Genomic DNA, 115,343 nt, shown 5'->3' on the forward strand with positions numbered 1-115,343 from the left:
GTTCGCCCAAGCGCTGCGCAAGTTCTGCGACGACAAGGGCATTGTGCTGATCGCCGATGAAATCCAGTCCGGTTTCGGCCGTACTGGCCAGCGCTTCGCGTTCTCGCGACTGGGCATCGAGCCGGACCTGATCCTGCTCGGTAAAAGCATCGCCGGCGGCGTGCCGCTGGGTGCGGTGGTCGGGCGCAAGTCGCTGCTCGACAACTTGCCCAAGGGCGGACTCGGTGGCACTTACTCCGGCAATCCCATCGCCTGCGCAGCGGCACTGGCAACCCTGGACGAAATGACCGATACCAACCTGCATGCCTGGGGCACCCAACAGGAAGAAGCGATTGTCGGCCGCCATGCAACCTGGCGTGCGAACAACCTGACGCCGTACCTGGGACGCCTGACCGGTGTCGGTGCCATGCGTGGTATCGAGCTGATCAACGCCGATGGCTCGCCCGCACCGGCTCAATTGACCCAACTGCTGGTCCTGGCGCGGGATGCGGGTCTGCTGCTGATGCCCAGTGGCAAATCTCGTCATATCATCCGTCTGCTGGCGCCGTTGACCATTGAGGCTGCGGTGCTGGAGGAAGGGCTGGATATTCTTGAGGCGTGCCTGGCAAAACTGACCTGAACACAATACCTTGTGGGAGCGGGCTTGCTCGCGAAGAGGGAGTGTCAGCCGATATCATTATTGACTGACACACCGACTTCGCAAGCAAGCCCGCTCCCACACTGGAATGTAATCGGGTTGTAAATCGCGGGCACAAAAAAACCGGCCAAAGCCGGTTTTTTCATTTCAACGAAAGCAGAATCAAGCGTTCTGCAGATTGTCGAGGTAACGCTCGGCATCCAGTGCCGCCATGCAACCGGCGCCAGCGGAGGTGATGGCCTGACGGTACACGTGGTCAGCCACGTCACCGGCGGCGAAAATACCTTCGAGGTTGGTCGCAGTGGCGTTGCCGTCACGGCCGCCCTGCACAACCAGGTAGCCGTCCTTCAGGGTCAACTGGCCTTCGAACAACGAAGTGTTCGGAGTGTGGCCGATGGCGATGAACACGCCGTCGACTTTCACTTCGTCGAAGCTGCCGTCGTTGTTCTTCAGGCGGGCACCGGTCACGCCCATGTTGTCGCCCAGCACTTCGTCCAGGGTCGCGTTCAGCTTCAGCTCGATCTTGCCTTCGGCAACACGGGCATTCAGCTTGTCGATCAGGATCTTCTCAGCGCGGAAAGTCTCGCGACGGTGGATCAAGGTCACCTTGCTGGCGATGTTGGCCAGGTACAGGGCTTCTTCAACAGCGGTGTTGCCGCCGCCGACCACGGCAACCGGCTTGTTGCGGTAGAAGAAACCGTCGCAGGTCGCGCAGGCCGAAACGCCTTTGCCCATGAACGTTTCTTCGGACGGCAGGCCCAGGTAACGAGCGCTGGCGCCGGTGGCGATGATCAGGGCATCGCAGGTGTAAGTCGCGCTGTCGCCGATCAGGGTGTACGGCTTGGCAGCGAAGTCGACAGCATTGATGTGATCGAACACGATCTCGGTTTCAAAGCGCTCGGCGTGCTCGCGCATCCGCTCCATCAGCGCCGGGCCGGTCAGGCCGTGGACGTCGCCCGGCCAGTTGTCGACTTCGGTGGTGGTGGTCAGTTGACCGCCGGCCTGCATGCCGGTGATCAGCAGTGGCTTGAGGTTGGCACGGGCGGCATAGACCGCGGCGCTGTAACCGGCAGGGCCGGAACCGAGAATAATCACTCGCGAATGACGGACTTCAGACATAACCTGCTCCTGTTGACCGGCCCGGAACACCTGGCGCGGAACGCCGGATTGCCGGCTGGAATAAAAAAGAACGGTTGAAAGCACTTGGGGAAGGCTTGAACCCGACCGTCCTGTAAAAAGATTGAGTGCAGCGTATCGAGGGGGCGAAGATTAAGGAAATACGGTTTAACAATCCAGCTCATAGGTGGTCTCTATGCCATCTGGCCGACGATATCGACGTCTTTGTTACAGTGAATGTCGATACCGCTGTCGCGCTTTCGCCTGTGAAGCAAAGCCGGTAAGGTCGGCGCGTTTTCCCTCTGCCCGGAGCCTCTTATGCCTGCCCCTGTTCTGTCCGGCCCGCAATACCTGCGCGAAGGCCTCAAGCTGGTGCTGAGCCCCAGCCTGCGTTTGTTTGTGCTGTTACCGCTGGCAATAAACCTGGTGCTGTTCGTCGGATTGATCTACCTGGCCGGCCATCAGTTCAGCCTTTGGGTCGACACCTTGATGCCGTCCCTGCCTGACTGGCTGAGTTTTCTCAGCTACATCCTCTGGCCGCTGTTCGTGGTCCTCGTCGTGCTGATGGTGTTCTTCACCTTCACCATGCTCGCCAACGTCATTGCCGCGCCGTTCAACGGCTTCCTCGCGGAGAAAGTCGAAGTGGTGGTACGCGGCACCGATGACTTCCCGGCCTTCAGCTGGGGCGAGCTGATCGCCATGATCCCGCGCACCCTGGCCCGGGAAATGCGCAAGCTCGGCTACTTCCTGCCCAGGGCAGTCGGGTTGTTCATCCTCTCGTTCATCCCGGTGGTGAACATCATCGCAGCGCCGCTGTGGCTATTGTTCGGGGTGTGGATGATGGCGATCCAGTACATCGACTACCCGGCGGACAACCACAAGCTGGGCTGGAACGAAATGCTCGCCTGGCTGCGGCAGAAGCGCTGGCAGAGCATGAGCTTCGGCGGCAGCGTGTACCTGGTGCTGCTGATCCCGGTGGTCAACATCCTGATGATGCCGGCCGCCGTGGCTGGCGCGACGCTGTTCTGGGTGCGTGAACGTGGTGTCGAAAACCTCGTGACGCGCTACGACTGAAGGGCACAGACGAAACGAGGCATCGGTCCAATGCCTCGTTTTGATTACAGCGATGCCGACAAAACGTCCTGCGCCAGCAGTTACTTCGGGGTCACCCAAAGTGGAATAGATGCCGGTTCGATCAACAGATAGGCCAACAACAACCCGCACGCCATGACAAACAACCAGGACTTTCCAGAGAAAAAAATGGTGATCCTGGTTAGGAACAACCAAAAACCATGTAGCGGTCCATAACTACGCTGGTTCATAAGTGCCAGATAGTGGAGCAGCGCCACGCCGGTAAACACCATCACCAGTAAAGTCACGCACATGCCGAACACCTGGCTCATCATTAGTGACCGGCCATAATCCGACAAACTGTCCATATAAAATTCACGGAAGGTGTGGTTGGACGCCAAAGCCGTAAGATCCGGATCAAAGGATGACTTGGCCAAACCAATCAATCCACCACATCCTGCAAGAATGAAAATCGGCGCAGCAATGTAAACCGCCCAACTGCCCGAGGTAAATTGACCTTTGATCAATGAGACCAACGCAGTCGTGATACTGAATGCCAGCAATGTGGAAAGAAGCACCCACAAATAGTAATGGATCAGCTCAACATAGATCGCGTATTTCCAGACCAAAAACATGAGGCCGATTGCCAGAACAAAAAAGATCGGCAATATCCCATCCCTAGCGGGAGCCGCCGAAGTGCCTCCTTTTGTGGTGACATTAGTAATGTAGGTTCGCTTTGTCTGGATCACCGTAATCGGGGCATTCACAGTCGGGGGGTTGGTGATGCCAGCGAACAGCACGCCACACAGAACCCCCATCAAAGGTCCCCAAATCCAGGCTTGCAAATTCGCGTTCGTGACCAGATCCATAAATATCTGCATTCAAATCCTCTCTTAAATATTGGCACATAACTGGTTATACAACCAGTGGTAGCACAATAAAATCACCACTCTTCTATAAATGCAATATTTTATTGACGGCATTTTCCAGGCACCCAGAATTGGCCCTAAGAGTTTCTTATGTTGCGCTGGAGCGCACCAACTCGCTCAGAATCAACCGTTTCACAAATCCATCATCCGAACGTCATAGCGTCGACATGGCCCCAGCCGACACTGGGGTCATGACGACAGCTCTGCATATCACCCTGATCACCGAAACCTTCCCACCGGAAATCAACGGCGTGGCCAATACCCTGGGCCGCTTGTGCGACGGTTTGCGCGCGCGCGGGCATCAAGTGGAGCTGGTCCGGCCGCGTCAGGGCTGCGACCAGCAATTGAGCAGCGATGATGAGTTGCTGTTGTGCCGGGGCTGGCCGCTTCCGGGTTACCCCGGTTTGCAATGGGGCCAGTCGTCGATGCACAAGCTGCTGCGGCGCTGGACGCGTCACCGCCCGGATGTGCTCTACATCGCCACCGAGGGTCCGCTAGGTTTGTCAGCGTTGCGCGCGGCAAGGCGACTGGGGATTTCAGTGGTCAGCGGTTTCCACACCAATTTCCAGCAGTATTCCAACCAGTACGGGTTTGGTTTGCTCACGCGCCTGCTGACCCACTACCTGCGCTGGTTCCACAACCGCTCGACCATGACCCTGGTGCCCAGCGTCAGCCAGCGCCTGGAACTGGAGCGACGTCAGTTCGAGCGACTGGCGTTGCTGTCCCGTGGGGTCGACAGCGAATTGTTTCACCCGGCCAAACGGTTAAATGCGCTGCGCGAGCAATGGGGACTGACTGAGGAAGACATCGCCGTCATTCATGTCGGTCGCCTGGCTCCGGAGAAAAACCTCGGCCTGCTCAAACGCACCTTCAATACCCTCAAGGCGAGTTATCCACAGCGCACGCTGAAACTGATCGTGGTCGGCGATGGCCCACAGCGCCAGGAACTGGAAAACGAAATGCCCAAGGCGATTTTCTGCGGCACGCAACGGGGTGAAGCCCTGGCCTGTCACTACGCCTCGGGGGACGTGTTTCTGTTTCCGAGCCTGACCGAAACCTTCGGCAATGTGGTGCTTGAAGCACTCGCTTCGGGGCTTGGCGTGGTCGCCTACGACCAGGCAGCGGCGGCCCAGCATATTCGTCATGGCTACAACGGCGTACTGGCAATGCCGGGAGATGAAGAGGCGTTCTGCGATGCAGCGGCATGGCTGCTGGAGGAAAGGGAAGCCTTGCGCAATGTGCGCCTCAATGCGCGCCAGCATGCCAGTCGCCAGGGTTGGGCGACGATTATCGAACAGTTCGAGGGACAGTTGCGCGGGGCGTGTGCCGGGGAGATGGTGGTGCCGAATGCACCGATTGTTCCCTGATTTTGCAGTGCTCTTGAGTCAGTTTTCGCGAGCAGGCTCGCACACATTGGTTCTGTGTCTTACACAAATCCCCTGTGGGAGCGAGCCTGCTCGCGATGAGGCCTTCCCGGTCGTCGCTTAAACCAGCGTCATCAACGCTTCGCGGCTGAACGGCAGAATGTCTTCCTCACGGCCGTCGCGCACTTTCTGTGCCCAGTCCGGGTCCACCAGCAACGCGCGACCGACCGCCACCAGGTCGAACTCATCGTTGTTCAGGCGTTCCAGCAGTTTTTCCAGGCTGGCCGGTTGCGCGACCTTGTCGGTGTTGACCATGAACTGCAGGAACTCGCCGTCCAGGCCGACGCTGCCCACGGTGATGGTTGGCTTGCCGGTGAGTTGGCGGGTCCAGCCGGCCAGGTTCAGCTCGGAACCGTCGAACTCAGGCTCCCAGAAGCGGCGGGTCGAACAGTGGAAAATATCCACACCCGCATCCGCCAACGGCTTGAGGAACTCGCCCAAGGCTTCCGGGGTTTGCACCAGACGCGCTGTGTAGTCCTGCTGCTTCCACTGGGAGAAACGGAAGATGATCGGGAAACCTTCACCGACCGCGGCACGCACGGCCTGAATCAATTCAATGGCGAAGCGCGAACGGTTAGCCAGGCTGCCGCCGTATTCGTCGGTACGCTGGTTGCTGCCTTCCCAGAAGAACTGGTCAATCAGGTAACCGTGGGCACCGTGGATTTCCACGCCGTCCATGCCGATGCTCTGGGCATCCTTGGCGGCTTGGGCAAACGCAGCGATTACATCCTGGATGTCTTGTCTGGTCATGCCGTGCACCACGACCTGACCTTCCTTCACTTTTTCCGACGGGCCATAACCTGGCACGCTGGCGTCCGGCTCGGTGCCGATACGGCGCACGCTGCCCACGTGCCACAGCTGCGGAACGATCTTGCCGCCTTCGGCGTGAACGGCATCGACGACTATCCTCCAGCCGGACAGGGCTGCTTCACCATAGAAATGCGGAACGTTCGGATAGCCATTGGACGCCTTGTGACCGACGGTGGTGCCTTCGGTAATGATCAGGCCGACGCCCGCAGCGGCGCGACGACGGTAGTATTCGATCACTTTGGAGTTAGGCACGCCGCCCGGGGAAAAGGAGCGGGTCATCGGCGCCATGACGACGCGGGTCGGCAGTTCGAGGGTGCCGAGGTGGAACGGTTTGAACAGGGCTTTGACGGGCATGGGACGCTCCACGAAAACGTTATCGACAGGCACAATTAATATGACGGCGATAATATGCGCAGTACCGTCAGCGCGATAGCACTATTGATCAGAATGATTAAGGGTCAAAAGGCAGGCATAAAAAATCGCAGCTCGATGGCTGCGATTTTTGTGGTTCAGCTCAGCGCTTTTTCAATCGCGTGAACGATGGTCGGATCATCCGGCGCCGTACGTGGCGAGAACCGAGCCAGTACACGGCCGTCCTTGCCCAGCAGGAACTTCTCGAAGTTCCAGGTGATGTCGCCGGGAAATTCCGCGCCCTCGCCCGCCAGCAAGCGGTACAACTGATGACGTTCATGCCCGTTGACTTCCAGCTTGCTGGACAACGGAAAGGTCACGCCATAGTTGAGGCTGCAGAAATCCTTGATCTCCTTCTCGGTCCCCGGTTCCTGCCCGGCAAACTGGTTGCACGGCAAGCCCAGCACACTGAAGCCTTTGCCCTTGTATAGCTGGTAGAGGTTTTCCAGCGCCGCGTACTGCGGGGTCAAGCCGCATTTGGAGGCGACGTTGACCACCAGTACGACTTGGCCTTTAAAAGGCGCCAGAGGTAGCTCCTGTCCATCCAGGGCTGTCAATTTAAGGTCGTGAAAAGCACTCATGGCGTACTCCAGATTCCCGTGTTCTTCTCGAAACAGCCACTTGGCGGTGTCGTCAGGGACAGCCGCAGACTAAAAAGGCGCCCACAGGGCGCCTCTCCAGTTATCTGAGCTTAGCGCAGAAATCAGTGGTGATGGCCACCTTCGCCATGGACGTGACCATGAGCGATTTCTTCCTGGCTGGCGTCACGGATGTCGATGATCTTGACCTGGAAATTCAGGCGCTGACCAGCCAACGGGTGGTTGCCGTCAACGGTGACGTCGTCGCCGTCCAGATCACGGATGGTCACGATCTGCATCTGGCCGTCCGGAGCAGAAGCGTGGAACTGCATGCCCACTTCCAGCTCGTCGACACCTTCGAACATGCTGCGGCTCAGGGTGCTGACCAGTTCGGCAGCGTATTCGCCGTAAGCGTCTTCCGGTTCAACGGCTACGGTCAGCTCGTCGCCGACAGCCTTGCCTTCCAGAGCCTTTTCCAGGCCCGGGATGATGTTGCCTGCGCCTTGCAGGTAGACCAGCGGCGCGCCGCCGGCGGAGCTGTCGATGACCTCACCAGCGTCGTTGGTCAGGGTATAGTCGATGGAGACAGCCTTATTGGCGGCGATCAGCATGGGGCGAGACCTTTTGCATAAGAAGATTGAAAGGCCAAGTTTAGCGAAGCCATCGTCCGAAAGCGAACACAACCCGGACAGACGGGATTCGACGATCACAGGCTTCCATCAGGACGAGGACGGACACTGGGTGGCCGAGCTTTCCTGCGGCCACACCCAGCACCTGCGGCACCAGCCGCCCTGGCAATCCCGCGTCTGGGTCATGGACCCTGCGCAGCGCCAGGAAAAAACAGGCCAACCCTTTGATTGTGGTTGGTGCGCACAAGGCTCGGTTAGCGATAACCTTGGCGACTGAATTTCGGTAGACGACCAGTTATAGGTCATCACCTTTGCAATGCACCTTTAGAGAATCCGCATGCAAACTTTTTTTATCGCGCCCACCGATTTTGGTGTGGGTCTGACCTCCATCAGCCTCGGGCTGGTGCGCACCCTTGAGCGGGCCGGGCTCAAGGTCGGTTTTTTCAAACCGATTGCCCAGCCGCATCCGGGCGACACGGGCCCGGAGCGTTCCACCGAACTGGTGGCGCGTACCCACGGCTTGAAACCGCCTCAGCCGCTGGGCCTGGCCCATGTCGAGCGCATGCTCGGCGACGGTCAGCTCGATGAATTGCTCGAAGAAATCATCACCCTGTATCAGCAGGCTGCCATCGGCAAGGACGTGCTGATCGTCGAAGGCATGGTGCCGACCCGCAGCGCCAGTTATGCCGCGCGGGTCAACCTGCATCTGGCCAAGAGCCTCGACGCCGAGGTGATCCTGGTCTCGGCACCGGAAAACGAAGTGCTGACCGAGCTCTCCGGTCGCGTCGAGTTGCAGGCGCAATTGTTCGGCGGCCCGAAAGACCCGAAAGTCCTCGGCGTGATCCTCAACAAGGTCAAGACCGAGGAAAGCATGGAGGCCTTCGCCACGCGCCTGAAGGAGCATTCGCCGTTGCTGCGCAGTGGTGATTTCCGCTTGCTCGGCTGCATTCCGTTCCAGCCGGAACTGAACGCCCCGCGCACCCGCGACGTCGCCGACCTGATGGGTGCGCAAGTGCTCAACGCCGGTGATTACGAAACCCGGCGCATGACCAAAATCATCATTTGCGCCCGCACCATGCGCAATACCGTGGAGTTGCTCAAGCCCGGCGTGCTGGTGGTGACCCCCGGCGACCGCGACGACATCATCCTCGCCGTCAGCCTCGCGGCCTTGAACGGCGTGCCGCTGGCCGGCCTGCTGCTGACCAGCGACACCCTGCCCGATCCGCGCATCATGGACCTGTGCCGAGGCGCCCTGCTGGCCGGATTGCCGGTGTTGTCGGTGAGTACCGGCTCCTATGACACCGCCAACCTGCTCAACGGCCTGAACAAGGAAATCCCCATCGACGACCGCGAGCGCGCCGAAATCATCACCGATTTCATCGCCGGCCATCTCGATGCCAACTGGCTGCACCAGCGCTGCGGTACGCCACGGGAAATGCGCCTGTCGCCAGCGGTTTTCCGCTATCAATTGATCCAGCGCGCCCAGGCGGCCAACAAGCGCATCGTGCTGCCCGAAGGCAGCGAGCCGCTAACCGTACAGGCCGCCGCAATCTGCCAGGCCCGTGGCATCGCTCGCTGTGTGTTGCTGGCCAAGCCCGAGGACGTGCAGGCCGTCGCCCGCGCCCAGGGCATCGAGTTGCCACCGGGCCTGGAAATCATCGATCCGGACTTGATCCGCGAGCGCTACGTCGAGCCCATGGTCGCGTTGCGCAAAAGCAAAAGCCTCAACGCGCCGATGGCCGAGCAACAACTGGAAGACACCGTGGTGATCGGCACCATGATGCTGGCCCTGGATGAAGTCGACGGCCTCGTGTCGGGCGTGATCAACACCACCGCCAACACCATCCGCCCGGCCCTGCAACTGATTAAAACCGCGCCGGGCTGCACCCTGGTGTCGTCGGTGTTCTTCATGCTGTTCCCGGAAGAGGTGCTGGTCTATGGCGACTGCGTGATGAACCCGCACCCGAGCGCCAGTGAACTGGCCGAGATCGCCCTGCAAAGCGCTGATTCGGCCGCCGCCTTCGGCATCACGCCACGGGTGGCGATGATCAGCTACTCCAGCGGCGAGTCGGACAGCGGCGAAGACGTCGAGAAGGTCCGCGAGGCTACCCTGCTCGCCCACGAACAACAGCACTCGCTGCTGATCGACGGCCCCTTGCAGTACGACGCCGCCGCCAACGAAAGCGTGGCCCGGCAACTGGCGCCGAACAGTCAGGTGGCCGGTCGTGCCACGGTGTACGTATTCCCCGACCTCAACACCGGCAATACCACGCACAAAGCCGTACAGCGCAGCGCCGACTGCGTCAGCCTCGGGCCAATGCTGCAAGGCTTGCGCAAACCGGTGAACGATTTGCCGCGCGGCGCGCAGGTCGATGACATTGTCTACACCATCGCCTTGACTGCGATCCAAGCCGCCAACCGACCTATGGATGTGTAAATGCTGGACTTCCTACCCGCCCCGCTGCGGGGCGTGATCGCCTCGCTGCTGTTGGTGCTGAACACGATTTTGCTCTGCTCGTTCCTGTTCTGCGTGGCGCTCGTCAAGGTATTGCCGTTCGCCCTCACCCAGCGCCTCGCGGGCTGGCTGATGAACCATACCCACGAAGCCTGGATCAGCCTCAACAAAGGCTGGATGAACCTGGTGCGCCGCACACGCTGGCACATCAGCGGCCTGCAAGGCCTCGACTATCAGCACTCGTACCTGATCACCAGCAACCACCAGAGCTGGGTCGACATCCTGGTGCTGCAATACGTGCTCAACCGGCGCATTCAACCGCTGAAGTTCTTTCTCAAGCAGGAGCTGATCTGGGTCCCGGTGATCGGTCTGGCCTGGTGGGCGCTGGGCTTTCCGTTCATGAAGCGCTACTCCAAGGCCTATCTGGAGAAGCACCCGGAAAAGAAAGGCAAGGACCTGGAAACCACCCGCAAGACCTGTGCGAAATTCCGCGACAACCCGGTGGGCATTTTCAACTTCGTCGAAGGCACACGCTTCACCGAGGGCAAACACAAGCAACAGCAGTCACCCTTCAAGTACCTGCTCAAGCCCAAGGCCGGCGGCATTGCCTTTGTGCTGGATGCGATGGGCGAGCAGCTTGAATCCCTGGTCAACGTGACCATCCACTACCCTGCCGGGCGCCCGGGTTTCTGGGACTTGCTGTGCGGGAACGTTGCGGACGTGGTGGTGCACTTTGAAGAGCTGAAGATTCCGCCGCAGTTCATTGGCAAGAACTATGACCAGGACGGTGAATACCGCCTGCAGTTTCAGGGCTGGATCAATCAGTTGTGGCAGGACAAGGATGCTCTGCTTGCGCAGATGCATCGCGAGTATCCAGGAAAACACTAATCCCCTGTGGGAGCGAGCCTGCTCGCGATTGCTGGCTGACATTCAATATTGATGTCGACTGATCCGCCGCTATCGCGAGCAAGCTCGCACAGGTTTGGTGTTTGTTTTGACTGATTACCAAATACAAAAAAACCCGCCGATGATCACTCATCGGCGGGTTTTTCATTTACGGCTAAGGCTTAGATCGCACCACGCTCACGCAGCAGACCCAGCACTTGCTTGACGCCGTCTTCCAGCGACACGGACTGGGTGTCGATCACCAGGTCGGCATCCAGCGGCACGTCGTACGGGAACGACTCGCCCGGGATGTTATCCCCGGCCGCCGCGTACAAACCTTGCGGATCACGCTCCGCGCAAACCGTCGGCGAAGCCTGGACGTAGACCGTCAGCAGACGCTCTTTTCCGATCAGCTCACGAGCCTGTTCACGACCTTCGGCACTCGGGGCAACGAAGGCAGCGAGGGTCAGCAGACCAGCTTCGTTGAACTGACGCGCAACGTGCGCCGCACGACGCCAGTTCTCGGTACGCCCGGCGCGATCCTGTGGCAGACCTTTGTTCAGGTCGTGACGCAGGCTCTGGCCATCGAGCACGAACACTGCACGGCCCAGGTCGAACAGCTTGCGTTCAACCGCGTAGGCCAGCGTGCTTTTGCCCGCGCCGGACAAGCCGCTGAACAACACGGTGGCCGGTTGCTGGCCGAAGCGCTGGGCGCGTTCTTCGGTGGCGACGTGCGCGAGTTTGCCGTGATGCGTGCTACTGCCGTGCGCCACTGGTTGAGCGATGATCATGCCGGCGGCGACGGTGCCATTGGTCAAACGATCGATGACGATGAACGAACCGGTGGTGCGGTTGCTCGCGTAACCGTCCAGCGCGATGGCTGCATCGAGGCTGATCTTGACCCGACCGATCTCGTTCAGCTGCAAGGCACTGGCAGGGCCTTCTTCCAGGGTGTTCACGTCAACGCGGTTGACAATGCTGGTGATCGAACCCGGCACGTACGTCGTAGCGCGCTTGATGTCGTATTTCTTGCCCGGCAGCATCGGCTCTTCGGCCATCCACACCAGCATGGCATCGAAGCCGTCAGTCACTTGCGGCTGGTTGTCGGCATGCACCAGCAAGTCGCCGCGGGAGATATCGATCTCGTCTTCCATGGTCAGCGTCACCGCTTGACCCGGACCTGCATGCTCCAGCTCACCTTCGAAGGTGACGATGGATTTCACGCGACTGCTCTTGCCCGACGGCAGCACCACGACTTCGTCGCCCTTGTGCACGACGCCACTGGCCAGGGTGCCGGCGAAACCACGGAAGTTCAGGTTCGGACGGTTGACGTACTGCACCGGGAAACGCAGGTCGGTGTAGTTGCGGTCGCTGGCGATTTCGACGGTTTCGAGGATTTCCATCAGCGACTGGCCGGTGTACCACGGCGAGCGCTCGGACTTGTTCACTACGTTGTCGCCCTTGAGCGCCGACATCGGTACGAACGCCATGGTGGTCGGCTTGAACGCGATGCCTTCGGCGAACTTCAGGTAATCGGCCTTGATCGACTCGAACACGTTTTCGTCGAAGCCGTTGAGGTCCATCTTGTTGATGGCGACAACGATGTGCTTGATGCCCAGCAACGAGGCAATGAAGCTGTGGCGACGGGTCTGGGTTTGCACGCCGTAACGGGCGTCGACCAGGATGATCGCCAGGTCACAGGTGGATGCACCGGTGGCCATGTTGCGGGTGTACTGCTCATGGCCGGGAGTATCGGCGATGATGAATTTGCGTTTTGCGGTGGAGAAATACCGGTAGGCAACATCAATGGTGATGCCTTGCTCGCGCTCGGCCTGCAGGCCGTCGACCAGCAATGCCAGGTCGATGTCATCACCAGTGGTGCCGACTTTTTTCGAGTCGCGGGTGATGGCTTCCAGATGATCTTCGTAGATCATCTTGGAGTCGTGCAGCAGGCGCCCGATCAGGGTGCTCTTGCCGTCGTCGACGTTGCCACAGGTCAGAAAGCGCAGCATTTCCTTGCGTTCGTGCTGGCCCAGGTAGGCGAGGATGTCCTCGCTGATCAAATCAGATACGTGCGACATGACAGCCCCTTAGAAATAACCCTGACGTTTCTTTTCTTCCATCGAGCCTGCGCCATCGTGATCGATGACCCGGCCCTGGCGTTCGGAAGTTCGCGTCAGGAGCATTTCCTGAATGATGTCGGTCAGGCTGGTGGCCTCGGACTCGACCGCACCGGTCAACGGGTAGTCGCCCAGCGTACGGAAACGGACCTTCTTCTTGACGATGCGCGCCTTGTCTTCATCGCTCAGGTGATTGAGCAGGCGTTCGTCGTCGATCATGATCCAGGTGCCATTCATCTCGATGACGTCGCGCTCGGCGGCGAAATACAGCGGCACAATCGGGATGCCTTCAAGGTAGATGTACTGCCAGATGTCCAGTTCGGTCCAGTTCGACAACGGGAAAACGCGGATCGACTCGCCCTTGTTGACCTTGCCGTTGTAGACGTTCCACAACTCGGGACGCTGGTTTTTCGGGTCCCAGCGGTGCTTGGTGTCGCGGAAGGAATACACGCGCTCTTTGGCACGGGACTTCTCTTCGTCGCGACGGGCACCACCGAAAGCGGCATCGAAACCGTACTTGTCGAGGGCCTGCTTGAGGCCTTCGGTTTTCATGATGTCGGTGTGCTTGGCACTGCCATGGGTCAGCGGGTTGATACCCTGCGCAACACCCTCGGGATTCACGTGCACCAGCAGGTCAAGGCCCAGTTCTTCGACCATGCGGTCGCGGAACGCGTACATTTCCTTGAACTTCCACTGGGTGTCGACGTGCATCACAGGGAACGGCAGTTTGCCCGGGAAGAATGCCTTGCGCGCAAGGTGCAGCATCACGGCGGAGTCTTTACCGACGGAGTACAGCATCACCGGGTTATCGAACTCGGCGGCGACCTCGCGGATGATGTGGATGCTTTCCGCCTCCAGCTGTTTCAGATGCGTCAGTTTGTCGACCATGGCTACTCACGAAAACGATCTTATGGACGGCCAGCGGGCCGTGTTCGAGCGGGGAATCCTAGCACAGCGACCTCTTCTAATCAGGACGCCAACTAGATCGAAAGAGCATATGAATATGCCTGCCTGTTTGGGCTCTTGGATCCCTGTGGGAGCGAGCCTGCTCGCGATGACTGACTTACCTTTGACATAGATGTCGACTGATACATCGCTTTCGCGAGCAGGCTCGCTCCTACAGTTGAATCGCGGTGTTCACCGCATCAGATCGGATTCGGGCAATCGATGAAGATGTGCTCCAGCGCAAAGCGCCGCGCCAGATAATCCCCCAGCGCCTGAACGCCGTAGCGCTCGGTGGCATGATGACCGGCGGCAATGAAGCTGATGTCGTTTTCCCGGGCACTGTGGAAAGTTTGCTCGGAAGCCTCGCCGCTGAGGTACAGATCGACGCCGGCCAGAATGGCCTGATCGATGTAACCCTGGCCACCACCGGTGCACCAGCCGACACGGCGGACCATGGCGCTGCCTTCGATCAACAGCGGCTCACGCCCCATCACTTCCTGGACGCGGCGGGCGAAATCCCGGGGCATCATCGGCTCGTTCAGCGAGCCGACCAGGCCGACAATCTTCAGGTTGTCCGGGTCCAGCGGACCTTCGACGGTGATGTCGAGCTGCCGCGCGAGCTGCACGTTATTGCCGACGTCCGGGTGCAGGTCCAGCGGCAGATGATAGGACAACAGGCTGATATCGTGCTTGAGCAGGGTCTTCAAGCGGCGCTGCTTCATGCCGGTGATGCACGGGTTCTCGCCCTTCCAGAAGTAGCCATGATGCACCAGCACCAGGTCGGCATTGGCCTCCACTGCCGCATCGAGCAAGGCCTGGCTGGCAGTGACGCCACTGACAATGCGCATCACTTGCGGACGGCCTTCGACCTGCAGGCCATTGGGACAGTAATCGGCGATTTTGGCGCTGTTGAGGTAACGGTCGGCTTCTTCGACCAGGGTGCTCAGGGCGACGGCCATGAAAGACTCCTAAATATCCCGTTCAGAGGCGCGTGCGGCCTCGTATAATGCGCGTCATTATGAGCGGTCTCATACCGCCTGCAACTCTCTCAGGAAGTGCTTAATGCTCAAGGCGCTGCGTTTTTCCGGCTGGCCGCTGTTGGCCGGCGTGCTTGTCGCTCTTTTGATAATCCAGCGTTACCCACAGTGGGTCGGGCTCCCGAGCCTCGACGTGAATCTGCAACAAGCGCCGCAAACCACCAGCATGCAGCAGGGCCCGGTGTCTTATGCCGAAGCGGTATCCACCGCGGCGCCGTCGGTGGTGAACCTGTACACCACCAAAGTCATCAACAAACCCAACCATCCGTTGTTCGAAGATCCGCAGTTCCGTCGCTTCTTCGGCGATAACTCGCCCAAGCAGAAACGCATGGAGTCGAGCCTCGGTTCCGGCGTGATCATGAGCCCGGAAGGCTACATCCTGACCAACAACCACGTGACCAGCGGCGCCGACCAGATCGTGGTGGCGCTCAAGGACGGCCGGGAAACCCTGGCACGGGTGATCGGCAGCGACCCGGAGACTGACCTCGCGGTGCTGAAAATCGACCTGAAAAACCTGCCGTCGATCACCGTGGGGCGCTCCGACAACATCCGCATCGGCGACGTCGCGCTGGCCATCGGCAACCCGTTCGGCGTCGGCCAGACCGTAACCATGGGCATCATCAGCGCCACCGGGCGCAACCAACTGGGCCTGAACAACTACGAAGACTTCATCCAGACCGATGCGGCGATCAACCCGGGCAACTCAGGCGGTGCGCTGGTGGATGCCATCGGCAACCTGACCGGCATCAACACTGCTATTTTTTCCAAGTCCGGGGGCTCCCAGGGTATTGGTTTCGCGATCCCGGTGAAGCTGGCCATGGAAGTAATGAAGTCGATCATCGAGCACGGCCAGGTGATTCGTGGCTGGCTGGGTATCGAAGTGCAGCCGCTGACCCAGGAACTGGCCGAGTCGTTCGGCTTGTCCGGGCGCCCTGGCATTGTCGTGGCGGGGATTTTCCGCGATGGTCCGGCACAGAAGGCCGGCCTGCAACTGGGTGATGTGATTCTTGCCATCGATGGCGAACCGGCCGGTGATGGCCGTCGCTCGATGAATCAGGTGGCGCGGATCAAGCCGACCGACAAAGTCGCGATCCAGGTGATGCGCAACGGCAAGGAGCTCAAGCTGACGGCGGAAGTCGGATTGCGTCCGCCGCCGGCACCGGTCAAAGAGAAAGAAGAAGAGTAAGCCGCTGAGACAAGCCCCTGTAGGAGCGAGCTTGCTCCTACAGGGGTCAGCGGTGGTTTACAGGTCGCCGAGGCCGTCGATCAGCGCCTGATTCTGCTCAGGCGTGCCGATGGAGATCCGCAGGAATTGGGCAATCCGCTCCTGCTTGAAGTGCCGGACGATCACGCCTTGCTCGCGCAACTTCGCCGCAAGCCCCGCCGCATCGTGCCGGGGGTGACGGGCGAAAATGAAGTTCGCCGCCGATGGCAGCACTTCAAAACCCTTCTCCTTTAGCTGTGCAACGACCTTCTCGCGATGCTCGATCACCAACCGGCAGGTCTTGTCGAAATACTCGCGATCCTCGAACGCGGCGGCAGCGCCGACATTCGCCATGCGATCCAGCGGATAGGAGTTGAAGCTGTTCTTGATCCGCTCCAGCGCCTCGATCAGGTCCGGATGGCCGACCGCCAGACCCACCCGCAGACCGGCCAGGGAACGGGACTTGGACAGGGTCTGGGTCACCAGCAGGTTCGGATAGCGGTCCACCAGGGAGATTGCCGTCTCGCCGCCAAAATCGATGTAGGCCTCGTCGACCACCACCACGGAATCCGGGCTGGCCTTGAGAATCTGCTCCACCGCCTCCAGCGCCAACAGGCAGCCGGTCGGGGCGTTCGGGTTGGGGAAGATGATCCCGCCGTTCGGCCTGGCGTAGTCCGCCGGGTTGATCTGGAACTGCTCGTCCAGCGGCACCGCGTCGAACTTGATGCCGTACAACCCGCAGTAGACCGGGTAGAAGCTATAGCTGATGTCCGGGAACAGCAGCGGCTGATCGTGTTGCAACAAACCGTGGAAGATGTGCGCCAGCACTTCATCGGAACCGTTGCCGAGGAACACCTGATTGCCTTGCACGCCGTAGTACCTGGCAACGGCTTGCTTGAGCAGGTCGCTGTTCGGGTCCGGGTACAGACGCAGGTTGTCATTGAGTTCGGTTTGCATCGCCGCGAGGGCTTTTGGCGATGGGCCGTACGGGTTTTCGTTGGTGTTGAGCTTGACCAGCTTGGTCAGCTTGGGTTGTTCGCCCGGCACGTAAGGCACCAGATCCTTGACGAACGAGCTCCAGAATTTACTCATATTCATTTCACCTGCTTGTCATCAACGATGCGGTATTCGGCACTGCGGGCGTGAGCGGTCAGCGACTCGCCACGGGCCAGCACGGAAGCGGTTTTGCCCAACTCGGAAGCGCCCTGCTCAGAGCAGAAGATGATCGACGAGCGCTTCTGGAAGTCGTACACACCCAGCGGCGAGGAGAAACGGGCGGTGCCGGAAGTCGGCAACACGTGGTTCGGGCCTGCGCAATAGTCGCCCAGGGCTTCGGAGGTGTGACGGCCCATGAAGATCGCGCCGGCGTGGCGGATCTGCGGCAGCCAGGCTTGTGGATCGGCAACGGACAATTCGAGGTGCTCCGGCGCGATACGGTTAGCCACTTCGATGGCTTGCTCCATGTCGCGCACCTTGATCAGTGCACCACGGCCATTGATCGAGGTTTCGATGATCGCGGCGCGCTCCATGGTCGGCATCAGCTTGGCGATGCTAGCGGCGACCTTGTCGAGGAACTCGGCGTCGGGGCTGACCAGAATCGCCTGGGCATCTTCGTCGTGCTCGGCCTGGGAGAACAGGTCCATGGCGATCCAGTCCGGATCGGTCTGGCCGTCGCACACCACGAGGATCTCGGAGGGACCGGCGATCATGTCGATACCGACCTGGCCAAACACGTGGCGCTTGGCGGTGGCGACATAGATGTTGCCCGGACCGACGACCTTGTCGACCTTCGGCACGCTTTCGGTGCCGTAAGCCAATGCGGCAACGGCTTGAGCGCCACCGATGGTGAACACGCGGTCGACACCGGCGATGCAGGCAGCGGCCAGCACCAGCTCGTTGATTTCACCGCGCGGGGTTGGCACGACCATGACCACTTCGGTGACGCCGGCGACCTTGGCCGGAATCGCGTTCATCAACACCGACGACGGGTACGACGCCTTGCCGCCTGGCACGTACAGACCGGCGCGGTCCAGCGGCGTGACTTTCTGGCCCAGCACCGTGCCGTCGGCCTCGGTGTAGCTCCAGGAATCCTGCTTCTGTTTTTCGTGGTAGCTGCGCACACGAGCGGCGGCAACTTCCAGGGCTTCACGCTGAGGCACGGAGATGCGGGTGAGCGCCAGCTCCAGACGCTCGCGCGGCAGGATCAGGTCGGCCATGGATTTCACATCCAGGCCGTCGAACTGGCGGGTAAAGTCCACCAGTGCCGCGTCACCACGCTCACGCACGGCCTTGATGATGTCCAGCACCCGCTGATTGACCGAGTCGTCAGACACACTTTCCCAGCTCAGCAGATGATCCAGATGATGCGCGAAATCCGGGTCAGCAGCGTTGAGTCGGCGAATTGCAGTCGGTGCGGTCATAGCGAGAACCTCATAGGAATGGCAAAAACTCAGGCGCCCTAACTTAGCAGTCGTTTCCGCTTGGGCACCTGAGAATTCTGGCTATGAGGCGGATAGACGGGCGCGACTTAACGTCGCGCAGGTGAATCAGCCGCGGTGTCGAGACTCCACTGCCTTGCGCAGGGTGTCAATCAACGCCTGGATACGGGCGTGCTGCATCTTCATCGAAGCTTTGTTGACGATCAGCCGGGAGCTGATGGCAGCAATGAAATCCTGTGGCTCCAGGCCGTTGGCCCGCAGCGTGTTACCGGTGTCGACCACGTCGATGATCTTGTCGGCAAGGCCGATCAGCGGTGCCAGCTCCATCGAGCCGTACAGCTTGATGATGTCGACCTGACGACCCTGTTCAGCGTAATAACGCTTGGCAACGTTGACGAACTTGGTGGCGATGCGCAGACGACCCTTGGGCTCGACCGCACCGACCTTGCCGGCCGTCATCAACTTGCACTGGGCAATTTGCAGGTCCAGTGGCTCGTACAGGCCCTGGCCGCCATATTCCATCAGCACATCTTTACCGGCGACACCGAGGTCGGCAGCACCATGTTCGACGTAGGTCGGCACATCGGTGGCACGCACGATCAGCAGGCGTACATCTTCCTGGGTCGTGGGAATGATCAGCTTGCGGCTCTTGTCCGGATTCTCGGTCGGCACGATGCCCGCTTCAGCCAGAAGCGGCAGGGTGTCGTCAAGGATGCGGCCCTTGGACAGTGCGATGGTCAACATGGGAAACGTCAGTCCTTATCAAGGTACTCATGCCCGGTCGCAAATGGCGCCGGACACACATCGAGCCGAAAACGGCTCGACTTCAACAAATCAACGGGCACGTCCTTATGCCCATGCAGCAGGTACTAGCCCGGAACGCGACGGATCTTGGCGCCCAGCATCTGCAGTTTTTCTTCGATGCACTCGTAGCCACGGTCTATGTGGTAGATGCGATCGATCAGGGTGTCGCCGTCGGCGATCAGGGCCGAGATCACCAGGCTGGCCGAAGCACGCAGGTCGGTCGCCATCACTGGCGCGCCCTTGAGTTTTTCGGTGCCGGTGACGATGGCAGTGTTGCCTTCGACCTGGATCTTGGCGCCCATGCGGTGCAGCTCGTAGACGTGCATGAAGCGGTTTTCGAAGATCGTCTCGATCACAGCACCGGTGCCTTCGGCAATGGCGTTGAGGGAGATGAACTGGGCCTGCATGTCGGTCGGGAACGCCGGGTACGGAGCGGTCCGCACGTTGACGGCTTTCGGCCGCTTACCGTGCATGTTCAGCTCGATCCAGTCTTCACCGCAGGTGATTTCGGCACCGGACTCACGGAGTTTTTCCAGAACGGCTTCGAGGATGGTCGGATCGGTGTCCTTGACCTTCACGCGGCCGCCGGTCACGGCAGCGGCAACCAGGTAGGTACCGGTTTCGATACGGTCCGGCATCACCTTGTAAGTGGTGGTGTGCAGACGCTCGACGCCGTCGATGGTGATGGTGTCGGTGCCGGCGCCGGAAACCTTGGCACCCATGGCGTTCAGGAAGTTCGCCAGGTCGACCACTTCAGGCTCGCGCGCGGCGTTAGCCAGGACGCTGCGGCCTTTGGCCAGCGCTGCGGCCATCATGATGTTTTCGGTACCGGTCACACTGACGGTATCGAAGAAGAAGTGCGCACCGCGCAGGCCGCCTTCAGGCGCCTTGGCCTTGATGTAGCCGCCTTCGACGTCGATGACTGCGCCCATGGCTTCCAGGCCACGGATGTGCAGGTCAACCGGACGCGAACCGATGGCGCAACCGCCAGGCAAGGCGACTTCGGCTTCACCGAAACGGGCAACCATCGGGCCCAGTACCAGAATCGACGCACGCATGGTTTTAACCAGTTCGTACGGTGCGACCAGGGTCTTGATGGTGCGCGGGTCGATTTCGACGGAGAGTTTCTCGTCGATCACCGGCTCAATTCCCATGCGGCCGAACAGCTCGATCATGGTGGTGATGTCGTGCAGGTGCGGCAGGTTGGCCACGGTCACCGGGCCATCGCACAGCAAGGTGGCAGCCAGGATCGGCAGGGCAGAGTTCTTTGCCCCGGAGATGCGGATTTCGCCATCAAGACGAACGCCACCGGTAATAATCAATTTATCCATAAGAATCTCGACGCCCTTGGGCTCAGGTGCGCTCGGCCCAGGCCGCGCGGCTGAAAAATTTCATAGTGACCGCATGGATGCTGCCATCGACGATCCACGGGTTCAAATGGGCATAGACCTGCTGCTGACGCTTGACCGGGCTCAATGCCGCCAGTTCATCGCTAATCACGTTCAGCTGGAAATTGCAGCCTTCGCCCTCGACTTCTACTTTCGTTCCGGGCAGCTTTCCTTCAAGAAAGCTCTTAACTTCGTTGGCCTGCATGCTCAACCTCAATCGGCGCCCTGTGCGCGCGGGTCGGACATCATACAAAAAAGCCCCGCGCCTGCGAACCCCGCCAAGCAGGACTCGGACGGGGGGCTTCTTTATAGATGTGGGTTAGGGATGCGCCAACAGCTCGGTCATCTCGCTGACCTGAGCGATTTCACGCATGTCATCCGGCATCCCACGGATGCTCAGGGCCTTGCCGGCCGCCTGCGCATCGCGGATGAAGCACAGCAGCAACGACAAACCGACACTGCTGGACTTGGTCACCGCCGAGCAATCGACCACCAGCGCCGCAGCCTTGCTGGCCTTGATCAGTGCCTTGCCCTGCTCACGCAGGCCAGGGCCGGTGCGGTAATCCAGCACGCCACTGAGTCGCAGCTCGCCCGCTTCGTCCATCTGGACTGCCGACTCACTCATTGGGTTGACTGCCCTGGTTTCTTGTCGGTGGCTTCCTTGGCCTTGGCGACTTCCCCGGCCCAACCATTGATGGTCTTGTCCAGGTCGTTGCCATTGCGCTGCATCGCATCGGCGAACTGATCGCGGAACAGCTTGCCGATGTTGATGCCGTTGATGATGACGTTACGCAGTTTCCACTCGCCGTTGATCTTTTCCAGCGTGTAGGACACTGGATAGATCGCGCCGCTGCTGCCCTTGACGGTCATGCCAACGCTGGTACGGTCGCCCGACTCGTCTTTGGCCGGATCAACGGTGATGCCCTGGTTGTTGTACTCCAGCAAGGCATTGCCATAGAACTGGAACAGACCCTTCTTGAAGTTTTCTTCGAAGGTCTTCATCTGCGCCGGGGATGCTTTCTTCGAGTATTTGACCGTCATGATGCTCTTGGAAATACCCTCGGCATCCACAACCGGCCCGACGATGGTGTTCAGCGCCGCATAAAAGTCTTTCGGATCCTGCTTGTACTTTTCTTTATTGGCCGCCAGATCGGCCAGCATCCGATTAGTGGTGTCCTGTACCAGATCGTGCGCCGAAGGGGCTGCCACGGCGTTGGCTAGCAGCGGCAGCGCCGCGAGCAATACCAAAAGGCCACGTCGCAAGATAGAGATCATTTAACAGTTCCTCATTTAGCTTCTTTGCTAACGGTATTGAGCAGGAATTTACCGATCAGGTCTTCGAGCACCAGCGATGACTGCGTGTCATGGATGGTTCCACCATCCTTGAGCAGGGTGTCTTCCCCGCCCACGCTGATACCGATGTACTTCTCGCCCAACAGTCCAGCGGTCAGGATAGATGCAGTAGAGTCCGCCGGCAGATTATCGATGCGTTTTTCCAGCTGCATGGTCACCCGGCCGGTGAAACTGTCGCGATCCAGATCGATGGCCGTGACCTTGCCGATGGTCACACCGGCCATGGTCACCTTTGCTCTGACCGTCAAACCGGCGATATTGTCGAAGTAGGCGTAAAGTTTATACGTGTCGGTGCTCGGAGTCGGGGACAGGCCACTGACCCGCAACGCCAACAAAAGCAAAGCCAGGATGCCAGCCAGCAAGAAAAGGCCGACACCGATTTCCAGGGTGCGGTTTTGCATCAGAAATCTCCAAACATCAAGGCGGTCAGAATAAAGTCCAGGCCGAGTACTGCCAACGAGGCATACACAACGGTCTTGGTAGTGGCACGACTGATCCCCTCGGAAGTGGGTTCGCAGTCATAGCCTTGGAATACGGCGATCCAGGTCACGACAAAGGCAAAGACGATACTTTTGATGATCCCGTTGAGCACATCGTCAGTGAACGTCACGCTGTTCTGCATGTTCGACCAGTAGGAGCCTTCATAGACCCCCAGCCAGTCGACAGCTACCCACGAGCCGCCCCAGATACCCACGACGCTGAAAATCATCGCCAGCACCGGCAGGGAAATGAAACCGGCCCACAAGCGTGGCGCGATGATGTACTTGAGCGGGTCGACCCCGATCATTTCCAGGCTGGACAACTGCTCGGTGGACTTCATGTTGCCAATTTCGGCGGTCAACGCCGAACCTGCGCGCCCGGCGAACAGCAAGGCGGTCACCACCGGCCCCAGTTCACGCAGCAGCGTCAGCGCCACCATCTGCCCGACAGCCTGCTCTGAACCATAGCTGGAAAGAATGTTGAAGCCCTGCAGCGCCAGCACCATGCCGATGAATACCCCGGAGACCACGATGATCACCAGGGACATCACGCCCACCGAATGCAACTGCTTGACCAGCAGCCCGAAACCGCCACCGATTCCGCCCCGGCCAAGCAAGGCATGGAACAGGAACAAGCTCGAACGCCCGAACACCGCCAACACATCGATGCCGGCCTGGCCAAAGCGGCGAACGCGCTCTACTAATGAAATTCTGCGCATCAGCGCTTCCCCAGAAGATCTGCGCGGTAATCCGTCGCTGGAAAGTGGTACGGAACCGGGCCGTCGGGTTCACCGGTCATGAACTGACGAATGCGCGGTTCATTCGAGTTCATCAACTCGTCCGGCGTGCCCTGCCCCAATACCTGACCATCGCCCACCACATAAATATAATCGGCAATGCTCGCGGTCTCGGCCAGGTCGTGGGATACCACGATGCTGGTGATGCCCAGCGCATCGTTGAGCAAACGAATCAGGCGCACCAGAACGCCCATTGCGATGGGGTCCTGGCCGACAAAGGGCTCGTCGTACATGAGGATCTGTGGATCGAGCGCGATCGCTCGGGCCAGCGCAACACGGCGCTTCATGCCGCCGGAAAGCTCGTCGGGCATCAGTTCGATAGCACCGCGCAAGCCCACGGCCTGCAGCTTCAGCAGGACGATGTCGCGGATCATTTCGTCCGGCAGCTGCGTGTGAACCCGCAGCGGAAAAGCGACGTTCTCGAAGACATCGAGGTCGGTAAACAGTGCGCCGCTCTGAAACAGCACACCCATATGCTTGCGCGCATCGAACAGGTCGCTGCGCGACAGTTTTGGCAGGTTCTGACCGTTGACCCAGACTTCGCCCTTGGTGGGCCGCAGCTGGGCGCCCATCAGACGCAAAAGCGTGGTCTTGCCACACCCGGAAGGCCCCATGATGCCGGTGACCTTGCCGCGCGGGATACGGATATCGACATTATTGAAAATGCTGCGCGCACCGCGCTTGAAGGACAGTCCCTTCAGCTCGACCGCGTAGGCGTTATCGGCACTCATCTAAACTCCTTGCGATGCAACCTCTCACTCGGACGCCTGGCTTTCTGACGAAAGCACATACCTCCTCGGGCAGGCCGAACTGGCGGCGAACTATATCACTGCAAAGGCTGCACGCCCAAGGCCAAAGCCGAGTCATGTTCAACTGCATGACAGGTTGAAAGCCCCGTTTAGAAGGTTTCCGGCAACACGGATGACAATGCGCGACGAACTAGCGTGAGGGATTCGATCATAACCGCTATAATCGCCGCCTTTTCATCAGGCTATACGATTTCTGACATGAGCCAATCCAGCGACCTGATTCAATCAGCACAACGCACCATCCGCCTCGAGGTAGAAGCCGTGCAAGGCCTGCTACCCCACATCGACGCAGATTTCGTACGCGCTTGCGAGATGATTCTGGCCAGCAAAGGCCGCGTGGTCGTGGTCGGCATGGGCAAGTCGGGGCACATCGGCAACAAGATTGCCGCGACCCTGGCCAGCACCGGCACCACGGCATTTTTTGTGCACCCGGCTGAAGCCAGCCACGGTGACATGGGCATGATTACCCGCGACGACATCATTCTGGCGCTCTCGAATTCCGGTTCCACCAATGAAATCGTGACCCTGCTGCCTCTGATCAAGCGCCTGGGCATTCAGTTGATCAGCGTGACCGGCAATCCTGACTCCGCGCTGGCCAAGGCCGCCGAGGTCAACCTGAATGTTCACGTCGAACACGAAGCCTGCCCGTTGAACCTGGCACCCACCTCGTCGACCACCGCCGCCCTGGTGATGGGCGACGCCCTGGCCGTCGCGCTGCTGGAAGCCCGTGGCTTTACCGCCGAAGACTTCGCCTTTTCCCATCCCGGCGGCGCCCTGGGCCGACGCCTGCTGCTGAAAGTGGAAAATGTCATGCACGCTGGGCAAGAGTTGCCGCAAGTACAGCGCGGCACCCTGCTGAAGGACGCACTAATGGAAATGACCCGCAAAGGCCTGGGCATGACCGTGGTCCTGGAAGCCGATGGAAAGCTGGCCGGGATCTTTACCGACGGTGACTTGCGTCGCACGCTGGACCGTAGCATCGACATCCATAGCGCTACCATCGACCAGGTCATGACTGCACACGGCAAGACTGCCCGCGCCGAAATGCTCGCCGCCGAAGCGCTGAAAATCATGGAAGATCATAAAATCAACGCGCTGGTCGTGGTCGACCGTGAAGACCGCCCGGTCGGCGCCTTGAACATGCACGACTTGCTTCGCGCGGGAGTAATGTAATGAGTGCAGACCTGCTGCAACGCGGCAAACAGATCAAGCTGGCTGTGTTCGATGTCGACGGCGTGTTGACCGACGGGCGCCTGTACTTCCTCGAAGACGGCAGCGAATTCAAGACGTTCAACACACTCGACGGCCAGGGCATCAAGATGCTGATGGCCGCCGGCGTGCAGACCGCCATCATCAGTGGCCGCAAGACTCCGGTGGTCGAGCGACGAGCCAAAAACCTCGGCATCCCGCATCTCTATCAGGGTCGCGAGGATAAACTGGTGGTACTCGACGAACTGCTGGCCCAACTCAACCTGAGCTATGAACAGGTGGCCTACCTCGGCGATGACCTGCCGGACCTGCCGGTGATTCGCCGCGTCGGCCTGGGCATGGCGGTGGCCAATGCTGCCAGTTTCGTGCGTGAACACGCTCACGGCATCACCCTCGCCCGTGGCGGCGAAGGTGCCGCTCGCGAATTCTGCGAATTGATCCTGCGCGCCCAGGACCGCCTCGATGCGGCCAATGCGGCGTACCTGTGAGCCCACTATGCTGAGCAAAAAGTTTCGCAACACCCTGATGTACAGTTGCATCGCGGCGATATTCGCCGCGGTTGGCTACTGGAACATCAGCCCGGAACGCTTCCTCGACAAGCCGGTAACGCCGGTCGATGAAAGCATGATCGACTATTACGCCATCAACGCCCACAGCGTGCAGTACCTGCCGGACGGCAAGCTGCAATATGATCTGGTGTCCGACAAGGTCGAGCACCTGAAAGCGACCGAGGTGACATTGCTGACCAACCCCGACCTGAATGTGTTCCGCGGCACTGAATTCCCGTGGCACGTCCAGAGCTTGCACGGCGAGGTCAACCCTGATGGCACACAGGTCGAACTGATCGATGACGTGCGCATCACGCGCTTCGACGAGAAAAACCGTAAAACCCTGATCACCAGCACCCGCATGACCGTGTTCCCGCAGCAGCAATATGCGCAGACAGAGCAAGACGTTAGAATCGACGGCGCTGGCGGTGTATCGACTGGCAAGGGAATGAAGGCGTATTTGAAAGAAAGCAGGATACACCTGCTATCGAACGTAAGAGGACAGTATGAGGCTCGTTAAAACCCTCCCGATTTTGCTCAGTCTGGGCGCAGCACTGGGAAGCGTGAGCGCCTGGGCTCTGCCGGAAGATCAACAGCAGCCTATCCGCATTCAGGCCGACGATGCCCAACTGGACGACAAGCAAGGTATTGCTACCTATAAGGGTGACGTGATCATCACCCAAGGCTCGATGAAGGTGACAGGCAACACCGTTACCATCACCCGCACCCCGACCGGCGACATCGACGTAGTGACCTCGGTGGGCAACCTGGCGTACTTCGAGCAATTGCAAACAGCTGGCGATACCAAGCCTGTTCAGGGCTGGGGCGTAACGATCCAGTATCACGCCGCGCAAAACCGCGTCGTACTGATCGACAAGGCCAAAGTTGTCGACAAGGACAACAACGTCACCCAGGGCGAAAAAATCGTCTACGACACGGTCAAGAAGCTCGCCAGCGCCGGTCGCGCCACGGGCAGCAAGATCACCGAGGCGCGTCCGCGCATCGACATGGTGATCCAGCCGAAAAAGAAAACCGACGAGCAAAAGGCCCAGTAATGGCAACTCTGAAAGCTCAGCATCTGGCCAAGAGCTACAAGAGCCGCCAGGTCGTGCGCGACGTCAGCCTGTCCATCGACAGCGGTCAGATTGTCGGTCTGCTTGGCCCGAACGGCGCCGGCAAGACCACCTGCTTCTACATGATCGTCGGCCTGGTACAGGCCGAGCAGGGCCGCGTCCTGATCGATGACCTGGACGTCAGCCACCAGCCGATGCATGGCCGCGCAAAGGCCGGTATCGGCTACCTGCCGCAAGAAGCATCGATCTTCCGCAAACTGTCGGTGGCCGACAACATCATGGCCATCCTCGAGACCCGTAAGGAACTCGACAAGGCCGGTCGTCGCAAGGAGCTGGAAAGCCTGCTGCAGGAATTCCACATCAGCCACATCCGCGACAACCTCGGCATGAGCCTGTCCGGTGGCGAGCGCCGTCGCGTGGAAATCGCCCGCGCCCTGGCCACCAACCCGAAATTCATCCTCCTCGACGAACCCTTCGCCGGCGTGGACCCGATTTCGGTCGGCGACATCAAGCAAATCATTCACCACCTCAAGGCCAAGGGCATTGGCGTGCTGATCACCGACCACAACGTCCGTGAAACCCTGGATATCTGTGAAACCGCCTATATCGTCAACGACGGCCAACTGATCGCCGAAGGCGACGCTGAAACCATCCTGGCTAACGACCTGGTGAAGGAAGTGTACCTGGGCCACGAATTCCGCCTGTAAGACACCGAGGTGCCAGAGCAGTCGACGAGCGCTTATCTCGATAAAAAATCAACTCTTTTTTATTGTTACAGCGCTCTAGGCAAACACGACGCTTCAAAGATGTTCGGGAGCCAGCCGGAGCAACCTGTCAACAAAACTTTGCAGGTTTTTATTGTTACAACGCTCTAGGCAAACACTTCAGTTTCGGGCATATAATTTGCTTATGATTGGCGCCCCGGCGCCCTGTAGTGGATGGCGCATGTGCGCCGGCGAATAAGGTGTTAAGCCCCTGCCATGAAACCATCGCTAGTCTTGAGAATGGGCCAGCAGCTGACGATGACACCGCAGCTGCAACAGGCCATCCGCCTGCTCCAATTGTCGACCCTGGACCTGCAACAGGAAATCCAGGAGGCCCTGGAGTCCAATCCGATGCTCGAACGCCAGGAAGAAGGCGACGACTTCGACAATTCCGACCCCTTGGCCGACAACGCCGAACAAAAGCCCAACACTGAAATCCAGGAGCCCTCCTACCAGGAAAGCGCTCCGACGGTTGATAACCTCGATGAAGGTGACTGGAACGAGCGCATCCCCAACGAACTCCCCGTCGACACCGCGTGGGAGGACGTTTACCAGACCAGCGCCAGCAGCCTGCCCAGCAATGATGATGACGAGTGGGACTTCACCACCCGCACCTCGGCCGGCGAAAGCCTGCAGAGCCACTTGCTGTGGCAACTGAACCTGGCCCCGATGTCCGACACCGATCGCCTGATCGCCGTGACCCTGATCGACTGCATCAACAATCAGGGCTACCTGGACGAAACCCTCGAGGAAATCCTCGAAGCCTTCGACCCGGAACTGGACATCGAACTGGACGAAATCGAAGCCGTCCTGCACCGCATCCAGCAATTCGAGCCCGCCGGCATCGGCGCCCGCAACCTGGGTGAATGCCTGCTGCTGCAATTGCGTCAGTTGCCAGCCAAGACACCTTGGCTGGCCGAGGCCAAGCGCCTGGTCACTGATTACATCGACCTGCTTGGCAGCCGCGACTACAGCCAGTTGATGCGTCGCATGAAGCTCAAGGAAGATGAACTGCGCCAGGTCATCGAGCTGGTCCAGAGCCTCAACCCGCGCCCGGGCTCGCAGATCGAGTCCACCGAAGCCGAGTACGTCGTTCCTGACGTTATCGTGCGCAAGGACAACGAGCGCTGGCTGGTGGAGCTGAATCAGGAGTCGGTGCCACGGCTGCGGGTCAACGCCCAGTACGCCGGTTTCGTGCGCCGCGCCGACACCAGCGCCGACAACACCTTCATGCGCAATCAGTTGCAGGAAGCCCGCTGGTTCATCAAGAGCCTGCAAAGCCGCAATGAAACCCTGATGAAGGTTGCCACCCAGATTGTCGAGCATCAACGCGGCTTTCTGGAGTACGGCGACGAAGCCATGAAGCCGCTGGTCCTGCATGACATCGCCGAAGCGGTCGGCATGCATGAGTCGACGATTTCACGGGTGACCACCCAGAAGTTCATGCACACCCCCCGGGGCATTTATGAACTGAAGTACTTTTTCTCCAGTCACGTAAGCACCTCCGAAGGCGGCGAATGCTCGTCCACGGCGATCCGGGCGATCATCAAAAAACTGGTTGCCGCGGAAAATCAGAAAAAGCCGTTGAGTGACAGCAAGATCGCTGGTTTACTGGAGGCACAAGGCATTCAGGTGGCTCGCCGCACCGTCGCCAAGTACCGCGAATCCCTCGGGATCGCGCCTTCGAGCGAACGCAAGCGGTTGATGTAGAGCCACGCCACAGCGTTCCAGTGGTAGATCATCTGATCTACCGCTTTATGCACTGGCAACGAAGGAGAAGCTGTATGCAAGTCAACATCAGTGGACACCAACTGGAAGTGACCGAACCTCTTCGCACCTACATCGGCGAAAAACTCGAACGATTGGAGCGACATTTCGACAAGATCACTAATGTGCAGGTCACGATGACCGTCGAAAAACTGAAGCAGAAAATCGAAGCCACGCTGCATATTCCCGGGAATGAAGTGGTCGCCAACGCGGAACATACCGATATGTACGCCGCGATCGACGCACTCACCGACAAGCTGGATAAACAACTCAAAAAGCATAAGGAAAAGACCCAGAGCCTCCTCCAGGGCGCAACCGGTCGTTAACACTCCCAACCCATGATCCGACTTGAAAGTATCCTGACCCCCGGCCGTTCCCTGGTGAACGTGCCGGGAGGCAGTAAAAAGAAAGCCCTCGAACAAATTGCCAATCTGATCGCCCGCGAAGTGCCGGCCCTGGAGATGCAAGATGTCTTCGAGGCACTGATTGCCCGTGAAAAACTCGGCTCCACCGGTTTTGGCAATGGCATCGCTATTCCACATTGCCGTCTCAAGGGCTGCGTTTCGCCCATCAGTGCATTGATGCACCTGGACGCCCCTATCGATTTCGACGCCATCGACGGCGCGCCGGTTGACCTGCTGTTCGTACTGCTGGTCCCGGAAGCCGCCACCGATGCGCACCTTGAGCTGCTGCGACAGATCGCCAGCATGCTCGACCGCAAGGAAGTACGTGAAAAACTGCGTAGTGCTGCAAGCAACGAAGCCCTGTATCAGGTTGTCCTGAACGAGCAAAACGGTCAGTAATCATGCGCTTGATCATCGTCAGTGGCCGTTCCGGCTCAGGTAAAAGTACCGCCCTCAACGTTCTTGAGGACAACGGCTACTACTGTATCGACAACCTGCCTGCCGGCCTGCTGCCGGAGCTGGCCGAACGCGCCCTGGTTCATACCGAGCTGTTACAGCCGCTGGTCGCCGTTTCCATTGACGCGCGCAACCTGCCCAGCCACCTGTCACGCTTCCCCGACCTGCTCGAAGAGGTCCGCAACCGCCACATCCAGTGCGATGTGCTGTACCTGGACGCCGACGAAGAAACCCTGCTCAAGCGCTTCTCGGAAACCCGCCGACGTCACCCCCTGACCAACGCCAACCGCTCGCTGGCCGAAGCCATCAGCGTCGAGAGCGACCTGCTCGGGCCGATTGCCGACCTCGCCGATCTCAAGATCAACACCACCAGCCTGAACCTGTACCAACTGCGCGACGCCATCAAACTGCGTCTGTTGAATCAGCCCGAGCCGGGGACTGCGTTCCTGGTGGAATCCTTCGGGTTCAAGCGTGGCATGCCGGTGGACGCCGACCTGGTGTTCGATGTGCGCTGCCTGCCCAACCCTTACTGGAAACCGGAATTGCGCGAGCAGTCCGGGCTCGATCAACCGGTTGCCGAATATCTGGCGGCACAGCCGGATGTCGAAGAGATGTTCCAGGACATTTCCACATACCTGCTAAAGTGGCTGCCTCGTTTTGCCGCCAGCAACCGCGCCTACGTCACCATTGCCATTGGCTGCACTGGCGGACATCACCGTTCCGTGTACCTGACCGAGCGTCTGGGGCAGGCGCTGCAAAAAACCCTGAAGAACGTCCAGGTACGCCACCGCGACCTCAGCTAAAGGATTCACACCGCGATGCCTGCTCTGGAAATCGAAATCATCAACAAGCTGGGCCTGCATGCTCGCGCTTCTGCAAAATTCGTTGGGGTGGCGGGTCAGTTCCCGTGCCAGATCCGGGCCGGTCGTACGCCAGAGTCCATGGTCGATGGCAAAAGCATCATGGCGATGATGATGCTGGCCGCCGGCAAAGGCACCACGATCCACTTGAGCACAGAAGGAGAGCAGGAACAGGAAGCGCTGAATGCGCTGGTGGCGTTGATCAACAACTTTTTCGATGAAGGCGAGTAACCGCTACAGAATCCTTTCCCGGTAATTTTGTGGCGAGGGAGCTTGCTCCCGCTGGGGCGCGAAGCGGCCCCAACCCCTATCATCGCAATGCATCAGATACACCGCGTTTGTGCCAATAAAAAAGGCGTGCCCCCATTGGGTGGCGCGCCTTTTTGTACAGCGGCCCTGGCTTAGCTACCCGCCACCGTCATCCGCTCGATCAGCACCGAACCTGTGCGAATGTTGCTACGCAACTCAAGATCGTTACCCACGGCGACAATCTGTTTGAACATGTCGCGCATGTTGCCAGCGATGGTCACCTCCTGAACCGCGAACTGAATTTCGCCATTCTCGACCCAGTAACCCGCCGCGCCCCGGGAATAATCGCCGGTGACCATGTTCAGTCCCTGGCCCATCAACTCAGTAACCAACAGCCCGCGTCCCATGCGCCGCAGCAAGGCCGCCTGGTCTTCATCGCCATGGGTGACGAACAGGTTGTGCACACCCCCGGCATTGGCGGTGCTCGGCATGCCGAGCTTGCGACCGGAGTAGGTGCCGAGGATGTACGACACCAACTCGCCTTTTTCGACGAACGGTTTGGCATAGGTTGCCAGGCCATCGCCATCGAACGCCGCACTGCCCAACGCCCGCATCAGATGCGGACGCTCGTCGATGGTCAGCCACTCCGGAAACAGCTTCTGACCGAGAGTGCCCTCAAGGAACGACGACTTGCGATACAGGCTGCCGCCGGAAATCGCCGACAGGAAACTGCCGAACAGCCCCCCAGCCAACTCGGCGGAAAACAGCACCGGCACCTCGCAAGTCGGCACCGGACGCGCGCCCAGACGGCTTGCCGCCCGTTGCGCAGCGCGCTGGCCGATGCTGACCGGGTCGGCCAGCAGATTGCCCTGGCGGTTCACGTCGTACCAGTAATCGCGCTGCATCTGGCCATCGGCCTCGGCGATCATCACGCAGCTCAAGCTGTGACGAGTCGATGCGTAACCGCCGATAAACCCGTGGCTATTGCCATAAACGCGACAGCCTTGATGGGTACTGAGGGTGGTGCCGTCGGCGTTCTTGATCCGGCTGTCGGCGGCAAACGCCGCGGCTTCGCAGGCCAGGGCCTGTTCGATGGCTTGTTCCGGAGTAATGTCCCATTGGTGGAACAGGTCGAAATCCTGAATATCCCGCGCCATCAGCGCGGCATCCGCAAGGCCCGAGGCTTCGTCTTCCGAGGTGTGCTTGGCGATGGCCAGTGCAGCGGCGACTGTTTCGCGAATCGCCTCCGGTCCACTGGCCGAGGTGCTGGCGGAGCCTTTGCGCTGGCCAACGTACAAGGTGATGCCGAAACCCTGATCGCGGTTGAATTCAACGGTTTCGACTTCACGCTGGCGCACCGTGGTCGACAAGCCCTGCTCCAGGGACACTGCCACTTCACAGGCACTGGCGCCCTGGCGTTTGGCTTCAGCGATGATCTGCTCGACTTGTTCCTGCAGTGCCGGCAACGCTTGTGGGCCGACGCTTTCAACTGCACTCATGCTGTTCTCCACTCAAATTCTGCTTTCGGTAACGGTCATCGAGCGACCGGGCCGGACAAGCGGCCCCCGACTGGTTATCATGGCGGCGTTTCTTTGCGGACGGCCACCATGGTTGATTCTTACGACGACTCCCTCGATACGGGAGAAAAAAGCAAATCCCAGGTTAAACGCGAGCTGCATGCTCTGGTTGACCTTGGCGAGCGCCTTACAACACTCAAGCCTGACTTGCTGGCAAAACTGCCCTTGACCGACGGAATGCGTCGGGCTCTGGCCGATGCGCCCAAGCACACCGCGAACATCGCGCGTAAACGGCACCTTCAGTTCATCGGCAAACTGATGCGCGATCAGGACACTGCCGCGATTCTGGTTTTGCTCGATCAACTCGATGCCTCCACTCGCCAATACAACGAACGCTTCCATAACCTGGAGCGCTGGCGCGATCGTCTGATTGCCGGCGACGATGCCGTTCTGGAAAAATTCGTCGTCGACTACCCGGACGCGGACCGCCAGCAATTGCGTTCCCTGATCCGTCAGGCCCAGCATGAGGTTGCGCAAAACAAGCCTCCTGCTTCCAGCCGTAAAATCTTCAAGTACATCCGTGAGCTGGACGAGACTCAACGCGGTCTGCGTTAATTCTCGAATCGGGTGAGCTGCCTCGCAGCTCACCCGCAGCCTCACTTCTTACGAACCCGTGCCACCCACGGTGATCGCATCAATCTTCAGCGTTGGCTGGCCGACACCCACCGGCACCGACTGCCCATCCTTGCCACACGTGCCCACGCCGCTGTCCAGCGCCAGATCATTACCGACCATCGACACTTTGCTCATGGCTTCCGGCCCGTTGCCGATCAGGGTCGCGCCTTTGACCGGAGCAGTGATCTTGCCGTCCTCGATCAGGTACGCCTCGCTTGTGGAGAACACGAACTTGCCACTGGTGATGTCCACCTGACCGCCACCCAGGTTGGCGCAGTAGATGCCGCGTTTCACCGAGGCGATGATTTCCGCCGGATCGCTTTCACCGGCGAGCATGTAGGTGTTGGTCATGCGTGGCATCGGCAGGTGCGCGTAGGATTCGCGACGACCGTTACCGGTGCGGGCCACGCCCATCAGGCGCGCATTGAGCTTGTCCTGCATGTAGCCTTTGAGCACGCCGTTTTCGATCAGCGTGGTGCACTCGGTCGGCGTGCCTTCGTCGTCGACGCTCAACGAGCCGCGGCGACCGGCCAGGGTGCCGTCATCGACAATGGTGCAAAGCTTCGACGCAACCATCTCACCCATGCGCCCGCTGTAAGCCGAACTGCCCTTGCGGTTGAAGTCGCCCTCCAGACCATGACCGACGGCTTCGTGCAACAGCACGCCCGACCAACCGGAACCGAGCACCACCGGCAAGGTACCGGCCGGTGCCGGGATGGCTTCGAGATTGACCAGCGCCTGGCGCAACGCTTCACGGGCATAGCCCATGGCGCGGTCTTCGCCGAGGAAGTAACGGTAATCGGTCCGACCGCCACCACCATGGCCGCCGCGCTCACGCCGACCGTTCTGCTCAACGATCACGCTGACGTTGAAACGCACCAGCGGGCGCACATCCGCCGCCAGACCGCCATCGGTGGAAGCCACCAGAATCCGCTCCCAGACACCGGCCATGCTCACGGTGACTTGCTGGATGCGAGGGTCGAGGGCGCGGGTCGCGGCATCGATTCGCTTGAGCAAATCGACTTTCTCGGCACGGGTCAGCACTTCCAGGGGATTGTCCGGCGCATACAACTGCGCGACATCCTGACTGGTGAATGCCTGTACCGTGCCATGCTGCCCGGCCCGGGAAATCGAACGGGCGGCCCGCGCCGCCGCGCCCAGGGCTTCAAGCGTGATGGCATTGCTGTAGGCAAACCCGGTTTTTTCACCCGATTGCGCGCGCACGCCCACACCTTGGTCAAGGTTGAAGCTGCCTTCCTTGACGATGCCGTCTTCCAGCGCCCAGGACTCGGAGATCTGCCCCTGGAAATAAAGGTCGGCCGCATCGATGCCCGGCCCGGCCAGGTCGCCGAGCACGCCTTGCAGGCTCTCGATCGTGACGCCACCGGGCGCCAGCAGGTGTTCACTGACTGAGGACAACAACTCGCTCATATGCTTTACGCCTTAAATTCGTCGTTCTGATGCAGGTCGCTGGGCGCCCTGCGAGAAAAAGCGCCGGTGACTGGACACCGGCATCCGCGCCCGGATGGACGCCTGTTCGCTGCTGTCGCGTTCGGCCAGCAGCACGGCCTCGCCTTGATCCTGTTGCGCCAGCACACGCCCCCACGGGTCGACGATGGCGGCATGGCCAAAGGTTTCCCGCGGCCCCGGATGCGTCCCGCCCTGGGCAGCCGCGAGCACGTAACATTGCGTCTCGATGGCTCGCGCACGGATCAGCACATCCCAATGCGCCGCACCTGTCACCGCCGTGAAGGCCGAAGGGGCGGTAATCAGTTCCGCGCCGGCCGCGCGCAATTCGCTGTACAGCTCGGGAAAGCGCAGGTCATAGCAGACCGTCAGGCCGACCCGGCCGACGGGCGTGTCCGCCACGACCACCCCATTGCCATAAGCATAGTCATCGGATTCACGATAACGGCCACGATTGTCCGCCACGTCCACATCGAACAGGTGCAGCTTGTCGTAGCGCGCCACCGTTTCGCCCTGGTCATCGACCAGCAACGAACAGGCATGCACTTTGGCCGTCGGCTGATCCACCGGCGGCAACGGCAATGTGCCGGCCACAATCCATAACTTGAGGTCGCGTGCGGTCTGTTTCAACCAGGGCAGGATCGGGCCTTCGCCCAGTGCTTCGGCGCGCCCGATGTCGGCAATGTCGCGCCGGCCCATGGCTGCGAAGTTTTCCGGCAATACCGCGAGCTGCGCACCACCGGCGGCCGCTTGCTCGAGCAAGCGACGGGCCTGGGCCAGATTGGCCGGCACATCGCTCTGGCTGACCATTTGAATCACCGCTACAGACATGGCGCACTCCTGGAATCGTATGCGGCCATGCTACTCCATAGGCTTGCCGAGTGCCTTTTCAAAAGGATCTCAAAAAGCCTTGTCGAAGGTGATTTTCGGTTCTTTCCACGGCCCCTGGACGGTGTACTTCACACTGGCGAAACGGGAAACGCGGTCACCGATCAGCTTGTCGATCAGGAATAGCGCCCCGCCGACCGCGGGTGCACCGACGATCAGTGCGGCGATCGGCAAGTTATTGGTCACTGGCAAGGTCACCAGCAGTTTCGCATCGATCTGATCGGCCACCATGTTCAGGGTGCCATCGAGTTCGATGGTGCTCGACGGGCCGGTCAGCCGGATCGGCTCACGGGTGACATACACCCCATTGGTCCCAACCAGCAGCCCCTTGACCCGGTCATAACTCAGACCTTTGCCGAACAGGTCGGAGAAGTCCAGGCGCAGGCGCCGGCCGATGGAGTTGAAGTTAAGCAAACCAAATACCCGCAACGCCTGGGCACTGCCTTCGACCTCGACGAACTGGCCCTGATTGAGCGTCGCATCGAGCGAACCGGAGAAGCGTTTGGTCGCCACCCAGGCCGGCGAGCCGGGCCAGCGGCCATCGACATCCATATAAAAGTCCTGGCTGGTGACGCTCGGCGCAAACCCCCAGCCCTTGAGCACGTCGGCGAGGTTCTTGCCGCTGATACGGCCCTTGTACCAGCTGTTGCTGGCGCCAGGCACGCCTTCCCAGCCACCGCTGCCCACCAACAGCATGCCCTTGAGGCCCAGGTCCAGCGAGTTGAACGCGATGCCCTTGGCCGTCGGACGGATCTTCAGCGACCAGCCCCCCACCAGATCCGGGCCCTGGAATAGCTGATTGATGATGATGTCCATCGCGGGGATTTTCGTCGGGTCCACCGACGCCAGAGGATCCGGCGAGTTTTCATCGGCCAGCACGGCCGGGTCCGGTGCGGGCAGGCGCACGGTTTGCAGATTGATCGTGATTGGCGTGGCCTTCGAATCGGGAAGGCTGGCGCTGCCCTTGATCTGCTGGCTGTCGAGTTGCAGCGCCCAGGCGGAAGGCTTGCGTGCCAGCTGGATCGAGGCCTGATCGAGCGTGGTACCGATACCGCTGAGCTTGCCCACCTTGAAATCCGCGCCGCTGAGTAATTGCTTGGCGCTGCCGCCGGGGTCCTGCCCGGCGTATTTATCCACCAGATCCTTCCACGGGCCAACGTCCAGCTCCGACAGCACACCCCTTACCCGCAGGCCTTTGGTGCCAGGCAACACGGCCTCGCCGCCACCGAGGAACAAGTCCCCGCGACCGTCGGCGAAATTGCTGGCCGGGGCCGCAAACGTGAAACTCGCCAGGTCCGCGTAGTTGACCCAATAGCGCCGCTCGTCGCCCTGCAAGGTCATGCGGAACGTCGTGTCACGTCCGGCATCGGCGGTCATGCCGAACGGTGCAGGCAAATCGACGGCCACGCCCTTGAGGTTGGAATTGACCCTCAATTGGCTGTCTGCACCGTCCAGGGTCAGTTGCAGTTGATACGGGATCACGCCGCTCACCGGCAGAGGCTGGGTCACCTTCAGCCAGTCGGTCAGTTTCTTGACCTCGACCTGGCCCGACGCGGTGACCCGGGTATTGAGTTTGCCCGGGCGGCCATCGGCAAAAATCTGTGCAGTGACCGGCTTTTCGAACGCCCGTGCGCTGATGTTCTGCCCGCTCAGGCCTTTGGCACTGTCGAAACGGAAATCACCTTTGAGCTGGGTCAGTTCCAGTACAGGTTCGGCCAGCTTCAAGCGTGCCTTGGCCGTCTTGAAGTCGACGAGGATCTTCGGCTCCTCGCCTTTTGCCAACGGAATATCCAGCTTCAACTTGCCTTGCAGGTCTCCCTCGCCTTCCCAGCCGGCAAAGGTTGCCCCGGTGCCGATCGGCGCCTCCTGGAGGATTTTCAGGCCATCGCCCAAACCGCCGGTAAATCCGCCATCGAGGAACAAATGAACGTTTTGCCCCGCCGGCACATGGGGAATGTTGACGTAGATATCGCTGACCTGCGTGTCGAGCAACTGGCCCTTGCTGGCCAGAATCCGCACCCCGCTGTCCTCGACAAACACATCACCGCTGACCTTGCTGACATGGGGCCAGCCCGGCTGGAAGGCCAGTTCGGCATCGTGAACCTTGAAGAACAGGCTGATGCTGCGATCGACGTCCGCGGCACCATGGCTGAGCGACCCTTGATACTGGAAGAAGCCTTGATCCACCGCGCCCTTGAGAATCGCCGTGCGCAGCCATTCATCCAGCGCCGGGCTGAGGACTGCCGGCAGGTACTTGGCGGTGTAGCGACCGTCACCGTCCACCATGCCGACCCGCAGGTCCATGTAGTCTTCCTGGGTGCGATCGAAATGCAGGCGAATCAGAAAGTCGCCGGCAATCTTGCCTTCCTCGCCCAGCACTTTCAGGTACGGCGCGATCAGGGTGAAACTTTCTTTATCGAGTTTCCAGGTCAGCCGCGCATTGGCCTGAATGTACTGCCACGGCTTGGCGAAAATCGGGTCCAGGTGCAGCATGAAATCCTTGCTGTCCATGCGCAACTCGCCTTGCCCCAGGTCACCGCTGATGCTGCCGCTGACATTCCGCGCCGCCGGCGCACCGTGATAGGCATCGAAGCCTACCTGATCGAGGTTGGCGGCAAAGCCGAACTTGCTGTCGTCGGTGGCATTGGGGCGGAAGTCGACCAGCACGTTACGCAGGCCACCCGTGACTTTGAGCCGCTCGACGACCGTGGCAAAACCTTCTGGCAACGGCGCCAGGGCGTTGAGCAACGGGGTAAGTGGAGAGAGATCAACCCGGTCGGCTTGCAGATGCCAGAGCTCTTCGGCTTTATCAGTGGCGGCGCGTTGCTTGAGCTGCAGATGCGTCTCCCAGCGGGTCTCGCCGAGGTTCATCGCCAGGGAATCGAGAGTCACTGACACGCCTTCGGCATTGCGCTGGAAGTATCCATTGAGCGCCAGGTTATTGATCTGGACCGGCCTGCGCTCGGCATAGGCACCCTTGAGTTGTGGCGCGTTCAAGCGCACCGCAGCGCTTTGCATGGAGCCTTTGCCCCAGGTCAGCCAAAGCTCGCCACCAGCTTTGATCTCAGAGAAACTCCACTCTTGGGTCACTCGCTCGGGCAACCACTTAGACCAGTCACTTTGCGGCAGGCTTAGATAGACCTCGGCTTCACCATCCCTCCATTGACTGGCTCGAATGCGGGTGCGCAGACTCATGGCCACCGGCTGCCCGTCAGGCAGCGTCAGCCGTGCGTCGAGCCGCTGCCGCGACTCCCCGGTTTTCAGATTGAGGCCGACGTAGGTCAGGGTCAGCGGCGACTGTGCAAACGGCTGCAAAGTCACCTGGCTGTCGAGTACCGACAGTTGCTGGATCATCTGCATACGATTGAGCATCTGTTCCGGATCGGTTGGTTGATCCTGTTGCACCGGCAAACCTTCCAGCGCCCATTGACCGTCGTCGCCCTCCTTGACGCTGATTTTCAGGCCACTGAGTTGCAGATGAGCAATGCGTACCTGACGGGCCAGCAGGCTGGCCCAAATGTCCGGCACTGCGCGCACCTGATCCAGGTGCAAGGCATTGGCGCCCTCGCCGACCGTCACGTCGTGCGCCATCAGTATGGGGGCAAATCCACTCCAGTTGCCTTCCAGCTCACCGATCTGCAACGGCATGCCCAAGGCATCGCTGGCTTTGGTTTCGATGTCGGCACGGTACTCGGCGACTAACGGCGTCAGCTCCCGGCCCAGGCTGACGTAGAGCGCCATCAACACCAAAACCAACGCGCACAGGCCCAGACCCCAACGGGTCAGTACGGCCAAAATGCGTGTCAGACGGTCCATGTCAGGTGGCCCCCATGGCAAAAAATTTGCAAAAAGCTGAGGCCAGCCATTCTCGAACAATCAAAACGATACGCTTCAGAGCAGCACCACGTCGTATTGTTCCTGGGAATACATGGTTTCGACCTGAAAGCGGATGGTGCGCCCGATAAACCCTTCCAGCTCGGCGACGTTGCCCGACTCTTCGTCGAGCAGGCGGTCCACCACTTTCTGGTTTGCCAATACACGATAGCCTTCCGCCTGATAGGCGCGAGCCTCACGCAGGATTTCGCGGAAGATTTCGTAGCAAACGGTTTCCGGGGTCTTGAGCTTGCCGCGTCCCTGACAGGCGTTGCATGGCTCGCACAACACTTGTTCAAGGCTTTCGCGGGTGCGCTTGCGGGTCATCTGCACCAGGCCCAGTTCGGTGATACCGATGATGTTGGTCTTGGCGTGATCACGCTCCAGTTGCTTTTCGAGTGTGCGCAACACCTGGCGCTGGTGTTCTTCATCTTCCATGTCGATGAAGTCGATGATGATGATTCCGCCCAGATTACGCAGGCGCAATTGACGGGCGATGGCCGTCGCGGCTTCGAGGTTGGTCTTGAAGATGGTTTCTTCGAGGTTGCGATGGCCGACGAACGCCCCGGTGTTGACGTCGATGGTGCTCATGGCTTCCGCCGGGTCGACCACCAGATAACCGCCGGACTTGAGGGGGACCTTGCGTTCGAGCGCCTTCTGGATTTCGTCTTCGACGCCATACAGGTCGAAAATCGGCCGCTCGCCCGGGTAATGCTCCAGACGGTCGGCAATCTCGGGCATCAACTCGGCGACGAATTGCGTGGTTTTCTGGAAGGTTTCCCGGGAGTCGATGCGGATCTTCTCGATTTTCGGGCTCACCAGGTCACGCAGGGTGCGCAGCGCCAGACCGAGGTCTTCGTAGATCACGCTAGGCGCGCTGATGGTTTTGATCTGGGCGCTGATCTGATCCCAGAGCCGGCGCAGGTAGCGGATGTCCATGAGGATTTCATCGGCGCCGGCGCCTTCGGCTGCCGTACGCAATATGAAACCGCCGGCCTCCTTGATCCCTTCCTTGGCCACGCAGTCGGTGACCACTTGCTTGAGGCGTTCGCGCTCGGCTTCGTCTTCGATCTTCAGGGAAATGCCGACGTGAGCGGTGCGCGGCATGTACACCAGGTAACGCGAAGGAATCGAAAGCTGGGTGGTCAGGCGTGCGCCTTTGGAACCGATCGGGTCCTTGGTCACTTGCACCACCAGGCTCTGGCCCTCGTGCACCAGTGCACTGATGCTCTCGACCGCCGGGCCTTCGCGCAGGGAAATTTCCGACGCATGAATGAACGCGGCACGGTCCAGGCCGATATCGACGAATGCCGCCTGCATGCCCGGCAGTACCCGCACGACTTTGCCTTTATAGATGTTGCCGACAATCCCGCGCTTTTGTGTGCGCTCGACATGGACCTCTTGCAGGACACCGTTTTCGACCACCGCCACGCGCGACTCCATCGGCGTGATGTTGATCAGGATCTCTTCACTCATGGCAGGGTCTCGTTCAGGCATGTTCACGATTATGGCCGCATCTGTTCAGGAAGACGCTTAAAGCGCGTTCCGGGGTTGCCAACAGGGTATGCCGAAATGGCCGAGCAGTTCCGCGGTTTCGCAAAGCGGCAGTCCGACCACCGCTGAATAACTTCCATCGAGCCCGGCGACAAACACCGCACCCAGTCCTTGAATGCCATAACCGCCCGCCTTGTCCTGTGGTTCACCGCTGGCCCAGTAGGCCACGGCTTCTTCACGACTGATATCCCGAAAACGCACGCGACTGGTGACAACCCGGGACTCGCAACGTTCGCCATCGAGCACGGCAATCGCGGTCAGGACCTCATGCTCACACCCTGACAACATCATCAGCATGGCGCACGCATCCGCTCGATCAACCGGTTTGCCGAGAATTTTTCCATCGAGCACCACGGCGGTATCGGCGCCGAGCACGCAGAACGGTTCGTCAGACACGACGCCGCCGCGCCCGGCCTCGGCCTTGCCGCGCGCCAGACGCTCGACATAGGCCGATGGGGACTCTTGGGATACAGAGGTTTCATCGATATCCGCACTGACGGCGGAGAACGGAACGCCGATCTGCGTGAGCAACTCACGCCGACGCGGCGAGCCAGAGGCGAGGTACAACCGTTTCATCAAGACCTCTCCCTGTCTAATGCCTGAGCGAATTAATTGATTTTGTAGCGTCGACGCAATCCGCGCAAACCGAAACTGATCCAGGGCCAGAGCAATGCACTGACCAGTGCCGGCAGCACCAGCGCCAGCGTTGGCTGACGATTGCCGGTCAATGCGCTGAGCCAAAGTTGTACAAGCTGGGCGAGGCCGAAGATCACCAGAATCACCAGGCTCTGCTGCCACATCGGGAACATCCGCAGGCGTTGTTGCAGCGCCAGCACCAGATAGGTGATGAGCGTCAGGATCAAGGCATTCTGACCCAGCAAGGTACCGTAGAGCACGTCTTCAGCCAGCCCCAGGCAAAACGCCGTCACCATCCCGACGGTCTGCGGCAGGTTCAACGCCCAGAATGCCAGCAACAAGGCCAGCCACAGCGGGCGCAGGATTTCCATGAATTGCGGCAGAGGCGAAACGCTCAGCAGCAGTCCGACGGCAAACGTCAGCCAGACTATCCAGCCGTTTCGGGATGCTTTTACACCGGCCATTATTCTCTTCCCACAGGAGTGGCCGGCGCGGAGACTGGCGGTTTGGCGGCAGGCTTCGCGGCAGCGGGTTGCGCCGCTGGCGGTTTAGCCGCCACAGGATGCGTGGCCGCAGGCTTGGCTGGCGTGGTGGTTGTCTTGGCTGGCGCAGTGGCCGCAGGAGCCACTGGTGCAGCGGCTGGTGCGGCAGGGACCACGGGGCTGACCAGTTTCGGAACTGTCGCCGGAATGATCGGCCCACCGCCCTGCGCGTCCAGGCTTTCCTGAGCCTGTGCGGCGTCGTTGGCGCGCTCTTCGGCAGTCCGGTTGTCGCTGAACACCAGCAGCAGATAACGGCTACGGTTCAAGGCAGCAGTCGGAATGGCGCGGACAATGGCAAACGGCTGGCCGGAATCGTGAATCACTTCCTTGACCGTCGCCACCGGGTAACCGGCCGGGAATCGTTGGCCGAGGCCGGAGCTGACCAGCAAGTCGCCTTCCTTGATGTCGGCGGTATCGGCCACATGCCGCAACTCGAGACGTTCCGGGTTACCGGTGCCGCTGGCAATCGCCCGCAAACCGTTACGGTTCACCTGCACCGGAATACTGTGGGTGGTATCGGTCAGCAGCAAGACACGGGAGGTGTAGGGCATTAACTCGACCACCTGGCCCATCAGGCCACGGGCATCGAGCACTGGCTGGCCGAGGACCACTCCGTCACGCTCACCTTTGTTGATGATGATGCGATGGGTGAAGGGGTTGGGGTCCATGCCGATCAACTCGGCCACTTCGACCTTTTCATTGACCAGTGCCGACGAGTTGAGCAACTCGCGCAGCCGAACATTCTGCTCGGTCAGGGAGGCAAGCTTCTGCATGCGCCCCTGCAACAGCAGGTTTTCGCTTTTGAGTTTTTCGTTTTCGGCGACGAGTTCGGTCCGGCTGCCAAACTGACTGGCAACGCCTTCCCACAGTCGTCCGGGCAGGTCGGTGATCCAGTAGGCGTCCATCAGCACCAGCGACATCTGGCTGCGTGCAGGCTTGAGCAGACTGAAGCGGGCATCGACCACCATCAGCGCGACCGATAGCACGACCAGCACCAACAGGCGCACGCCCAGTGAAGGGCCCTTGGTGAAAAGCGGTTTAATAAGCCGCTCCTCCCAGGCAAATGTTCTGTTTATTCATACGGCAGCAATCCGGCCTGGATGCAGACTGACAGAAGATAAACGCGAACAGGCAGCACTGCAAAGTGCCGCCTGCGCGCTCAACAGCATAGAGGCAATCCGGCGACTTATTCGCTGGAAAGCAGGTCCATGGTGTGTTTATCCATCATTTCCAATGCACGGCCACCGCCGCGAGCAACGCAGGTCAGCGGGTCTTCGGCAACGATCACCGGCAAACCGGTTTCCTGGGCCAGCAATTTGTCCAGGTCACGTAGCAAGGCGCCACCACCGGTCAGTACCAGACCGCGCTCGGCGATGTCGGAAGCCAGTTCCGGAGGCGATTGCTCCAGAGCGCTTTTCACGGCCTGAACGATAGTTGCCAGGGACTCTTGCAGAGCTTCCAGCACTTCGTTGGAGTTCAGGGTGAATGCGCGTGGAACGCCTTCGGCCAGGTTACGGCCACGAACGTCGACTTCGCGAACTTCACCGCCCGGGTAGGCGGTACCGATTTCCTGTTTGATGCGTTCGGCGGTGGATTCACCGATCAGGCTGCCGTAGTTGCGACGCACGTAGGTGATGATCGCTTCGTCGAAGCGGTCGCCGCCAACGCGCACGGATTCGGCGTAAACCACACCGTTCAGGGAGATCAGCGCGATTTCGGTGGTACCGCCACCGATATCCACGACCATCGAACCGCGAGCTTCTTCAACCGGCAGGCCGGCACCGATCGCAGCGGCCATTGGCTCTTCGATCAGGAACACTTCACGGGCACCGGCACCAAGGGCCGATTCACGGATTGCACGACGCTCAACCTGGGTGGATTTGCATGGAACGCAGATCAACACACGAGGGCTAGGTTGCAGGAAGCTGTTTTCGTGAACCTTGTTGATAAAATACTGCAGCATTTTTTCGCACACGCTGAAGTCAGCGATCACGCCATCCTTCATCGGACGAATGGCAGCAATGTTGCCCGGCGTACGGCCGAGCATGCGCTTGGCTTCGGTGCCGACAGCAACGACACTTTTCTGGTTACCGTGTGTCCGAATGGCCACAACGGAGGGCTCATTCAGGACGATACCGCGCTCGCGCACGTAAATAAGGGTGTTGGCAGTGCCCAGGTCAATGGAAAGATCGCTGGAAAACATGCCACGCAGTTTCTTGAACATGGGAAAGGGACCCTAGGCAACGCGTGGGTAAAAAAGTGCGGCAAACTCTAACAACGACAGGGATTTTGGGCAAGGCGCCAATATGTTAAATTGGCCGCTTTTCTGTGCACCAAGCCCCACAATCGCGGCCTTATGACCGTAGAAGTGCGGTAGTGTTCCGACAATCTAACACACGGACGCCGTCCGTTTTGTTTTCCACTGGAGAATCCCAATGGCGCTTGAACGCTCCGACGTGGAAAAAATCGCTCATCTGGCCTGCCTTGGCCTCAATGATGCCGATCTTCCACACATCACTTCGGCCCTCAACAGCATTCTCGGGCTGGTCGACGAAATGCAGGCGGTCAATACCGACGGTATCGAACCGCTGGCCCACCCACTGGAAGCCAACCAGCGCCTGCGCGCAGACGTCGTGACCGAGACCAATCACCGCGAGGCCTACCAGTCCATCGCACCAGCGGTCGAAAACGGCCTGTACCTGGTTCCGAAAGTCATCGACTAATAGGGAAAGAGCCTGCAATGCATCAATTGACTCTGGCCGAGATCGCCCGCGGACTCGCCGATAAAAAGTTTTCCTCCGAAGAGCTGACCAAGGTCCTGCTGGCGCGCATCGTCCAGCTCGATCCACAGCTCAACAGTTTCATCAGCCTCACCGAAGACCTGGCGCTGACGCAGGCGAAAGCCGCTGACGCCCGCAGGGCCAATGGTGAGAGCGGCGCCCTGCTCGGCGCGCCGATCGCCCACAAAGACCTGTTCTGCACCCAGGGCATTCGCACCAGCTGCGGCTCGAAGATGCTCGACAACTTCAAGGCACCGTACGACGCCACCGTCGTCGCCAAGCTGGCCGCTGCCGGGGCCGTGACCCTGGGCAAGACCAACATGGACGAATTCGCCATGGGTTCGGCCAACGAGTCGAGCTACTACGGCGCGGTGAAAAACCCGTGGAACCTGGAACACGTTCCGGGCGGTTCGTCCGGTGGTTCTGCTGCGGCGGTTGCCGCTCGTCTGTTGCCGGCAGCCACTGGTACCGACACTGGCGGTTCCATTCGTCAACCTGCGGCCCTGACCAACCTCACCGGCCTGAAACCGACCTACGGTCGTGTTTCGCGCTGGGGCATGATTGCCTACGCGTCCAGCCTCGACCAGGGCGGCCCGATGGCACGCACCGCCGAAGACTGCGCAATATTGTTGCAAGGTATGGCAGGCTTCGATCCGAACGACTCCACCAGCATCGATGAGCCCGTGCCGGACTACAGCGCCAGCCTCAACGGTTCGCTGCAAGGCCTGCGCATCGGCGTGCCGAAGGAATACTTCAGCGCCGGTCTCGACCCGCGCATCGCCGAGCTGATCCACAACAGCGTCAAGGAGCTGGAAAAGCTCGGCGCCGTGATCAAGGAAATCAGCCTGCCGAACATGCAGCACGCGATTCCTGCGTACTACGTGATCGCCCCGGCGGAAGCCTCGTCCAACCTGTCGCGTTTCGACGGCGTGCGCTTCGGCTATCGCTGCGAAGATCCGAAAAACCTCGAAGACCTGTACAAGCGCTCCCGTGGCGAAGGCTTCGGCCCGGAAGTACAGCGCCGGATCATGGTCGGTGCCTACGCGCTGTCGGCCGGTTACTACGATGCCTATTACCTGAAGGCGCAGAAGATTCGTCGCTTGATCAAGAACGACTTCATGGCGGCCTTCAATGAGGTCGACATCATCCTCGGCCCAACCACGCCGAATCCGGCCTGGAAGCTCGGCGCCAAGAACAGCGACCCGGTCGCTGCGTACCTGGAAGATGTCTACACCATCACCGCCAACCTCGCGGGTCTGCCGGGCTTGTCCATGCCAGCAGGTTTTGTCGACGGTCTGCCGGTCGGCGTGCAACTGCTCGCCCCGTATTTCCAGGAAGGCCGCTTGCTCAACGTTGCGCACCAGTACCAGTTGAACACTGACTGGCACACCCGCACCCCAACCGGCTTCTGAGGAGACACACATGCAATGGGAAGTCGTGATCGGGCTGGAGATTCACACCCAGCTCACCACCCGGTCGAAAATCTTTTCCGGTAGTTCCACCACGTTCGGTTCCGAGCCGAACACCCAGGCCAGCCTGATCGATCTGGGCATGCCCGGCGTGCTGCCGGTACTGAACCAGGAAGCAGTGCGCATGGCGGTGATGTTCGGTCTGGCGATTGACGCCGAGATCGGCCAGCACAACGTGTTCGCGCGTAAAAACTACTTCTACCCGGACCTGCCCAAGGGCTACCAGATCAGCCAGATGGAATTGCCGATCGTCGGCAAGGGCCACTTGGACATCGCCCTGGAAGACGGCACAGTCAAACGTGTCGGCATCACCCGCGCGCACCTGGAAGAAGACGCCGGCAAGAGCCTGCACGAAGAATTCAGCGGCGCCAGCGGCATCGACCTGAACCGTGCCGGCACACCGCTGCTGGAAATCGTTTCCGAACCGGACATGCGCAGCGCCAAGGAAGCCGTGGCCTACGTCAAGGCGATCCACGCGCTGGTACGTTACTTAGGGATTTGCGACGGCAACATGGCCGAAGGTTCGCTGCGTTGCGACTGCAACGTGTCGATCCGCCCGAAAGGCCAGGTCGAGTTCGGCACCCGCTGCGAGATCAAGAACGTCAACTCGTTCCGCTTCATCGAGAAGGCGATCAACAGCGAAATCCAGCGTCAGATCGAGCTGATCGAAGACGGTGGCAAAGTGATCCAGCAGACCCGCCTGTACGATCCGAACAAGGACGAAACCCGTCCGATGCGCAGCAAAGAGGAAGCCAACGACTACCGTTACTTCCCCGATCCGGACCTGCTGCCGGTGGTCATCGAGAACTCGTTCCTCGACGACGTGCGCGCCACCCTGCCGGAATTGCCACCGCAAAAACGCGAGCGCTTCCAGGAGCAATTCGGTCTGTCGGTCTATGACGCCAGCGTCCTGGCCACCAGCCGCGAGCAAGCCGATTACTTCGAGAAAGTCGCGAGCATCGGCGGCGACGCCAAACTGGCGGCGAACTGGGTGATGGTCGAGTTGGGCAGCCTGCTCAACAAGCAAGGCCTGGACATTGAAGAGTCGCCGGTTTCCGCCGAGCTTCTGGGCGGCATGCTGTTGCGCATCAAGGACAACACCATCTCCGGCAAGATCGCCAAGGTGGTGTTTGAAGCGATGGCCAACGGCGAAGGCAGCGCGGACGAGATCATCGACAAGCGCGGCCTCAAGCAAGTGACCGATACCGGCGCCATCTCGGCGGTACTGGACGAAATGCTCGCGGCCAACGCCGAGCAGGTCGAACAATACCGCGCGGCAGACGAAGCCAAGCGCGGCAAGATGTTCGGCTTCTTCGTCGGTCAGGCCATGAAAGCCTCCAAAGGCAAGGCCAACCCGCAACAGGTCAACGAACTGCTCAAAAGCAAGCTCGAAGGCTGATGAGAATGGAGCCAGCTCTAAAATCTGGCTCCTTTCCCCTGTGGGAGCGGCGGTGCGACGATTCGACTTGCTCGCGAATGCGGTTCGGCACTCAATTCAATGTTGACTGTCAGAATGCATTCGCGAGCAAGTCGAATCGTCGCACCGCCGCTCCCACATTTGTTTTTTGGAACGCCCAAATGAAGCGTCTACTGAGCGCCTGCGCCCTCCTCTCGCTCCTGGCCGGTTGCGCCAGCACCGACACCGTCGATCCACACGGCTACGACAAAACTGGCGTGGCTTCGTACTACGGCGCCAAACACCAAGGCAAACGCACCGCCAACGGCGAGCGCTTCGACAAGAATTCCATGACCGCCGCCCATCGCCAGCTACCCTTCGGTACACGGGTGAAGGTCACCAATCTGAATAATGACAAATCCTGCGTGGTCCGTATCAATGATCGCGGGCCGCACACCCGTGGCCGTCTGATCGACCTATCCCATGAAGCTGCCGCACGCCTGGGCATGCTCAAAAGCGGCACCGCACGGGTTCGCGTACAAGCCCTCGACGACTGACCGATGGAGCCCCGACCATTTTCGGATTAGCCGATTTACCCCTGATCAGCGTGATCGAATTGCTCAGCGGGTTGCTCCTGCTGATTGTCGGCGCCGAATTGATGGTGCGCGCCGCCGTACGCATCGCCGCGCGGCTGCACATACGCCCGCTGATCATCGGCCTGACCATCGTCGCCCTCGGCAGCAGCGCACCGCAGATGGCGGTCAGCCTGCAAGCGACCCTGGCGCACAATGCCGACATCGCCGTTGGCAGTGTGATCGGCAGCAGCATTTTCAACATCCTCGTCACCCTCGGGTTGTCTGCGCTGATCATTCCTTTGCGAGTTTCCCGGCAATTGGTGCGCCTGGATATTCCGTTGATGATCGGCGCCAGCCTGTTGGTGTTCGTACTCGCCTGGAATGAAGAACTGACCCGTGCCGACGGCGTGATGTTGCTGACGGCACTGGCGATTTACCTGCGGTTGTTGCTGCGCCAGTCGCGACATTCGGCACGCCCGGTATCGAGCCATGATCACAACGTGCAAGCGTCATGGCTGAGCAGCGTGCTGATGATCATCGCCGGGCTGGCGATGCTGGTGTACGCCGGGCACTTGCTGCTGGGTGCAGCGGTTGCGGTCGCCACCGATCTTGGGTTGTCGGAGCGGATCATCGGCCTGACCATCGTCGCCGTCAGCACATCACTGCCTGAGCTCGCCACTTCGTTGATCGCGGCAATGCGCGGCGAGCGCGAGATTGCCGTGGGCAACGTGATTGGCAGCAACCTGTTCAACCTCCTGGGCGTGCTCGGCTTTACCGCGCTGGTGGCGCCGTCGCCGCTGTCGGTGTCGCCCAACGCCCTGGATTTCGACCTGCCGGTGATGCTCAGCGTCGCGGCGCTGTGCCTGCCGGTATTCTATTCCGGTTACCGGGTGACTCGCGCCGAAGGCCTGCTGTTTCTGGGTTTGTACCTGGCGTATGGGCTGCACGTGGTGTCGTTCACCACCGGCATGCCACTGGCCGGCAAGCTGGAACACTTGATGCTGTTTTTCGTCCTGCCGGCGTTGGTGGCGTTTTTGCTGTTCACGTCACTACGCGCCTGGCATCGCCAACACCATAAGAAGGAAGTCCCATGACCGAGAATAAAAAAACCGGCGTTGAAGTCCGCCGCCAAGTGATGGGCGACGCCTTCGTCGACCGCGCACTGGGCAATGCCACCGAATTCACCCAGCCGCTGCAGGATTTCGTCAATGAACACGCCTGGGGCGGTGTGTGGAATCGCGAAGGCCTGCCGCTGAAGACCCGCAGCCTGATCACTGTTGCCGCCCTGACTGCACTGAAGTGCCCGCAGGAGTTGAAAGGTCACGTGCGCGGTGCGCTGAACAACGGCTGCACTGTGGATGAGATTCGCGAGGCGCTGCTACATTGCGCGGTGTATGCCGGCGTGCCGGCGGCGATCGATGCGTTCAGGGCGGCGCAGGAAGTGATCGACAGTTACCAGAAGCCAGAGTGACTGATCTGACGCTTTCGCGAGCAGGCTCGCTCCCACAGGGGAATGCATTCCAAATGTGGGAGCGAGCCTGCTCGCGAATGGTTCTAAAGAACACTGCCTGAGTCAGGCTAGATCCACCCACCCCACTGCAAAAAGAAGATCCCGATATTGGTGGTGACCGCCGCCATCAGCGTGGTGATCACGATAATCGCCGCCGCCAACTCGTGATTGCCGTCTGCCGCCCGGGCCATGACGAAACTGGCAGCGGCGGTCGGGCTGCCGAAGTACAGGAACAGAATCCCCAGTTCCGCCCCGCGAAAACCCCACAACCACGCCCCCAGCGTCGCCAGTACCGGCAAGCCGATCATCTTCACCAGGCTTGAACTCAGCGCCATGTTGCCGCTTTTACGCAGTGCCGCCAGGGACAGCGTGCCGCCGATGCAGATCAGCGCCAGTGGCAAGGTGGTTTGCGCCAGATACCGGCCAGAGGTCTCCAGCCAGCCCGGCAAGCCGATCTTGAAATAGGCGAACGGTGCAGCCGCAATCACGCTGATGATCAGCGGATTGCTGAACACGCTTTTGCAGATGCTCCACGGATCGGACTTGATCACCGGGCTGTACACCGCCAGCACGATGGTCGAGAGGGTGTTGTAGAACAGGATCACCAGCGCCGCCAGGATCGCCCCAAGGGAAATCCCGTAGTCGCCGTACATGCTTGCCGCCAGCGCCAGGCCGATGACCCCGTTGTTACCGCGAAACGCACCCTGGGTGTAGATCCCCCGATCTTCCCGCGGGCACTTCCAGATCGCCCAGCCCCAGGCGATGGCAAAACACACCAGAGTCGCCACGGAGAAGTAGATCAGCAGCGCCGGCTGCAACGCCGCGTGCAGGTCGGCATGCAGGATGCCCAGAAAAAGTAACGCCGGCATGGTGACGTTGAACACCAGGGACGACGCAGTATGGATGAAGTTGTCGTTGATCCAGTCGATGCGCTTGAGCAGCACACCCAGGAACAGCATGGCGAATACCGGCGCAGTGATATCCAGGGTTTCGAGGAAAATTGCCAGCATACCGGGAGGACCTTGGGGTGGGCGTCGTTAGGGGGCTAATGATAAGCCACTGAAGACTTCGGCGCCTGCTAGATCGCCTTCGCGAGCAAGCCCGCTCCCACATTTGATCAGTGTCGAACACAAAATTTGTGCGCGACGACAATCCAGTGTGGGAGCGGGCTTGCTCGCGAAGCAGGCGACTCGGTCTTAAGTAATCGGCGCCGGGTTGAACAGGGTGATGTCGTTATGCAGCTTGTGCTGCTCGGCCCAGGTCTGTTTCTTGCCGCTGGCCACGTCCAGGTAGTAGTGGAACAGCTCCCAACCCAGTTCCTCGATCGATGCGCGGCCGGTGGCAATGCGCCCGGCGTCGATATCGATCAGGTCCGGCCAGCGTTGCGCCAGTTCGGTCCGGGTCGATACCTTTACGACCGGCGCCATGGCCAACCCGTAAGGCGTGCCGCGACCGGTGGTGAACACATGCAGGTTCATCCCTGCCGCAAGTTGCAAGGTCCCGCAGACAAAATCGCTGGCCGGGGTCGCACAGAAGATCAGGCCTTTGCGCTTGAAACGCTCGCCAGGGCCAAGCACGCCGTTGATCGCGCTGCTGCCGGACTTGACGATCGAGCCTAGGGACTTCTCGACAATGTTCGACAACCCGCCCTTCTTGTTGCCCGGCGTGGTGTTGGCACTGCGATCCGCCTCGCCCTTGGCCAGGTAGCGGTCGTACCAGTCCATTTCCCGCACCAGTTCCTGGGCGACGTCCTGGTTTTCCGCACGGGAGGTCAGCAGATAGATGGCATCGCGCACTTCGGTGACTTCGGAGAACATCACCGTCGCACCGGCCCGTAGCAACAGGTCCGAGGCATAACCGAGCGCCGGGTTGGCGGTGATGCCGGAGAACGCATCACTGCCGCCGCATTGCATGCCCAGGATCAGCTCAGACGCCGGCACGGTTTCCCGGCGACGCTGATCGAGCTTCTTCAAGCGTGTCTCGGCCAGTTCCATGATCTGCTCGATCATTTCGGTGAAGCCGTGACTGGAATCCTGCAAGCGGTACAACCAAGGCTCGCTGAGATCCACCGAACTGTCGTTGTCGTGCATCACCTGCCCGGCCTGCAATTTCTCGCAGCCCAGGCTGATCACCAAGGCTTCGCCGCCCAGGTTCGGGTTGCGTGCCAGGTTGCGCACGGTGCGGATCGGGATGTACGCGTCAGTCGCAGTGATCGCCACGCCACAGCCGTAGCTGTGGGTCAGCGCCACCACGTCATCGACGTGCGGGTACTTGGGCAGCAACTCATCCTTGATGCGCTTGACCGCATGATCCAGCACCCCGGTCACGCACTGCACGGTGGTAGTGATGCCGAGAATGTTGCGCGTGCCGACGGTGCCGTCGGCGTTGCGATAACCCTCGAAGGTGAAGCCTTCCAGCGGTGCTTGCGCGGCCGGCACGTCGGTGGACAGCGGCAGGCTGTCCAGCGGTGGCGCGGTCGGCATGCGCAGTTGATCTTCCTTGACCCAACTGCCGCGGGGAATCGGCTGCAAGGCATAGCCAATGACCTGGCCGTAACGAATCACCTGGCCACCTTCGGGAATGTCTTCCAGGGTGACCTTGTGGCTCTGTGGCACGAAGTCCACGGTAACCAGGCCGTCCGCAAACTCGGTACCGGCCGGTACGCCCTGATCATTGACGACGATCACTACGTTATCCCGCTCGTGAAGGCGGATGTAGCGCGGCGAGTCGGAATGTTCAATCAACTGCATGACGCCGCTCCTCAGGAATGCGTTTGAGACAATTTGCCAGGGGCTTCAGTACCGTTCGCTGGTGGCTCTTTGAGCACCACGCGTTTGATCGGGCCCACGATGACCAGATAGCTGAACACCGCGACCAAAGCGTTGCAACCGACGAACACCAGCGCCCACTTGAACGAACCGGTGGAGCTGATGATGTAGCCGATGACGATCGGGGTAGTGATCGAGGCGATGTTGCCGAACATGTTGAACAGGCCGCCACTCAGACCGGCGATCTGCTTCGGCGAGGTGTCGGAGACCACGGCCCAGCCCAGCGCGCCCACGCCTTTACCGAAGAACGCCAGGGCCATGAAGCCCACGACCATCCATTCGATGTCCACATAGTTGCAAGCCACAATGCTGCTGGAAACCAGCAGGCCGGCAATGATCGGCGCTTTACGGGCGAAGGTCAGGGAATGGCCTTTGCGCAGCAGGTAATCGGAAATCACCCCGCCGAGCACACCACCGATGAAGCCGCAGATCGCCGGCAAGGACGCGATAAAACCGGCCTTGAGAATGGTCATGCCGCGTTCCTGCACCAGGTACACCGGGAACCAGGTCAGGAAGAAATAAGTGATGGCGTTGATGCAGTACTGGCTCAGGTACACGCCCAGCATCATGCGGTTGGTCAGCAACTGGCGCACGTAGTCCCATTTCGGACCTTCGCTGCGTTTGGCCGAACCTTTGGCCTTGTCCTGATCCAGGTCGACCATGCCACCATTGTCGGCGATGTGCTTGAACTCGGCATCGTTGATCATCGGGTGTTGGCGCGGGCTGTGGATAACTTTCAGCCAGATCAGCGAGAACACAATGCCGATCACGCCCATGACAATGAACACGTGCTGCCAGCCGAAGGTGAAGACGATCCAGCCCATCAGCGGTGCGAACAGCACTGTGGCGAAGTACTGCGCGGAGTTGAAGATAGCCGAGGCAGTGCCGCGTTCAGCGGTCGGGAACCAGGCCGCCACGATACGCGCGTTACCGGGGAAGGATGGCGCTTCGGCCAGCCCCACCAAAAAGCGCAGCATGAACAGCGCAACCACTGCGGTGGACATGCCGAACTCGCCGACATAACCCTGCAGCACGGTGAACAGCGACCAGGTGAAGATGCTCAGTGCGTAGATTTTTTTCGAACCGAAACGGTCGAGCAGCCAGCCACCGGGGATTTGCCCGGCCACGTAAGCCCAACCGAATGCGGAGAAGATGTAGCCGAGGGTAACGGCATCAATGCCCAGGTCTTTCTGCAGGCTGGAGCCGGCGATTGCGATGGTTGCGCGGTCGGCGTAGTTGATCGTGGTCACCAGAAACAGCATGAGCAGGATCAAATAGCGGACGTGAGTCGGCTTGGTCGATTGCATGTAGATGTACTCCCACTGATTATTTTTATGCGGGTAAAACATTCAAGATTCATATGCCGCGCAAGGCCTTAGGCAAGGGCCTTGCGCGGGTGCAGCGGGGTTACGATCCGATGTAGGCAGTTTTTACGACCGTGTAAAACTCTTGCGCATAGCGACCTTGCTCACGTGATCCATAGGATGAACCTTTACGCCCACCGAACGGAACGTGGTAGTCCACACCGGCGGTCGGCAGGTTGACCATCACCATCCCGGCCTGGGAGTGGCGTTTGAAATGGTTGGCGTACTTCAGCGAGGTGGTGGCAATGCCCGCCGACAGCCCGAACTCGGTGTCGTTGGCCATGGCCAGCGCGGCTTCGTAATCGGCTACGCGGACGATGTTGGCCACCGGGCCGAAGATCTCTTCCTGGCTGATGCGCATCGAAGCTTCGCTGTCGGCAAACAGGGTTGGCGCAAGGAAGTAACCCTCGGTGTCGCACGTCACCAGACCACCGCCGCTGACCAGACGCGCACCTTCGGACTGGCCGATATCGATGTACTTCATGTCCTGCTCAAGCTGCGCTTGCGAGACCACCGGCCCGATATCGGTACCCGCCTTCAATGCATGGCCGACCCTGATCGACTTCATACGCTCGGCCATGGCTTCGACGAACTGGTCGTGGATGCCAGCGGTGACGATAAAGCGGCTGGAAGCGGTGCAACGCTGGCCGGTGGAGTAGAACGCGCTCTGTACCGACAGCTCGACCGCTTGCTTGAGGTCGGCGTCGTCGAGAATGATCTGCGGGTTCTTGCCGCCCATTTCCAGCTGGACCTTGGCCTGGCGCGATACGCAGCTGACGGCGATCTGACGACCCACGCCCACGGAACCGGTGAAGCTGATGCCGTCGACTTTCGGGCTGTGGACCAGTGCATCGCCAACCACACGACCGCTGCCCATCACCAGGTTGAACACACCGGCCGGGAAGCCTGCGCGGGAGATGATTTCGGCCAGGGCCCAGGCGCAACCCGGAACCAGGTCCGCGGGTTTAAGCACGACGCAGTTGCCGTAGGCCAGGGCCGGAGCGATTTTCCACGCAGGAATGGCAATCGGGAAGTTCCACGGGGTGATCAGACCGACCACACCCAGAGCTTCGCGAGTGACCTCAACGTTGACGCCCGGACGCACCGACGGCAGGTAGTCGCCGGACAGGCGCAGGCATTCGCCGGCGAAGAACTTGAAGATATTACCGGCGCGGGTCACTTCGCCGATGGCTTCAGGCAGGGTCTTGCCCTCTTCCCGGGCCAGCAGGGTGCCGAGCTCTTCGCGACGGGCGAGGATCTCAGTACCGACTTTGTCCAGGGAATCGTGACGCGCCTGAATGCCGGAAGTGGACCAGGCCGGGAACGCGGCACGGGCGGCGTCGATGGCGGCGCGGACCTGAACCAGATCAGCCTTGGCGTAGTCGCCGATGGCGTCGCTCAGTTCGGACGGGTTGATGTTGGTCGAATAGTCGCCACCGGCAACCCATTCGCCGTTGATGTAGTTATCGAAACGCTTTGAATCAGCCACTTGAAGATCTCCTCACGCAAAAGGCCGCTGATTGCTCAGCGGCCTTACTTAATCGGATGTGTTACTGCGCACCCTGCTTGTCGATCAACGCAGCGAGCATTTCATACTCCTCGCCGGTCAGATCGGTCAGCGGTGCACGCACAGGACCTGCGTCGTAGCCGGCAATTTTTGCCCCGGCCTTGACGATGCTCACGGCATATCCGGCCTTGCGGTTACGGATGTCCAGGTACGGCAGGAAGAAGTCGTCAATGATTTTGCCGACGGTGGCGTGATCTTCACGAGCGATGGCGTGGTAGAAATCCATCGCGGTTTTCGGAATGAAGTTGAACACCGCCGAGGAGTAGACCGGCACGCCCAGTGCCTTGTAGGCCGCGGCGTAGACTTCGGCGGTCGGCAAGCCACCCAGGTAGCTGAAGCGATCACCGAGGCGGCGGCGGATCGACACCATCAACTCGATATCACCCAGGCCATCCTTGTAGCCGATCAGGTTCGGGCAGCGCTCGGCCAGACGTTCCAGCAGCGGCGCGGTCAGGCGGCAGACGTTACGGTTGTAGACCACCACGCCGATGTTGACCGATTTGCACACGGCTTCAACGTGGGCGGCAACGCCGTCCTGGCTGGCTTCGGTCAGGTAGTGCGGCAGCAGCAACAGGCCTTTGGCGCCCAGACGCTCGGCTTCCTGAGCGTATTCGATGGCCTGGCGGGTCGAACCGCCCACACCGGCCAGGATTGGCACGCTGGTGGCGCAAGTGTCGACCGCAGTCTTGATGATTTCCGAATATTCACTGGCCGCCAGAGAGAAGAACTCACCGGTGCCGCCCGCGGCGAACAGCGCCGAGGCGCCGTATGGGGCCAGCCATTCGAGACGCTTGATGTAACCCGCGCGATTGAAGTCGCCCTGAGCATTGAAATCGGTGACCGGGAAAGACAGCAGACCGGCTGAGAGGATGGACTTCAGTTCTTGTGGATTCATTATTCGAACACCCTGGATAGCGACGTTGTGTGAGAAAACCGTTCAGCCCGCGCTGAAGTTGTAGGTTATCGTACAACTTAAAATACAACCGTCAACTGCATTTCATCGCCGGGGGTGAAAATTGTTCGACAAGAAAGGCTGTTGGCCTGAGTTTTAGCGGGTTTCCACGAGGGAAGGACAGTTGCGAGCACCGTGATAAACGGTCGATTGAGAGATACGTTGTCGGAAGATGCGGGAAAGCTACTGGATTTGTTTTATGGCTCGCGATAGCGGTAGGTCAGACGATGGAGGACAAGGGCAGATTACTTACCCCCGCTGCGCCTCAGCCTCTTCATGGGCATGACGCAACCGCTCACGGCTGTTGGTCAGGTGCAAACGCATGGCGGCCCGCGCCGCATCGGAATCCTGACGGGCAATGGCGTCGTAGATTTCTTCGTGCTCACGGCTCAGGCGACTCATGTAGTGCTGCTGGTCGTCATGGGCCAGGCGCGCGGAGTTCAGCCGTGTGCGCGGAATGATGCTGGTGCCCAGGTGGGTCATGATGTCGGTGAAATAGCGATTACCGGTAGACAGCGCGATTTCGAGGTGAAAGGCGAAGTCCGAAGCCACGGCGTCACTGGCGTGAGCGGCACTTTCATTCAACGCATCGAGGGCGGCGCGCATGTTGGCCAACTGTTCCGGGCTGCGACGTTGCGCCGCCAGCCCAGCGGACTCCACTTCCAGACTGATGCGCAATTCCAGGATCGCCAGCACATCGCGCAAGGTCACCACGGTCGCCGGGTCGATTCGGAAACCGCTCGGGCTCGGCGTGTCGAGCACGAAGGTGCCGATACCGTGGCGGGTTTCCACTTGCCCTGCCGCCTGCAAACGGGAAATCGCCTCGCGCACCACCGTGCGGCTGACGCCATGGGCATCCATGATGGCCGACTCGGTGGGCAACTTGTCGCCACGCTTGAGATGGCCGTCGCGGATCTGCTCGGACAGCACCGTCACCAGTTCCTGAGCGAGGCTGCGGCGCTTGCGTGGGAGGCGTGGTGCGTCGTTCGGGTTTTCCATGGTGAACATCTGTCTCGAAAAATTCGGCGGCTGAAAGCGCATCATAGCGCAACGCGGTTGTACGATCACCTTGTAGGAGCGAGCCTGCTCGCGATAGCGGTACGACATTCAATATTTAAATGTCTGACACTCCGCATCGCGAGCAAGCCCGCTCCCACATTGGGATTTGTGGTGTTTATGCAGTCACAGCCTGGTCCACCAGATGGCCATTCTCGATACGAATGTGCCGCGGGTGGAAGCGCTTCAGGCTGCTGCGATGGCCGACGCTGACAATGCTCAGCCCCGGCAACTCATCGATCAGCGCCTGGTACAACGACGCTTCATCCTCTTCGTCCATCGCCGAGGTCGCTTCGTCCATATACAGCCATTGCGGTGCATAAAGCAGCGCACGGGCAAAGGCCAGGCGCTGCTGCTCACCCGGCGACAACATGCGCTGCCAGTGGTTGGCTTCGTCGAGACGGGCAATCAGGTGTGGCAAGCGGCAGGTTTCCAGCACCTGCGCGTAGCGCTCGTTCGGATAGGTATCGCCGGGCTGTGGATAACTCAGGACATCGCGCAGGGTGCCAATCGGCAAATACGGTTTTTGCGGCAGGAACAGGTAGCGCGCCGATGGCAGGCGAATGCTGCCGTGACCGGCCGGCCACAGATGCCCCATCGCCCGCAGCAGGGTCGACTTGCCGCTGCCGGAGCGACCGCTGAGCATCACACGCTCGCCCTCCTTCACGGTCATGTCGGCGTTGGTCAGCAGGTGACGACCTTCAGCCAGGTCGAGGCCGAGGTTGTGCACCTTCAGCATCGAGCCCGAATTCTGTACGTCGATGGCCGGCGCACGCTCTTCGTTGTCGCGCATGGCCTGATGGAAACTCAGCAGACGATCGCAGGTGGCGCGCCAGGAAGCGAGGCTCTGGTACGCACTGATAAACCAGCTGAAGCTTTCCTGCACATTGCCGAATGCCGAGCTGATTTGCATCAGCTCGCCCAGTTCGATCTTGCCGGAAAGGTAACGCGGCGCGGCAACCATGAAGGGGAAGATGATGGCGGCCTGGCTGTAACCGGCGGTGAAGAACGTCAGGCGCTTGGACACCTTCATGATGTCCCAGAAGTTATGCCAGACCATCCCGAAGCGGCCGCTCAACCGACGATTTTCGTTCGGTTCGCCGTTGTACAACGCGATGCTTTCGGCATTTTCACGAATCCGCACCATGGAGAAACGCAGGTCGGCTTCGAAGCGTTGTTGCTGGTTGTTCAGGCCGATCAGGCGACGACCGATCAAATGCGTCAACCAGCTGCCTACCACCGCGTAAACCAGCACGCACCAGAACATGTAGCCGGGAATGGTGATGCCGAAGACTTCAATGCTGCCCGACACGCCCCACAGAATGATCGAGAACGACACCAGGCTGACGATATTGCGCAGCAGCCCGATACCCAGCTCAAGGGTGTTGGAGGTGAAGTTATTGAGGTCTTCGGAAATCCGCTGGTCCGGGTTATCGGTGTAACCGCCCTGCTCCAGCTGGTAGTAATTCTTGTCGGCGAGCCAGCGTGCAAAGTGCTTTTCAGTAAGCCACGCCCGCCAGCGGATCGTCAGCATCTGCGTCAGGTACAGACGGTACACCGCGCCGACGATCGCCACCGCCGCAATCGCGCAGAAGTACAGGATCAGTTGCCAGAACGCTGCCTCGTCCTTCTTTTGCAGGGCGTTGTAGAAGTCCTTGTACCAGGTGTTGAACCACACCGAGATCCCCACGCTGATCAGCGACAGCGCAATCACCGCGATCAGCAGCGTCCAGGCCTTGACCTTCTCTTCACTGCGCCAGTAAGGCGTGATCATCGCCCACACTTTGCGAAAAAACTGCCCGCGCACGGCGTCGTTGACCGCGGAATACTCAGCGTTCTGATTCATGGATAAGGCTCGATAGAGAAAAGTACACGCACGAACCGATCATAGATGATCGGTTCGGTTTGTCGTGAGATACGGCCCGCATTCGTTCAGCGCAGGTTCAGCGGCGAACGGGACGCTTCTGCAGTTTGCGCTGCAGGGTGCGGCGGTGCATGCCCAGGGCTCGGGCCGTGGCGGAGATGTTGCCTTCATGCTCGGTCAACACACGCTGGATGTGCTCCCACTGCAGGCGGTCCACGGACATCGGGTTTTCCGGTACCAGGCTGTCGAGGTCGGCGTGTTCGGACAGCAGCGCCGCCAGCACGTCGTCGGCGTCCGCCGGCTTGCACAGGTAGTTGCAGGCACCGCGCTTGATCGCCTCGACCGCGGTGGCAATGCTCGAATAACCGGTGAGGATCACCACGCGCATTTCCGGGTCCATTTCCAGCAACTTGGGCAGCAGCACCAGGCCGGAGTCGCCGTCCATCTTCAGGTCCAGGGCGGCGTAATCCGGCAGATCGGCCTTGGCCAGCTCCAGGCCTTCCTCGGCGGAACTGGCGGTGCTGACGCGAAAACCGCGGCGAGCCATGGCGCGGGCCATGACGCGGGTGAATGTGGCGTCGTCATCGACCAGCAACAAATGCGGCAGTTCCTCGCCTTCGACTTGGATCTCTTCACTCATGTTCGTCTCCTCGGGCGACACGGGGCAGGCGCAGCTCGGTGAGCGTGCCGCCTTCCTCATGACTGTAGAGTTTCACTGAGCCGCCGGCGCGTGTCACGCTGGCCTTGCTCAAAAACAGGCCCAGGCCGAAGCCTTTGCCCTTGGTGGTAAAAAACGGCTTGCCGATTTGCTCGGCGATGGCCAGCGGCACACCGGCGCCATGGTCACGAATGCTGATGGTGAGGTTTTCCCAATCCCAGTCCAGCGTCACTTGCAGCCCTTCGGGGCAGGCATCGGCAGCGTTGTTCAACAGATTCAGCAAAGCCTGGGTCAGGTCTGGCGGCGGCGCCATGCGCGGTACTGCGCCCTGGCCAAGGCGCTGGAAGCGATAACTGGCTTCCGGGCGCATCAGGTGCCAGCGATTGAGGGCTTCATCAAGCCAATCGGTGACGTCCTGCATCTCCACCGCCAACCGGCGATTGGCCTCGGCGGCGCGCACCAGTTGCTGCAAGGTTTGCTTGCACAGTTTGACCTGATCCTGCAGCACGCTCAGGTCGTCCTGCAACATCGGATCATGATGATCCTGGCGCATTTCCTTGAGTAGCACACTCATGGTCGCCAGCGGCGTGCCCAGCTCATGGGCCGCACCGGCGGCCTGGGTGGCGACGGCCAGCAGTTGCTGATCGCGCAGGCCTTCTTCGCGACGAATGGCGCGCAACTCTTCCTGGCGACGCAGCTCTTCGGCCATGCGTGCGGCGAAGAAGGTGATCACTGCGGCGGCAAGGGCGAAGCTCAACCACATCCCGTAGACCTGCAGGTTTTCCCGAGCGATCGGGAAGGTTTGCAGCGGATAGAACTGCGCCAGCAACAGCGTGTACATCGTCAGTGCGATACCCGACAGGATCACCGAATAACGCCATGGCAACGTCACTGCGGCAATGGTCAGCGGTACCAGGTAATAGGAGACGAAGGGGTTGGTCGAACCACCGGAGAAATACAGCAAGGCACTGTGGATAAACAGGTCGCAGGCCAGTTGCACGGCGTATTCAAGCTCGGTCACCGGCCACGAGGTGCGCAGGCGAATGGCCGTGAACACGCACAGCAGCATTGAACAACCGAGGGTCGCAGCCAGTTGAAACCAGGGCAGCGGCAGCAATTCGAGCCAGTAGGCCAGGCCAACGGAACCGGCCTGGGCGGCCAGCACCAACGTGCGGATGAACGTCAGCCGCCAGAGGTTCTGGCGAGTGGCGGAAGTGATTTGAACGGGGGCGAGCATGAGCTCTCCTGATGAGCGCTCCAGGCGGATCGCAGGGAGTATAACCAAGCGCGGGGGCTGACAGGCAAAAGTGCGGCAAAAGGACACAGAGAAGCAGCTACAAGTTTCAAGCTGCAAGCCACAAGATAAAAGCTTGTAGCTTGTAGCTTGTAGCTTGTAGCTTGCAGCTTGAAACTTGCCGCTGCTCCATAGAGTCTGATGGTTTCACGCAGGCCCGGACCATACCCCTGCGCACCTTTCAAGGAGCCTTCATGCACACATTCCGCCGCAGCGCCGCCCTCCTCGCCCTGAGTGTTGGCACCGTCGCCAGCCTCCCGGCCCTGGCCGCCGACGAGCTTCATTACAACCAGATTTCCCTGCGCGCTGAAGTCAATCAGGAAGTGGCCCGCGACCTGATGATCGTGACCCTCTACACCGAAGAACAGAACAGCGACCCGGCCAAACTCGCCGCCGACGTCAGCACCACCATGAACAAGGCGCTGGCCCGGGCCAAGCAAGTCAAGGACATCACCCTGCGTCAGGGCAGCCGCAACAGCTACCCGATCTACGACACCAAGGGCCAGAAAATCACCGGCTGGCGCGAGCGTGCCGAATTGCGCCTGGAAAGCTCGGACTTCGCCGTGCTGTCGAAGCTGACCGGCGAACTGCTCACCGACCTGAAAATGGGCGGCATGGACTTCGCCATCGCCACCCCGACCCGCAAGGCCAGCGAAGACGCCCTGCTCAAGGACGCCGTGACCGCCTTCAAGGCCCGCGCCCAACTGGCCACCGACGCCCTTGGCGGCAAGAGCTACAAAATCGTCAACCTGAACCTCAACAGCAACGGTTATCCACAACCTTACCTGCGCGCGCCGATGATGATGAAAGCCGCCGCCATGGACAGCGCACCGGTGACGCCGGATATCGAAGCCGGCACCAGCCAGGTCAGCATGACCGCGGATGGCTCGATTGAAGTGCTGATGCCTTGAGTCGATAGGCCCTGAACAAAAAACGGCGATCACTCAGATGATCGCCGTTTTTTTTGGGTAGTTTTCAGGCATGAGCTATAACTGGAGAGTCCACCGGGAAAAGCCGGCAGTTGCACCGGGTGCAACTGAGATTGATTGGCCACTATCGGTGCAACAATAACCACTCTTATTCACGCCATACCCACCGCACAAAACGGGGTATAAATAAGTAACACCCCGCCCTGATCGGGAGCACCCAGCGCTCAGGACGCACCGTGAAAGTGCGTCGTTTGCACCGTAAAAATGCCGCGCAAACGGTTAAATGCGGCAGAATTTATACAAATGCGACATTAAGGTACGTTCGTACCACCGTTTAAGGCTTGTAGTCACTCTGGATCTTGCATTGGGTATGGCCCCTGCATAAGTATCCGCAGGCACGACTCACGAGGTCGTCCTCTAATTCCAAAAATGACAACAAATCATGAGGCCACCATGCTTAAACACGCGGTCATTCCGTTTTTAGTTGGCGCAAGCTTGCTAGCCAGCGCACCGTTCGCCCAAGCAGCGACTAACCTGGTGTTCTGCTCCGAAGGGAGCCCGGCCGGTTTCGATCCAGGTCAATACACCACCGGAACCGACTTCGACGCCTCAGCAGAAACCATGTTCAACCGCCTCACCCAGTTCGAGCGCGGCGGCACCGCCGTTATTCCTGGGCTGGCGACCAAGTGGGACATCTCCGATGACGGCCTGAACTACACCTTCCACCTGCGTGAAGGCGTCAAGTTCCACACCACCCCGTATTTCAAGCCGACTCGTGAGTTCAACGCCGACGACGTGCTGTTCACCTTTAATCGCATGATTAACAAGGATGACCCGTTCCGCAAAGCGTACCCGACCGAATTCCCGTACTTCACCGACATGGGGATGGATACCAACATCACCAAGATCGATAAAGTCGACGACCACACGGTCAAGTTCACCCTCAAAGACGTTGATGCCGCGTTCATCCAGAACATGGCCATGAGCTTCGCCTCGATCCAGTCCGCCGAGTACGCTGCCCAGCTGCTCAAGGAAGGCAAGACCGCCGACATCAACCAGAAGCCGATCGGCACCGGCCCGTTCGTGTTCAAGAGCTACCAGAAAGACTCCAACATCCGCTACACCGGGAACAAGGACTACTGGAAGCCTGACGACGTGAAGATCGACAACCTGATCTTCGCCATCACCACCGACCCGTCGGTACGTATCCAGAAGCTGAAGAAGAACGAGTGCCAGGTCACCCTGTTCCCTCGTCCGGCCGACCTGAAGGCGCTCAAGGAAGACAAGGACCTGAAACTGCCTGACCAGGCCGGTTTCAACCTGGGCTACATCGCCTACAACGTGATGCCCAAGGTCAAGGGGCAAACGGATGCGAACCCGTTGGCCGACCTGAAGGTGCGTCAGGCAATGGACATGGCGGTCAACAAGCAACAGATCATCGACTCCGTGTACCAGGGCGCCGGTCAACTGGCCGTCAACGCCATGCCGCCGACCCAGTGGTCCTACGACACCACCATCAAGGATGCGCCGTACAACCCTGAGAAAGCCAAAGAGCTGCTCAAGGAAGCCGGCGTGAAAGAGGGCACCGAGATCGTTCTGTGGGCGATGCCGGTACAGCGTCCATACAACCCGAACGCCAAACTGATGGCAGAAATGCTGCAGTCCGACTGGTCCAAGATCGGCCTCAAGGTCAAGATCCAGAGCTACGAGTGGGGCGAGTACATCAAGCGCTCCAAAGGTGGCGAGAACCAGGCGATGCTGATTGGCTGGAGCGGCGACAATGGTGATCCGGACAACTGGCTGAACGTGCTGTTCGGCTGCGACTCGCTGGAAGGCAACAACTTCTCCAAATGGTGCGACAAGAAGTTTGACGACATCGTCAAGCAAGCCAAGCGCACTTCGGACCAAGGCAAACGCACCGAACTGTACAAGCAGGCGCAACACGTCCTCAAGGATGCTGTGCCGATGACACCTATCGCTCACTCGACGGTGTTCCAACCCATGCGCGCCAACGTGCAGGACTTCAAGATCAGCCCATTTGGCTTGAACTCCTTCTACGGCGTCAGCGTCAGCAAATAAGGTTTTGCAACGGCGACGTTTCTGACGTCGCCGTTGCTTTATCTACCGAGAAAGCAGGAATTCGCCTACATCCAAATCCGCAGCTGACTACAGCATCGGGCGAGGACGCGTTGCCATTTCCTACGAGTCTTTAGGACTCTACGCATTTACTGCCGGACCCGTGGCTCATACCGTCGGGATCCGACCAGTGCATGCGTGGGTCATCGGTTACTGCTGCGTGCGTGGCTTGAAATCAGTGATGCCTCTACGTCTGCGTACGGGACGGCGGCTCATTGACAACACTTTGAGAGAAAAGGGAGCGTTATGCGCCATACCTTGGTTTTATCCGCATTGCTGGGCACCGGCCTATTGGCTGCCACTTCCATCAGCCAGGCCGCCAACAACAGCCTGGTGTTCTGCTCCGAAGGCAGTCCCGCCGGTTTCGACACGGCGCAGTACACCACTGCGACCGACAACGACGCTGCCGAGCCGCTGTACAACCGGTTGGCAGAGTTTGAAAAAGGTGCGACCAACGTCGTACCGGGCCTGGCCACGAGCTGGGATATTTCCGAGGACGGCCTCAAATACACCTTTCACCTGCGCGAAGGGGTGAAGTTTCATACCACCAAGTACTTCACACCGACCCGCGACTTCAACGCCGATGACGTGCTGTTCACCTTCAATCGCATGCTCGACCCGCAACAACCTTTCCGTAAGGCTTATCCGACAGAATTTCCGTACTTCAACGGGATGAGCCTGAACAAGAACATCGCCAAGGTCGAAAAGACCGGGCCGCTGACCGTGGTCTTTACGCTCAATAGCGTGGACGCCGCGTTCATCCAGAACATCGCCATGAGCTTCGCCGCCATCCTTTCGGCCGAATACGCCGACAAGCTGCTGGCCGAAGGCAAGCCGAGCGACATCAACCAGAAGCCGATCGGCACCGGGCCGTTCGTGTTCAAGAGCTACCAGAAAGACTCGAACATCCGTTACACCGGTAACAAGCATTACTGGGACCCGAGCCGGGTCAAGCTCGACAACCTGATTTTCGCCATCAACACCGACGCCTCGGTACGCGTGCAGAAACTCAAGGCCGGCGAGTGCCAGATCACCTTGCACCCGCGCCCTGCCGATGTGACCGCACTGAAGAACGACCCGGCCCTGCAACTGATCGAGAAGCCTGGTTTCAACCTCGGCTACATCGCCTACAACGTGCGCCACAAACCGTTCGACCAGCTCGAAGTGCGCCAGGCGCTGGACATGGCAGTGAACAAGCAAGGCATTCTCAATGCCGTCTACCAGGGCGCGGGGCAACTGGCGGTCAACGCCATGCCGCCGACGCAATGGTCCTACGACGACACGATCAAGGACGCCGCCTACAACCCGGAAAAAGCCAAGGAGCTGCTCAAGGCTGCCGGCGTCAAGGAAGGCACTGAAATCACCCTCTGGGCCATGCCGGTCCAGCGTCCGTACAACCCCAACGCCAAGTTGATGGCCGAGATGCTCCAGGCTGACTGGGCGAAAATCGGCCTCAAGGTCAAGATCGTCAGCTATGAGTGGGGCGAGTACATCAAGCGCACCAAGAATGGCGAGCACGACATCAGCCTGATCGGCTGGACCGGTGACAACGGGGACCCGGACAACTGGCTGGGCACCCTCTACAGCTGCGATGCCATTGGCGGTAACAACTACTCGATGTGGTGTGATCCGGCTTACGACAAGCTGATCAAGCAGGCCAAGGTCGTCACCGACCGCGACCAGCGCACCCTGCTCTACAAACAGGCGCAGCAGTTGCTCAAGCAGCAAGTGCCGATCACGCCCGTCGCCCACTCAACGGTCAACCAGCCGCTGAGCGCCAAAATCGAAGGGTTCAAAGTGAGCCCGTTCGGTCGCAACGTTTTCTCGGGTGTCAGCATAGAAAAATAACCGATTAGCCAGAAATGCCGGGGGGCGGATTTTCCGCCCTCACGCAGACGCTTTGCCGTCTTTTGCCAATTTGGCTGACAGCAAACGTTTGCGATGCCGTGAATGAGTTCTAAACCAATAGCCGGATCACAAAAAAAGACCGGCATAAAAAAAGAAAGTAAGGAGCTTTACCCATGAAACTGAGCAGCACCGCGTTATTGGCCTTGGCCATAAGCAGCGTAACCGCCACGGCTTACGCAGAAACCCAAAGCCAGGCTTTCACCCCGGTTACCGTGAACGAGAAAAGCGCCCAAAGCGAAGCCACCGGCTTTGTCGAAGGCCAGTCGATCACCGGCACCACGCGTAACTGGTATGCCAACGAGCAATTGCAACGCGGCGCCAAGTTCGCCTACAAGAAGGACGGCGTTTCGACCCCGACCGATCGCCGGATCAACTGGGTCCAGGGCACCATCCTCAAGTACAACTCGGGCTTCACCGAAGGCACTGTCGGTTTCAGTACTGAAGTCGCCGCCTACAACGCCGTTGCCCTGGACCGGGACCGCAAAGACCTGGCGTCCAACAACGGTGGCGCGCCGGGCTCTCGTCCAGGCGCGGGCAACAACCGTACCCTGACCAAGGAAGGCGGCGACGCTCAAGGCCAGTGGAGCAAACTGGGCCTGGCCAACGTCAAGGCCCGTATCTCCAACAGCACCCTGACCGCCGGCCGCATGAACTTCAGCAGCCCGATGGTCGACGTGATCGGTAACCGTGCGCTGCCTTCGAGCTTCCAGGGCGTGGCCATCCACAGCGAAGAGCTGAACAACCTGGCCTTCGACCTGGCCACCTTCGACCGCAACTCACCGCGTACCGAAGAAAGCCAGCGCAAATTCCGCACCGAATACGCCAACGGCATCGTCGAAACCGACCACGTCTACACCGGCGGTATCACTTACACCCCGCTCGCCAGCCTGACCACCAGCCTCTGGGCGACCCAGGCTGAAGACATCTGGAACCAGTACTACTTCGGCGCCTCCCACGTACTGGGCGATAGCCAGGTACTGAGCCTGACCACCGGCCTGAACTACTACAAAACCAAGGAAACCGGTAAAGCCCTGATCGGCGATATCGACAACGACACCTACTCGCTGTCGTTCGGCCTGACCCACCAAGCCCACACCCTGACCTTCTCGTACCAGGAAGTGAACGGTAACGAGTACTTCGACTACCTGCACGAAACCAACGGCATCTACCTGGCCAACTCCCTGCTGTCGGACTTCAACGGCCCGAACGAAAAATCGTTCCAGGTTGCCTACGGTCTGAACATGGCCGAATACGGCGTGCCAGGCCTGAAGTTCAACATCTACCAGGCTCGCGGCTGGGGTATCGACGGTACTCACTACACCGGCAACGGCGGCGTGGCAGGCAAGGGTTACGACGGCATCCAGTCCCAGGATGGCGAACACCACTATGAATACGGCATCGGCGCGACCTACGCCGTGCAGAGCGGCCCGCTCAAGGCCACCACGATCCGCGGCACCTACACCGCTCACCGTGCCAGCGAAAACCAGGCTGACGGCAGCATCAACGAGTTCCGTCTCGTGACCACGGTTCCGTTCAACATCCTGTAATGCGCGCGCCTGACGGCTGATTCAATGACGAATCGGCCGTTAGACTTTTGTCCTTTAACTGATTGCAGAGGGTTCTTGATGAAAATGCTTCCCCTACGTGCGGCCATCGCGGCCGCGTTGCTCAGTGTCGCTGTCGGCGTTTCGGCCAAACCCCTGGTGGTTTGCACGGAAGCCAGCCCTGAAGGCTTCGACATGGTCCAGTACACGACTGCAGTCACCGCCGATGCCGTGGCCGAAACCATCTTCAATCGCCTGGCAGACTTCAAGCCCGGTACCACCGACGTGATTCCGGCACTGGCCGACTCCTGGGACATCAGCGAAGACGGCCTGAGCTACACGTTCCATCTGCGTAAAGGCGTCAAGTTCCACACCACCGACTACTTCAAGCCGACCCGCGACATGAATGCCGACGACGTGGTCTGGAGCTTCCAGCGCCAACTGGACCCGAATCATCCATGGCACAAACTGTCGAGCGTGGGCTTCCCGTACTTTGAAAGCATGGGCTTCAAGGAACTGCTCAAGAGCGTCGAGAAAGTCGATGACAACACGGTCAAGTTCACCCTGACCCGTCGCGAAGCACCGTTCCTGGCCGACATCGCCATGGCGTTCTCCTCGATCTATTCCGCCGAGTATGCCGACCAGCTGCTCAAGACCAACAAGACCGCCGACCTCAACAACAAGCCAGTTGGCACCGGTCCGTTCGTCTTCCAGCGCTACAACAAGGACGCCCAGGTTCGCTTCAAGGCCAACCCGGAGTACTTCCGTGGCAAGCCACCGGCAGACTCGCTGATCCTGGCCATCGCCACCGACAACAACGTGCGCCTGCAGAAGTTGAAGGCCAACGAATGCCAGGTCGCGCTGTATCCGAAACCGGATGACATTCCGAGCATCAAGAAAGACGACAAGCTGAAAGTCGATGAACTAAACGCGATGACCGTTTCGTACATCGCCATGAACACCACCCACAAGTACATGAGTGACGTGCGGGTGCGCAAAGCCATCGACATCGCCTTCGACAAAGAGGCATACGTCAATGCGTTGTTCGGTAAAGGCAATGCAACCGCTGCGGTCAATCCGTACCCGGACACCCTGCTGGGCTACAACCACAGCCTGAAGAACCCGACCCATGACCTGGACAAGGCTCGCGCCCTGCTCAAGGAAGCCGGCGTACCGGAAGGCACCACCTTCACCCTGTTCACCCGTAATGGTGGCGGTCCGACCAACCCGAACCCGATGCTCGGCGCGCAGATGATGCAGGCCGACCTGGCCAAGGTCGGGATCAAGATCGACATTCGCGTGATGGAATGGGGCGAAATGCTCAAGCGCGCGAAAAACGGCGAGCACGACATGGTTTCCGCCGGATGGGCGGGCGATAACGGCGATCCGGATAACTTCCTGACGCCTATGCTCAGTTGTGAGGCGGCCAAGAACGGCGAAAACTACGCACGCTGGTGCAATGACAAGTTCCAGGCCCTGATCGACCAGGCTCGCGAAAAAACCGACCCGGCCGAGCGCGCAGCGCTCTACGAACAGGCCCAGGTTATTTTTAACCAGGACCAGCCGTGGATCAGCATGGCACACACTAGAATGTTTACCGCAATGCGCAACAACGTAGAGGGCTACAACATTAGCCCACTCACCACCAATAACTTCGCCACCACCCAGGTGAAGTAATAAGAAAACTCCCGGCATTCCTGACCCAGGCATGCCGGGCACGCCTAACCGGCTGATGAGGTACAACACACGATGTTTAGTTTTATTGCCCGCCGACTGGGGTTACTGATCCCCACGTTTTTCGGCATCACCTTGCTGACTTTCGCGTTGATTCGCATGATCCCTGGCGACCCCGTGGAAGTCATGATGGGCGAACGCAGAGTCGACCCGGAAATGCACGCTCAGGCAATGGAACGCCTAGGTCTGAACAAACCCCTGTATGCCCAGTACCTGGATTACATCGGCAAACTGGCCCACGGCGATCTCGGTGAATCCCTGCGAACCCGTGAAAGCGTGTGGAGCGAGTTCACCTCCCTATTCCCCGCGACCCTGGAACTGTCCTCGGCCGCGCTGTTGTTCGCCGGTGTCCTGGGCCTCTTGGCCGGAGTGATCGCGGCACTCAAGCGAGGATCCCTGTTCGACCATGGGGTGATGGGTGTCTCCCTGGCGGGATACTCGATGCCGATCTTCTGGTGGGGCCTGATCCTGATCATGTTCTTCTCGGTGAGCCTGGGCTGGACCCCGGTTTCCGGGCGCATCGACCTGCTCTACGACATCGAGCCACGCACCGGCTTCATGCTGATTGACACCCTGCTGGCCGGCGAGCCGGACGCCTTCTTCGACGCCCTGCACCATCTGATCCTGCCGGCCATCGTGCTGGGTACCATCCCGCTGGCGGTGATCGCGCGGATGACCCGTTCGTCGATGCTCGAAGTACTGCGCGAGGACTACATCCGCACCGCCAAGGCCAAGGGCCTGTCGCCGTCGCGCGTGGTGTTCGTGCACGGTCTGCGTAACGCGTTGATTCCGGTACTGACCGTGGTTGGCCTGCAAGTCGGCACATTGTTGGCCGGTGCGGTCCTGACCGAAACCATCTTCTCGTGGCCGGGCATCGGCAAATGGCTGATCGAAGCCATTGGCGCCCGGGATTACCCCGTCGTGCAAAACGGCATCCTGTTAATCGCCTGCCTGGTGATTGTGGTCAACTTCGTAGTGGACATCCTCTACGGCTTTGCCAACCCACGCATCCGTCATCAGCGCTGAGATCATGAACATGACCACTCCAATTCCATCGGTAGCAGTCGATCAAAGCCTGCTGTACCCGTCACCGTACAAAGAATTCTGGCAAGCGTTCTCCAAGAACAAAGGTGCCGTCGCCGGCCTGATGTTCATGCTGCTGGTGATTTTCTGCGCGATCTTCGCCCCGTGGGTTGCCCCCCACGACCCGAGCGAGCAGTACCGCGATTTCCTGCTGACCCCGCCAGCCTGGCTGGAAGGTGGACAGTTGCAGTTCCTGCTCGGCACCGATGAACTGGGCCGCGACCTGCTGTCGCGTCTGATCAATGGTTCGCGCCTGTCGTTGCTGATCGGTTTGTCGTCGGTGGTGATGTCGCTGATCCCGGGGATTCTCCTGGGCCTGTTCGCCGGGTTCTACCCGCGGATTCTCGGCCCGACCATCATGCGTCTGATGGACATCATGCTGGCCCTGCCGTCGCTGCTGCTGGCCGTGGCGATTGTCGCCATCCTCGGCCCTGGCCTGATCAACACCATCATTGCCATCGCCGTGGTTTCGTTGCCGTCCTATGTTCGTCTGACCCGCGCTGCGGTGATGGGCGAGCTGAACCGCGACTACGTGACCGCCGCGCGCCTGGCCGGTGCCGGCCTATGGCGCCTGATGTTCGTTACCGTGCTGCCTAACTGCATGGCGCCGCTGATCGTTCAGGCCACCCTGAGCTTCTCTTCGGCGATCCTCGATGCCGCCGCACTGGGCTTCCTCGGCCTTGGCGTACAACCGCCAACCCCTGAGTGGGGCACCATGCTGGCTTCGGCTCGCGACTACATCGAACGCGCCTGGTGGGTCGTGAGCCTGCCTGGTTTGACCATTTTGCTCAGCGTGCTGGCAATCAACTTGATGGGTGACGGCCTGCGCGACGCGCTGGACCCGAAACTCAAGAACGCCGCCTGAGGAGATTCCCATGTCACTGTTAGAAATCAAGAATCTCAACGTTCGCTTCGGCGACAAAAACGCCACGCCAGTGGTCGATGGCCTCGACCTGCAAGTGGACAAGGGCGAAGTGCTGGCCATCGTTGGCGAATCGGGTTCCGGCAAGTCCGTGACCATGATGGCGCTGATGGGCCTGATCGAGCATCCGGGGATCGTCACTGCTGACGCCCTGAATTTCGACGGCAAGAACATGCTCAAGCTCAACAATCGCCAGCGTCGGCAGATCGTCGGTAAAGACCTGTCCATGGTTTTCCAGGATCCGATGACCGCGCTGAACCCGAGCTACACCGTTGGCTTCCAGATCGAAGAAGTGCTGCGCCTGCACCTGAAAATGTCCGGCAAGGCGGCCCGCAAGCGCGCCATCGAACTGCTGGAAAAAGTTGAGATCCCGGGTGCCGCCAGCCGTATGGACGCCTACCCGCATCAACTGTCCGGCGGTATGAGCCAGCGTGTCGCGATTGCCATGGCGATTGCTGGTGAACCGAAACTGCTGATCGCCGACGAACCGACCACCGCACTGGACGTAACCATCCAGGCGCAGATCATGGATCTGCTGCTGGCATTGCAGAAAGAGCAGAACATGGGCCTGGTGCTGATCACCCACGACCTCGCCGTCGTGGCCGAAACCGCCCAGCGCGTGTGCGTGATGTACGCAGGCCAAGCGGTCGAAGTCGGTCAGGTGCCGCAACTGTTCGACATCCCGGCGCACCCGTACAGCGAAGCGCTGCTCAAGGCGATTCCGGAACACAGCCTGGGCGCCTCGCGCCTGTCGACCCTGCCGGGCATCGTTCCCGGTCGCTACGACCGTCCGCAGGGTTGCCTGCTGTCGCCGCGCTGCCCGTACGTGAAAGACAACTGCCGTCAACAACGTCCGGCCCTTGACCAGAAAAGCAACAGCCTCGCTCGCTGCTTCTACCCGCTGAACCAGGAGGTGGCGTAATGGCCGTCGTTCTTACCGCCCGCGACCTGACCCGTCACTACGAGGTGTCCCGTGGCCTGTTCAAGGGTCACGCCACCGTGCGCGCCCTCAACGGCGTGTCGTTCGAACTGGAAGCCGGCAAGACCCTCGCTGTCGTCGGCGAGTCGGGTTGCGGCAAATCCACCCTGGCCCGTGCCCTGACCCTGATCGAAGAGCCGTCCTCCGGCTCCTTGAAAATCGCCGGGCAGGAAGTTGCCGGCGCCGACAAGGCCCAGCGCAAACAACTGCGCAAAGACGTGCAGATGGTGTTCCAGAGCCCGTACGCCTCGCTGAACCCACGGCAGAAAGTCGGTGATCAGCTCGCCGAGCCGTTGCTGATCAACACCAACCTGAGCGCCGCGGAACGTCGCGAGAAAGTCCAGGCGATGATGAAGCAGGTGGGCTTGCGGCCCGAGCACTACCAGCGTTATCCGCACATGTTCTCCGGCGGTCAGCGCCAGCGGATCGCCCTGGCCCGGGCGATGATGCTGCAACCGAAAGTGCTGGTGGCGGACGAACCGACCTCGGCGCTGGACGTGTCGATTCAGGCGCAGGTGCTCAACCTGTTCATGGATTTGCAGCAAGAGTTCAACACCGCCTACGTGTTCATCTCCCACAACCTGGCGGTGGTACGCCACGTTGCCGACCATGTGATGGTGATGTACCTCGGTCGCCCGGTGGAAATGGGCACGAAAGAGGACATTTACTCCCGTCCTCTGCACCCCTACACCCAGGCGCTGCTGTCGGCGACGCCGGCCATCCACCCGGATCCGAACAAGCCGAAAATCAAGATCGTCGGCGAATTGCCCAACCCGCTGAACCCACCGTCCGGCTGCGCCTTCCACAAGCGCTGCCCATATGCCACCGAGCGTTGCAGCACTGAAGAGCCGGCCCTGCGCCTGCTCGCTGGCCGCCAGGTGGCTTGCCACTACGCCGAGCAATTCCTCGACGGCGCGGCATAAAAAATGTGGAAGCGGGCTTGCTCCGGGCGGCGTTCCGACGAAAGCGATCTGTCAGTCGACATTGATGTTGACTGGAATGACGCCTTCGCGAGCAAGCCCGCTCCCACAGGGATTGAGTTGCTCAAAATCCTGATGCGTTAACCCGACCCCTTCCGCCTCGATTGCGCATCAGTCAGGTAGAAGGGGTTTTCTTTTGCCCGCCATCGAGCGACTACGTCTGGCTGTCGCCCTCTTCCTCATCGGAGTCCGGCTCGTCGGTGGTCGAGTCATCGTCGTTGTCAGCACCACCCTGCCCCTGATCTCCCGGTTCCGATTCGGACTTGGCGAGCATCAGCCCCGCATAACCCGCCTGCCCGCTCGAAGCCTGCTCACCGTGGTTGGTGCACTCGGCCCACGCCATCGAAGTCCCGAGCGAGAGCATCACCAACACCTTCAACAGCAGTAAAACGCGAAACAACCTGTTCATAGCCGATTCCTTCCTTTCGTTGAGTGCCTGTCTGGCGCTGAGTCAAATCTAGTTCCGATCAGCCGGGTTCTCCAGATTGGACGCTGTCGAGCGGGGGAAAATGCAGTGGGTTGGGAGATTGGTTTGGAATAGGGGCTATTCCCGTTTCAGCTAACACCGAAGAACCCTGTGGGAGCGAGCTTGCTCCCACAGGAGAACGCGCCAGGCAATAAAAAACCCCGCTGCTTTCGCAAACGGGGTTTTGGGTATTTCAACTCAACGCTTAATGATGCTCACGGGTAGCACGGAATTTCACGTCCGGCCAGCGCTCTTCCATCAGGGCCAGGTTGACCCGCGTAGGTGCCAGGTAGGTCAGGTGACCACCGCCGTCCAGTGCCAGGTTTTCCACAGCCTTGTTGGAGAATTCCTCAAGCTTCTTCTTGTCACTGCATTCGATCCAGCGTGCCGAGTAAACAGTGATCGGCTCGTAGGAGCACTCGACCTTGTATTCCTCTTTCAAACGGCTGGCGACCACATCGAACTGCAGCACACCGACGGCGCCGAGGATGATGTCGTTGCTGCGCTCCGGGAAGAACACCTGGGTCGCGCCTTCTTCGGCGAGCTGTTGCAGGCCCTGACGCAGTTGCTTGGATTTCAGCGGATCCTTCAGGCGTACGCGGCGGAACAGTTCCGGGGCGAAATGCGGGATACCGGTGAAGCCCAGGACTTCGCCTTCGGTGAAGGTGTCGCCGATCTGGATGGTGCCGTGGTTGTGCAGACCGATGATGTCGCCAGCGAAGGCTTCTTCCAGTTGCTCACGTTCGGAGGAGAAGAAGGTCAGCGCGTCGCCGATACGCACGTCCTTGCCGGTGCGCACGTGGCGCATCTTCATGCCTTTCTCGTACTTGCCGGAGCAGATACGCATGAAGGCGATACGGTCGCGGTGTTTCGGGTCCATGTTCGCCTGGATCTTGAAGATGAAGCCCGAGAACTTCTCTTCCACCGGCTCCACGGTGCGCTCGTTGGCCACGCGTGCCAGTGGGCGCGGAGCCCAATCGACCACGGCGTCGAGGACGTGGTCGACACCGAAGTTGCCCAGTGCCGTACCGAAGAACACCGGGGTCAGTTGACCGTCGAGGAACTCCTGCTGGTTGAACTCGTGACAGGCGCCCTGCACCAGTTCCAGCTGCTCGATGAAGCGCTCGTACTCGTCGCCCAGGTGGGCGCGCGCTTCATCGGAGTCGAGCTTCTCGATGATCTTGGTTTCGGTGCGCTCGTGGCCGTGACCGGCGGTGTACACGATGATGTAGTCATCGGCGAGGTGATACACGCCTTTGAAGTCACGGTAGCAACCAATCGGCCAGGTGATCGGCGCGGCCTTGATCTTGAGGACGGCTTCGATTTCGTCGAGCAGTTCGATCGGGTCGCGGATGTCACGGTCGAGTTTGTTGATGAAGCTGACGATCGGCGTGTCACGCAGACGGCAGACGTCCATCAGGGCGATGGTCCGTGGCTCTACACCTTTACCGCCGTCGAGCACCATCAACGCCGAGTCCACCGCCGTCAGGGTGCGGTAGGTATCTTCGGAGAAGTCTTCGTGGCCCGGGGTGTCGAGCAGGTTGATCATGTGTTCGCGATACGGGAACTGCATGACCGACGTGGTAATGGAGATACCACGCTGCTTTTCCATTTCCATCCAGTCGGAGGTGGCATGGCGATCGGATTTACGAGATTTCACCGTACCGGCTACCGCAATCGCCTTGCCCATCAGCAAGAGCTTCTCGGTGATGGTGGTCTTACCGGCATCGGGGTGGGAGATAATGGCGAAAGTGCGGCGTTTCGCGACTTCGGCGGCCTGTTTGGTCATGGGAAATCGCCTGGCAGGTGATTCAAAAAAGGGCGCAGATTATAGCCCAAGTTGATCCAAGAACCGAACCGTTGAGCATATTAGGGGTGGCCAAATGCTGCCGCAGATGGGAACATTTTAAAGCACGGAGACGTCCACTCCCCCGTTACGACCACTCGTCGGGGGCCTGAAACACCTGCAATTCGGCCTGACGAGGCTGTGCTCATGGCTCGATTGCACGCTGCTTTGCCGGCCTGTTCGAGCTGCTTATCGCGACATTTTTTCGGCAGCCAAGCAAGGCGTTGCCACACGAAAAAGTGTTCGCCGACTGAAAAAAGGAGTCCGCCTGTGGCTATCCACTATGGCAAAGGGCTGATAGGAGGCGCGCTGGTATTCGCCCTTCTGGCCCTGCTGATCCAATGGATCGGCATCAACACGATCGAACACTACCGCGACGATTTGTTGTTTTACCTGCAAGCTCATCTGGTTCTCGTCCTCGCTTCCATGCTGGCCGCCCTTGTCGTGGGCATTCCTGCCGGTATTCTCCTCAGCCGCCCGTCCATGGTCGGGCGCGCCGAACGCTTCATGCAGTTCTTCAACATCGGCAACACCGTTCCGCCCCTCGCCGTTCTGGCCATAGCCCTCGGTATCCTCGGCATTGGCAGCGGCCCGGCCATCTTCGCCCTGTTCCTCGCCTCGCTACTGCCCATCGTGCGCAATACCTATGAAGGCCTGAAAAACGTTCAGGGTTCGCTCAAGGAAGCCGCCGTCGGCATCGGCATGACCCCGCTCCAGGTGCTGCGGAAAGTCGAGTTGCCCAACGCGGTGCCGATCATCATCGGTGGTGTGCGCGTGGCATTGGCCATCAACGTCGGAACGGCGCCGCTGGCGTTCCTGATCGGCGCCAACAGTCTCGGCAGCCTGATATTCCCCGGCATTGCCCTGAACAATCAGCCGCAGCTACTGCTCGGTGCTGCGTGCACCGCGTTGCTGGCCTTGTTGCTGGACGGCGTGGTCACACTCGGCAGTCGCCTCTGGCTCGAACGCGGCTTGCGCCCGTCTTAAGCCTCGGCAAAGGAATCATCATGAAAACATCAAGCTTTTTACTAGGCTGCGTCCTGCTGTTCGCAGGATTTGCCCAAGCCGCTGACAAACCCTTGATCCGCATCGGCGCCCGGGTGTTCACAGAACAGACCCTGCTGGCGGAGATCACCGCCCAATACCTGCGTAGCAAAGGTTACGACGCTCAGGTCACCGGTGGATTAGGCAGCAACCTGGCCCGCAGTGCCCAGGAAAGCGGGCAACTGGACATGGTCTGGGAGTACACCGGCGTATCGCTGGTTTCCTACAACCACGTCACGGAAAAACTCGACAGCCAGCAGTCATTGGCACGGGTCACCGAGCTGGACGCGAAGAAAGGCCTGACCTGGCTCTCGCCGTCGAAGTTCAGCAACACCTACGCGCTGGCGCTGCCGGCGAACATCGCCGCCGAGTACCCGCAGGTCCACACCATCAGCGACCTCAATCGCACATTGCGCGCCGAGGCCAAGGACAATCCGCTGGTGGCGCTGGACACCGAGTTTGCCAACCGCTCCGACGGTCTGGCTGGCATGGTCAAGCGCTACGACATGGACCTGACCCGTAAAAACATCCGGCAGATGGACGCCGGCCTCGTCTACACCGCCCTGCGCAACGGCCAGGTATTTGCGGGTCTGGTCTACACCACTGACGGACGCTTGAGCGCGTTCAAGCTCAAGTTGCTGGAAGACGACAAGCACTACTTCCCCGACTACACCGCCGCGCCAGTTGTCCGCCAGGCCTACCTCGATGCCCATCCGAAACTCGCCGAACAGCTCAAACCATTGGCGGACCTGTTCGACGACGAAACCATGCGCCAGCTCAACGCGCGGGTTGATGTCGATCACCAAAGCCCTTCATCCGTTGCCGCAGATTTCCTGCGCCAGCATCCGTTGAACTGAGGAGCAGACGTTATGAATTTTCTCAACGCCTTTTCCCATCCCGACTGGGCACAAGTGCTTCACTTGACCTGGCAGCACATCACGCTGGTCGGTGTCGCCGTGACCCTGGCGATTCTGGTTGGCGTGCCGCTGGGCATTCTGATGACACGTTTTCCGAGCCTCGCCGGTCCGTTGCAAGCCAGCGCCACGGTGCTGCTGACCGTACCGTCGATTGCCCTGTTCGGCTTGCTGCTACCGTTCTATTCCAAGTTCGGCCAGGGCCTGGGGCCAATGCCGGCGATCACGGCCGTGTTCCTTTATTCGCTGCTGCCGATCATGCGTAACACCTACCTGGCCCTGACCAGCGTCGAGCCGGGCATCCGCGAAGCCGCGCGCGGCATCGGCATGACCTTCGGTCAGCGCCTGCGCATGGTCGAGTTGCCCATCGCCGTGCCGGTGATCCTCGCCGGTGTGCGCACCGCCGTGGTGATGAACATCGGCGTCATGACCATCGCCGCCACCATCGGCGCCGGTGGCCTGGGCGTACTCATCCTCGCTTCCATCAGCCGCAGCGACATGTCGATGCTGATTGTCGGCGCTGTGCTGGTCAGTGTGCTGGCCATCTTCGCTGACCTGCTTCTGCAATGGCTGCAACGTTCGCTGACTCCAAAAGGACTGCTCAAATGATCGAACTTCAAAACCTCAGCAAGACCTTCCAAAGCAACGGCAAAGATGTGAAAGCCGTGGACTCGGTAAGCCTGACCGTCAATGAAGGCGAAATCTGCGTGTTCCTCGGGCCATCGGGTTGCGGCAAAAGCACCACGCTGAAAATGATCAACCGCCTGATCAAACCGACCTCGGGCAAGATCCTGATCAATGGCGAAGACACCACCGGCCTCGACGAAGTGACCCTGCGTCGCAACATCGGCTACGTGATCCAGCAGATCGGTCTGTTCCCGAACATGACCATCGAGGAGAACATCGTGGTGGTGCCGAAACTGCTCGGCTGGGACAAGCAGAAATGCCACGACCGCGCCCGCGAGTTGATGAGCATGATCAAGCTCGAACCCAAGCAGTATCTGCATCGTTATCCACGAGAATTGTCCGGTGGCCAACAACAGCGGATCGGCGTGATTCGCGCACTGGCCGCCGATGCGCCGCTGTTGCTGATGGACGAACCCTTCGGTGCGGTCGACCCGATCAACCGCGAGATGATCCAGAACGAATTCTTCGAAATGCAGCGGGCGCTGAACAAGACCGTGATCATGGTCAGCCATGACATCGACGAGGCGATCAAGCTCGGCGACAAGATCGCGATCTTCCGCGCCGGCAAGCTATTGCAGATCGATCACCCGGACACTCTGCTCGCGCATCCGGCGGATGAGTTTGTCAGCAACTTCGTCGGCCAGGACAGCACGCTCAAGCGTCTGCTGTTGGTGAAAGCTGAAGATGCGGCGGACAACGCGCCCTCCGTCAGCCCGCATACCCCGGTGGCCGAAGCGCTGGAGTTGATGGACGAGCATGACCGACGCTACGTGGTGGTGACTTGTGCCGAGAATAAAGCCCTGGGTTATGTACGACGTCGTGACCTGCACCGTCAGACCGGCACCTGCGCACAGTACCAACGCGAGTTCAATGCCACGGCGGCGTACGACGAACATTTGCGCATCCTGCTGTCGCGCATGTACGAGTTCAATCGGGCGTGGCTGCCGGTGATGGATGCCGAGCGGGTGTTTCTTGGCGAGGTCACGCAGGAGTCGATTGCGGCTTACTTGAGCTCCGGTCGTTCGCGCGGGATGAAGACGAATATTGTGTCGCCTGCTGAGGCGGTGGTCGCCTGACAGCTCATATCACACAGTAAAAATACAAAACCTGTAGGAGCGAGCCTGCTCGCGATGGCGAAATGTCAGTCAATGACGATGTCGGCTGTGAAAATGTCATCGCGAGCAGGCTCGCTCCCACAGGTTCTGTGCGATTTTCCAGTGATTCGCAGGCCGGAAAAAAATATCAACAGTAGCGTCTGTAAAAGCTATCCGGAAACACGCTCTGAAATAGTCAAATCCCCCCTCAGCCTACCTTTTCGCAGCCAACGTCGCCGATATTGACGCTATCGTAGTTACTAGCGACTTGGCGCACAAAAGCGTCGAACGTGCAGGTATTTTTAACACTTCAATATTCTTCGGGAACATCCGACTGTCATCTGTGTCGGTTACAAAGAGTGATGCTCGTAACGCGCGTCAGAAGAGTGCAAAAACGCGACATTTTTTGTTGATCTCAAGCCCCTCACGCCCTAAAGTTCGCGCCGAACGTCCATGCTGGAAACGATCCATCCGGCTCAAGTACTGACGACGAGACAGCAAGGCCAAGGGAAAGCTGCACTTCCCATGGCCTTTTTGCTTTCGGCGACATGCCTTGGGAAGTAGGCGAACCAAAGTGGGGATACGGAGGACGTTCAGGAGGGTGTGTCATCAATGAATTCACGAGTACGCCGGAGCCTGCTTTTGCGCAGGGCAAGGCGCGAGGACCGAAGTTTGGTTGTTCCAAATAAGGTACGAGTAACGCAGCCCTGCGCAAAAGCAGGCCCGGCCCTTCGGGTTGTGCCTGAGCGCGCGCCATGCTGCGTTGCAGGCCTTGCGAATGGAGTGGCCATTAGCGGCGGCCTGCGCCTTGTCTGGCACGCGCTCAGGCGCAACGTACTCGCGAATTCATTGATGACACACCCTCGCACCCATTGATTACTAACGTTTGCCAGTAGGAGCTCCCAGGTATGTCGATCCAGGTCGAAGACTATTTCGCGCGCGAAACCTTTCAAAAAATGAAGGCGTTCGCCGACAAGCAAGAAACCCCGTTCGTGGTGATCGATACCGCGATGATCAGCCAGGCCTATGACGACCTGCGCGCCGGTTTCGAATTCGCCAAGGTCTACTACGCGGTCAAGGCCAACCCGGCTGTCGAGATCATCGACCTGCTCAAGGAGAAAGGCTCGAGCTTCGACATCGCCTCGATCTACGAACTGGACAAAGTGATGGATCGCGGCGTCAGCGCCGACCAGATCAGCTACGGCAATACCATCAAGAAATCCAAGGACATCCGCTACTTCTACGAGAAGGGCGTGCGCCTGTTTGCCACCGACTCCGAAGCCGACCTGCGCAACATCGCCAAGGCCGCACCGGGTTCGAAAGTCTACGTACGTATCCTGACCGAAGGCTCGACCACCGCCGACTGGCCACTGTCGCGCAAGTTCGGCTGCCAGACCGACATGGCCATGGACCTGTTGATCCTCGCTCGCGACCTGGGCCTGGTGCCTTACGGCATCTCATTCCACGTCGGCTCGCAGCAGCGCGACATCAGCGTCTGGGACGCGGCGATCGCCAAGGTCAAAGTGATCTTCGAGCGTTTGAAAGAAGAAGACGGCATTCACCTGAAGCTGATCAACATGGGCGGCGGCTTCCCGGCCAACTACATCACCCGCACCAACAGCCTGGAAACCTACGCCGAGGAAATCATCCGCTTCCTGAAGGAAGACTTCGGTGATGACCTGCCGGAAATCATCCTGGAACCAGGGCGCTCGTTGATAGCCAACGCCGGCATCCTGGTCAGCGAAGTGGTGCTGGTCGCGCGTAAATCCCGTACCGCGGTAGAGCGTTGGGTGTACACGGATGTGGGCAAGTTCTCCGGCCTGATCGAAACCATGGACGAAGCCATCAAGTTCCCGATCTGGACCGAGAAGAAAGGCGAAATGGAAGAAGTGGTCATCGCCGGCCCAACATGCGACAGCGCCGACATCATGTACGAAAACTACAAGTACGGCCTGCCGCTGAACCTGGCCATCGGTGATCGCCTGTACTGGCTGTCGACCGGTGCGTACACCACCAGTTACAGCGCGGTTGAGTTCAATGGCTTCCCGCCGCTGAAATCGTTCTACGTTTAAATCCTGCCCGCTGTACAAGAAAGGCCTGTGAGCAATCACAGGCCTTTTTTATTTCTACCATTTCCTCTTTAAAACGACTTCAAAGCAACTTTAAAACACATTAAGTTTCAATATAAGAAAGCTTCATCTTATCTAATAGAAACAGCAAAACTGCAAAGTTTAATTCCCTGCCCGACACACATTGAAAACCTTCCAGACTTAACTTTAACCACAACCACCATTACTTTTTCAGTGGCGACAACAATCATCTCCATTACGTAAAAACATAAAAGGGATTTTCATGTTAGCCACTCAGGAACAGATCATTACCGCCGAAGAACTTAACTCACTGACATCGGATTTCATGGGGGCCGTTTCCGGCACCCTCGAAGGTGTCGAGCGTGAACGAGGATTATTGGTTACACACGATGACGTCAGAAAAATCAAACGCTACGTCAATGCCGGACTGGCACTACCTATCGAAATTGATGAAATAGAACAGATACACAAGTACGACCAACTGAATATCGCCGGGCTTAAATCTGCCGATATGCAAAATTTGTATAAATCCATGAGAAATCATGCTGAAACCTGGTCGCCATTAGAATCAAACATGAAGAGAGTTGGTTCGGACCTTCATGTATTTGCCGACAATTTCACTTCAAGCGGTCAATCCATCACCAACTACCTGAAGACACTACCCAGCTACATCAGTGGAGTCGGAAAAATCGGCAGCCTGAGCCCAGAGGAGATCGACAATCTGCCGGAAATTCAATTAACCGGAGATGAGAAGCAAAAAATCCCGGCATTATTGGAGTTAGTTGACGAGCTCAAAACCGTCATCACCGAACACAGCGCCAGCACACAGATCACCAAAGCTCAGATCACCGAATTCAAACGTGAAATCAGCAATTCGCTGAAGCCGGCGTTGGGTTTAAAAATAGCCCTTTGCAACAGCAATAACTTCAACGAAGAAATAAAACTGCTCAATGACCGGCTCGACATCCTCAACCAGCGTATCAACGAAAAACTGGCGGAAATCGAAGAATACTCCGAGAGCAAATGGTGGGGACTCTTTGGTGGCGCAGTCGGCTTTCTCGTTACCTCTACAATCTATGGAGCCAAGGCCAAAAAGGCTCGAAATGAACTGGATCTGCTAACAACTGAAGGACGTGAAATCGAAACAAAAATTGCAACCTCCAATAAGATCCTCGCATCGCTGCGGGCATTCGAAACCAGCCTCCAGGACCTGCAAATCAGGATTGAAGATGCTGCTGGCAGTTCATCGAACCTCGAAAGCCTCTGGGAGCTGATACAGGCTTATGTCGACTCGTCCTGCAAAAAACTCGATGGCGTCACCAACGCCATGTACCTAGTGTCTTTTGTTACCAGGCTAACCACCATGATGGATAACTGGTCGGCGATAAAAAAACAGGCGGGCGATTTATTGACAGCCTTTAACAAAGCCACCCGCAACGCCTGAACTCCGCAAGTTCAAACTTACCCCCATACCATTAATCTTCCTTTTTAAAGACAGGATAATCATGACCGTACATACACTAGACACCTCATTTCAATATCCCGCGCCCGATATGAAAAAAATCAAGGAGAGCAGAGAAGCACTCAATTATAAAATCCGTACACTGAGCACCATTTATCTACCCGTACTCAGGGAACAATTAGACTCGCTCCAAGAGGAATTAAATTCAACCGACAAGCAGGCACTCAGCAGCCTGACCCTGATCCCCACGGCATTACCCATTGAAGAAATTCAACGCTTTCATACCACCATTGAAAAATTGAAACTAGAAACACCCACACCGGAACAGCAGGAGGCGATAGACAGCTTTTACAAAGAAATTAAAACTTTAATTGAAGGCGGGACATCCGAAACATTAAAGCTTTTTATTGCATTGGACAACAACCTGACAAATCTGAAAGCAGTGACACTCAGCGACAACCAGTATCGAATCAAGGAGCTGGAAACTTCAATCAGCGACGCCACTCCGTATATTCCAGAAGAAGAACGCGCAATAGCACGACTGGTCAAAGACGAATCAGAACTGAACGAGGCGATAAAACTCATTGAGGCGACAGACACCTTCTCACTCATCAAGGAGTTTTTTCTAACTGCTGAAAGGCTCGCCACCCTCAACCTGTCCGCCCCTCAAGTCGAACTTGTCAAGGCAGGCATTACTGCCGCTGGCAAGATCCTCAACTTAATCAGTGACAGAATAAAATATGACAACCTGATCCAGGCCAGAAGCCAGATTCAAAAACAACTGGACGACCGTCGCCGCAATCTGGCTCGCATCAATCAAGATATAAAAATCCTACAAGATCAAAAAAATCAGGTGGAGGAATTCCAATCCGTACAAACACCCAGAGAATCCTATACGCAAGAATTGAGTGTTCTCGCAGACGCCATTAATAAATTCCTGGAACTTACCGAACATGACGGGAACGACGATCTCGAGTCGGTTGTTAAACGCTTCATCGAACATTCAGATATTTTCAGGAAGCATTTGAAGTCTCTGCGCGGACAATGGAAGAGCTAAACCGGTTTCGATCCGGTTGATTGCAGCAACTTCGATTAATGCGAGCGAAAAGCCTGAGCGGTGCCTTTTCGCTTGCCTCAATGACTGTCATACCCACATGCTCATACCAGCGCCCGATTTTGCAATTGCACGGCGCGCTGTTGAAAGCGCGGCGCCAACGCCTGCAGATCAGGGTGAGGAGCCTGTAACAGTGCCTCGCCGCTGACGCGCAGGAAGTTCAGGTTCCCTGCCGCCAATGCCTTGTGCAACCACACCAAGGCCTCTTCGATTTTCCCGTCCTGCGCCAGAACAGCCGCATAGCTGAATTGCCCGCGGAAATCTCCACCCTCGGCAGAACGTCGATACCACCCGAAAGCGGCATCCGGGTCGGCCTGGCAAAATCGGCCTTCCTCCAGATAGCGCCCCAACAGGTTCATCGACTTCGCATGGCCAAGGTCCGCCGCACGCCGATACCAGCTAAGCGCCAGCGCCTGATCCTCGGCTACACCGCGCCCGGTGGCCAGCAGATTGGCGAAGTTGTACATCGCCCAATCCAGCCCTCCTTCAGCTGCGATCCGATAATGCCGCGCCGCAATCAAGGCATCAGCAACACAACCCCAACCATGTTCATGGCAACGACCGAGCATGTTGCGCGCCATCAGGTGCCCCTGGCGCGCGGCGATGCCGAACCAGCTCAGCGCCAGCGGTTGGTCCTGCGCGATGCCCTGCCCGTCGAGCAGAATCTGCCCGAGCAAGGCCTGGGCCTCTACCTCACCTTCACGTGCGGCAATCAGGATGGCCTGGGCAGCGCGGGCCGGGCTTTCGTCGAGCATGGAGCGCAGGCGCTCACTGTCGAGCATTTCCTCGCGGCGTAAACGAAAATCCGCCACTTACACCTCGACCCAGCGACGCAGAAGGTTGTGATACGTGCCAGTGAGACGGATCAGCGATGGATGATCGGGCACATCGCGGGTCAGTTGCTGAATAGCCCCGTCCATCTCGAACAACAGGGCACGCTGGCTGTCCTCGCGCACCAGGCTTTGCGTCCAGAAAAACGAGGCGAGTCGTGTTCCGCGCGTCACCGCGTTGACCTTGTGCAGGCTGGTGCCGGGGTACAGCACCATGTCGCCGGCTGGCAGCTTCACCCGTTGGGTGCCGAAGGTGTCCTGGATTTCCAGCTCGCCGCCGTCGTAATCCTCGGGCTCGCTGAAGAACAGAGTGGCAGACAAATCCGTACGTACCCGCTCGATGCCGCCTTTGGGCTGACGCACTGCATTGTCGATATGGAAGTCGAAACTGCCACCGGCGGTGTAACAGTTCAGCAACGGAGGAAAGACTTTGTGCGGTAACGCTGCCGACATGAACAGCGGATTCTTCCACAGTCGTTCCAGCATCGCCGCACCGATCTCCTTGGCCAGCGGATGCCCTTCAGGTAGCTGCAAATTGTGCTTGGCCTTCGCCGACTGGTAGCCGGCGGTGATCTTGCCATCAGCCCAATCGGCTTGTTCCAGAGCCTCGCGAATGCGCTGCACCTCGTCTTTTTCAAACAGACCGGGAATGTGCAGCAGCATGACAAAGGCACCTGAAAACAAAGGGGAGCCAATGGTATTGATTCTTATTGCCTATGTAAAACACATCTGACGAATGAGTCAGCAGAAACCGTAAGGTTAAATTGTAAAGATTGTAAATTCAGTGCGAATAGTAATATTTCGCAATTGTTACGAATACCTATTTACCCTATATTCCGCGGCCTCAAATCCTTGGGGAGGGGAATTCAAATGTCGCGTCAACAACCACAAGTACCGGTCAGTTCACCACGTCTGCTCGCATCCGCCATCGGCATGGCGATTACTGCCGGGTCTGCGGGCCACATGGTTTTCGCGGCGGAAAAAACCGACAAAAAAGCACCGGACAATGTGATTTCGCTGGGCGCCACCGCCATCACCGGCGAAGCCCAGGACGAGACAACCTACAACGTCGAGAAAGCCTCCTCGCCCAAGTACACCGCCCCGCTGATCGACACGCCGCGCTCGGTGACCGTTGTTCCGCAACAGGTCCTGAAAGACACCGGCTCGCTCAACTTGCAGGACGCGCTGCGCACTGTTCCAGGCATCACCTTCGGTGCCGGTGAAGGTGGCAACCCCCAGGGCGACCGTCCGTTCATCCGCGGCTTCGACGCCCAGGGCGACACCTACCTGGACGGAGTGCGCGATACCGGTTCCCAGAGCCGCGAGATCTTCGCCGTTGAATCGATCGAAGTCAGCAAAGGCCCGAACTCCGCCATCGGCGGTCGTGGCGCTGCCGGCGGCAGCATCAACCTGGTCAGCAAGAAAGCTCACCTGGGCGATTCGCTCGACGGTGGTTTCACCTGGGGCTCCGACCAGACCCAGCGCTACACCTTCGACGGCAACTACCAGTTCACCGACACCGCCGCCGGCCGTCTGAACCTGCTGAGCCACGAGAGCAACGTCGCCGGACGTGACAGCGTCAACTACGATCGTTGGGGTGTTGCACCGTCCCTGGCCTTCGGCCTGGGCACCGACACCCGCGTCAACCTCGACTACTACCATCTCGAAAGCAACGACCTGCCGGACTCGGGTATTCCGTACAGCATCCCGACCGGAGGCTCGGCGGCGCGTACCAAGGCCAACCCGGACAAGCCGAATGACGGCGGCGACAGCAGCAATTTCTATGGCCTGACCGACCGCGACTTCCGCAAGACCCGCACCGACACGGCGACCTTCGCCATCGAGCACGACCTGAGCGACTCGCTGACCATCAAGAACACCCTGCGTCACGGCACCAGCATGCAGGATTACATCCTGACCCAGCCTGACGACAGTAAAGGCAACGTCAACAACGGCAGCGTCTGGCGTCGGGCGAACACCCGCGTGAGCAACACTGAGACCACCACCAACCAGACCGACCTGTTTGGTGATGTCTACATCGCCGGGTTCAAGAACAGCTTCTCCACCGGTGTCGAATACACCCACGAGGAAAGTGAAAAATCCTCGTACAACGTCAACACGGACACCACCCCGGGAACGGCAGCAGCGACCACCAACTGCTCGCCGGCCCTGATCGGCGCGCCAAGCGGTTACAACTGCACCTCGCTGTCCAACCCGAACCAGAATGATCCGTGGAACGGCGCCATCTCGCGCAACTACGCTGGCACCGACACCAAGGCCAACACCTATGCGCTGTATGTGTTCGACACCCTGACATTGTCCGAGCAGTGGCTGGTGAACATGGGCCTGCGTTACGACCACTTCGACACCAATTACCGCACCTTTGACGGTTCCGGCGCCACGGTCGTGACCAAAGGCACCGCCGCCAAAGGCAAGGACACCAGCGAATTCGTCACTGGCCAGTTCGGCGTGGTCTACAAGCCAGCGGAAAACGGCAGCATCTATGCCTCCTACGCAACATCCGCCACCCCACCGGGCAACACCCTCGGTGAAGGCGTAGAAACCAACCCGCAGAATGGCACTACGGATCGCAACGGCAACCTGCTGAGCAGCGACATGGAGCCGGAAACCACCAAGAACTACGAAATCGGCACCAAGTGGGATCTGCTGAACGATCGCCTGTCGTTGACCGCCGATATCTTCCGCACCGAGAAAGACAATGCTCGTGTGCAGACCAACACCACCACCTTCGAAAACGTCGGCAAAACCCGCGTTCAAGGTATCGAACTGTCGGCCAGCGGCAAGCTCACCGACAAATGGCAAGTCTTCGCCGGCTACGCCTACATGGACAGCGAGCAAATCGATGGTGGTGACCTGCCGGCAAACAAAGCCAACAACGGCAACGAACTGCCTAACACACCGAAAAACAGTGCCAGCCTGTGGACGACCTATCAGGTCACGCCAAGGCTGACCATCGGTGGCGGTGCGTTCTATGTCGATGACGTGTTCGGCAGTGCTGCCAACACCACCATGGTTGATTCCTACGTTCGTTACGACGCAATGGCAGCCTACAAGCTGAGCAAAAACGTCGACCTGCAACTGAACGTGCAGAACCTGACCGACGAAACCTACTACGACAAGGCGTTCTCGACTCACTTCGCCAACCAGGCGGCCGGTCGTACCGCATTGCTGAGCACCAACTTCCACTTCTAACTGTAGGAGCAGCCGGTCGACGCTCGATTGCTCGCGGGAGACTCGAGAACGACGCGGTGAATCAGGTTTACCGCGTTATCGTTGACGACCATCGCCAGCAAGCTGGCTCCTACAGATATTGGCAGTGGGTCGGGCCCCGTTCATCCACATGAACGGGGCTTTTGTGTGTAAAAAAGAATGCTTCTCGACAACCCCACGGCATAATGCGCGCCGTGGTGAATCAATTTGAACGAACAAGGCGAGCGACGTGTTGAAGAAAACCCTGTTCCAGTTGCACTGGATTTTCGGCATCAGCGCCGGGCTGGTCCTGGCCCTGATGGGCATCACCGGGGCGGCGGTGTCGTTTCAGGATGAAATCCTGAGCACACTCAACCCTTCAGTATTGCAGGTCGAAAAACAGGTCGCCGGTGTGCTGCCGCCTGCCGAACTGGTGGAGCGAATCGAAGCCGTGTCGGGCAAAAAAGTCTCGATGCTCACGGTGGAAACCGACAGCGGCAACGCCGCCAAAGTGTGGTTCACCCCGCCGCCGGGTGAACGCCGTGGCGAAATGCGTTACTTCAATCCGTACACGGCCGAGTTCCTCGGCGATGCTACCGGCCAGGACTTTTTCGGCCTGATGCTGCAATTGCACCGCTTCCTCGCCATGGGCGACACGGGTCGGCAGATCACCGGCGCGTGCACGCTGATTCTGGTGTTCTTCTGCCTGTCCGGCCTGTACCTGCGCTGGCCTCGCCAGTGGAGAAGCTGGCGTGCCTGGCTGACCCTGGACTGGAAGAAAAAGGGCCGCAGCTTCAACTGGGACCTGCACTCGGTGGCCGGCACCTGGTGCCTGGTGTTTTACCTCCTAGCGGCACTGACCGGGTTGTCCTGGTCCTACGAGTGGTACAACAAGGGCCTGACCCGGTTGCTCTCCGACTCACCGCAGAGCGAACACGTTCGCGGCGGACGCGGCCCTGCGCCAAGCGGTCCGGCACCGACGGCCGATTACGCGGCGATGTGGAGCAGCATCTACAGCGCGGCCGGTCCGCAACTCAGTTCCTATAACGTGCGCATGCCACCAGTGGCCGGCCAACCAGCGACCGTTTACTTCCTGCTGAAAACTTCGCCTCACGACCGCGCCCTGAACCAGATCACCCTTGACCCGGCCACCGGCGTGGTCAAACGGGTTGATCGCTACAGCGACAAGAGCCTCAAGGCGCAGCTGCTGACTAGCATCTATGCGCTGCACGTCGGCAGTTACTTCGGCATCGTCGGGCGCATCATCCTGACTCTCACCGCGCTGACCATGCCGCTGTTCTTCGTCACCGGCTGGATGCTGTACCTGGATCGTCGGCGCAAAAAACGCCAGATCAAGGATGCGCGCAAAGATCTCGTGCAAACCGCCAGCGACGCACCGGCGTGGCTGATCGGCTTCGCCAGCCAAAGTGGTTTTGCCGAACAGTTGGCATGGCAAACCGCCGGGCAATTGCAGGCCGCTGGCTTGCCCGTGAAAGTGCAGCCTTTGGCAGATGTCAGCGAGCAGGACTTGCATGAATCGAACAATGCCTTGTTCGTGGTCAGCACCTTCGGCGACGGCGAAGCACCGGACAGCGCCCGCGGGTTCGAGCGCAAGGTACTGGATCGGACACCGAGCCTGGGACGCCTGAATTACGCCGTCCTTGGGTTGGGCGACCGGCAGTATCAACACTTCTGCGGTTTCGCCAAACGCCTGCACGCCTGGCTGGGCGAACATGGCGCAAAGACCCTGTTCGCCCCGGTGGAGGTCGACAGCGGTGACCCTTATGCCTTGCGTCACTGGCAGCAGCAACTGGGCCTGTTGACCGGACAGGCCCCCGTGGATACCTGGCAAGCGCCCAGCTACGACAACTGGACCCTGCTGCGTCGTGAACTGCTCAACCCGGACAGCAGTGGTTCGCCGGTGTACTTGTTGGGCCTCAAGCCTCCTTCCACCAGCAGCTGGCTGGCGGGCGACCTGGTGGAAGTGATGCCGCGCAATTGCCCTTGGGCCATCGAACATTTCCTCGACGGCCTGGGGATCCACGGTGAAACCAAGGTGCAACTCAACGGCCTGGAAGAAACCCTCGAACAGGCCCTGGCCAGCCGCCAGTTGCCGGAGAACCGCGCCCATCTGGTCGGGCTGCACGCCCAAGCGCTGGCAGAAGCCCTCGTGCCGTTGGCCATGCGCGAGTATTCCATTGCGTCGATCCCGGCCGATGGCGTACTGGAATTGATCGTGCGCCAGGAAGTGCATGCCGACGGCAACCTCGGCGTCGGCTCCGGCTGGTTGACCGAATACGCGCCGGTGGGCAGCTCCGTTAGCTTGCGCGTTCGGCGCAACAGTGGTTTCCATCTGCCGGCCCAACCGGTGCCGATGATCCTGCTGGGCAATGGCACGGGGCTGGCCGGGTTGCGCAGCCTGCTCAAGGCCCGGATTGCCGACGGTCAGCAACGTCACTGGCTGTTGTTTGGCGAGCGCCATCGCGAGCACGACTACCTGTGCCGAAAGGAGCTGGAGGAGTGGCTGATCAATGGTGATCTGGCGCGCCTCGACCTGGCATTTTCCCGCGACCAGGCCGAAAAGACTTACGTACAGGATCGCCTGCGTGAATCGGCAGCCGAGCTCAAGAAGTGGCTGGCGGACGGTGCGGTGATCTACATCTGCGGCAGCCTTCAAGGCATGGCGTCGGGCGTGGACCAGGTGCTCAACGAAGTGCTGGGCACCGCCGAAGTGGAGCGCCTGATCGAACAGGGCCGCTACCGCCGCGACGTGTACTGATTCACCACATCCCAATGTGGGAGCGGGCTTGCTCCCACAGGGGGTCGTGTGCTGGTCAAACCGGCTGCAACTTCTGCTCGAATACAGACACCCCGTCCAGATCCCTCAACACCACGCTCAACTCCCCCGTTTGCCCATCGATATTCACCTCGCCAAAAAACTGAAACCCGGCAAACGGTGAGACGTTCTGCGCAGGTGGCGCTTTTTCGAACACCACTTCAGGGCCGAAGGTTTTGTCCAACTGGTTCGGTCCGAAACTGCCGGCGTTCAATGGTCCGGCGACGAATTCCCAGAACGGTTCGAAATCCTGAAACGCCGCCCGATCCGGGTGGTAATGATGGGCCGCGCAGTAATGCACATCCGCCGTCAGGAACAGAAAATTGCGCACCTGTTGTGCCCGCAGAAAGCCGAGCAATTCGGCGATCTCCAGTTCGCGCCCCTGGGCCGGGCCGGGGTCACCGTTGGCCACGGCTTCCCAGCGCGCAACACCGGGGCTGACTTCACCGTCGGGCACGCCGAGGCCAATAGGCATGTCGGCGGCGATGACTTTCCATTGCGCGTTCGAGGCCTGCATTTCGCGCTTGAGCCAGTCCAGTTGCTCACGACCGAGGAAGGGTTTTTCAGCGCCCAGATTGTCATCGTTGGCCCCGCGATAACTGCGCATGTCGAGCACAAAAACATCGAGCAGCGGCCCGTAACCGAGTTTGCGATAGATCCGCCCGCCGCCATCGCCACTCTGCAAACGCATCGGCGCGTATTCGAGCCAGGCCTGGCGTGCGCGGCCCACCAGGCTGTGGATATCTTTGTCCTGGTAACGCGCATCCAGCTGCTTGCCCGGCGACCAGTTGTTCACCACTTCATGGTCGTCCCACTGCCAGATCTGCGGGACCTCGGCGTTGAAGCGACGGATGTTTTCGTCCATCAGGTTGTAGCGATAGTTGCCGCGATACTCATCGAGGGTTTCGGCGACTTTGCTCTTGGCCTCGGTAGTGATGTTGCGCCACACCCGGCCGCCTTCTGTGGTGAGCTGTGCCGGGATCGGGCCGTCGGCGTAAATGGTGTCGCCGCTGTGGATAAAAAAGTCTGGCAGACGCAGGCGCATTGCTTCGTAGATGCGCATGCCGCCAATGTCCGGGTTGATGCCAAAGCCCTGGCCGACGGTGTCGCCGCTCCAGACAAAACGGATGTCACGGCGGGCCTGCGGCACGCTGCGCAAGTGACCGAACCAGGGCTCGCTGGCGACGCCGCTCTGGGCGTCTTCAAACTGCACGCGATAGAAAATCGCCTGCTCGGCGGGCAGCCCGGTGAGTTCGACCCGGGCAGTGAAATCGGTGCGCGCATCGGCCAGCGGCGAGACGAATCGCCGGGGGTTGGGAAACAGGCTGCGGGTGTCCCACTCCACCACCATCCGTGCGGGGCGGTCGCAGCGGCTCCAGATGATCGCCCGGTCGCCCAGCAGGTCGCCGGACTGCACGCCGTCGGTGAGTTGCGGCCGATCCTTGACCGAAGCGATCACCGCCGGCGCCAGCCCCGGCAACAACAGCCCGGCGCCAACCGCTTGCATGACACGACGGCGCCCGAGGTTGAAATCGCTCATGGTGTTCTCCCTGAAATGGAAAACTAAAGCATGGACCTATGACCCTGGCATGACAAAAATCTTCCCAACACCACAGATCCCTTGTGGGAGCGGGCTTGCTCCGGGCGGCGTTCCGACGAAGGCGTCGTGTCAGCCGAAATACGCTTTGCTGACACTCCGCTTTCGCGAGCAAGCCCGCTCCCACAGTTAATGGTGTCAGGCCCTGGCCGGCTCCAGTGCCAACTCCACTGCCTCCGACCGCTTGACCAGCGCATACACCACCGCCGTCAACAGGCTCCCCGCCACAATCGCCAACAAGTAAAGCAGCGCATGGTTGATCGCATTCGGGATCGCCAGCACGAACAACCCACCGTGGGGCGCCATCAATTTACAGCCGAAATACATCGACAACGCACCGGTCAGCGCACCGCCGGCGATGCTCGCCGGAATCACCCGCAGCGGATCTTTCGCCGCAAAAGGAATCGCCCCTTCGGAAATGAAGCAGAGCCCCAGCACCAGCGCCGCTTTACCGGCTTCGCGCTCAGTCTGGGCGAACTTGCGCCGGGCAATGAACGTGGCGATGCCCAAGCCGATCGGCGGCACCATACCTGCGGCCATGGTCGCCGCCATCGGCGCGTAACTCTGCGACGCCAGCAAGCCCACCGAGAACGCATAGGCCGCCTTGTTGATCGGCCCACCGAGGTCGACGCACATCATGCCGCCCAGCAGCACCCCAAGCAGAATCGCGTTGGTGGTGCCCATGCTGTCGAGGAAATGCGTAAGCCCGGCAAGCATCCCGGCGACCGGTTTGCCGACCACATAGATCATCACCAGACCGGTGAACAGACTCGCCAGCAGCGGAATGATCAGGATCGGCTTCAGCGCCTCAAGGCTCTGCGGCAAACGCGCATATTTATTGATCGCCCTGGCTGTATAACCGGCAAGAAAACCGGCAATGATCCCGCCGATGAAACCGGCACCCAAGGTGCTCGCCAGCAACCCGCCGATCATCCCCGGCGCGAGGCCCGGACGGTCGGCGATGGAATAGGCGATATAGCCTGCCAGCAGCGGCACCATCAGCTTGAACGCGCTGTCGCCACCAATCTGCATCAACGCCGCCGCCAGCGTGCCCTCTTCCTTGAACGCGGTGATGCCGAACACGAACGACAAAGCGATCATCAAGCCACCGGCCACCACCATCGGCAACATGTACGACACGCCCGTCAGCAGGTGTTTATAGACGCCCGTCTTCTCCTGTTTGCCCGTTGTTTTGGCAGCGCTCGATGCGCTTTCCTGCTGGCCTTCGGCCAAGGCCTTTTTCAAGGTCGCTTCGGCTTGCTTGAGGGCAATGCCGGTGCCACAGCGATAGATTTTCTTGCCGGCGAAACGCTCGGTGGCGACTTCGATATCGGCCGCCAGCAGCACCACATCGGCCTCGGCAATCGCTTGTGCGCTCAATGGATTGCGCGCGCCGACCGAGCCCTGGGTTTCCACTTGCAAGTCATAGCCCAGGCACTTGGCCGCTTGCTGCAAGGCTTCGGCAGCCATGAACGTGTGAGCTACGCCCGTCGGGCAGGCGGTGACCGCCACCAGTCGCGGCGTGTTCTGGACAACCGCCACCGGTTCGACAACGGTCTCTTCAGCGGCGTAAACCTGAGCGTCCTGCGCTCCACGCCGCAGCACGGCTTCCACGTCCTGCAGGGCCTGGGCCGGAGTGCTCTGGAATAGCCGTTTGCCGACAAAGCGCGACATGTCCACCGGCGCGCTGGTCACCAGCAGCACCCACTCGGCCGAGTCGAGGGTGGCCGCCGACAGTTGTTTTTCGGGATGCGCGGCATCGGTGACTTCGACACTGGTGCTCCAGCCCTGACGCTGGGCCGCGGCATCGAGCAGCCGGGCACACAGCACACTGGTGACCATGCCATTCGGGCAGGCCGTAACGATGGCTAACTTCATGACAAACCCTCTTATTGTTCTGTCAGGGGACGCACGCGCACACCCTGTTCAAGCTGCGCAAGTTGCGCTGCATCGCCAATGCCGAAACCGATCTGGGTCACTGCCATCGCGGCAATCGCCGTGGCGGTGCGCAAGGTCTGCTCCGGCGTATCGGCACTGAGCAAACCGTGGAGTATCCCCGCCAGCAACGAATCACCTGCGCCCACCGTGCTGGCGACGCTGACCTTGGGTGGCGTGGCATGCAGCGCCGAGCCGACGCTGAACCAGTTCACACCCTCGGCACCATGGGAAATCACCACATGCTCGATGCCTTGGGCGTGCAATCGCTCCGCCGCTGTGGCCTGGGCGCTGACCGACACGACCTCGCAGTCCAGCACCTCGGCCAGCTCTTCAGTGTTGGGTTTGATCAGCCACGGCCCCGCTTTGAGCGCTGCACGCAACGCCTCGCCGCTGGTGTCGAGGGCGACGTTCAGGCCCAGGCTCTTCAAGCGCAAGATCAACGCCTGCAACCATTGCGCGCTGACGCCCAACGGCAAGCTTCCAGCGACCACCACCGCATCGTGCCCCGGGGCAATCTGCTCCAGTCGATCCATCAAGGCCTGCTGCGCCGCTTCGCTGACCTGCGGCCCCGGCCCGTTGATGTCGGTGATGCGGCCGTCGCTTTCCGCCAGTTTGATATTGCTGCGGGTCTCGCCCGGAACACGGATGAAGGCATCGACAAAACCGCGTTTGGCGAACAATGTTTCGAACGCTTGCAGGTTGTCTTCGCCAAGAAAGCCACTGACGGTCAGCTGATGCCCGAGGTCCGCCAGCACTTGCGCCACGTTCACGCCTTTGCCGGCGGCGTGGGTGTGCATCACATCGCTGCGGTTGACCTGGCCGGCTTCAAGGCGCGGCAACTCGACGGTCAGGTCCAGCGCCGGGTTGAGGGTCAGGGTAAGAATCCGGGCCATTACAGGGCCTCCACTAATGCGCGCACTTCATTGGCGCTGCCCAAGGCCAGTGCCTGGCGGGCAAGGGTTTGAGTCTGAGTGAAGCCCAGTTCGCGAATCCGCGCCTTGACTTCGGCAATGCTGCGCGCCCCGACGCTGAGCTCATCCACCCCGAGGCCGACCAGCACCGGCACCGCCAGCGGGTCGGCCGCCAGCTCACCGCACACACCGACCCATTTGCCGTGGGCATGGGCCGCGCGCACGGTGATGTCGATCAGTTGCAGCACCGCCGGATGCAAGCCATCGGCCTGGGCCGACAGCGTCGGATGGCCACGGTCGATGGCCAGGGTGTATTGGGTCAGGTCATTGGTACCGACGCTGAAAAAGTCGACCTCTTTGGCCAGCACCGGCGCCAGCAATGCCGCCGACGGCACTTCGATCATGATCCCCAGCTGCAGATCGGCGACCGGGATTTCCTGGCGCAGGCGTTCGGTCATGTCACGGGCCTGGCGCCACTCGTCGACGCTGCCCACCATCGGGAACATGATCCGCAGCGGCCGGTTGTCGGCAGCCCGCAGCAAGGCGCGCAGTTGCGCTTCCATGATCTGCGGGCGCTGCAAGGTCAGGCGAATGCCGCGCACGCCGAGGAAGGGGTTTTCTTCCTTCGCAATCGGCCAGTACGGCAGCGGTTTGTCGCCACCGACATCGAGGGTACGCACCACCAACGGCCGCCCGGCCAGACCGTCGAGGACGCGGCGGTACTCGGCTTCCTGGGTCGCTTCGTCGGGCGCCTGTGGGTGGGCCATGAAAATCAGTTCGGTGCGCAACAGGCCAACGCCTTCGGCGCCCTGCTCGACCGCGCCGGTCACACCAGCGCTTTCACCAATGTTGGCGAACACTTCGACAGCGTGGCCATCGGTGGTCAGCGCTGGTTGATGGCGCCGCTCCGCAGCCGCCTTCAAGCGTTGCTCGCGGGTATCGCGTTCGGCCGTGGCGCGTTGCAAGGTCGCCGCGTCAGCGTCCACATGCAGGCGACCACGCTGGCCATCGAGCAGCAACGGCGTGCCCGGCGCCAGCAGCAGCACGCCGGGGCCGGCGCCGACCAGTGCCGGAATGCCCAGGGCCCGGGCAACAATCGCACTGTGCGCCGTAGCGCCACCCCGGGCGGTGAGAATCCCCGCCACGCGAGCCGGATCGAGACGCGCGACGTCGGACGGGCCGACCTCGTCCATCACCAGAATGTACGGTTGATCCGGTTCGCTCGGGGTTTCGATGCCGCTGAGCTGCATCAACACCCGACGCCCGATGTCGCGCAAGTCGGCCGCACGCTCGGCGAGCAAGGCATCCTGCAACGCTTCCTGCTGCCGGGCCGCCGCTTCAATCACGGCCATCCACGCCGCCTCGGCGCTTTCGCCCTGCTTGAGGCGCGTATCGACCTCATCGGTCAGTTCCGGGTCGTCGAGCATCTCCTGGTGGGTGATGAAGATTTCGCGGATGGCTTTGCTCCTGCTGCGCTCGATCAGGCCCTGGATGTCACGGCGTACCTGCGCCAAGGCTTGCTGGAGGCGCTCACGTTCGATGCCAGCGGACTCGCCGCGCATCGGGTAATCGATGGTTTGCAGCACTTGAATATGCGCCGGGCCGATGGCGATCCCCGGCGCGGCGGCAATCGCCTGGACCACACTGCCTGACACCGGGGCGAGCACCACTTCGGCCATATCGGCGACGACTTCGCGCGCCTGGCTTACCGGCGGCAGCGGTTCGACTTCTTCACCGAGGCCTTCTTCGATGGCGGCCAACAAGGCCGGCAACGCATCAGCCGCGATGCCCGGTTCGGCGATGATTTCCAGGACCTGCCCCCGACGGGCGCCGAGGCTGAGCAACTTGCTCAAGCTCTTTACCGACACCGCGCTGTCGTGGCCATCGACGATCCGCACGCGGATGTCACCGTCAAAACTCTTTGCCAGTTGCGCGAGGATTTTCGCCGGCCGCGCATGCAAACCATGGGCGTTGGCCAGCGCAATTCGCGCGCTGGGCCAGTCGGCGGGCACTTCACCACCGAGCACTTCGAGGACCTTGCGGCTGCTGGTGGCGCGCCCCAGTTCATGGCCACGCCCTTCGATCAACAACGCGCACAGGCGTTCGAGCAGGGCTTGATGGGCCTCACCGAGGCTGGCCAGGCAGAACAGTCCATTGAGTGGCTGGCCGAGATAGCGCAGCGGTCTGTCCGGGGTGACGAAGGCCAGGCCCGGGCGCTTCACCGTCTGCTCGCTGTGCAGCCACCACAGGCCATCGCCCAGGGGCAGCGCTTCAACCTGCTGCAGCACGGCGGAGAAACCGTTGCTCACGCAGTCGGCCTGCCGCAACAGACGTGCGCCGCGCCAGACCAACTCTTCGAAATCTTCGGCCGCCACACCGAGGCCGATCATCTGCGCATCCAGCGCCAGCTCCTGCGGCGCGCCTTGCAGCAACTTCAGCAAGGCTTCGGCGGAACCGGCGCGACGCAGGGCCTGGCCCAGGTCAGTCTCGCCGAGTGCGCGGGTGAGCAATTGCAAAAGGCGCAGGTGTTCATCGGATTTGGCGGCGATACCGATCGCCAGGTAAACGATATGACCATCGCCCCAGTCCACGCCGTCAGGGAACTGCATCAGGCGCACACCGGTGGTGAACACCAGGTCGCGGGTTTCGGGCGTACCGTGGGGGATGGCAATACCTTGACCGAGAAAGGTCGAGCCCTGGGCTTCCCGCGCCTGCAAACCGGCGAGATACCCCTCGGCAACCAGGCCGTCGGCGACCAGATGCCGGGCCAGCAATTGCAGCGCTGCGGACTTATCCACAGCCGATTGGCCCATGGAAATCTGCTCTACAGTGAGCTCGAGCATGCTTTCTCCTTTTTGGCGCCTTGGGGCACCAGGTATTGTTTTGAATGAGTCAGCTTAGGCGCTTGGTCATCGCTTTTGGCGGTTTCACGGCAGAACCGGCCAAAGGCGTCTAAAACGTAGAAAATACGCCTGCTGAAACGTTTAATCTAGATCGATTGGCACGTTACCCGATATTGGCCCATCCTAGAAGTCCAACTTGTCGGATGCGTTGCGACAATGGTCGCCTGCCTTAATCGGTTAGGATTGACGAAAATGTCGAGGCAATCTCGAAAAAACAAGGAAACAGCGGGTTGAAACTCAGTGATATCGCCCAGTTGGCCGGTGTGTCCGTCACCACCGCCAGCTATGTCATCAATGGCAAGGCCGAACAACAGCGCATCAGCAGCGCCACCGTCGAACGCGTGCGCGCGGTCGTCGAACAACATGGCTTCACGCCTAACCCACAGGCTGCCGGTTTGCGCAGCCGACACACCCGCACGTTGGGGTTCATTCTGCCGGATCTGGAAAACCCCAGTTACGCGCGAATCGCCAAATTGCTGGAGCAAGGTGCGCGAGCCCGGGGTTATCAGTTGCTGATCGCCAGTTCCGACGATGCACCGGACAGCGAACGGCAATTGCTGCAACTGTTCCGCGCCCGGCGCTGCGACGCACTGATCGTTGCCAGCTGCCTGCCGGCCGGCGACGACAGCTATCGCCAATTGCAGGCCAAGGGCATTCCGATCATCGCCATCGACCGGGTCATGGAACCCGAGCATTTCTGTTCGGTGATCAGTGACGACCGCGAAGCCAGCCTGCAACTGACCCGCAGCCTGCTCGATCCCTTGCCCAAACAGATCGCACTGATCGGTGCCCGCCCGGAGCTGAGCATCAGCCAGGAACGCTCCGCGGGCTTCAAAGAGGCGCTCGTCGGGTTCAACGGTGAGGTGCTGATCGAAGAAGGCGAGTCCTTCAGTCGCGAGTGTGGCAAACAATTGATGGAAGAGTTGCTGCAGCGCCTAGGCCATTTGCCCGAAGCCCTGGTGACCACATCCTACGTGCTGCTTCAGGGCGTGTTCGATGCGCTGCACGACTTCCCGCTGAAAAACCGCCCGCTACGCCTCGGCACCTTCGGCGACACCCAGTTGCTGGACTTCCTGCCGCTGCCGGTCAACGCCATGGCCCAGCAACACCAGTTGATTGCCGACAAGGCCCTCGTACTGGCCCTGGCAGCCATCGAGCAGTCGGATTACCGGCCCGGCGTGCAAGCCATCGCGCGCACGTTCAAGCAGCGTATTCGCCAGGATTGAACCGTGGAGCTGATCGACACTCACACCCATCTGGATTTTCCAGACTTCGACGCCGACCGCCAGGCGCTGCTGGCCGAAAGCCGCGCCCTCGGGGTGCGGCGGATCGTGGTGCTGGGGGTTTATCAGGCCAATTGGCAGCGAGTCTGGGAGCTGGTGCAGAGTGATCCCGACCTGCACGCCGCGTTCGGATTGCACCCGGTGTATCTGGACGATCATCGCCCGCAACACCTGAGCGAACTCGCTGACTGGTTGACCCGCCTGGCTGGCCATCGGCAACTGTGTGCGGTCGGCGAGATCGGCCTGGATTACTTCATCGAAACCCTGGACCGCGACCGCCAGCAGGCGTTGTTCGACGCGCAATTGCAACTGGCGGCGGACTTCGACCTTCCGGCCTTGATCCATGTGCGGCGTAGCCATGCGGCGGTGATTGCTACGCTCAAACGCTTTCGCCTGAAACGGGCCGGCATCATCCATGCCTTCGCCGGCAGCCAGGAAGAAGCGCGGGAATACATCAAGCTCGGTTTCAAACTCGGCCTTGGTGGTGCCCCGACCTGGCCGCAGGCGCTACGCATGCACCGCGTGCTCGGCGGACTGCCACTGGATTCGGTGGTGCTGGAAACTGACTCGCCGGACATGGCCCCTGCCATGTTCCCCGGCCAGCGCAACAGCCCGGCACACTTGCCGGCGATCTGCACGGCACTCGCGCAATGGATGGCGATCAGCCCGGAACGACTGGCGGCGGCCAGCACCGCCAACAGCTGTGAAGTGTTCGGCTGGTAATCAGTCGACGTGAACCCTGGCAGCTTCCAGGATCAGCGTCAGGTGCTGGCGCCGGCGGAAATAACGGATCACCGCGAAGTACACGAATATGACGATCAGCGAAGCATTCAGCTGTTCGATGACGCTGAGCATTCCCACCCACTCCATCACCAACGCCACCAGCAAGGCGATGCAGACCATCATCCGCAGGCTGGCGCGCAACAGCGAAAAAGAGTCGAGCGACTTGAAGCGCCTGATCTGTTCCGGACAACGTAACTGAACGTGTTTCTGGCAGTGGGCACAGGCAAACGCCTCATTGATCGCAATGGCATTGAGTTGCCAGGGTTGAAGCAGCAACGTGCGCTGACAATGCGCACAGCGTCCCTGGACTCCTATTGTTGCAGCAGACATGAGCAAGCCTCCTCCAGGCGGTAAGCCTCGTTAATCTTCCTTGATTGAACTCCAAATGCCAGCGCACGAAGAGAATCAGGATACCTCCCACCTGGAAAGGGAAAAAGTATTACGAAACTTTCCGACAGCACACCAAAACCTGTGGGAGCGGGCTTGCTCGCGAAGACGGAGGTACATACAAAATCAATGTGACTGAAAGACCGCTTTCGTCGGATCGCCGCCCGGAGCAAGCCCGCTCCCACAGGGTCCCTGGACGCCTTTAGACCCGGAATGCACTGATCAACTGTTTCAACTCCACGACCTGAGCCGACAACGCCCGGCTGGCATCTTCGGTCTGATGTGCACCTTCAGCGGTACGCTCGCCGGCGCGATTGATCTCGACGATGTTCTGGTCGATGTCGTGGGCCACGGCGGTTTGCTGCTCCACGGCGGCGGCAATCTGCTGGTTCTGGTCGACGATCATGCCGACCGCTCCCAGAATGTTTTCCAGCGCCCGCTGGACCTTCTCCGACTGCCCCACCGTGCCGTTGGCCATTTCATGGCTGGTGCCCATGGCCTTGACCGCCGCGCCGACACCGCCATGGAGCCTGGCGATCATCTGCTCGATTTCTTCGGTCGATTGCTGGGTTCGTTTGGCCAGGGTCCGGACTTCATCGGCCACCACGGCGAAACCACGGCCCTGTTCACCGGCCCGTGCGGCTTCGATGGCGGCATTGAGCGCCAGCAGGTTGGTTTGCTCGGCGATGCTCTTGATCACTTCGAGCACGCGGCTGATGGACTGGCTGTCGCTGGCCAGTTGGTTGATCACCAGTACAGATTGATCGATCTCGCTGGCCAGCGCGGCAATACTGCCTTGCTGCGATTCCACCAGACCGCGACCACTGATGGTCTCGTCGTTGACGCTGTGGGCACTGCTCACCGCGGCGGCAGCACTGCGCGCCACTTCCTGGGAAGTGGCCGACATCTGGTTCATCGCCGTGGCCACTTGTTCGATCTGCGTGCGCTGCCCGGCGACAGCCTGGTTGCTTTGCGCGGAAACGTTCTCCACTTGCCCGGCCTGACGCTCGACTTCGCTGACGGTCTGCCCCACCCGCTCGATCAGGTCATGGATTTTTTTCACCGTGCCGTTGAACACCTCGCCCAACTCCCCCAGCTCATCGCGACTGTGGGCGCTGAAGGTCACGGTCATGTCGCCGGCCGCCACCTTGTCCATCACCGCCCCCAGGCGCTTGAGCGTGGTGCGGGTCGAGGCATAGAAAGCGCCGTAGAGATAAAAGATCAACACAAACACGACTGACAGCGCCACGGCCTGCAAGACCATGTGCGTGCGGTTCTGGTCCAGGCGTTGCTGCAACTGCGGGCCCAGATACTTCAGGGTTGCTTCGTTGAGTTGGTAGGTCTGGTCCATCAGGCCGCTGACCTGATCGTAAAAACCCTGCCACGGTGCGTCGAGGGTATCGGCCATGACCACTTGTTCTTCGAACAGCTCGCTGGCTTTTTTCAGGGATGCCCGGCTGCTATCGGCCTGAGCGGCCAGGGTATCGCGTGCGGCTTTGCTGGAACCCAGGGCATCCTGCAACTTCAGGCCATACTCGGCCTGGAGCTTTTCAATCTGCGCCAGCAATTCATCGAAACGGGTACTCGAAGCCGAGTTGATGAATCCCTGCCCCAACGAATAAGAACCCATTGCCCGACCTTCGCCCAGGATCTGGGTGACCCGTGGAGTGACGAGGGTGACGAGCTCGCTCAACTGGCGCATGTCGCTCTGGTTGTCGCGACTGAGGCCGGATTGGCTGGTGATGAGCTGGCTGAAAATCTGCGCGCTGCCCACCAGCTTGCCGATCAAGGCACTTTTGCTTTGCAGGGAGTTTTCCGTTTGCTGGGCCTTGAACGCGGCGATCATTTCATCGCGTTTGCCATCAAACACCGCGACCTGCTCCGGGTCACTGGTCATCGCCGTCAGCCCTTGCAGACGAGTCAGAATATTCTGCTCAAGGGTGCTGATTTTCGATTCGACATTGCCGGCCTTGCCGGATTGGCCGAGGCTGACATTGATCTGCACCAGGTTGTTCAGGGTTTCCAGATCGCGCCGCAACGTCAGGCTGCTGCCCAACAGGTCGAGGCTTTGTAGTTCGATGCGCGTGCCCTGGAATTCGCGGTAGGAGTCACGCACCAGATAGAAGTTGGTCACCAGCATCGGCACCAGGAACAGTACGCTGATCAGGCTGAACTTCATGCCGAAGCTCAGGCGGTTCATCAGCGCGACAGCGGGATAGAGCAAGCTCTTCACTGGATGTCTCCCTTCGATTTCTTATTTTTCTTATTGGCAGGCGCAGACAGGCGGCAGATAGCCACTATTCAGCGCTATCTCTGTATAACTTAAATCGGCAGGAGGTTTTGTAACTTAAGGTTAACGACAGGGCGAAGCACTTCGGACAAGTGATCGCCCTGTGGCGAGGGGGCTTGTCGGGCCGCCGCACCGTCCCGTTCGGCTGCGCAGCTGTCGTAGGTCGTAGATCCCCGTTTCAACTGTCAAATCGCCTAGGGCGGCTTCGCCACCCAACGGGGCGATGCGGCGATCCGACAAGCCCCCTCGCCACAAGGGCATTAGCTGCTGGACTAATGCAGGACCGTCCACAACGCAAACCCGGCATACCAGAGCACCGCCGCACGCAACAGCAGCGCCCAGATGCGGTCCAGATTGTTGATACCCTCTGCACCGGCCACCGGTGCCGGAATTTCACCGGCCACCATCCCGACTTTCTCGATCAGTTGCGCGGCGCTGATGTTCCAGTTCAGCAGCTCATGCAGCATGACCCGGCTGACCGCGACAAAATTTCCGACCAACGCCAGGCTCGCCGCCAGCAGGCGCACCGGCACCCAGTCGAAGGCGTGACGCAGTTGCCCGGCGCGCTCGACCAGCGCAGGGCTTTTCCCGTGTTCTTCGGCCAGCGCCAGCAGCCGATAGCTCAGCGCCGCGACCGGACCCAGCAGGAAGTACCAGAAAATCACCGCGAAAAAGCTCTGGTAGGCCTCCCACAACAAATGCCCTTCGACCTGTTCCAGCAGCTGCTCGCCACTGTCTGCGCAGATATCCAGATCGCGCTTGGCGACATGGGCCGCCGCTTGCAGGTCCTCCCGACGCCAGGCATCGCGGAACGGCCCGAGATCGCCCAACAGATCACCGCGTCCGAGGCTGTAAATCACCACCAGCAAATGGATCGGCAACGCCAGCAACCCGTAGGCCACCGGTTCGATGACCAGCAGCAGCAAACCCAGCAACGCCACTGGCAACAAGACCATTACCGACAACACCAGCCATGGCTGGCCAGAAAGTCGCGGGCTGGCCTCCAGCTTGTTCAGTTTGTGTATCCAGCCGCTGTCCCGCTGAACCCGATGACGCAAGGCCGAGAACTTCTCGACCCACACCGCCAACAGCAACACCAGAAAATTCATCGTCCTTCCTCTTGTGCCAGAGCGGCACGATAGCGTGCCCAGTCGAACGCCGGCCCTGGATCGGTTTTGCGCCCCGGTGCAATGTCGCTGTGCCCGCAGATGCGCTCTGTAGTGATCGCCGTGAACGCCTGCAGCAACTGGCGGGTCAGGGCTGTCAATGCGCTGTACTGCGCATCGGTGAACGGCAGATCATCCGTGCCTTCGAGCTCGATGCCCACGGAAAAATCGTTACAGGTTTCCCGCCCCTCGAAGCTCGAGACACCCGCATGCCACGCACGCTCAAGACATGAAACAAACTGGGTGACGGTACCGTCACGCTCGATCAGAAAGTGCGCGGACACCCGCAAATCCGCAATCCCTTCAAAATAGGGATGTTCGGTGACATCCAGACGATTCTGGAAAAACTCCTGCACCTTACCAGTGGCGAACTGCGCCGGCGGCAGGCTGATGTTGTGGATCACCAGCAGGGAAACTTCGCCTGTGGGGCGCGCATTGAAGTTGGGTGAGGGGCAGACATGCACACCCTGAATCCAACCGTTCGCGGGGTCCAACTGCATACCGACTCCTTCAATCGTCGACTGTGTGGGCACAGTATGCCGTGATAATCCCCCGGGGCGCGATCACTTGCCGCGATTGAGGCGCTGGAGATTGCCGATCTCAAACAGGCGTTTGTTCGGAATCGACGGTCAACGCCGACGACGTCAGGGAATCGACCAAATACAGGCGCCAGTGCCAACGTAACGCTCTGATGCCTTGGGTTGGTCGGCGCCATGGCCCTATAATCGAGCCACTTTGTTTGTGGAGTCCGTTATGCCGAATCTACGTCTCGCCGATCTGACCGCCGAAATCGAAGCCAACGTGCGCCGTGCGTTGCGTGAAGATATTGGCAGCGGCGACATCACCGCGCAGTTGATCCCGGCCGAACGCCTGGCCAAAGCCACCATCATTACCCGCGACGCGGCCGTCATCAGCGGCACCGCCTGGGTGGATACCGTGTTTCGGCAACTGGACCCACGGGTGGCGGTGCACTGGCAGGTTGCCGACGGTGAACGGGTAACGCCCAATCAGGTGCTGTTCCACCTTGAAGGCCCCGCGCGCTCGCTGCTGACCGGCGAACGCAGCGCCCTGAACTTCCTGCAATTGCTCTCCGGCGTGGCGACCCGCGCGCAATACCTGGCGGACTTCGTGGCCGAGACTCAGGTCAAGCTGCTCGATACCCGCAAAACCTTGCCGGGGCTGCGCCTGGCGCAAAAGTACGCCGTGACCTGCGGCGGCTGCCACAACCACCGCATCGGCCTGTATGACGCCTTCCTGATCAAGGAAAACCACATCGCCGCCAGTGGCGGCATCGCGCAGGCCATCGCCGCCGCGCACAAGATCGCGCCAGGTAAACCGGTCGAGATTGAAGTGGAAAGTCTGGATGAACTGAAAGAAGCGCTGGCGGCCGGTGCCGACATCATCATGCTCGACGAACTGAGCCTGGACGACATGCGCGAAGCCGTGCGCCTGAATGCCGGCAAGGCCAAGCTGGAGGCCAGCGGCGGGATCAACGAAAGCACGTTGCTGCCGATTGCACAGACCGGGGTGGATTACATTTCGATCGGTGCGATGACCAAGGATGTGAAGGCGGTCGATCTGTCGATGCGCTTGAGTCTCTGAGGAGCAGTTACAAGTGACAAGCTGCAAGCTTCAAGCGGATCTGCTTTGACTTGTAGCTTGCCGCTTGAAGCTGCTGTCAAACCACCAGATTGTTCATCTCGCAGTACTCTTCCCACTCGACGCCCAACACTTCGGCAGCTTCTTTATGCAGCTTCAGACGTTCTGCCTCGTACTCTTCCGGCGTTGAGGTGTACTTGAGCGTCAGTTCCCATGGCTGCAAGCCCTGGGCTTCCGCCTCGTCCTCGAACGCCCATTGAATCTGGTCTTTCTGATCATCGGGACTCAGGTCCTTGATCTCGTCCATCAGTTCGTGATTATCCAGCACGTACTTCTTCAGCGCTTCTTCGTGTCGGGCTTGCTGGGTCATCTCTTTATCGGTCATGGCGTTCTCGCTGATCTGGGAATGGAAGATGGATCTGGATCTTCAAGGATCTCTCTGACACAAAAACCGGATCAAGCCCGGTTTATCTGGCCTTCAGAACCATTCTGGATCATCTGAAAACTGCTGGGCGGTGCTCAGGCAGGCTCCGAATATAGGACGTTTGGCTGCGGATTTACACGTCTCTTTGCATCTCCCCACAAAAAGTTGTGCACACGATGTTTTGATGACGGCGGGAACATAAATTCAGACAGCGATCAGGACCACGAACTCGAGAGCCTCAAGCGCACCGTCGAGGACCTGAGCAGAAAGGTGAAATAACCGGGGGGGATATGGTGCCCGAGACAGGAATCGAACCTGCGACCTTCGCGTTACGAGTGCGCTGCTCTACCGGCTGAGCTACACGGGCGGTGGGCTAAACCTAGCACTGAGTTTCGACTCCGGCAACGTCGCCAGTCATCTCTGTGATCTACAGACAAAAAAATGCCCCACCGTTTTCACGGCGGGGCATTTTTATAACGTTGAAGCGGTCAGGCGTGAGGCGTAATTAAACGCCCGAAGCCTTGGCTGCTGCTACGTCTTTGATGGACAGCTTGATACGGCCGCGGTTGTCCACGTCCAGTACCAGTACTTCCACTTCCTGGCCTTCTTTCAGGATGTCGGTCACTTTCTCAACGCGAGCGTCGCTCAGCATGGAGATGTGAACCAGACCGTCCTTGCCCGGCAGGATGTTGACGAATGCGCCGAAGTCGACGATGCGCTCAACCTTACCAACGTAGATCTTGCCGATCTCGGCTTCAGCGGTGATACCCAGAACGCGCTGACGTGCTGCTTCAGCGGCTTCCTTGGTTTCGCCGAAGATCTTGATCGAACCGTCGTCTTCGATGTCGATCGAAGCCTTGGTCTCTTCGCAGATCGCACGAATGGTCGCGCCGCCTTTACCGATGACATCACGGATTTTGTCGGTGTCGATTTTCATCGCGATCATGGTCGGAGCGTTGGCCGACAGTTCGGTACGCGACTGGCCAATGATCTGGTTCATCTGGCCGAGGATGTTCAGGCGCGCTTCCAGGGCTTGGCCCAGAGCGATTTCCATGATCTCTTCGGTGATGCCCTTGATCTTGATGTCCATCTGCAGCGCGGTTACGCCTTTGGCGGTACCGGCTACCTTGAAGTCCATGTCGCCCAGGTGGTCTTCGTCACCCAGGATGTCGGTCAGGACGGCGAATTTCTCGCCTTCTTTAACCAGACCCATGGCGATACCGGCAACCGGCGCCTTCATCGGCACACCGGCGTCCATAAGGGCCAGGGAAGCGCCGCAAACGGAAGCCATCGAGCTCGAACCGTTGGATTCAGTGATTTCCGAAACCACGCGGATGGTGTACGGGAACACGTCGGCGGCAGGCAGCATGGCCGAAACCGAACGACGGGCCAGACGGCCGTGACCGATTTCGCGACGACCAGCACCACCCATGCGACCACACTCGCCTACCGAGAACGGAGGGAAGTTGTAGTGCAGCATGAACGGGTCTTTCTTCTCGCCTTCCAGGGTATCGAGCAGCTGTGCATCACGGGCAGTACCCAGAGTTGCAACGACCAGAGCCTGGGTTTCGCCACGGGTGAACAGAGCCGAACCGTGAGTCTTTGGCAGAACGCCGACTTCGATGTTCAATGGACGTACAGTCTTGGTGTCGCGACCGTCGATACGTGGCTTGCCGTTTACGATGTTTTCGCGAACGGTGCGGTATTCGATTTCGCCGAAAGCCGCTTTGACTTCGCTGGAAGAAGGCTGGCCTTCTTCACCGGACAGCTTGGCAACGACCTGGTCCTTCAACTCGCCCAGGCGAGCGTAACGGTCGGCCTTGACGGTGATGGTGTAGGCCTGGGAGATCGCTTCGCCGAACTCGGCACGGATAGCGCCCAGCAGTTCGGTGGCTTCTGGCGCAGGAGCCCAGGTCCAGGTTGGCTTGGCAGCTTCAGCGGCCAGTTCTTTGACGGCGTTGATCACAACCTGGAACTCGTCGTGAGCAAACAGTACCGCGCCCAGCATCTGGTCTTCGGTCAGCTCTTTGGCTTCCGATTCAACCATCAGCACGGCGTCCGAAGTACCGGCAACGACCATGTCCAGGCTCGAAGCAGCCTGTTGCTCGTAAGTCGGGTTCAGCAGGTAGCCGGTGCTTTCGTGGAAGGCAACGCGGGCAGCGCCGATCGGGCCATCGAAAGGAATACCGGAGATCGCCAGCGCAGCCGAGGTACCGATCATCGCAGCGATGTCCGGATCGGTCTTCTTGCTGGTGGAAACGACGGTGCAGACAACCTGCACTTCGTTCATGAAGCCTTCCGGGAACAGCGGACGGATCGGACGGTCGATCAGTCGGGAAGTCAGGGTTTCTTTCTCCGAAGGACGGCCTTCGCGCTTGAAGAAACCGCCAGGGATCTTACCGGCAGCGTAAGTCTTTTCCTGGTAGTGAACAGACAGAGGGAAGAAGCCCTTGCCTGGATCGGCTTGTTTTGCACCGACTACGGTCACCAATACGCTGACGTCGTCGTCAACGGTGACCAATACTGCGCCGGAGGCCTGACGGGCGATACGGCCAGTCTCGAGGGTAACGGTCGACTGACCGAACTGGAATTTTTTGATTACCGGGTTCACGGTGTCCTACCTTCTTTGTGGCTCTTGGGGGAACTGGTTTCTTGCGAAATTCTTGGGCAATGTCGGGAATCGGCCCGACTGGCTTGTCCAGGTGTTACTCAGGCAAAGCAGGTATCCAGATAAAACTTGAGGCTGGGAGCCTGCCATGCGCCGGCGGGAAACCCGCTGGTGCACGACAGACAACCAACCTCTAGCGCAATCGCTTATTAGCGACGCAGACCCAGGCGACCGATCAAAGTCTGATAGCGACCCAGATCCTTGCCTTTCAGGTAGTCCAGCAGCTTACGACGCTGGTTAACCATGCGGATCAGACCACGACGGGAGTGGTGATCTTTACCGTTGGCCTTGAAGTGACCTTGCAGCTTGTTGATGTTGTGGGTCAGCAGTGCAACTTGCACTTCTGGCGAACCAGTGTCACCAACAGCTTGCTGGTAGTCAGCTACGATTTGAGCTTTTTCTTGAACGTCGAGAGCCATGAGGCAATCCTTTTATCAGGAAACTGTTTCAGAAAAACAGTTTCAACAGGCCAGGGACAAATCCCTGTATCTAAAAATGAGTAGTGACCGTGCCTGTTGACAGCCACCCTCGCCAGCCTGCTGTTACACAGACTGGTTTCGGTCACTCTGACCGAATCAAACGACGCGGCGCGATGCGCCCGTCTTCGCTCACTTCACCGATACCGATGAAGCGACCATTGTGATCCTGTACCCGCACCATGCCGAACTTCGGAGCATCCGGGGCACGTACCGGCTGGCCGTTGAGCCAGTAGAACGCACTCGCTTCCGAGAACTGCAACAGTGGCCAATCCAGCAGGCCGCTGTCCGATGGCATCAGGAAGCGATCGACCGCTTCGTTGCCGCCTTCGGCATGTACCGCTTCCAGCTCTTCGAGGGTAACCGTCTGCGCCAGGGTGAATGGCCCGGCCTGGGTACGTCGCAGTTCTGCAACGTAAGCGCCACAACCGAGTTGCTCACCGATATCCTCCACCAGGGTGCGGATATAGGTGCCTTTAGTGCAATCCACCGCCAGCCGCGCAGTATCACCTTCGAAGGCCAGCAATTCCAAGCGCGTAATAGTAACAGAACGCGGTTCGCGCTCCACTACTTCGCCTGCACGAGCCAGCTTGTACAGCGGCTGGCCATCACGCTTGAGTGCCGAGTACATCGGCGGTATCTGACTGATTTGCCCACGAAATTTCGGCAGTACAGCCTCGACATCGGGGCGACCAACGGTCACCGGGCGTTCCTGCAAAACTTCACCTTCGGCATCCGCCGTGGTGGTGGTCTTGCCCAGTTGCGCCAGGGTTTCATAACCCTTGTCGGAATCGAGCAGGTATTGCGAGAACTTGGTGGCCTCGCCGAAGCACAGCGGCAACACGCCGGTGGCCAAGGGATCGAGACTGCCGGTATGACCTGCTTTTTCGGCGTTCAGCAACCAGCGAACCTTCTGCAAGGCCGCGTTGGAGGTGAACCCCAGCGGCTTGTCGAGAAGGATAATGCCGCTGACGTTACGACGGATACGTTTGACCTGAGCCACCGATTACTCCTTGGTGTCTTCGGCTTCTGCCGCAACCGGATGCTGATTGTCTTCAGCCACTGCGCGCTCGATCAATGCCGACAGATGCGCACCACGCACGACGCTTTCGTCGTAGTGGAAGTGCAGCTGTGGAACGCTACGCAGCTTCATCTCGCGAGCCAGCTGCATGCGCAGGAAACCGGCGGCGGAGTTGAGCACCTTGATGCTTTGTGCGATTTCTTCGGCGCTGTCCTGCCCCATCACGGTGATGAAAATCTTGGCGTGACCGACGTCACGGCTGACTTCCACAGCGGTAATGGTGACCAGGCCGACGCGCGGATCTTTGACTTCACGACGGATCAGTTGTGCCAGCTCGCGCTGCATCTGATCGCCGATACGTTGGGTACGGCTATATTCTTTTGCCATGTCTTGTTACCTGTTACTGCCCCACGGTGAAACCCGTGAGGTCTGAAAGCGGCAAACGCCCGGCCTGACAAAAGCCAGACCGGGCGTTGCGTTTAGAGTCCTTGTGACGAGCTGCGCATTTGCATGCGGCTACCCGTCACGGCTCCTGAAGTGCGCGAGTTAGAGGCTGCGAGCAACCTGCACCTTCTCGAAGACTTCGATCTTGTCACCGACTTTAACGTCGTTGTAGCTCTTCACGCCGATACCGCATTCCATGCCGGCACGTACTTCGGAAGCGTCATCCTTGAAGCGGCGCAGGGATTCCAGCTCGCCTTCGAAGATAACGATGTCTTCACGCAGTACACGGATTGGACGGTTACGGTGCACAACACCTTCGATAACCATGCAACCGGCGATCGCGCCAAACTTCGGCGAACGGAACACGTCACGCACTTCGGCGATACCCAGGATGTTCTCGCGAACATCGCTGCCGAGCATACCGGTCAGGGCTTTCTTGACGTCTTCGATGATGTCGTAGATCACGTTGTAGTAACGCATATCCAGACCTTCCTGCTCGACGATCTTGCGCGCGCCAGCATCGGCACGCACGTTGAAGCCGAACAGTACAGCGTTGGAGGCCAGTGCCAGGTTGGCGTCGGATTCGGTGATACCACCGACACCGCCACCCACTACACGCACTTGCACTTCGTCGTTACCCAGGCCGTTCAAGGCACCGTTCAACGCTTCCAGCGATCCACGGACGTCGGATTTGAGGACGATGTTGAGCGTCTTCTTCTCTTCCTGACCCATGTTTTCGAAGATGTTTTCCAGCTTGCCGGCGTGAGCACGAGCCAGTTTGACTTCGCGGAACTTGCCTTGACGGAACAGAGCCACTTCACGGGCTTTCTTCTCGTCGGCAACCACGCTCATCTCGTCGCCAGCATCCGGGGTACCGTCCAGGCCGAGGATCTCGACAGGGATGGCCGGACCGGCTTCCTTGATTGACTTGCCGTTCTCGTCGAGCATGGCGCGAACGCGGCCATAGTTCGAACCGACCAGGACCATGTCGCCCTGACGCAGGGTACCGTCTTGAACCAGAACGGTAGCCACCGGGCCACGGCCCTTGTCCAGACGGGATTCAACCACGACGCCACGGCCAGGAGCCGACGGAGTTGCGGTCAGTTCCAGGACTTCGGCTTGCAGCAGAACAGCTTCGAGCAGTTCGTCGACGCCAGTACCCATCTTCGCCGAGACCGGTACGAACGGAGTGTCACCACCCCACTCTTCCGACGTCACGCCGTGAACCGACAGTTCGCTACGGATGCGATCGAGATCGGCGCCCGGCTTGTCGATCTTGTTCACTGCAACAACCAGTGGAACACCGGCCGCTACTGCGTGTTGTACGGCTTCAATGGTCTGCGGCATCACACCGTCGTCCGCTGCAACCACCAGGATCACGATGTCGGTCGCCTTGGCACCACGGGCACGCATTGCGGTAAACGCAGCGTGACCAGGGGTGTCGAGGAACGTCACCATGCCACGGTCGGTTTCAACGTGGTAAGCACCGATGTGCTGGGTGATACCACCGGCTTCGCCAGCAGCAACCTTGGCACGACGGATGTAGTCGAGCAGGGATGTCTTACCGTGGTCAACGTGGCCCATTACGGTCACGACTGGTGCACGGGAAACTGCCTCGCCTTCAAACTTCAGGGACTCGGCCAGGGAATCTTCCAGGGCGGTGTCGCTGACCAGGGTCACTTTGTGGCCCAGCTCTTCGGCAACCAGTTGAGCAGTTTCCTGATCCAGTACCTGGTTGATGGTCGCTGGAGTACCCAGTTTGAACATGAACTTGATGATTTCAGCAGCCTTCACCGACATCTGCTGGGCGAGGTCGCCAACAGTGATGGTTTCGCCGATCTTCACTTCGCGCACGACAGGGCCGGTCGGGCTCTGGAAACCGTGGGCGTTGCGCTTCTTCAGCTTGGCCTTGCCGCGACCACCACGACGGAAGCCATCGCTTTCTTCGTCGGTAGTACGTGGGGCAACGCGTGGAGCCGGCGCCTTTTCCTTGACCGAAGCACGATGCGGAGCGTTTTTGCGCTCGCCATCGCCGCTACCGCGACGACTGTTGTCGTCGGCACGTGGCTTGTCCGGACGGCGCTGTTCGTCACGCTTGCGGGTATCGGCCGCAGGAGCCGGAGCGGCCGCCACAACCGGTGCGCTTTCGCGAACTGGCTCGGCCACCGCAGCAGGCGCTGCAACAGGTACGGCATGAGCGGTCGATGCAGCAGCAGGCTGGCGACGCGCTTCTTCTTCGGCGCGACGCTTGGCTTCTTCTTCAGCCTTCTGACGAGCAGCATTTTCTACTGCGCGACGTTCATCCAGTTCACGCTTGCGCTCGGCTTCGATTTCTTCCGGGCTGCGCTGTACGAAGACTTTCTTCTTGCGTACTTCAACGCTGATGCTTTTGCTGCCAGCAACACGCAGGGTGCTGGTGGTTTTACGCTGCAGCGTAATCTTGCGTGGTTCTTCCACTTTCGCCTTGTGGCTGCTTTTCAAGTGAGTCAGCAACGATTGCTTCTCACTGTCAGTCACATGTTCTTCGGCGGCGGTGTGCGGCAGACCTGCCTCACGCATCTGCTGCAACAGGCGCTCTACCGGTGTTTTGACCTCATCGGCCAGTTGTTTCACCGTGACTTGCGTCATGCACTTCTCTCCTCAGGCCGCGCCTAATTACTCGAACCAGTGGGCTCGGGCGGCCATGATCAACTTGCCGGCACGATCATCGTCAATGCCGTCGATGTCGAGCAGGTCGTCAATAGACTGCTCGGCCAGGTCTTCGCGGGTAATTACGCCGCGCACCGCCAGTTCCATCGCCAAATCCTTGTCCATACCCTCAAGCGAGAGCAGGTCTTCGGCCGGATGGGCGTCTGCCAGCTTTTCCTCAGTAGCGATGGCTTTAGTCAACAAGCGATCCTTGGCCCGAGCGCGAAGCTCGTTGACGGTGTCTTCGTCAAAGCCGTCGATGTTGAGCATTTCTTCCAACGGTACGTAGGCAATCTCTTCCAGGCTGGTAAAGCCTTCGTCCACCAGCACCTGCGCCAGATCTTCGTCGACTTCCAGCTCGTCGATGAAGTTGCGCAGGATGTCGCCGGTTTCTGCTTGCTGTTTAGCCTGGATGTCCGATTCGGTCATCACGTTCAGGGTCCAGCCAGTCAACTGGCTAGCCAGACGCACGTTCTGACCACCGCGACCGATGGCCTGAGCCAGATTGTCTGCGCCAACGGCGATGTCCATTGCGTGGGCATCTTCGTCAACGATAATTGCCGCAACCTCGGCCGGGGACATGGCGTTGATCACGAACTGAGCCGGGTTGTCGTCCCACAGAACGATGTCAACACGCTCACCGCCCAACTCACCCGACACTGCCTGGACGCGCGAACCGCGCATACCGATGCAAGCGCCTTGCGGGTCGATGCGTTTGTCCTTGGAGCGAACGGCGATCTTGGCGCGCGAACCCGGATCACGGGACGCAGCCATTACTTCGATCAGGCCTTCGGCAATTTCCGGCACTTCGATGCGGAACAACTCGATCAGCATTTCCGGCGC

General features: G+C 59.7%; 100 protein-coding genes, 1 tRNA gene and 1 pseudogene (2 of these 102 running past the window's edge). 45 read left to right on the forward strand and 57 right to left on the reverse strand.

What is annotated here, in order from left to right; translation table 11 throughout:
- Window positions 1-619: the 3' portion of an aspartate aminotransferase family protein gene (locus KGA85_RS22925; protein ID WP_223532678.1), read on the forward strand. 632 nt of this gene lie to the left of the window's left edge; only the last 619 of its 1,251 coding nucleotides appear in the window; the start codon falls outside the window, past its left edge; it ends in the stop codon at window positions 617-619.
- Window positions 620-799: 180 nt separating this feature from the next.
- Here the strand turns inward: KGA85_RS22925 and trxB are convergent, their stop codons facing one another.
- Window positions 800-1,756, reverse strand: coding sequence for a thioredoxin-disulfide reductase (trxB, locus tag KGA85_RS22930; RefSeq protein WP_223543390.1), 957 nt, complete (start codon window positions 1,754-1,756; stop codon window positions 800-802).
- Window positions 1,757-2,071: 315 nt separating this feature from the next.
- Between trxB and cysZ the strand changes: the two genes are divergently transcribed.
- Window positions 2,072-2,827, forward strand: coding sequence for a sulfate transporter CysZ (cysZ, locus tag KGA85_RS22935; RefSeq protein WP_223455601.1), 756 nt, complete (start codon window positions 2,072-2,074; stop codon window positions 2,825-2,827).
- Window positions 2,828-2,907: 80 nt separating this feature from the next.
- Here cysZ and KGA85_RS22940 read toward each other — a convergent pair whose 3' ends face one another.
- Entirely contained in the window at window positions 2,908-3,705 is a 798-nt protein-coding gene (locus KGA85_RS22940; protein ID WP_223455600.1) for a hypothetical protein, read from the reverse strand.
- A gap of 215 nt (window positions 3,706-3,920) precedes the next feature.
- Here KGA85_RS22940 and KGA85_RS22945 point away from each other — a divergent pair, with 215 nt between their 5' ends.
- The gene (locus tag KGA85_RS22945) at window positions 3,921-5,120 is read left to right on the forward strand and encodes a glycosyltransferase family 4 protein (protein WP_223455599.1); all 1,200 of its coding nucleotides are present in this window, start codon (window positions 3,921-3,923) and stop codon (window positions 5,118-5,120) included.
- 117 nt (window positions 5,121-5,237) lie between these two features.
- On the opposite strand, the gene KGA85_RS22950 is transcribed toward KGA85_RS22945, so the two are convergent.
- The 3 genes from KGA85_RS22950 to KGA85_RS22960 form a co-directional block, all read right to left on the reverse strand.
- Window positions 5,238-6,341, reverse strand: coding sequence for an NADH:flavin oxidoreductase (locus KGA85_RS22950; protein ID WP_223455598.1), 1,104 nt, complete (start codon window positions 6,339-6,341; stop codon window positions 5,238-5,240).
- Window positions 6,342-6,496: 155 nt separating this feature from the next.
- The gene (locus KGA85_RS22955; RefSeq protein ID WP_223455597.1) at window positions 6,497-6,979 is read right to left on the reverse strand and encodes a glutathione peroxidase; all 483 of its coding nucleotides are present in this window, start codon (window positions 6,977-6,979) and stop codon (window positions 6,497-6,499) included.
- 122 nt (window positions 6,980-7,101) lie between these two features.
- The gene (locus KGA85_RS22960; protein ID WP_007901600.1) at window positions 7,102-7,587 is read right to left on the reverse strand and encodes a peptidylprolyl isomerase; all 486 of its coding nucleotides are present in this window, start codon (window positions 7,585-7,587) and stop codon (window positions 7,102-7,104) included.
- Between KGA85_RS22960 and KGA85_RS22965 the strand changes: the two genes are divergently transcribed.
- From KGA85_RS22965 to KGA85_RS22975, 3 genes are read left to right on the forward strand one after another with little or no spacing between them, the layout of a single operon-like run.
- Entirely contained in the window at window positions 7,556-7,882 is a 327-nt protein-coding gene (locus KGA85_RS22965; RefSeq protein ID WP_223455596.1) for a DUF3565 domain-containing protein, read from the forward strand. The two genes, KGA85_RS22960 and KGA85_RS22965, sit on opposite strands and share 32 nt — an antisense overlap.
- A gap of 60 nt (window positions 7,883-7,942) precedes the next feature.
- Complete coding sequence (gene pta / locus KGA85_RS22970) at window positions 7,943-10,042, forward strand: phosphate acetyltransferase (RefSeq protein WP_223455595.1); 2,100 nt, start codon at window positions 7,943-7,945, stop codon at window positions 10,040-10,042.
- On the forward strand, window positions 10,043-10,948 hold the full coding sequence (locus KGA85_RS22975; RefSeq protein WP_223543391.1) for an acyltransferase: 906 nt from the start codon (window positions 10,043-10,045) through the stop codon (window positions 10,946-10,948).
- 179 nt (window positions 10,949-11,127) lie between these two features.
- Here KGA85_RS22975 and cysN read toward each other — a convergent pair whose 3' ends face one another.
- The 3 genes from cysN to KGA85_RS22990 all read right to left on the reverse strand — a co-directional run bounded on the left by cysN (window position 11,128) and on the right by KGA85_RS22990 (window position 14,969).
- On the reverse strand, window positions 11,128-13,026 hold the full coding sequence (cysN, locus tag KGA85_RS22980; protein ID WP_223532684.1) for a sulfate adenylyltransferase subunit CysN: 1,899 nt from the start codon (window positions 13,024-13,026) through the stop codon (window positions 11,128-11,130).
- Window positions 13,027-13,035: 9 nt separating this feature from the next.
- Entirely contained in the window at window positions 13,036-13,953 is a 918-nt protein-coding gene (gene cysD / locus KGA85_RS22985) for a sulfate adenylyltransferase subunit CysD (protein ID WP_008008639.1), read from the reverse strand.
- A 257-nt stretch (window positions 13,954-14,210) separates the two neighbouring features.
- Window positions 14,211-14,969, reverse strand: a complete 759-nt coding sequence (locus tag KGA85_RS22990; protein ID WP_223543392.1) for a Nif3-like dinuclear metal center hexameric protein — start codon at window positions 14,967-14,969, stop codon at window positions 14,211-14,213.
- Window positions 14,970-15,072: 103 nt separating this feature from the next.
- Here KGA85_RS22990 and algW point away from each other — a divergent pair, with 103 nt between their 5' ends.
- A complete protein-coding gene (algW, locus tag KGA85_RS22995; protein WP_223455591.1) occupies window positions 15,073-16,233 on the forward strand; it encodes a Do family serine endopeptidase AlgW in 1,161 nt (386 codons plus the stop codon).
- 57 nt (window positions 16,234-16,290) lie between these two features.
- On the opposite strand, the gene hisC is transcribed toward algW, so the two are convergent.
- From hisC to KGA85_RS23045, 10 genes are all read right to left on the reverse strand, one after another.
- Entirely contained in the window at window positions 16,291-17,343 is a 1,053-nt protein-coding gene (hisC, locus tag KGA85_RS23000; RefSeq protein WP_223532688.1) for a histidinol-phosphate transaminase, read from the reverse strand.
- Window positions 17,344-17,345: 2 nt separating this feature from the next.
- Window positions 17,346-18,671 carry a histidinol dehydrogenase gene (gene hisD, locus KGA85_RS23005; RefSeq protein WP_150758019.1) on the reverse strand — a complete coding sequence of 442 codons (1,326 nt, stop codon included), beginning with the start codon at window positions 18,669-18,671 and terminating at the stop codon, window positions 17,346-17,348.
- 126 nt (window positions 18,672-18,797) lie between these two features.
- The gene (gene hisG / locus KGA85_RS23010; RefSeq protein ID WP_008018703.1) at window positions 18,798-19,433 is read right to left on the reverse strand and encodes an ATP phosphoribosyltransferase; all 636 of its coding nucleotides are present in this window, start codon (window positions 19,431-19,433) and stop codon (window positions 18,798-18,800) included.
- Window positions 19,434-19,558: 125 nt separating this feature from the next.
- Window positions 19,559-20,824 (reverse strand): UDP-N-acetylglucosamine 1-carboxyvinyltransferase, encoded by a 1,266-nt coding sequence (gene murA / locus KGA85_RS23015; protein ID WP_223455589.1) that lies wholly within the window; start codon window positions 20,822-20,824, stop codon window positions 19,559-19,561.
- A 22-nt stretch (window positions 20,825-20,846) separates the two neighbouring features.
- Complete coding sequence (locus tag KGA85_RS23020; protein ID WP_223455588.1) at window positions 20,847-21,086, reverse strand: BolA family protein; 240 nt, start codon at window positions 21,084-21,086, stop codon at window positions 20,847-20,849.
- Window positions 21,087-21,200: 114 nt separating this feature from the next.
- A complete protein-coding gene (locus KGA85_RS23025) occupies window positions 21,201-21,506 on the reverse strand; it encodes a lipid asymmetry maintenance protein MlaB (protein ID WP_223455587.1) in 306 nt (101 codons plus the stop codon).
- Window positions 21,503-22,156 carry a phospholipid-binding protein MlaC gene (locus tag KGA85_RS23030; RefSeq protein ID WP_223455586.1) on the reverse strand — a complete coding sequence of 218 codons (654 nt, stop codon included), beginning with the start codon at window positions 22,154-22,156 and terminating at the stop codon, window positions 21,503-21,505. Before KGA85_RS23030 ends, KGA85_RS23025 begins: the two co-directional genes overlap by 4 nt.
- 11 nt (window positions 22,157-22,167) lie before the next feature.
- Entirely contained in the window at window positions 22,168-22,635 is a 468-nt protein-coding gene (gene mlaD, locus KGA85_RS23035) for an outer membrane lipid asymmetry maintenance protein MlaD (protein ID WP_007970271.1), read from the reverse strand.
- Window positions 22,635-23,432, reverse strand: a complete 798-nt coding sequence (gene mlaE / locus KGA85_RS23040) for a lipid asymmetry maintenance ABC transporter permease subunit MlaE (RefSeq protein ID WP_223455585.1) — start codon at window positions 23,430-23,432, stop codon at window positions 22,635-22,637. The genes mlaD and mlaE overlap by 1 nt, the downstream gene beginning before the upstream one ends.
- Entirely contained in the window at window positions 23,432-24,241 is an 810-nt protein-coding gene (locus KGA85_RS23045) for an ATP-binding cassette domain-containing protein (protein WP_223455584.1), read from the reverse strand. Before KGA85_RS23045 ends, mlaE begins: the two co-directional genes overlap by 1 nt.
- A gap of 276 nt (window positions 24,242-24,517) precedes the next feature.
- Here KGA85_RS23045 and KGA85_RS23050 point away from each other — a divergent pair, with 276 nt between their 5' ends.
- From KGA85_RS23050 to KGA85_RS23095, 10 genes are all read left to right on the forward strand, one after another.
- Window positions 24,518-25,492: a KpsF/GutQ family sugar-phosphate isomerase gene (locus KGA85_RS23050; protein WP_223455583.1), complete on the forward strand. Its 975-nt coding sequence runs from the start codon at window positions 24,518-24,520 to the stop codon at window positions 25,490-25,492.
- Window positions 25,492-26,016, forward strand: a complete 525-nt coding sequence (locus KGA85_RS23055; protein WP_008018712.1) for a KdsC family phosphatase — start codon at window positions 25,492-25,494, stop codon at window positions 26,014-26,016. The genes KGA85_RS23050 and KGA85_RS23055 overlap by 1 nt, the downstream gene beginning before the upstream one ends.
- A gap of 7 nt (window positions 26,017-26,023) precedes the next feature.
- Complete coding sequence (gene lptC, locus KGA85_RS23060) at window positions 26,024-26,596, forward strand: LPS export ABC transporter periplasmic protein LptC (RefSeq protein WP_223455582.1); 573 nt, start codon at window positions 26,024-26,026, stop codon at window positions 26,594-26,596.
- Window positions 26,583-27,131 carry a lipopolysaccharide transport periplasmic protein LptA gene (lptA, locus tag KGA85_RS23065; protein ID WP_223455581.1) on the forward strand — a complete coding sequence of 183 codons (549 nt, stop codon included), beginning with the start codon at window positions 26,583-26,585 and terminating at the stop codon, window positions 27,129-27,131. The genes lptC and lptA overlap by 14 nt, the downstream gene beginning before the upstream one ends.
- A complete protein-coding gene (lptB, locus tag KGA85_RS23070) occupies window positions 27,131-27,856 on the forward strand; it encodes an LPS export ABC transporter ATP-binding protein (protein WP_223455580.1) in 726 nt (241 codons plus the stop codon). Before lptA ends, lptB begins: the two co-directional genes overlap by 1 nt.
- A gap of 273 nt (window positions 27,857-28,129) precedes the next feature.
- Window positions 28,130-29,623 carry an RNA polymerase factor sigma-54 gene (locus KGA85_RS23075; protein WP_223455579.1) on the forward strand — a complete coding sequence of 498 codons (1,494 nt, stop codon included), beginning with the start codon at window positions 28,130-28,132 and terminating at the stop codon, window positions 29,621-29,623.
- A gap of 74 nt (window positions 29,624-29,697) precedes the next feature.
- Window positions 29,698-30,006 carry a ribosome hibernation-promoting factor, HPF/YfiA family gene (gene hpf, locus KGA85_RS23080; protein WP_007941242.1) on the forward strand — a complete coding sequence of 103 codons (309 nt, stop codon included), beginning with the start codon at window positions 29,698-29,700 and terminating at the stop codon, window positions 30,004-30,006.
- Between the two features lie 12 nt (window positions 30,007-30,018).
- Complete coding sequence (gene ptsN / locus KGA85_RS23085; protein WP_223455578.1) at window positions 30,019-30,483, forward strand: PTS IIA-like nitrogen regulatory protein PtsN; 465 nt, start codon at window positions 30,019-30,021, stop codon at window positions 30,481-30,483.
- Window positions 30,484-30,485: 2 nt separating this feature from the next.
- Window positions 30,486-31,343, forward strand: coding sequence for an RNase adapter RapZ (gene rapZ / locus KGA85_RS23090; RefSeq protein WP_223455577.1), 858 nt, complete (start codon window positions 30,486-30,488; stop codon window positions 31,341-31,343).
- Between the two features lie 15 nt (window positions 31,344-31,358).
- Window positions 31,359-31,631, forward strand: coding sequence for an HPr family phosphocarrier protein (locus KGA85_RS23095; protein WP_046040042.1), 273 nt, complete (start codon window positions 31,359-31,361; stop codon window positions 31,629-31,631).
- Window positions 31,632-31,801: 170 nt separating this feature from the next.
- Here the strand turns inward: KGA85_RS23095 and pmbA are convergent, their stop codons facing one another.
- A complete protein-coding gene (pmbA, locus tag KGA85_RS23100) occupies window positions 31,802-33,148 on the reverse strand; it encodes a metalloprotease PmbA (protein ID WP_150727438.1) in 1,347 nt (448 codons plus the stop codon).
- Window positions 33,149-33,256: 108 nt separating this feature from the next.
- Between pmbA and yjgA the strand changes: the two genes are divergently transcribed.
- Window positions 33,257-33,781: a ribosome biogenesis factor YjgA gene (yjgA, locus tag KGA85_RS23105; RefSeq protein ID WP_056728351.1), complete on the forward strand. Its 525-nt coding sequence runs from the start codon at window positions 33,257-33,259 to the stop codon at window positions 33,779-33,781.
- Window positions 33,782-33,829: 48 nt separating this feature from the next.
- On the opposite strand, the gene tldD is transcribed toward yjgA, so the two are convergent.
- The 8 genes from tldD to mreB all read right to left on the reverse strand — a co-directional run bounded on the left by tldD (window position 33,830) and on the right by mreB (window position 45,025).
- A complete protein-coding gene (tldD, locus tag KGA85_RS23110) occupies window positions 33,830-35,272 on the reverse strand; it encodes a metalloprotease TldD (RefSeq protein ID WP_223455576.1) in 1,443 nt (480 codons plus the stop codon).
- Between the two features lie 12 nt (window positions 35,273-35,284).
- Window positions 35,285-36,139, reverse strand: coding sequence for a carbon-nitrogen hydrolase family protein (locus KGA85_RS23115; RefSeq protein ID WP_223455575.1), 855 nt, complete (start codon window positions 36,137-36,139; stop codon window positions 35,285-35,287).
- Between the two features lie 69 nt (window positions 36,140-36,208).
- A complete protein-coding gene (locus KGA85_RS23120; RefSeq protein WP_223455574.1) occupies window positions 36,209-40,012 on the reverse strand; it encodes a YhdP family protein in 3,804 nt (1,267 codons plus the stop codon).
- 75 nt (window positions 40,013-40,087) lie between these two features.
- A complete protein-coding gene (rng, locus tag KGA85_RS23125; RefSeq protein ID WP_007970246.1) occupies window positions 40,088-41,545 on the reverse strand; it encodes a ribonuclease G in 1,458 nt (485 codons plus the stop codon).
- Between the two features lie 57 nt (window positions 41,546-41,602).
- Entirely contained in the window at window positions 41,603-42,199 is a 597-nt protein-coding gene (locus KGA85_RS23130; RefSeq protein ID WP_223455573.1) for a Maf family protein, read from the reverse strand.
- Between the two features lie 32 nt (window positions 42,200-42,231).
- Window positions 42,232-42,723, reverse strand: a complete 492-nt coding sequence (mreD, locus tag KGA85_RS23135) for a rod shape-determining protein MreD (protein WP_103394147.1) — start codon at window positions 42,721-42,723, stop codon at window positions 42,232-42,234.
- Window positions 42,723-43,844 (reverse strand): rod shape-determining protein MreC, encoded by a 1,122-nt coding sequence (gene mreC / locus KGA85_RS23140; protein ID WP_223543404.1) that lies wholly within the window; start codon window positions 43,842-43,844, stop codon window positions 42,723-42,725. Before mreC ends, mreD begins: the two co-directional genes overlap by 1 nt.
- A gap of 143 nt (window positions 43,845-43,987) precedes the next feature.
- Complete coding sequence (gene mreB / locus KGA85_RS23145; protein WP_002555108.1) at window positions 43,988-45,025, reverse strand: rod shape-determining protein MreB; 1,038 nt, start codon at window positions 45,023-45,025, stop codon at window positions 43,988-43,990.
- A gap of 211 nt (window positions 45,026-45,236) precedes the next feature.
- Here mreB and gatC point away from each other — a divergent pair, with 211 nt between their 5' ends.
- The 6 genes from gatC (at window position 45,237) to KGA85_RS23175 (ending at window position 50,492) form a co-directional block, all read left to right on the forward strand.
- On the forward strand, window positions 45,237-45,524 hold the full coding sequence (gene gatC, locus KGA85_RS23150) for an Asp-tRNA(Asn)/Glu-tRNA(Gln) amidotransferase subunit GatC (protein WP_046040026.1): 288 nt from the start codon (window positions 45,237-45,239) through the stop codon (window positions 45,522-45,524).
- Window positions 45,525-45,541: 17 nt separating this feature from the next.
- Complete coding sequence (gene gatA / locus KGA85_RS23155) at window positions 45,542-46,993, forward strand: Asp-tRNA(Asn)/Glu-tRNA(Gln) amidotransferase subunit GatA (RefSeq protein ID WP_046040025.1); 1,452 nt, start codon at window positions 45,542-45,544, stop codon at window positions 46,991-46,993.
- A 10-nt stretch (window positions 46,994-47,003) separates the two neighbouring features.
- The gene (gene gatB, locus KGA85_RS23160) at window positions 47,004-48,449 is read left to right on the forward strand and encodes an Asp-tRNA(Asn)/Glu-tRNA(Gln) amidotransferase subunit GatB (protein WP_223455572.1); all 1,446 of its coding nucleotides are present in this window, start codon (window positions 47,004-47,006) and stop codon (window positions 48,447-48,449) included.
- 179 nt (window positions 48,450-48,628) lie between these two features.
- On the forward strand, window positions 48,629-49,003 hold the full coding sequence (locus tag KGA85_RS23165) for a septal ring lytic transglycosylase RlpA family protein (protein WP_218429275.1): 375 nt from the start codon (window positions 48,629-48,631) through the stop codon (window positions 49,001-49,003).
- Window positions 49,004-49,053: 50 nt separating this feature from the next.
- Window positions 49,054-50,115, forward strand: a complete 1,062-nt coding sequence (locus KGA85_RS23170; RefSeq protein WP_223454100.1) for a calcium/sodium antiporter — start codon at window positions 49,054-49,056, stop codon at window positions 50,113-50,115.
- Window positions 50,112-50,492 (forward strand): carboxymuconolactone decarboxylase family protein, encoded by a 381-nt coding sequence (locus KGA85_RS23175; protein WP_223454102.1) that lies wholly within the window; start codon window positions 50,112-50,114, stop codon window positions 50,490-50,492. Before KGA85_RS23170 ends, KGA85_RS23175 begins: the two co-directional genes overlap by 4 nt.
- A gap of 107 nt (window positions 50,493-50,599) precedes the next feature.
- Here the strand turns inward: KGA85_RS23175 and KGA85_RS23180 are convergent, their stop codons facing one another.
- The 9 genes from KGA85_RS23180 to KGA85_RS23220 all read right to left on the reverse strand — a co-directional run bounded on the left by KGA85_RS23180 (window position 50,600) and on the right by KGA85_RS23220 (window position 62,057).
- Window positions 50,600-51,541: an AEC family transporter gene (locus KGA85_RS23180; RefSeq protein ID WP_223454104.1), complete on the reverse strand. Its 942-nt coding sequence runs from the start codon at window positions 51,539-51,541 to the stop codon at window positions 50,600-50,602.
- 186 nt (window positions 51,542-51,727) lie between these two features.
- Window positions 51,728-53,281 (reverse strand): galactarate dehydratase, encoded by a 1,554-nt coding sequence (garD, locus tag KGA85_RS23185; protein ID WP_223448107.1) that lies wholly within the window; start codon window positions 53,279-53,281, stop codon window positions 51,728-51,730.
- Window positions 53,282-53,292: 11 nt separating this feature from the next.
- Entirely contained in the window at window positions 53,293-54,666 is a 1,374-nt protein-coding gene (locus KGA85_RS23190) for an MFS transporter (protein WP_223454108.1), read from the reverse strand.
- Between the two features lie 100 nt (window positions 54,667-54,766).
- Window positions 54,767-56,212 carry an aldehyde dehydrogenase family protein gene (locus tag KGA85_RS23195; protein WP_223454109.1) on the reverse strand — a complete coding sequence of 482 codons (1,446 nt, stop codon included), beginning with the start codon at window positions 56,210-56,212 and terminating at the stop codon, window positions 54,767-54,769.
- A gap of 61 nt (window positions 56,213-56,273) precedes the next feature.
- On the reverse strand, window positions 56,274-57,185 hold the full coding sequence (kdgD, locus tag KGA85_RS23200; RefSeq protein ID WP_007981458.1) for a 5-dehydro-4-deoxyglucarate dehydratase: 912 nt from the start codon (window positions 57,183-57,185) through the stop codon (window positions 56,274-56,276).
- A 306-nt stretch (window positions 57,186-57,491) separates the two neighbouring features.
- Window positions 57,492-58,241, reverse strand: a complete 750-nt coding sequence (locus KGA85_RS23205) for a FadR/GntR family transcriptional regulator (protein ID WP_008018739.1) — start codon at window positions 58,239-58,241, stop codon at window positions 57,492-57,494.
- A gap of 175 nt (window positions 58,242-58,416) precedes the next feature.
- Entirely contained in the window at window positions 58,417-60,144 is a 1,728-nt protein-coding gene (locus KGA85_RS23210; RefSeq protein ID WP_223454112.1) for an ABC transporter ATP-binding protein/permease, read from the reverse strand.
- A gap of 97 nt (window positions 60,145-60,241) precedes the next feature.
- Window positions 60,242-60,802, reverse strand: a complete 561-nt coding sequence (locus KGA85_RS23215; RefSeq protein WP_007981466.1) for a response regulator transcription factor — start codon at window positions 60,800-60,802, stop codon at window positions 60,242-60,244.
- Window positions 60,795-62,057: an ATP-binding protein gene (locus KGA85_RS23220; protein ID WP_223454114.1), complete on the reverse strand. Its 1,263-nt coding sequence runs from the start codon at window positions 62,055-62,057 to the stop codon at window positions 60,795-60,797. Before KGA85_RS23220 ends, KGA85_RS23215 begins: the two co-directional genes overlap by 8 nt.
- Before the next feature lie 251 nt (window positions 62,058-62,308).
- On the opposite strand from KGA85_RS23220, the gene KGA85_RS23225 reads away from it, so the two are divergent.
- The 9 genes from KGA85_RS23225 to KGA85_RS23265 all read left to right on the forward strand — a co-directional run bounded on the left by KGA85_RS23225 (window position 62,309) and on the right by KGA85_RS23265 (window position 74,272).
- Entirely contained in the window at window positions 62,309-63,025 is a 717-nt protein-coding gene (locus KGA85_RS23225; protein ID WP_223454116.1) for an SIMPL domain-containing protein, read from the forward strand.
- A gap of 471 nt (window positions 63,026-63,496) precedes the next feature.
- Window positions 63,497-65,122 (forward strand): ABC transporter substrate-binding protein, encoded by a 1,626-nt coding sequence (locus tag KGA85_RS23230; protein ID WP_223533526.1) that lies wholly within the window; start codon window positions 63,497-63,499, stop codon window positions 65,120-65,122.
- A gap of 303 nt (window positions 65,123-65,425) precedes the next feature.
- Window positions 65,426-67,027 (forward strand): ABC transporter substrate-binding protein, encoded by a 1,602-nt coding sequence (locus tag KGA85_RS23235; RefSeq protein WP_223454120.1) that lies wholly within the window; start codon window positions 65,426-65,428, stop codon window positions 67,025-67,027.
- Between the two features lie 173 nt (window positions 67,028-67,200).
- Complete coding sequence (locus KGA85_RS23240; protein ID WP_223543393.1) at window positions 67,201-68,634, forward strand: OprD family porin; 1,434 nt, start codon at window positions 67,201-67,203, stop codon at window positions 68,632-68,634.
- Window positions 68,635-68,712: 78 nt separating this feature from the next.
- Window positions 68,713-70,308 carry an ABC transporter substrate-binding protein gene (locus KGA85_RS23245; protein ID WP_223454123.1) on the forward strand — a complete coding sequence of 532 codons (1,596 nt, stop codon included), beginning with the start codon at window positions 68,713-68,715 and terminating at the stop codon, window positions 70,306-70,308.
- Between the two features lie 72 nt (window positions 70,309-70,380).
- Window positions 70,381-71,391 (forward strand): ABC transporter permease subunit, encoded by a 1,011-nt coding sequence (locus tag KGA85_RS23250; RefSeq protein ID WP_223454125.1) that lies wholly within the window; start codon window positions 70,381-70,383, stop codon window positions 71,389-71,391.
- Window positions 71,392-71,401: 10 nt separating this feature from the next.
- The gene (locus KGA85_RS23255; RefSeq protein WP_223454127.1) at window positions 71,402-72,313 is read left to right on the forward strand and encodes an ABC transporter permease subunit; all 912 of its coding nucleotides are present in this window, start codon (window positions 71,402-71,404) and stop codon (window positions 72,311-72,313) included.
- A gap of 10 nt (window positions 72,314-72,323) precedes the next feature.
- Window positions 72,324-73,292 carry an ABC transporter ATP-binding protein gene (locus KGA85_RS23260; protein WP_057716450.1) on the forward strand — a complete coding sequence of 323 codons (969 nt, stop codon included), beginning with the start codon at window positions 72,324-72,326 and terminating at the stop codon, window positions 73,290-73,292.
- Complete coding sequence (locus KGA85_RS23265) at window positions 73,292-74,272, forward strand: peptide ABC transporter ATP-binding protein (RefSeq protein WP_046043945.1); 981 nt, start codon at window positions 73,292-73,294, stop codon at window positions 74,270-74,272. The genes KGA85_RS23260 and KGA85_RS23265 overlap by 1 nt, the downstream gene beginning before the upstream one ends.
- 211 nt (window positions 74,273-74,483) lie before the next feature.
- Here the strand turns inward: KGA85_RS23265 and KGA85_RS23270 are convergent, their stop codons facing one another.
- Both KGA85_RS23270 and KGA85_RS23275 read right to left on the reverse strand, forming a co-directional pair.
- Entirely contained in the window at window positions 74,484-74,738 is a 255-nt protein-coding gene (locus KGA85_RS23270) for a hypothetical protein (protein ID WP_223454129.1), read from the reverse strand.
- Between the two features lie 262 nt (window positions 74,739-75,000).
- Window positions 75,001-76,584, reverse strand: a complete 1,584-nt coding sequence (locus KGA85_RS23275) for a peptide chain release factor 3 (protein WP_033040112.1) — start codon at window positions 76,582-76,584, stop codon at window positions 75,001-75,003.
- A 327-nt stretch (window positions 76,585-76,911) separates the two neighbouring features.
- On the opposite strand from KGA85_RS23275, the gene KGA85_RS23280 reads away from it, so the two are divergent.
- From KGA85_RS23280 to KGA85_RS23310, 7 genes are all read left to right on the forward strand, one after another.
- A complete protein-coding gene (locus KGA85_RS23280) occupies window positions 76,912-77,628 on the forward strand; it encodes an ABC transporter permease (RefSeq protein ID WP_223454130.1) in 717 nt (238 codons plus the stop codon).
- Window positions 77,629-77,648: 20 nt separating this feature from the next.
- The gene (locus tag KGA85_RS23285; RefSeq protein WP_223454132.1) at window positions 77,649-78,542 is read left to right on the forward strand and encodes a glycine betaine ABC transporter substrate-binding protein; all 894 of its coding nucleotides are present in this window, start codon (window positions 77,649-77,651) and stop codon (window positions 78,540-78,542) included.
- Window positions 78,543-78,554: 12 nt separating this feature from the next.
- The gene (locus KGA85_RS23290) at window positions 78,555-79,208 is read left to right on the forward strand and encodes an ABC transporter permease (protein WP_223533527.1); all 654 of its coding nucleotides are present in this window, start codon (window positions 78,555-78,557) and stop codon (window positions 79,206-79,208) included.
- Window positions 79,205-80,362, forward strand: coding sequence for a betaine/proline/choline family ABC transporter ATP-binding protein (locus tag KGA85_RS23295; RefSeq protein ID WP_046043937.1), 1,158 nt, complete (start codon window positions 79,205-79,207; stop codon window positions 80,360-80,362). The genes KGA85_RS23290 and KGA85_RS23295 overlap by 4 nt, the downstream gene beginning before the upstream one ends.
- 926 nt (window positions 80,363-81,288) lie before the next feature.
- Window positions 81,289-82,452, forward strand: coding sequence for a type III PLP-dependent enzyme (locus tag KGA85_RS23300; protein WP_223454135.1), 1,164 nt, complete (start codon window positions 81,289-81,291; stop codon window positions 82,450-82,452).
- A gap of 280 nt (window positions 82,453-82,732) precedes the next feature.
- Window positions 82,733-83,914, forward strand: coding sequence for an alpha-xenorhabdolysin family binary toxin subunit A (locus KGA85_RS23305; RefSeq protein WP_223454137.1), 1,182 nt, complete (start codon window positions 82,733-82,735; stop codon window positions 83,912-83,914).
- A gap of 61 nt (window positions 83,915-83,975) precedes the next feature.
- On the forward strand, window positions 83,976-84,989 hold the full coding sequence (locus tag KGA85_RS23310) for an alpha-xenorhabdolysin family binary toxin subunit B (protein WP_223454139.1): 1,014 nt from the start codon (window positions 83,976-83,978) through the stop codon (window positions 84,987-84,989).
- Between the two features lie 101 nt (window positions 84,990-85,090).
- On the opposite strand, the gene KGA85_RS23315 is transcribed toward KGA85_RS23310, so the two are convergent.
- Complete coding sequence (locus KGA85_RS23315; protein ID WP_223454141.1) at window positions 85,091-85,858, reverse strand: tetratricopeptide repeat protein; 768 nt, start codon at window positions 85,856-85,858, stop codon at window positions 85,091-85,093.
- On the reverse strand, window positions 85,859-86,539 hold the full coding sequence (locus KGA85_RS23320) for a Fe2+-dependent dioxygenase (protein WP_223448123.1): 681 nt from the start codon (window positions 86,537-86,539) through the stop codon (window positions 85,859-85,861).
- Between the two features lie 207 nt (window positions 86,540-86,746).
- On the opposite strand from KGA85_RS23320, the gene KGA85_RS23325 reads away from it, so the two are divergent.
- Entirely contained in the window at window positions 86,747-89,089 is a 2,343-nt protein-coding gene (locus KGA85_RS23325) for a TonB-dependent receptor (protein ID WP_223454143.1), read from the forward strand.
- Window positions 89,090-89,336: 247 nt separating this feature from the next.
- Entirely contained in the window at window positions 89,337-91,865 is a 2,529-nt protein-coding gene (locus KGA85_RS23330; protein ID WP_223533529.1) for a PepSY domain-containing protein, read from the forward strand.
- A 55-nt stretch (window positions 91,866-91,920) separates the two neighbouring features.
- Here KGA85_RS23330 and KGA85_RS23335 read toward each other — a convergent pair whose 3' ends face one another.
- The 4 genes from KGA85_RS23335 to ptsP form a co-directional block, all read right to left on the reverse strand.
- Entirely contained in the window at window positions 91,921-93,462 is a 1,542-nt protein-coding gene (locus KGA85_RS23335; protein WP_223454147.1) for an alkaline phosphatase D family protein, read from the reverse strand.
- Window positions 93,463-93,657: 195 nt separating this feature from the next.
- On the reverse strand, window positions 93,658-95,397 hold the full coding sequence (locus KGA85_RS23340) for a PTS fructose-like transporter subunit IIB (RefSeq protein WP_223543394.1): 1,740 nt from the start codon (window positions 95,395-95,397) through the stop codon (window positions 93,658-93,660).
- Window positions 95,398-95,408: 11 nt separating this feature from the next.
- Window positions 95,409-96,350 carry a 1-phosphofructokinase gene (gene pfkB / locus KGA85_RS23345; protein ID WP_223454152.1) on the reverse strand — a complete coding sequence of 314 codons (942 nt, stop codon included), beginning with the start codon at window positions 96,348-96,350 and terminating at the stop codon, window positions 95,409-95,411.
- Entirely contained in the window at window positions 96,350-99,211 is a 2,862-nt protein-coding gene (ptsP, locus tag KGA85_RS23350; protein WP_223454154.1) for a phosphoenolpyruvate--protein phosphotransferase, read from the reverse strand. Before ptsP ends, pfkB begins: the two co-directional genes overlap by 1 nt.
- Window positions 99,212-99,501: 290 nt before the next feature.
- Between ptsP and cra the strand changes: the two genes are divergently transcribed.
- Together cra and KGA85_RS23360 are read left to right on the forward strand one after the other, a co-directional pair.
- Window positions 99,502-100,497, forward strand: a complete 996-nt coding sequence (gene cra / locus KGA85_RS23355) for a catabolite repressor/activator (protein WP_223454156.1) — start codon at window positions 99,502-99,504, stop codon at window positions 100,495-100,497.
- A 3-nt stretch (window positions 100,498-100,500) separates the two neighbouring features.
- Window positions 100,501-101,277: a TatD family hydrolase gene (locus KGA85_RS23360; protein WP_223454158.1), complete on the forward strand. Its 777-nt coding sequence runs from the start codon at window positions 100,501-100,503 to the stop codon at window positions 101,275-101,277.
- Here KGA85_RS23360 and KGA85_RS23365 read toward each other — a convergent pair whose 3' ends face one another.
- From KGA85_RS23365 to ampD, 5 genes and pseudogenes are all read right to left on the reverse strand, one after another.
- Window positions 101,278-101,667: a hypothetical protein gene (locus tag KGA85_RS23365; protein WP_223454159.1), complete on the reverse strand. Its 390-nt coding sequence runs from the start codon at window positions 101,665-101,667 to the stop codon at window positions 101,278-101,280. It lies immediately after the preceding gene.
- Between the two features lie 259 nt (window positions 101,668-101,926).
- Entirely contained in the window at window positions 101,927-102,856 is a 930-nt protein-coding gene (locus KGA85_RS31455) for a methyl-accepting chemotaxis protein (protein WP_411741646.1), read from the reverse strand.
- Window positions 102,833-103,924 (reverse strand): annotated as a pseudogene (locus KGA85_RS31460) (methyl-accepting chemotaxis protein); the annotation flags it as partial. The pseudogene KGA85_RS31460 and the gene KGA85_RS31455, both read right to left, overlap by 24 nt.
- A gap of 362 nt (window positions 103,925-104,286) precedes the next feature.
- On the reverse strand, window positions 104,287-105,123 hold the full coding sequence (gene ampE, locus KGA85_RS23375) for a regulatory signaling modulator protein AmpE (RefSeq protein WP_223454163.1): 837 nt from the start codon (window positions 105,121-105,123) through the stop codon (window positions 104,287-104,289).
- The gene (gene ampD, locus KGA85_RS23380; RefSeq protein ID WP_223533419.1) at window positions 105,120-105,680 is read right to left on the reverse strand and encodes a 1,6-anhydro-N-acetylmuramyl-L-alanine amidase AmpD; all 561 of its coding nucleotides are present in this window, start codon (window positions 105,678-105,680) and stop codon (window positions 105,120-105,122) included. Before ampD ends, ampE begins: the two co-directional genes overlap by 4 nt.
- Window positions 105,681-105,933: 253 nt before the next feature.
- Between ampD and nadC the strand changes: the two genes are divergently transcribed.
- Entirely contained in the window at window positions 105,934-106,782 is an 849-nt protein-coding gene (gene nadC, locus KGA85_RS23385; protein WP_008047437.1) for a carboxylating nicotinate-nucleotide diphosphorylase, read from the forward strand.
- 76 nt (window positions 106,783-106,858) lie between these two features.
- On the opposite strand, the gene KGA85_RS23390 is transcribed toward nadC, so the two are convergent.
- The 8 genes from KGA85_RS23390 to nusA all read right to left on the reverse strand — a co-directional run.
- Window positions 106,859-107,164: a DUF6388 family protein gene (locus KGA85_RS23390; protein ID WP_223454167.1), complete on the reverse strand. Its 306-nt coding sequence runs from the start codon at window positions 107,162-107,164 to the stop codon at window positions 106,859-106,861.
- Between the two features lie 330 nt (window positions 107,165-107,494).
- A tRNA-Thr gene (locus KGA85_RS23395) sits at window positions 107,495-107,570 on the reverse strand.
- 138 nt (window positions 107,571-107,708) lie between these two features.
- Window positions 107,709-109,814: a polyribonucleotide nucleotidyltransferase gene (gene pnp, locus KGA85_RS23400; protein ID WP_007915263.1), complete on the reverse strand. Its 2,106-nt coding sequence runs from the start codon at window positions 109,812-109,814 to the stop codon at window positions 107,709-107,711.
- 206 nt (window positions 109,815-110,020) lie between these two features.
- Window positions 110,021-110,290, reverse strand: a complete 270-nt coding sequence (rpsO, locus tag KGA85_RS23405) for a 30S ribosomal protein S15 (protein ID WP_003177875.1) — start codon at window positions 110,288-110,290, stop codon at window positions 110,021-110,023.
- 142 nt (window positions 110,291-110,432) lie between these two features.
- Window positions 110,433-111,350 (reverse strand): tRNA pseudouridine(55) synthase TruB, encoded by a 918-nt coding sequence (gene truB / locus KGA85_RS23410; protein ID WP_046038714.1) that lies wholly within the window; start codon window positions 111,348-111,350, stop codon window positions 110,433-110,435.
- A 3-nt stretch (window positions 111,351-111,353) separates the two neighbouring features.
- A complete protein-coding gene (gene rbfA, locus KGA85_RS23415; protein WP_007973108.1) occupies window positions 111,354-111,755 on the reverse strand; it encodes a 30S ribosome-binding factor RbfA in 402 nt (133 codons plus the stop codon).
- Window positions 111,756-111,914: 159 nt separating this feature from the next.
- On the reverse strand, window positions 111,915-114,440 hold the full coding sequence (infB, locus tag KGA85_RS23420; RefSeq protein WP_223454169.1) for a translation initiation factor IF-2: 2,526 nt from the start codon (window positions 114,438-114,440) through the stop codon (window positions 111,915-111,917).
- Window positions 114,441-114,467: 27 nt separating this feature from the next.
- A protein-coding gene (gene nusA, locus KGA85_RS23425) for a transcription termination factor NusA (RefSeq protein WP_008057419.1) crosses the window boundary here: on the reverse strand, window positions 114,468-115,343 show its 3' portion. It continues 606 nt past the right edge of the window; the window shows 876 of its 1,482 coding nt (coding positions 607-1,482); the start codon falls outside the window, past its right edge — the gene reads right to left on this strand; its stop codon occupies window positions 114,468-114,470.

The organism is Pseudomonas sp. GL-B-12, from assembly GCF_019955895.1.
Lineage (GTDB): Bacteria > Pseudomonadota > Gammaproteobacteria > Pseudomonadales > Pseudomonadaceae > Aquipseudomonas.

Bases quoted from the DNA above. Each gene is read 5' to 3' on its own strand.
- mreB (WP_002555108.1), bottom strand. From the start codon at position 45,025: ATGTTCAAGAAACTGCGTGGCATGTTTTCCAGCGATCTTTCCATTGAC.
- KGA85_RS23240 (WP_223543393.1), top strand. From the start codon at position 67,201: ATGAAACTGAGCAGCACCGCGTTATTGGCCTTGGCCATAAGCAGCGTA.
- KGA85_RS22945 (WP_223455599.1), top strand. From the start codon at position 3,921: ATGGCCCCAGCCGACACTGGGGTCATGACGACAGCTCTGCATATCACC.
- rapZ (WP_223455577.1), top strand. From the start codon at position 30,486: ATGCGCTTGATCATCGTCAGTGGCCGTTCCGGCTCAGGTAAAAGTACC.
- lptC (WP_223455582.1), top strand. From the start codon at position 26,024: ATGCTGAGCAAAAAGTTTCGCAACACCCTGATGTACAGTTGCATCGCG.
- KGA85_RS23165 (WP_218429275.1), top strand. From the start codon at position 48,629: ATGAAGCGTCTACTGAGCGCCTGCGCCCTCCTCTCGCTCCTGGCCGGT.
- KGA85_RS23340 (WP_223543394.1), bottom strand. From the start codon at position 95,397: ATGAAGTTAGCCATCGTTACGGCCTGCCCGAATGGCATGGTCACCAGT.
- ampE (WP_223454163.1), bottom strand. From the start codon at position 105,123: ATGAATTTTCTGGTGTTGCTGTTGGCGGTGTGGGTCGAGAAGTTCTCG.
- ptsN (WP_223455578.1), top strand. From the start codon at position 30,019: ATGATCCGACTTGAAAGTATCCTGACCCCCGGCCGTTCCCTGGTGAAC.
- cysZ (WP_223455601.1), top strand. From the start codon at position 2,072: ATGCCTGCCCCTGTTCTGTCCGGCCCGCAATACCTGCGCGAAGGCCTC.
- murA (WP_223455589.1), bottom strand. From the start codon at position 20,824: ATGGATAAATTGATTATTACCGGTGGCGTTCGTCTTGATGGCGAAATC.
- KGA85_RS22940 (WP_223455600.1), bottom strand. From the start codon at position 3,705: ATGCAGATATTTATGGATCTGGTCACGAACGCGAATTTGCAAGCCTGG.
- KGA85_RS23230 (WP_223533526.1), top strand. From the start codon at position 63,497: ATGCTTAAACACGCGGTCATTCCGTTTTTAGTTGGCGCAAGCTTGCTA.
- KGA85_RS23335 (WP_223454147.1), bottom strand. From the start codon at position 93,462: ATGAGCGATTTCAACCTCGGGCGCCGTCGTGTCATGCAAGCGGTTGGC.
- cysD (WP_008008639.1), bottom strand. From the start codon at position 13,953: ATGGTCGACAAACTGACGCATCTGAAACAGCTGGAGGCGGAAAGCATC.
- KGA85_RS22965 (WP_223455596.1), top strand. From the start codon at position 7,556: ATGGAGACAGCCTTATTGGCGGCGATCAGCATGGGGCGAGACCTTTTG.
- KGA85_RS23205 (WP_008018739.1), bottom strand. From the start codon at position 58,241: ATGGAAAACCCGAACGACGCACCACGCCTCCCACGCAAGCGCCGCAGC.
- KGA85_RS23120 (WP_223455574.1), bottom strand. From the start codon at position 40,012: ATGGACCGTCTGACACGCATTTTGGCCGTACTGACCCGTTGGGGTCTG.
- KGA85_RS23265 (WP_046043945.1), top strand. From the start codon at position 73,292: ATGGCCGTCGTTCTTACCGCCCGCGACCTGACCCGTCACTACGAGGTG.
- lptB (WP_223455580.1), top strand. From the start codon at position 27,131: ATGGCAACTCTGAAAGCTCAGCATCTGGCCAAGAGCTACAAGAGCCGC.
- tldD (WP_223455576.1), bottom strand. From the start codon at position 35,272: ATGAGCGAGTTGTTGTCCTCAGTCAGTGAACACCTGCTGGCGCCCGGT.
- KGA85_RS23260 (WP_057716450.1), top strand. From the start codon at position 72,324: ATGTCACTGTTAGAAATCAAGAATCTCAACGTTCGCTTCGGCGACAAA.
- hisG (WP_008018703.1), bottom strand. From the start codon at position 19,433: ATGTTGACCATCGCACTGTCCAAGGGCCGCATCCTTGACGACACCCTG.
- KGA85_RS22950 (WP_223455598.1), bottom strand. From the start codon at position 6,341: ATGCCCGTCAAAGCCCTGTTCAAACCGTTCCACCTCGGCACCCTCGAA.
- gatA (WP_046040025.1), top strand. From the start codon at position 45,542: ATGCATCAATTGACTCTGGCCGAGATCGCCCGCGGACTCGCCGATAAA.
- hisD (WP_150758019.1), bottom strand. From the start codon at position 18,671: ATGACCGCACCGACTGCAATTCGCCGACTCAACGCTGCTGACCCGGAT.
- KGA85_RS23215 (WP_007981466.1), bottom strand. From the start codon at position 60,802: ATGAGTGAAGAGATCCAAGTCGAAGGCGAGGAACTGCCGCATTTGTTG.
- rng (WP_007970246.1), bottom strand. From the start codon at position 41,545: ATGAGTGAAGAGATCCTGATCAACATCACGCCGATGGAGTCGCGCGTG.
- trxB (WP_223543390.1), bottom strand. From the start codon at position 1,756: ATGTCTGAAGTCCGTCATTCGCGAGTGATTATTCTCGGTTCCGGCCCT.
- lptA (WP_223455581.1), top strand. From the start codon at position 26,583: ATGAGGCTCGTTAAAACCCTCCCGATTTTGCTCAGTCTGGGCGCAGCA.
- KGA85_RS23030 (WP_223455586.1), bottom strand. From the start codon at position 22,156: ATGATCTCTATCTTGCGACGTGGCCTTTTGGTATTGCTCGCGGCGCTG.
- KGA85_RS23045 (WP_223455584.1), bottom strand. From the start codon at position 24,241: ATGAGTGCCGATAACGCCTACGCGGTCGAGCTGAAGGGACTGTCCTTC.
- KGA85_RS23270 (WP_223454129.1), bottom strand. From the start codon at position 74,738: ATGAACAGGTTGTTTCGCGTTTTACTGCTGTTGAAGGTGTTGGTGATG.
- KGA85_RS23180 (WP_223454104.1), bottom strand. From the start codon at position 51,541: ATGCTGGCAATTTTCCTCGAAACCCTGGATATCACTGCGCCGGTATTC.
- KGA85_RS23190 (WP_223454108.1), bottom strand. From the start codon at position 54,666: ATGCAATCGACCAAGCCGACTCACGTCCGCTATTTGATCCTGCTCATG.
- hpf (WP_007941242.1), top strand. From the start codon at position 29,698: ATGCAAGTCAACATCAGTGGACACCAACTGGAAGTGACCGAACCTCTT.
- KGA85_RS23300 (WP_223454135.1), top strand. From the start codon at position 81,289: ATGTCGATCCAGGTCGAAGACTATTTCGCGCGCGAAACCTTTCAAAAA.
- gatC (WP_046040026.1), top strand. From the start codon at position 45,237: ATGGCGCTTGAACGCTCCGACGTGGAAAAAATCGCTCATCTGGCCTGC.
- KGA85_RS23130 (WP_223455573.1), bottom strand. From the start codon at position 42,199: ATGAAACGGTTGTACCTCGCCTCTGGCTCGCCGCGTCGGCGTGAGTTG.
- KGA85_RS23225 (WP_223454116.1), top strand. From the start codon at position 62,309: ATGCACACATTCCGCCGCAGCGCCGCCCTCCTCGCCCTGAGTGTTGGC.
- KGA85_RS23325 (WP_223454143.1), top strand. From the start codon at position 86,747: ATGTCGCGTCAACAACCACAAGTACCGGTCAGTTCACCACGTCTGCTC.
- KGA85_RS23305 (WP_223454137.1), top strand. From the start codon at position 82,733: ATGTTAGCCACTCAGGAACAGATCATTACCGCCGAAGAACTTAACTCA.
- KGA85_RS23055 (WP_008018712.1), top strand. From the start codon at position 25,492: ATGAGTGCAGACCTGCTGCAACGCGGCAAACAGATCAAGCTGGCTGTG.
- KGA85_RS23295 (WP_046043937.1), top strand. From the start codon at position 79,205: ATGATCGAACTTCAAAACCTCAGCAAGACCTTCCAAAGCAACGGCAAA.
- KGA85_RS23275 (WP_033040112.1), bottom strand. From the start codon at position 76,584: ATGACCAAACAGGCCGCCGAAGTCGCGAAACGCCGCACTTTCGCCATT.
- gatB (WP_223455572.1), top strand. From the start codon at position 47,004: ATGCAATGGGAAGTCGTGATCGGGCTGGAGATTCACACCCAGCTCACC.
- KGA85_RS23025 (WP_223455587.1), bottom strand. From the start codon at position 21,506: ATGAGTGAGTCGGCAGTCCAGATGGACGAAGCGGGCGAGCTGCGACTC.
- mreD (WP_103394147.1), bottom strand. From the start codon at position 42,723: ATGGCCGGTGTAAAAGCATCCCGAAACGGCTGGATAGTCTGGCTGACG.
- cysN (WP_223532684.1), bottom strand. From the start codon at position 13,026: ATGTCGCACGTATCTGATTTGATCAGCGAGGACATCCTCGCCTACCTG.
- pfkB (WP_223454152.1), bottom strand. From the start codon at position 96,350: ATGGCCCGGATTCTTACCCTGACCCTCAACCCGGCGCTGGACCTGACC.
- KGA85_RS23115 (WP_223455575.1), bottom strand. From the start codon at position 36,139: ATGTCTGTAGCGGTGATTCAAATGGTCAGCCAGAGCGATGTGCCGGCC.
- KGA85_RS23095 (WP_046040042.1), top strand. From the start codon at position 31,359: ATGCCTGCTCTGGAAATCGAAATCATCAACAAGCTGGGCCTGCATGCT.
- KGA85_RS23365 (WP_223454159.1), bottom strand. From the start codon at position 101,667: ATGTCTGCTGCAACAATAGGAGTCCAGGGACGCTGTGCGCATTGTCAG.
- kdgD (WP_007981458.1), bottom strand. From the start codon at position 57,185: ATGAATCCACAAGAACTGAAGTCCATCCTCTCAGCCGGTCTGCTGTCT.
- hisC (WP_223532688.1), bottom strand. From the start codon at position 17,343: ATGAGTAAATTCTGGAGCTCGTTCGTCAAGGATCTGGTGCCTTACGTG.
- KGA85_RS23290 (WP_223533527.1), top strand. From the start codon at position 78,555: ATGAATTTTCTCAACGCCTTTTCCCATCCCGACTGGGCACAAGTGCTT.
- KGA85_RS22990 (WP_223543392.1), bottom strand. From the start codon at position 14,969: ATGGCCGTCGCCCTGAGCACCCTGGTCGAAGAAGCCGACCGTTACCTC.
- KGA85_RS22960 (WP_007901600.1), bottom strand. From the start codon at position 7,587: ATGCTGATCGCCGCCAATAAGGCTGTCTCCATCGACTATACCCTGACC.
- ptsP (WP_223454154.1), bottom strand. From the start codon at position 99,211: ATGCTCGAGCTCACTGTAGAGCAGATTTCCATGGGCCAATCGGCTGTG.
- algW (WP_223455591.1), top strand. From the start codon at position 15,073: ATGCTCAAGGCGCTGCGTTTTTCCGGCTGGCCGCTGTTGGCCGGCGTG.
- mlaE (WP_223455585.1), bottom strand. From the start codon at position 23,432: ATGCGCAGAATTTCATTAGTAGAGCGCGTTCGCCGCTTTGGCCAGGCC.
- yjgA (WP_056728351.1), top strand. From the start codon at position 33,257: ATGGTTGATTCTTACGACGACTCCCTCGATACGGGAGAAAAAAGCAAA.
- KGA85_RS23245 (WP_223454123.1), top strand. From the start codon at position 68,713: ATGAAAATGCTTCCCCTACGTGCGGCCATCGCGGCCGCGTTGCTCAGT.
- KGA85_RS23020 (WP_223455588.1), bottom strand. From the start codon at position 21,086: ATGCAGGCCAACGAAGTTAAGAGCTTTCTTGAAGGAAAGCTGCCCGGA.
- KGA85_RS22975 (WP_223543391.1), top strand. From the start codon at position 10,043: ATGCTGGACTTCCTACCCGCCCCGCTGCGGGGCGTGATCGCCTCGCTG.
- KGA85_RS23255 (WP_223454127.1), top strand. From the start codon at position 71,402: ATGACCACTCCAATTCCATCGGTAGCAGTCGATCAAAGCCTGCTGTAC.
- KGA85_RS23235 (WP_223454120.1), top strand. From the start codon at position 65,426: ATGCGCCATACCTTGGTTTTATCCGCATTGCTGGGCACCGGCCTATTG.
- pta (WP_223455595.1), top strand. From the start codon at position 7,943: ATGCAAACTTTTTTTATCGCGCCCACCGATTTTGGTGTGGGTCTGACC.
- KGA85_RS23220 (WP_223454114.1), bottom strand. From the start codon at position 62,057: ATGCTCGCCCCCGTTCAAATCACTTCCGCCACTCGCCAGAACCTCTGG.
- rbfA (WP_007973108.1), bottom strand. From the start codon at position 111,755: ATGGCAAAAGAATATAGCCGTACCCAACGTATCGGCGATCAGATGCAG.
- nadC (WP_008047437.1), top strand. From the start codon at position 105,934: ATGCCGAATCTACGTCTCGCCGATCTGACCGCCGAAATCGAAGCCAAC.
- KGA85_RS23310 (WP_223454139.1), top strand. From the start codon at position 83,976: ATGACCGTACATACACTAGACACCTCATTTCAATATCCCGCGCCCGAT.
- KGA85_RS31455 (WP_411741646.1), bottom strand. From the start codon at position 102,856: ATGACCGTGACCTTCAGCGCCCACAGTCGCGATGAGCTGGGGGAGTTG.
- rpsO (WP_003177875.1), bottom strand. From the start codon at position 110,290: ATGGCTCTCGACGTTCAAGAAAAAGCTCAAATCGTAGCTGACTACCAG.
- garD (WP_223448107.1), bottom strand. From the start codon at position 53,281: ATGCAGTTGATTGAACATTCCGACTCGCCGCGCTACATCCGCCTTCAC.
- mlaD (WP_007970271.1), bottom strand. From the start codon at position 22,635: ATGCAAAACCGCACCCTGGAAATCGGTGTCGGCCTTTTCTTGCTGGCT.
- KGA85_RS23050 (WP_223455583.1), top strand. From the start codon at position 24,518: ATGAGCCAATCCAGCGACCTGATTCAATCAGCACAACGCACCATCCGC.
- KGA85_RS23285 (WP_223454132.1), top strand. From the start codon at position 77,649: ATGAAAACATCAAGCTTTTTACTAGGCTGCGTCCTGCTGTTCGCAGGA.
- pmbA (WP_150727438.1), bottom strand. From the start codon at position 33,148: ATGAGTGCAGTTGAAAGCGTCGGCCCACAAGCGTTGCCGGCACTGCAG.
- KGA85_RS23075 (WP_223455579.1), top strand. From the start codon at position 28,130: ATGAAACCATCGCTAGTCTTGAGAATGGGCCAGCAGCTGACGATGACA.
- KGA85_RS23175 (WP_223454102.1), top strand. From the start codon at position 50,112: ATGACCGAGAATAAAAAAACCGGCGTTGAAGTCCGCCGCCAAGTGATG.
- KGA85_RS23210 (WP_223454112.1), bottom strand. From the start codon at position 60,144: ATGAATCAGAACGCTGAGTATTCCGCGGTCAACGACGCCGTGCGCGGG.
- infB (WP_223454169.1), bottom strand. From the start codon at position 114,440: ATGACGCAAGTCACGGTGAAACAACTGGCCGATGAGGTCAAAACACCG.
- KGA85_RS23390 (WP_223454167.1), bottom strand. From the start codon at position 107,164: ATGACCGATAAAGAGATGACCCAGCAAGCCCGACACGAAGAAGCGCTG.
- ampD (WP_223533419.1), bottom strand. From the start codon at position 105,680: ATGCAGTTGGACCCCGCGAACGGTTGGATTCAGGGTGTGCATGTCTGC.
- KGA85_RS23320 (WP_223448123.1), bottom strand. From the start codon at position 86,539: ATGCTGCTGCACATTCCCGGTCTGTTTGAAAAAGACGAGGTGCAGCGC.
- KGA85_RS22955 (WP_223455597.1), bottom strand. From the start codon at position 6,979: ATGAGTGCTTTTCACGACCTTAAATTGACAGCCCTGGATGGACAGGAG.
- KGA85_RS23250 (WP_223454125.1), top strand. From the start codon at position 70,381: ATGTTTAGTTTTATTGCCCGCCGACTGGGGTTACTGATCCCCACGTTT.